This window comes from Cellulomonas sp. P4_H4, from assembly GCF_056400865.1.
Genome location: NZ_JBFUKL010000003.1, coordinates 226,547 through 339,977 on the forward strand (window position 1 = coordinate 226,547; position 113,431 = coordinate 339,977).

General features: G+C 71.5%; 103 protein-coding genes and 1 riboswitch (2 of these 104 cut by a window edge). Of the genes, 64 read left to right on the plus strand and 39 right to left on the minus strand.

Annotation, left to right across the window (positions count from 1 at the left end):
- The 4 genes in view from AC1DPN_RS11140 to AC1DPN_RS11155 are tightly spaced (at most 38 nt apart) and all read right to left on the minus strand, a layout consistent with a single transcriptional unit that may run on beyond the window.
- Nucleotides 1–794 carry the start of a peroxidase family protein gene (locus tag AC1DPN_RS11140; RefSeq protein ID WP_477084803.1) on the minus strand. Its footprint begins 979 nt before the window's first position, so the window shows 794 of its 1,773 coding nt (coding positions 1–794); the start codon lies at nt 792–794; its stop codon lies off the left edge, out of view.
- A 34-nt stretch (nt 795–828) separates the two neighbouring features.
- Nucleotides 829–2,223 (minus strand): Dyp-type peroxidase, encoded by a 1,395-nt coding sequence (locus tag AC1DPN_RS11145; RefSeq protein ID WP_477084804.1) that lies wholly within the window; start codon nt 2,221–2,223, stop codon nt 829–831.
- The gene (locus AC1DPN_RS11150; RefSeq protein WP_477084805.1) at nt 2,205–3,425 is read right to left on the minus strand and encodes a hypothetical protein; all 1,221 of its coding nucleotides are present in this window, start codon (nt 3,423–3,425) and stop codon (nt 2,205–2,207) included. The genes AC1DPN_RS11145 and AC1DPN_RS11150 overlap by 19 nt, the downstream gene beginning before the upstream one ends.
- 38 nt (nt 3,426–3,463) lie before the next feature.
- Nucleotides 3,464–3,934 (minus strand): hypothetical protein, encoded by a 471-nt coding sequence (locus AC1DPN_RS11155; protein ID WP_477084806.1) that lies wholly within the window; start codon nt 3,932–3,934, stop codon nt 3,464–3,466.
- A gap of 183 nt (nt 3,935–4,117) precedes the next feature.
- On the opposite strand from AC1DPN_RS11155, the gene AC1DPN_RS11160 reads away from it, so the two are divergent.
- The 3 genes from AC1DPN_RS11160 (at nt 4,118) to AC1DPN_RS11170 (ending at nt 6,961) form a co-directional block, all read left to right on the plus strand.
- Nucleotides 4,118–4,492, plus strand: coding sequence for a hypothetical protein (locus AC1DPN_RS11160; RefSeq protein WP_477084807.1), 375 nt, complete (start codon nt 4,118–4,120; stop codon nt 4,490–4,492).
- A 78-nt stretch (nt 4,493–4,570) separates the two neighbouring features.
- On the plus strand, nt 4,571–5,812 hold the full coding sequence (locus AC1DPN_RS11165) for a catalase family protein (RefSeq protein WP_477084808.1): 1,242 nt from the start codon (nt 4,571–4,573) through the stop codon (nt 5,810–5,812).
- A gap of 162 nt (nt 5,813–5,974) precedes the next feature.
- Nucleotides 5,975–6,961: a LacI family DNA-binding transcriptional regulator gene (locus AC1DPN_RS11170; RefSeq protein ID WP_477084809.1), complete on the plus strand. Its 987-nt coding sequence runs from the start codon at nt 5,975–5,977 to the stop codon at nt 6,959–6,961.
- Between the two features lie 42 nt (nt 6,962–7,003).
- Here AC1DPN_RS11170 and AC1DPN_RS11175 read toward each other — a convergent pair whose 3' ends face one another.
- The 4 genes from AC1DPN_RS11175 to AC1DPN_RS11190 form a co-directional block, all read right to left on the minus strand.
- Nucleotides 7,004–10,363, minus strand: coding sequence for a glycosyl hydrolase (locus tag AC1DPN_RS11175; protein WP_477084810.1), 3,360 nt, complete (start codon nt 10,361–10,363; stop codon nt 7,004–7,006).
- A 462-nt stretch (nt 10,364–10,825) separates the two neighbouring features.
- Complete coding sequence (locus AC1DPN_RS11180) at nt 10,826–12,988, minus strand: glycosyl hydrolase (protein ID WP_477084811.1); 2,163 nt, start codon at nt 12,986–12,988, stop codon at nt 10,826–10,828.
- Nucleotides 12,985–13,716 carry an efflux RND transporter periplasmic adaptor subunit gene (locus tag AC1DPN_RS11185; protein WP_477084812.1) on the minus strand — a complete coding sequence of 244 codons (732 nt, stop codon included), beginning with the start codon at nt 13,714–13,716 and terminating at the stop codon, nt 12,985–12,987. Before AC1DPN_RS11185 ends, AC1DPN_RS11180 begins: the two co-directional genes overlap by 4 nt.
- Nucleotides 13,713–15,413, minus strand: a complete 1,701-nt coding sequence (locus tag AC1DPN_RS11190) for a glycosyltransferase family 2 protein (RefSeq protein ID WP_477084813.1) — start codon at nt 15,411–15,413, stop codon at nt 13,713–13,715. The genes AC1DPN_RS11185 and AC1DPN_RS11190 overlap by 4 nt, the downstream gene beginning before the upstream one ends.
- A gap of 406 nt (nt 15,414–15,819) precedes the next feature.
- Here AC1DPN_RS11190 and AC1DPN_RS11195 point away from each other — a divergent pair, with 406 nt between their 5' ends.
- Nucleotides 15,820–16,038: a hypothetical protein gene (locus AC1DPN_RS11195; protein ID WP_477084814.1), complete on the plus strand. Its 219-nt coding sequence runs from the start codon at nt 15,820–15,822 to the stop codon at nt 16,036–16,038.
- A gap of 89 nt (nt 16,039–16,127) precedes the next feature.
- Here the strand turns inward: AC1DPN_RS11195 and AC1DPN_RS11200 are convergent, their stop codons facing one another.
- From AC1DPN_RS11200 to AC1DPN_RS11210, 3 genes are all read right to left on the minus strand, one after another.
- Nucleotides 16,128–16,619, minus strand: a complete 492-nt coding sequence (locus tag AC1DPN_RS11200; RefSeq protein ID WP_477084815.1) for a hypothetical protein — start codon at nt 16,617–16,619, stop codon at nt 16,128–16,130.
- 71 nt (nt 16,620–16,690) lie between these two features.
- Nucleotides 16,691–17,464: a nucleotidyltransferase domain-containing protein gene (locus AC1DPN_RS11205; protein WP_477084816.1), complete on the minus strand. Its 774-nt coding sequence runs from the start codon at nt 17,462–17,464 to the stop codon at nt 16,691–16,693.
- A gap of 95 nt (nt 17,465–17,559) precedes the next feature.
- The gene (locus tag AC1DPN_RS11210; RefSeq protein ID WP_477084817.1) at nt 17,560–17,880 is read right to left on the minus strand and encodes a PepSY domain-containing protein; all 321 of its coding nucleotides are present in this window, start codon (nt 17,878–17,880) and stop codon (nt 17,560–17,562) included.
- A gap of 139 nt (nt 17,881–18,019) precedes the next feature.
- Between AC1DPN_RS11210 and AC1DPN_RS11215 the strand changes: the two genes are divergently transcribed.
- Both AC1DPN_RS11215 and AC1DPN_RS11220 read left to right on the plus strand, forming a co-directional pair.
- On the plus strand, nt 18,020–18,691 hold the full coding sequence (locus AC1DPN_RS11215) for a response regulator transcription factor (RefSeq protein ID WP_477084818.1): 672 nt from the start codon (nt 18,020–18,022) through the stop codon (nt 18,689–18,691).
- On the plus strand, nt 18,688–20,037 hold the full coding sequence (locus tag AC1DPN_RS11220; RefSeq protein WP_477084819.1) for a sensor histidine kinase: 1,350 nt from the start codon (nt 18,688–18,690) through the stop codon (nt 20,035–20,037). Before AC1DPN_RS11215 ends, AC1DPN_RS11220 begins: the two co-directional genes overlap by 4 nt.
- Nucleotides 20,038–20,048: 11 nt before the next feature.
- Here the strand turns inward: AC1DPN_RS11220 and AC1DPN_RS11225 are convergent, their stop codons facing one another.
- The 3 genes from AC1DPN_RS11225 to AC1DPN_RS11235 are packed head-to-tail and all read right to left on the minus strand — an operon-like array spanning nt 20,049 to nt 23,253.
- Nucleotides 20,049–20,840, minus strand: coding sequence for a hypothetical protein (locus tag AC1DPN_RS11225; RefSeq protein WP_477084820.1), 792 nt, complete (start codon nt 20,838–20,840; stop codon nt 20,049–20,051).
- Complete coding sequence (locus AC1DPN_RS11230) at nt 20,837–22,333, minus strand: DUF1349 domain-containing protein (protein WP_477084821.1); 1,497 nt, start codon at nt 22,331–22,333, stop codon at nt 20,837–20,839. Before AC1DPN_RS11230 ends, AC1DPN_RS11225 begins: the two co-directional genes overlap by 4 nt.
- Nucleotides 22,330–23,253 carry an ABC transporter ATP-binding protein gene (locus AC1DPN_RS11235; RefSeq protein WP_477084822.1) on the minus strand — a complete coding sequence of 308 codons (924 nt, stop codon included), beginning with the start codon at nt 23,251–23,253 and terminating at the stop codon, nt 22,330–22,332. The genes AC1DPN_RS11230 and AC1DPN_RS11235 overlap by 4 nt, the downstream gene beginning before the upstream one ends.
- A gap of 119 nt (nt 23,254–23,372) precedes the next feature.
- Between AC1DPN_RS11235 and AC1DPN_RS11240 the strand changes: the two genes are divergently transcribed.
- Both AC1DPN_RS11240 and AC1DPN_RS11245 read left to right on the plus strand, forming a co-directional pair.
- Nucleotides 23,373–24,554, plus strand: coding sequence for a sensor histidine kinase (locus tag AC1DPN_RS11240; protein WP_477084823.1), 1,182 nt, complete (start codon nt 23,373–23,375; stop codon nt 24,552–24,554).
- The gene (locus AC1DPN_RS11245; RefSeq protein WP_477084824.1) at nt 24,551–25,216 is read left to right on the plus strand and encodes a response regulator; all 666 of its coding nucleotides are present in this window, start codon (nt 24,551–24,553) and stop codon (nt 25,214–25,216) included. Before AC1DPN_RS11240 ends, AC1DPN_RS11245 begins: the two co-directional genes overlap by 4 nt.
- A 37-nt stretch (nt 25,217–25,253) precedes the next feature.
- Here the strand turns inward: AC1DPN_RS11245 and AC1DPN_RS11250 are convergent, their stop codons facing one another.
- Nucleotides 25,254–26,090, minus strand: coding sequence for an ABC transporter permease (locus AC1DPN_RS11250; RefSeq protein ID WP_477084825.1), 837 nt, complete (start codon nt 26,088–26,090; stop codon nt 25,254–25,256).
- A gap of 60 nt (nt 26,091–26,150) precedes the next feature.
- Between AC1DPN_RS11250 and AC1DPN_RS11255 the strand changes: the two genes are divergently transcribed.
- Nucleotides 26,151–26,651, plus strand: a complete 501-nt coding sequence (locus AC1DPN_RS11255; RefSeq protein ID WP_477084826.1) for a CD225/dispanin family protein — start codon at nt 26,151–26,153, stop codon at nt 26,649–26,651.
- Between the two features lie 7 nt (nt 26,652–26,658).
- On the opposite strand, the gene AC1DPN_RS11260 is transcribed toward AC1DPN_RS11255, so the two are convergent.
- From AC1DPN_RS11260 to AC1DPN_RS11270, 3 genes are read right to left on the minus strand one after another with little or no spacing between them, the layout of a single operon-like run.
- Nucleotides 26,659–27,687 carry an arabinan endo-1,5-alpha-L-arabinosidase gene (locus tag AC1DPN_RS11260; protein ID WP_477084827.1) on the minus strand — a complete coding sequence of 343 codons (1,029 nt, stop codon included), beginning with the start codon at nt 27,685–27,687 and terminating at the stop codon, nt 26,659–26,661.
- Between the two features lie 21 nt (nt 27,688–27,708).
- Nucleotides 27,709–29,217: an arabinosylfuranosidase ArfA gene (arfA, locus tag AC1DPN_RS11265; RefSeq protein WP_477084828.1), complete on the minus strand. Its 1,509-nt coding sequence runs from the start codon at nt 29,215–29,217 to the stop codon at nt 27,709–27,711.
- Nucleotides 29,214–30,596: a glycoside hydrolase family 27 protein gene (locus tag AC1DPN_RS11270; RefSeq protein WP_477084829.1), complete on the minus strand. Its 1,383-nt coding sequence runs from the start codon at nt 30,594–30,596 to the stop codon at nt 29,214–29,216. The genes arfA and AC1DPN_RS11270 overlap by 4 nt, the downstream gene beginning before the upstream one ends.
- Nucleotides 30,597–30,920: 324 nt before the next feature.
- Between AC1DPN_RS11270 and AC1DPN_RS11275 the strand changes: the two genes are divergently transcribed.
- The 5 genes from AC1DPN_RS11275 to AC1DPN_RS11295 all read left to right on the plus strand — a co-directional run bounded on the left by AC1DPN_RS11275 (nt 30,921) and on the right by AC1DPN_RS11295 (nt 36,148).
- The gene (locus AC1DPN_RS11275) at nt 30,921–32,282 is read left to right on the plus strand and encodes an ABC transporter substrate-binding protein (protein ID WP_477084830.1); all 1,362 of its coding nucleotides are present in this window, start codon (nt 30,921–30,923) and stop codon (nt 32,280–32,282) included.
- 74 nt (nt 32,283–32,356) lie between these two features.
- A complete protein-coding gene (locus AC1DPN_RS11280) occupies nt 32,357–33,307 on the plus strand; it encodes a carbohydrate ABC transporter permease (RefSeq protein ID WP_477084831.1) in 951 nt (316 codons plus the stop codon).
- A 12-nt stretch (nt 33,308–33,319) separates the two neighbouring features.
- Nucleotides 33,320–34,216: a carbohydrate ABC transporter permease gene (locus AC1DPN_RS11285; protein WP_477084832.1), complete on the plus strand. Its 897-nt coding sequence runs from the start codon at nt 33,320–33,322 to the stop codon at nt 34,214–34,216.
- 4 nt (nt 34,217–34,220) lie between these two features.
- Nucleotides 34,221–35,492, plus strand: a complete 1,272-nt coding sequence (locus AC1DPN_RS11290; RefSeq protein WP_477084833.1) for an arabinan endo-1,5-alpha-L-arabinosidase — start codon at nt 34,221–34,223, stop codon at nt 35,490–35,492.
- Nucleotides 35,493–35,518: 26 nt separating this feature from the next.
- Nucleotides 35,519–36,148: a YesL family protein gene (locus AC1DPN_RS11295; protein ID WP_477084834.1), complete on the plus strand. Its 630-nt coding sequence runs from the start codon at nt 35,519–35,521 to the stop codon at nt 36,146–36,148.
- Nucleotides 36,149–36,163: 15 nt separating this feature from the next.
- On the opposite strand, the gene AC1DPN_RS11300 is transcribed toward AC1DPN_RS11295, so the two are convergent.
- The 4 genes from AC1DPN_RS11300 to AC1DPN_RS11315 all read right to left on the minus strand — a co-directional run bounded on the left by AC1DPN_RS11300 (nt 36,164) and on the right by AC1DPN_RS11315 (nt 40,398).
- On the minus strand, nt 36,164–37,246 hold the full coding sequence (locus AC1DPN_RS11300; protein ID WP_477084835.1) for a LacI family DNA-binding transcriptional regulator: 1,083 nt from the start codon (nt 37,244–37,246) through the stop codon (nt 36,164–36,166).
- 58 nt (nt 37,247–37,304) lie between these two features.
- On the minus strand, nt 37,305–39,239 hold the full coding sequence (locus tag AC1DPN_RS11305; RefSeq protein WP_477084836.1) for a glycoside hydrolase family 127 protein: 1,935 nt from the start codon (nt 39,237–39,239) through the stop codon (nt 37,305–37,307).
- A gap of 63 nt (nt 39,240–39,302) precedes the next feature.
- Nucleotides 39,303–39,650 carry a PAAR domain-containing protein gene (locus AC1DPN_RS11310; protein ID WP_477084837.1) on the minus strand — a complete coding sequence of 116 codons (348 nt, stop codon included), beginning with the start codon at nt 39,648–39,650 and terminating at the stop codon, nt 39,303–39,305.
- Nucleotides 39,622–40,398, minus strand: coding sequence for a COG1470 family protein (locus AC1DPN_RS11315; RefSeq protein WP_477084838.1), 777 nt, complete (start codon nt 40,396–40,398; stop codon nt 39,622–39,624). Before AC1DPN_RS11315 ends, AC1DPN_RS11310 begins: the two co-directional genes overlap by 29 nt.
- A 187-nt stretch (nt 40,399–40,585) precedes the next feature.
- Here AC1DPN_RS11315 and AC1DPN_RS11320 point away from each other — a divergent pair, with 187 nt between their 5' ends.
- From AC1DPN_RS11320 to AC1DPN_RS11390, 15 genes are all read left to right on the plus strand, one after another.
- Nucleotides 40,586–41,188 carry a helix-turn-helix transcriptional regulator gene (locus tag AC1DPN_RS11320; protein WP_477084839.1) on the plus strand — a complete coding sequence of 201 codons (603 nt, stop codon included), beginning with the start codon at nt 40,586–40,588 and terminating at the stop codon, nt 41,186–41,188.
- 97 nt (nt 41,189–41,285) lie between these two features.
- On the plus strand, nt 41,286–41,954 hold the full coding sequence (locus AC1DPN_RS11325; protein ID WP_477084840.1) for a Pvc16 family protein: 669 nt from the start codon (nt 41,286–41,288) through the stop codon (nt 41,952–41,954).
- The gene (locus tag AC1DPN_RS11330; RefSeq protein WP_477084841.1) at nt 41,951–43,999 is read left to right on the plus strand and encodes an ATP-binding protein; all 2,049 of its coding nucleotides are present in this window, start codon (nt 41,951–41,953) and stop codon (nt 43,997–43,999) included. The genes AC1DPN_RS11325 and AC1DPN_RS11330 overlap by 4 nt, the downstream gene beginning before the upstream one ends.
- A 131-nt stretch (nt 44,000–44,130) precedes the next feature.
- The gene (locus AC1DPN_RS11335; protein ID WP_477084842.1) at nt 44,131–44,832 is read left to right on the plus strand and encodes an eCIS core domain-containing protein; all 702 of its coding nucleotides are present in this window, start codon (nt 44,131–44,133) and stop codon (nt 44,830–44,832) included.
- A gap of 131 nt (nt 44,833–44,963) precedes the next feature.
- Nucleotides 44,964–46,523: a phage tail sheath family protein gene (locus AC1DPN_RS11340; protein ID WP_477084843.1), complete on the plus strand. Its 1,560-nt coding sequence runs from the start codon at nt 44,964–44,966 to the stop codon at nt 46,521–46,523.
- Between the two features lie 26 nt (nt 46,524–46,549).
- A complete protein-coding gene (locus AC1DPN_RS11345; RefSeq protein WP_477084844.1) occupies nt 46,550–46,999 on the plus strand; it encodes a phage tail protein in 450 nt (149 codons plus the stop codon).
- A complete protein-coding gene (locus tag AC1DPN_RS11350) occupies nt 46,999–47,457 on the plus strand; it encodes a hypothetical protein (protein WP_477085201.1) in 459 nt (152 codons plus the stop codon). Before AC1DPN_RS11345 ends, AC1DPN_RS11350 begins: the two co-directional genes overlap by 1 nt.
- Nucleotides 47,454–47,612: a DUF6760 family protein gene (locus AC1DPN_RS11355; protein WP_477084845.1), complete on the plus strand. Its 159-nt coding sequence runs from the start codon at nt 47,454–47,456 to the stop codon at nt 47,610–47,612. The genes AC1DPN_RS11350 and AC1DPN_RS11355 overlap by 4 nt, the downstream gene beginning before the upstream one ends.
- A gap of 1 nt (nt 47,613) precedes the next feature.
- Complete coding sequence (locus tag AC1DPN_RS11360; RefSeq protein ID WP_477084846.1) at nt 47,614–49,683, plus strand: hypothetical protein; 2,070 nt, start codon at nt 47,614–47,616, stop codon at nt 49,681–49,683.
- Nucleotides 49,684–49,708: 25 nt separating this feature from the next.
- A complete protein-coding gene (locus AC1DPN_RS11365; RefSeq protein WP_477084847.1) occupies nt 49,709–50,167 on the plus strand; it encodes a phage tail protein in 459 nt (152 codons plus the stop codon).
- Nucleotides 50,168–50,174: 7 nt separating this feature from the next.
- On the plus strand, nt 50,175–51,041 hold the full coding sequence (locus AC1DPN_RS11370) for a CIS tube protein (protein ID WP_477084848.1): 867 nt from the start codon (nt 50,175–50,177) through the stop codon (nt 51,039–51,041).
- Nucleotides 51,028–52,860: a VgrG-related protein gene (locus AC1DPN_RS11375; RefSeq protein ID WP_477084849.1), complete on the plus strand. Its 1,833-nt coding sequence runs from the start codon at nt 51,028–51,030 to the stop codon at nt 52,858–52,860. Before AC1DPN_RS11370 ends, AC1DPN_RS11375 begins: the two co-directional genes overlap by 14 nt.
- A 15-nt stretch (nt 52,861–52,875) precedes the next feature.
- Nucleotides 52,876–53,295 carry a GPW/gp25 family protein gene (locus tag AC1DPN_RS11380; protein ID WP_477084850.1) on the plus strand — a complete coding sequence of 140 codons (420 nt, stop codon included), beginning with the start codon at nt 52,876–52,878 and terminating at the stop codon, nt 53,293–53,295.
- Nucleotide 53,296: 1 nt separating this feature from the next.
- Entirely contained in the window at nt 53,297–55,240 is a 1,944-nt protein-coding gene (locus tag AC1DPN_RS11385) for a putative baseplate assembly protein (protein ID WP_477084851.1), read from the plus strand.
- A 10-nt stretch (nt 55,241–55,250) separates the two neighbouring features.
- Nucleotides 55,251–55,793 (plus strand): phage tail protein, encoded by a 543-nt coding sequence (locus tag AC1DPN_RS11390; protein WP_477084852.1) that lies wholly within the window; start codon nt 55,251–55,253, stop codon nt 55,791–55,793.
- Here AC1DPN_RS11390 and AC1DPN_RS11395 read toward each other — a convergent pair.
- Nucleotides 55,762–58,467 (minus strand): BTAD domain-containing putative transcriptional regulator, encoded by a 2,706-nt coding sequence (locus tag AC1DPN_RS11395; protein ID WP_477084853.1) that lies wholly within the window; start codon nt 58,465–58,467, stop codon nt 55,762–55,764. The two genes, AC1DPN_RS11390 and AC1DPN_RS11395, sit on opposite strands and share 32 nt — an antisense overlap.
- Nucleotides 58,468–58,658: 191 nt before the next feature.
- On the opposite strand from AC1DPN_RS11395, the gene AC1DPN_RS11400 reads away from it, so the two are divergent.
- Entirely contained in the window at nt 58,659–59,411 is a 753-nt protein-coding gene (locus AC1DPN_RS11400; protein ID WP_477084854.1) for a class I SAM-dependent methyltransferase, read from the plus strand.
- Between the two features lie 95 nt (nt 59,412–59,506).
- Here AC1DPN_RS11400 and AC1DPN_RS11405 read toward each other — a convergent pair whose 3' ends face one another.
- Nucleotides 59,507–59,662 carry a hypothetical protein gene (locus tag AC1DPN_RS11405; RefSeq protein ID WP_477084855.1) on the minus strand — a complete coding sequence of 52 codons (156 nt, stop codon included), beginning with the start codon at nt 59,660–59,662 and terminating at the stop codon, nt 59,507–59,509.
- 160 nt (nt 59,663–59,822) lie between these two features.
- On the opposite strand from AC1DPN_RS11405, the gene AC1DPN_RS11410 reads away from it, so the two are divergent.
- From AC1DPN_RS11410 to AC1DPN_RS11435, 6 genes are all read left to right on the plus strand, one after another.
- On the plus strand, nt 59,823–60,275 hold the full coding sequence (locus AC1DPN_RS11410) for a hypothetical protein (RefSeq protein ID WP_477084856.1): 453 nt from the start codon (nt 59,823–59,825) through the stop codon (nt 60,273–60,275).
- Nucleotides 60,272–61,501 (plus strand): NRAMP family divalent metal transporter, encoded by a 1,230-nt coding sequence (locus AC1DPN_RS11415; protein WP_477084857.1) that lies wholly within the window; start codon nt 60,272–60,274, stop codon nt 61,499–61,501. The genes AC1DPN_RS11410 and AC1DPN_RS11415 overlap by 4 nt, the downstream gene beginning before the upstream one ends.
- A complete protein-coding gene (locus tag AC1DPN_RS11420; protein WP_477084858.1) occupies nt 61,498–61,893 on the plus strand; it encodes a hypothetical protein in 396 nt (131 codons plus the stop codon). Before AC1DPN_RS11415 ends, AC1DPN_RS11420 begins: the two co-directional genes overlap by 4 nt.
- Nucleotides 61,880–62,233 (plus strand): PRC-barrel domain-containing protein, encoded by a 354-nt coding sequence (locus tag AC1DPN_RS11425; RefSeq protein WP_477084859.1) that lies wholly within the window; start codon nt 61,880–61,882, stop codon nt 62,231–62,233. Before AC1DPN_RS11420 ends, AC1DPN_RS11425 begins: the two co-directional genes overlap by 14 nt.
- Nucleotides 62,234–62,356: 123 nt before the next feature.
- A complete protein-coding gene (locus AC1DPN_RS11430; protein ID WP_477084860.1) occupies nt 62,357–63,094 on the plus strand; it encodes an ANTAR domain-containing protein in 738 nt (245 codons plus the stop codon).
- A 339-nt stretch (nt 63,095–63,433) separates the two neighbouring features.
- Nucleotides 63,434–64,072, plus strand: a complete 639-nt coding sequence (locus AC1DPN_RS11435) for a PAS and ANTAR domain-containing protein (RefSeq protein WP_477084861.1) — start codon at nt 63,434–63,436, stop codon at nt 64,070–64,072.
- Nucleotides 64,073–64,141: 69 nt separating this feature from the next.
- Here the strand turns inward: AC1DPN_RS11435 and AC1DPN_RS11440 are convergent, their stop codons facing one another.
- Nucleotides 64,142–64,348, minus strand: a complete 207-nt coding sequence (locus AC1DPN_RS11440) for a hypothetical protein (protein WP_477084862.1) — start codon at nt 64,346–64,348, stop codon at nt 64,142–64,144.
- A gap of 406 nt (nt 64,349–64,754) precedes the next feature.
- On the opposite strand from AC1DPN_RS11440, the gene AC1DPN_RS11445 reads away from it, so the two are divergent.
- From AC1DPN_RS11445 to AC1DPN_RS11475, 7 genes are all read left to right on the plus strand, one after another.
- On the plus strand, nt 64,755–65,288 hold the full coding sequence (locus tag AC1DPN_RS11445) for a CD225/dispanin family protein (protein ID WP_477084863.1): 534 nt from the start codon (nt 64,755–64,757) through the stop codon (nt 65,286–65,288).
- 84 nt (nt 65,289–65,372) lie between these two features.
- Nucleotides 65,373–65,744 (plus strand): GNAT family N-acetyltransferase, encoded by a 372-nt coding sequence (locus tag AC1DPN_RS11450; RefSeq protein ID WP_477084864.1) that lies wholly within the window; start codon nt 65,373–65,375, stop codon nt 65,742–65,744.
- Between the two features lie 37 nt (nt 65,745–65,781).
- A riboswitch (cyclic di-GMP riboswitch) is annotated at nt 65,782–65,856 on the plus strand.
- A gap of 16 nt (nt 65,857–65,872) precedes the next feature.
- Entirely contained in the window at nt 65,873–66,022 is a 150-nt protein-coding gene (locus AC1DPN_RS11455; protein WP_477084865.1) for a hypothetical protein, read from the plus strand.
- A gap of 105 nt (nt 66,023–66,127) precedes the next feature.
- Complete coding sequence (locus tag AC1DPN_RS11460; RefSeq protein WP_477084866.1) at nt 66,128–67,405, plus strand: APC family permease; 1,278 nt, start codon at nt 66,128–66,130, stop codon at nt 67,403–67,405.
- A 145-nt stretch (nt 67,406–67,550) separates the two neighbouring features.
- Entirely contained in the window at nt 67,551–68,207 is a 657-nt protein-coding gene (locus AC1DPN_RS11465) for a hypothetical protein (protein ID WP_477084867.1), read from the plus strand.
- A gap of 50 nt (nt 68,208–68,257) precedes the next feature.
- Nucleotides 68,258–69,082, plus strand: a complete 825-nt coding sequence (locus tag AC1DPN_RS11470; RefSeq protein ID WP_477084868.1) for a bestrophin-like domain — start codon at nt 68,258–68,260, stop codon at nt 69,080–69,082.
- A 136-nt stretch (nt 69,083–69,218) separates the two neighbouring features.
- On the plus strand, nt 69,219–69,614 hold the full coding sequence (locus AC1DPN_RS11475; protein ID WP_477084869.1) for an SHOCT domain-containing protein: 396 nt from the start codon (nt 69,219–69,221) through the stop codon (nt 69,612–69,614).
- Nucleotides 69,615–69,700: 86 nt separating this feature from the next.
- Here AC1DPN_RS11475 and hrpB read toward each other — a convergent pair whose 3' ends face one another.
- The 5 genes from hrpB to gad form a co-directional block, all read right to left on the minus strand.
- Nucleotides 69,701–72,196 carry an ATP-dependent helicase HrpB gene (hrpB, locus tag AC1DPN_RS11480; protein WP_477084870.1) on the minus strand — a complete coding sequence of 832 codons (2,496 nt, stop codon included), beginning with the start codon at nt 72,194–72,196 and terminating at the stop codon, nt 69,701–69,703.
- Nucleotides 72,197–72,252: 56 nt separating this feature from the next.
- The gene (locus AC1DPN_RS11485; protein WP_477084871.1) at nt 72,253–73,137 is read right to left on the minus strand and encodes a phosphatase PAP2 family protein; all 885 of its coding nucleotides are present in this window, start codon (nt 73,135–73,137) and stop codon (nt 72,253–72,255) included.
- Nucleotides 73,138–73,239: 102 nt separating this feature from the next.
- Nucleotides 73,240–73,941, minus strand: a complete 702-nt coding sequence (locus AC1DPN_RS11490) for an RraA family protein (RefSeq protein WP_477084872.1) — start codon at nt 73,939–73,941, stop codon at nt 73,240–73,242.
- Entirely contained in the window at nt 73,938–74,831 is an 894-nt protein-coding gene (locus tag AC1DPN_RS11495) for a hypothetical protein (RefSeq protein ID WP_477084873.1), read from the minus strand. Before AC1DPN_RS11495 ends, AC1DPN_RS11490 begins: the two co-directional genes overlap by 4 nt.
- A gap of 2 nt (nt 74,832–74,833) precedes the next feature.
- Entirely contained in the window at nt 74,834–76,246 is a 1,413-nt protein-coding gene (gene gad / locus AC1DPN_RS11500; RefSeq protein WP_477084874.1) for a glutamate decarboxylase, read from the minus strand.
- A gap of 258 nt (nt 76,247–76,504) precedes the next feature.
- Here gad and AC1DPN_RS11505 point away from each other — a divergent pair, with 258 nt between their 5' ends.
- From AC1DPN_RS11505 to AC1DPN_RS11515, 3 genes are all read left to right on the plus strand, one after another.
- On the plus strand, nt 76,505–77,971 hold the full coding sequence (locus AC1DPN_RS11505) for an SDR family NAD(P)-dependent oxidoreductase (RefSeq protein WP_477084875.1): 1,467 nt from the start codon (nt 76,505–76,507) through the stop codon (nt 77,969–77,971).
- Nucleotides 77,972–78,043: 72 nt separating this feature from the next.
- Nucleotides 78,044–78,835 carry a transglutaminase-like domain-containing protein gene (locus AC1DPN_RS11510; protein WP_477084876.1) on the plus strand — a complete coding sequence of 264 codons (792 nt, stop codon included), beginning with the start codon at nt 78,044–78,046 and terminating at the stop codon, nt 78,833–78,835.
- A 31-nt stretch (nt 78,836–78,866) separates the two neighbouring features.
- Nucleotides 78,867–79,637 carry a potassium channel family protein gene (locus AC1DPN_RS11515; protein WP_477084877.1) on the plus strand — a complete coding sequence of 257 codons (771 nt, stop codon included), beginning with the start codon at nt 78,867–78,869 and terminating at the stop codon, nt 79,635–79,637.
- Nucleotides 79,638–79,668: 31 nt separating this feature from the next.
- Here the strand turns inward: AC1DPN_RS11515 and AC1DPN_RS11520 are convergent, their stop codons facing one another.
- Complete coding sequence (locus tag AC1DPN_RS11520; protein ID WP_477085202.1) at nt 79,669–81,030, minus strand: DUF6421 family protein; 1,362 nt, start codon at nt 81,028–81,030, stop codon at nt 79,669–79,671.
- A 584-nt stretch (nt 81,031–81,614) separates the two neighbouring features.
- On the opposite strand from AC1DPN_RS11520, the gene AC1DPN_RS11525 reads away from it, so the two are divergent.
- Nucleotides 81,615–82,697: a carboxylate-amine ligase gene (locus AC1DPN_RS11525; protein ID WP_477084878.1), complete on the plus strand. Its 1,083-nt coding sequence runs from the start codon at nt 81,615–81,617 to the stop codon at nt 82,695–82,697.
- A gap of 144 nt (nt 82,698–82,841) precedes the next feature.
- Complete coding sequence (gene helR / locus AC1DPN_RS11530; protein WP_477084879.1) at nt 82,842–84,989, plus strand: RNA polymerase recycling motor ATPase HelR; 2,148 nt, start codon at nt 82,842–82,844, stop codon at nt 84,987–84,989.
- Nucleotides 84,990–84,991: 2 nt separating this feature from the next.
- Here the strand turns inward: helR and AC1DPN_RS11535 are convergent, their stop codons facing one another.
- The gene (locus AC1DPN_RS11535; protein ID WP_477084880.1) at nt 84,992–86,221 is read right to left on the minus strand and encodes an NAD(P)/FAD-dependent oxidoreductase; all 1,230 of its coding nucleotides are present in this window, start codon (nt 86,219–86,221) and stop codon (nt 84,992–84,994) included.
- A gap of 149 nt (nt 86,222–86,370) precedes the next feature.
- Between AC1DPN_RS11535 and glgX the strand changes: the two genes are divergently transcribed.
- The 3 genes from glgX to treZ are packed head-to-tail and all read left to right on the plus strand — an operon-like array spanning nt 86,371 to nt 92,875.
- The gene (gene glgX / locus AC1DPN_RS11540) at nt 86,371–88,623 is read left to right on the plus strand and encodes a glycogen debranching protein GlgX (RefSeq protein ID WP_477084881.1); all 2,253 of its coding nucleotides are present in this window, start codon (nt 86,371–86,373) and stop codon (nt 88,621–88,623) included.
- The gene (gene treY, locus AC1DPN_RS11545) at nt 88,620–91,130 is read left to right on the plus strand and encodes a malto-oligosyltrehalose synthase (protein WP_477084882.1); all 2,511 of its coding nucleotides are present in this window, start codon (nt 88,620–88,622) and stop codon (nt 91,128–91,130) included. Before glgX ends, treY begins: the two co-directional genes overlap by 4 nt.
- 2 nt (nt 91,131–91,132) lie before the next feature.
- Nucleotides 91,133–92,875 carry a malto-oligosyltrehalose trehalohydrolase gene (gene treZ / locus AC1DPN_RS11550; protein WP_477084883.1) on the plus strand — a complete coding sequence of 581 codons (1,743 nt, stop codon included), beginning with the start codon at nt 91,133–91,135 and terminating at the stop codon, nt 92,873–92,875.
- Between the two features lie 34 nt (nt 92,876–92,909).
- On the opposite strand, the gene zapE is transcribed toward treZ, so the two are convergent.
- Nucleotides 92,910–93,950, minus strand: coding sequence for a cell division protein ZapE (gene zapE / locus AC1DPN_RS11555; RefSeq protein ID WP_477084884.1), 1,041 nt, complete (start codon nt 93,948–93,950; stop codon nt 92,910–92,912).
- A 349-nt stretch (nt 93,951–94,299) separates the two neighbouring features.
- Between zapE and AC1DPN_RS11560 the strand changes: the two genes are divergently transcribed.
- From AC1DPN_RS11560 to AC1DPN_RS11595, 8 genes are read left to right on the plus strand one after another with little or no spacing between them, the layout of a single operon-like run.
- Nucleotides 94,300–95,958, plus strand: a complete 1,659-nt coding sequence (locus AC1DPN_RS11560; protein ID WP_477084885.1) for a nitrite/sulfite reductase — start codon at nt 94,300–94,302, stop codon at nt 95,956–95,958.
- Nucleotides 95,955–96,113 (plus strand): hypothetical protein, encoded by a 159-nt coding sequence (locus tag AC1DPN_RS11565; RefSeq protein WP_477084886.1) that lies wholly within the window; start codon nt 95,955–95,957, stop codon nt 96,111–96,113. The genes AC1DPN_RS11560 and AC1DPN_RS11565 overlap by 4 nt, the downstream gene beginning before the upstream one ends.
- Complete coding sequence (locus AC1DPN_RS11570) at nt 96,110–96,808, plus strand: phosphoadenylyl-sulfate reductase (RefSeq protein ID WP_477084887.1); 699 nt, start codon at nt 96,110–96,112, stop codon at nt 96,806–96,808. Before AC1DPN_RS11565 ends, AC1DPN_RS11570 begins: the two co-directional genes overlap by 4 nt.
- Nucleotides 96,805–97,707 (plus strand): sulfate adenylyltransferase subunit CysD, encoded by a 903-nt coding sequence (cysD, locus tag AC1DPN_RS11575; RefSeq protein WP_477084888.1) that lies wholly within the window; start codon nt 96,805–96,807, stop codon nt 97,705–97,707. Before AC1DPN_RS11570 ends, cysD begins: the two co-directional genes overlap by 4 nt.
- Nucleotides 97,707–99,143, plus strand: coding sequence for a sulfate adenylyltransferase subunit 1 (locus AC1DPN_RS11580; protein WP_477084889.1), 1,437 nt, complete (start codon nt 97,707–97,709; stop codon nt 99,141–99,143). Before cysD ends, AC1DPN_RS11580 begins: the two co-directional genes overlap by 1 nt.
- Entirely contained in the window at nt 99,140–100,333 is a 1,194-nt protein-coding gene (cobA, locus tag AC1DPN_RS11585; protein ID WP_477084890.1) for a uroporphyrinogen-III C-methyltransferase, read from the plus strand. Before AC1DPN_RS11580 ends, cobA begins: the two co-directional genes overlap by 4 nt.
- A gap of 1 nt (nt 100,334) precedes the next feature.
- The gene (locus AC1DPN_RS11590) at nt 100,335–101,111 is read left to right on the plus strand and encodes a dihydrofolate reductase family protein (RefSeq protein ID WP_477084891.1); all 777 of its coding nucleotides are present in this window, start codon (nt 100,335–100,337) and stop codon (nt 101,109–101,111) included.
- The gene (locus AC1DPN_RS11595) at nt 101,108–101,593 is read left to right on the plus strand and encodes a hypothetical protein (RefSeq protein WP_477084892.1); all 486 of its coding nucleotides are present in this window, start codon (nt 101,108–101,110) and stop codon (nt 101,591–101,593) included. The genes AC1DPN_RS11590 and AC1DPN_RS11595 overlap by 4 nt, the downstream gene beginning before the upstream one ends.
- Before the next feature lie 4 nt (nt 101,594–101,597).
- Here AC1DPN_RS11595 and cuyB read toward each other — a convergent pair whose 3' ends face one another.
- The 3 genes from cuyB to gndA are packed head-to-tail and all read right to left on the minus strand — an operon-like array spanning nt 101,598 to nt 105,045.
- On the minus strand, nt 101,598–102,305 hold the full coding sequence (cuyB, locus tag AC1DPN_RS11600; protein ID WP_477084893.1) for a cysteate racemase: 708 nt from the start codon (nt 102,303–102,305) through the stop codon (nt 101,598–101,600).
- Complete coding sequence (locus AC1DPN_RS11605; RefSeq protein WP_477084894.1) at nt 102,302–103,594, minus strand: carboxylate--amine ligase; 1,293 nt, start codon at nt 103,592–103,594, stop codon at nt 102,302–102,304. The genes cuyB and AC1DPN_RS11605 overlap by 4 nt, the downstream gene beginning before the upstream one ends.
- Complete coding sequence (gndA, locus tag AC1DPN_RS11610) at nt 103,591–105,045, minus strand: NADP-dependent phosphogluconate dehydrogenase (protein WP_477084895.1); 1,455 nt, start codon at nt 105,043–105,045, stop codon at nt 103,591–103,593. The genes AC1DPN_RS11605 and gndA overlap by 4 nt, the downstream gene beginning before the upstream one ends.
- A 188-nt stretch (nt 105,046–105,233) precedes the next feature.
- Here gndA and AC1DPN_RS11615 point away from each other — a divergent pair, with 188 nt between their 5' ends.
- The 5 genes from AC1DPN_RS11615 (at nt 105,234) to AC1DPN_RS11635 (ending at nt 111,219) form a co-directional block, all read left to right on the plus strand.
- Complete coding sequence (locus tag AC1DPN_RS11615) at nt 105,234–105,818, plus strand: DUF3000 domain-containing protein (protein ID WP_477084896.1); 585 nt, start codon at nt 105,234–105,236, stop codon at nt 105,816–105,818.
- 161 nt (nt 105,819–105,979) lie between these two features.
- Complete coding sequence (locus AC1DPN_RS11620) at nt 105,980–106,393, plus strand: helix-turn-helix transcriptional regulator (protein WP_477085203.1); 414 nt, start codon at nt 105,980–105,982, stop codon at nt 106,391–106,393.
- A gap of 59 nt (nt 106,394–106,452) precedes the next feature.
- The gene (locus AC1DPN_RS11625; protein WP_477084897.1) at nt 106,453–107,760 is read left to right on the plus strand and encodes an HRDC domain-containing protein; all 1,308 of its coding nucleotides are present in this window, start codon (nt 106,453–106,455) and stop codon (nt 107,758–107,760) included.
- A gap of 127 nt (nt 107,761–107,887) precedes the next feature.
- The gene (locus tag AC1DPN_RS11630) at nt 107,888–109,123 is read left to right on the plus strand and encodes a thiolase family protein (protein WP_477084898.1); all 1,236 of its coding nucleotides are present in this window, start codon (nt 107,888–107,890) and stop codon (nt 109,121–109,123) included.
- Entirely contained in the window at nt 109,120–111,219 is a 2,100-nt protein-coding gene (locus AC1DPN_RS11635) for a 3-hydroxyacyl-CoA dehydrogenase NAD-binding domain-containing protein (RefSeq protein ID WP_477084899.1), read from the plus strand. Before AC1DPN_RS11630 ends, AC1DPN_RS11635 begins: the two co-directional genes overlap by 4 nt.
- A gap of 55 nt (nt 111,220–111,274) precedes the next feature.
- On the opposite strand, the gene yjfF is transcribed toward AC1DPN_RS11635, so the two are convergent.
- The 3 genes in view from yjfF to AC1DPN_RS11650 are tightly spaced (each overlapping or abutting the next) and all read right to left on the minus strand, a layout consistent with a single transcriptional unit that may run on beyond the window.
- A complete protein-coding gene (gene yjfF / locus AC1DPN_RS11640) occupies nt 111,275–112,294 on the minus strand; it encodes a galactofuranose ABC transporter, permease protein YjfF (RefSeq protein WP_477084900.1) in 1,020 nt (339 codons plus the stop codon).
- The gene (locus tag AC1DPN_RS11645; RefSeq protein WP_477084901.1) at nt 112,294–113,328 is read right to left on the minus strand and encodes an ABC transporter permease; all 1,035 of its coding nucleotides are present in this window, start codon (nt 113,326–113,328) and stop codon (nt 112,294–112,296) included. The genes yjfF and AC1DPN_RS11645 overlap by 1 nt, the downstream gene beginning before the upstream one ends.
- Nucleotides 113,325–113,431, minus strand: partial view of a sugar ABC transporter ATP-binding protein gene (locus AC1DPN_RS11650; RefSeq protein ID WP_477084902.1) — the 3' end only. It continues 1,459 nt past the right edge of the window; 107 of the gene's 1,566 nt are visible here — the last part of the coding sequence; the start codon falls outside the window, past its right edge; the stop codon is at nt 113,325–113,327. Before AC1DPN_RS11650 ends, AC1DPN_RS11645 begins: the two co-directional genes overlap by 4 nt.

The window sequence follows — 113,431 nt, forward strand, 5'->3', positions numbered from 1 at the left end:
CAGATCGCGTTGTGCTCGCGCATGAACAGCGTGTGCATGAGCTCCAGGCCCACCCACCACCCGTCACGACCTCCGGACGTGCCCAGCAGGGCCGGGTCGACGTCGATCAGGCCGTCGGCCCCGATCCGCACGCGACCGCCCGTGCCGGTCCGGATGGCCTGCTCGAACTCCGGCACGCTGCCGTAGATCTGGGAGGCGTCCCACCAGTGCGTCTCGGTGTTGACGAACGTCGCCGACCCGTCGGTCGCGTGGTTGGTGGGGTCCTTGGGCGTGCTCGGCCACTCCATCGGGTCGTCCGGCCAGTCGTCGCCCGCCGGACGCGGCACCCGGATCGGGTGCTCCATGTCGGTGCCGTGGCTGAACCAGTCGCGCGTCTCGAACTGGAGCCACGCGGCCGCGAGGACGTTCAGCGTCGTCGCGGGCTTGAACTCGTCGCGCTGGAGCAGGACCGTGCTGATGGTCCGGGGGTTGGGGGTGAACAGCCGCGGCGCCACCTCGGGCTTGGTGAGCTCCAACGGGACGTTGCGACCGAACCGCGTCTTCGCCATCCCCATCGCCGGGTGCGCCAGGTCGTTGTAGGACCCGTCCGTCGTCCGGGCGACCAGGTGCCGCGGCGGTGCGGGGACCGGTGCCGTCACGCCCGACCCCTTCGTGGTGCTGAACAGGTTGCGGGCACGCAGCGTGTTCCGGATGCCGATGAGCGCGAGAACGCCCAGCAGAGTCGGGAACCTGTGCCACTTGTGGCGCTTGTCGAGCCACTCGACGACCTTGCCGAACACTGACTGCTTCCGCATCGTTCCCCCGAAGTCCGTGTCGATGACGTGCGTGCTACGCAACCGGGCCGCGACGCGGCCGAGCTGCGAGGTACAGGAGTGCCTTGAGGCCAGGCAGGAAGAAGTACGCCCCGCCACGCACCTGGACGAACTGCGGAAGGTCCCGGTACCGGTGCCTGACCGGCCGCCCTGGGACCGTGAACGACGACGGCCCGTTCACCCTGGGGCCGACCAGCGGATCGTCCGCGTCGTCCAGCGTCACGAACGCGTTGCCGTTCAACCAGCCGTGCTGCACGAACTCGAACTGGCGGGCCAGGTTGGCGTTGAGGCACACGAAGTAGAGTCCGCGCTCCTCCCCGTCGGAGTAGGTCCGGCCTCGCCGGACCAGTCGGTGCGTCCTGACACCGCGCAGTGAGGAGTCCGTCCCGGGGCTCGGCGGCAGGGAGTCGCGCGGGTTCGCGCGCCGGACGTGGGCACCCACCGGGCAGCTCAGCCCGTCCGGGTCGGCGTGGTGGTAGCCGAAGTCGTTGGCGTCCGCGAGGTCGGGGTCGTCGGCCGTGGGGGCCAGGACGACAGGCGCACCGCTGGGCCACCTGCCGACGATGCGTGCCGCGAGGTGCTCGGCCCGGGCTGCATCCCCGTCGGCAGCCGTGCTCACGTAGCTCCAGAAACCCTCGACGTCCTGCCGGAGCTGGCGGAACACGAGGTAGGTGCCGTTGCGCCCGAGGTCCGACGCTCCGGAGCGGGAGCGGCTCAGCATCCGCTCGGGGTCGGCGGACGACGGGAGCGACGGCCGCTCGGACCGTTGGCCGTACTCGTTGCGGTACCCGAGCACGAACTCGCCGGGCGCGAGTGCTTCCGGCGGGTTGTGCCCTCCCGTCACCGAGGCGATGGTGGGCTGCGAGACCCCGTCCCGGAACCCGAACGGCTCCCGGTCGCTCAGGTCGTCGGCCCCCAGGACCCTCTGCACGCGGACACCGTCCTGCTCGGCCTGGCCGCGCACCTCGGCGACGAGCGCGTCACGGGTCGGCGCGTCCTGGGCGTAGAGGAGCAGGAGGAGGTGGATGGGCTCAGCGCCCGAGCGCCCCCACCACCACCCGCTGGGGTCGTTCGTCCCCGTGTCGCCGAGGATCCGGTTCCGGTACTCGGTGTCCATGCCCGTGCGGAACGGCTCGGAGAACCCGTCGGGAAGGTCGTCCCACTCGGTCAGGGTGCGGACCCCGTCGTGCGTCAGGGCGAGATTCATCGCCCGGTCCGTCGGACTCTCGGCTCCGGTCGTGACGCGCGGCGCGGCCCACCGGACCAGCCGACGGAGACCGTCAGGCGTCGGCGCGTGCAGCAGGACGTACGCCGCGCACGGGAGCTTCCCGTAGCCCCGCACCACGAGACCCTGGACGTCCGGCAGGTCGAGCAGCTCGCTCGTCACGGGGCTCACATCGCCTCGAGCCATCGCGGGTCCTGGGCACGGAGCGCCCGACGGACGTCGGCATTCCGGTCGATGTGAATCGCGGCGAGCGTCGGGTACGCCGAGTAGAACAGCACGGTCGGCACCAGGTGCCGACGCAGGTAGTGCTTGTACGCGATCTCGTCCTTGGCGCCACCGAAGAACAACCAGCGCGTCCGCGGGAAGCCGACGCCGTTGCTGAAGACGAGGTTGATGCCCCACGCCAGCCGGGAGATGAAGTCGTCCATGTAGCTCTCGAGGTTGCCGTCGTAGGCGCTGGCGAAGATGAACCGGCGGCCGCCGTCGACCGGTTGCCACCGGGCGAAGTGGATGGTCCGCACCCCGGACAGGTTGTCGCGGTACATCACGAGGCGGAACGCCAGATCGAGCCCGAGCAGCGCGCCGCGCATGGTGAGGCGTCGCACGACTCCGGGCTTGACGAACCCCACGCCGGTGAACGGGTTCTGGACCCCGTGGTCCTCGTAGCGCCGAACCGCGTCGACGTGCCCGACGTCGACCGCTCCGCGCTCCTGCCTGTCGTGCAGCTCCAGGAACCGCACGACGAGGACCCACGCGACCAGGAACGGCCCGACGACCGGGAGCGCGAAGAGCAGGCCGACGACGATGGCGACGAGTGTCGCGATCCGGAGAACTCCATAGACGCGCCCCGGGGTCGAGGGCCGACGGAGCGCCCACGACAGGTCGGGGCGCCGCTTCACTGCCCGGTACACCGTGTCCTCGACCTCGTGGACCGAGGACCGCTGTGCATTCGACAGCTCATCCAGCACGACCTCGACCTGCTCGCGCAGGTACGCCTCGCGCTTGACCTGCTCCACCGACCGGTCCGCGGTGTGGCGGTAGTAGGCGGCCGGCCGCAAGGAATGCTCGTGCAGCCACACGAGCCGCGCCCCGGTGGCCGGCTCGCTCGGGTAGCCGACGCAGTGCTCGAACATCGTGTGGACGTCGGGCGGCAGCGTCCGGAAGTGCCTGTCGGCCGAGCCATCGACGTCGGCCATGTAGACGACCGACGACGGGATCGGACGTCCCCCGGTGTCGACCACCCGCTCGAGGACGAACATGCGGGCGAAGTGAACGGTGCCGTTCGCGTCGAAGTCCTCGCCCCGGATCTGCTCCAGGAAGTCCCGGGCGGCCTGCTCGCGGTCGGCGACGAGCTCGGCCTGGACGCACACCGCTACCTGTGCCGGCATGCAACCCCCTCTGCGACCTCGCGAGCCAGTTCGGAGTGCTACTTGGATCCCCGCTGCCGGAGCGTGAACCAGCCGACGCGCCACCGCCACAGGAAGACGACACCGAGGTAGAGGCCCGGGCCGACGAGACGGATCTCGTCGCGGACCATCCGAGCGACGAGCGAGGTGCGCGAGTAGTCGATGAGGACGATCGGGTCGCGGTCGACCCAGCTGTCCGCGGTCGACAACGTCGCCTTGATCAACGGCAGGCGGAACGGGCTCACGAGGTTCTTCAGGGTGGCCTGCTCTGCGTCGACGACCTTCCCCTGCCAGAACAACAGCCGAGCGACCTTCGAGATGGGCTTCACCACTCGAGTCCCGGGGAAGGCGAGAACGGTCCCCCGCAGCTTTCCCTTGGGGATCGGGCCCGGAGGGCTTGCGCGGAACAGCTCGTCGAGGAGCAGGTTGCCGAGCCGCATGAGGGTGGCTTCGGTGGTCGTCCGCTCACGTGTCGCAGTCCTGCCCCACATGGTCAGGCCTCCCCCCTGCCCGCAGGCCGGTGGATCGAGCTCGGCCTGATCGCCTTCCAGACTGGCCCCGCCGCCCAGGCTTGTAAAGGTGTGAACCGGGCGATACCGGACGGGCGCGATCGGGCGTTGACAGCGACCAGCACCGGTGCCAACGTGGCTCGGGACTCGATCAGGGGAGACGCAATGGCGACATCGACCGTGGCACGCCGTTCGGGTCAGATCTTGGCCGTCGTCCGCATCGTCAACGGCACGCTCGGCCTCCTGGCTCCCCAGGTGCTCCTGCGGCGGCTGTCCACGGACGAGCAAGCGGCCCGAGCGGGGATGTACCCGTTCCGCATGTTCGGCATCAGGACGATCCTTCTGGGCATCGAGCTGCTCACGGCGGACGACGCCTCGCGACGCAGGCTGACCCGCCTGGCGATCCTCATCCATGCGTCGGACACCGTGTCCGCCCTCGTGTCGGGCATTCGGGGAGACCTGCCGCGTCGGGCTGCCGTGACCACGGTGCTCATCTCCTCGGCCAACACCACGCTCGCTGTCCTCGCCGCCCGCGACTGAGAGTGGCAGCCTTCGAGAGGCGCTGATGCGATCCGACGGCCACGAGACGCGCTGGGCACGGCTTCGAGGCCGCCGCCCGTGAGCCCGACCGACACGAGCTCCAACGCGAGCCACCCGCAGCCGCGCGCCGCCACCGGCGTCGCCTGGCGCGACGTCGTCGCCGACACCACCATCGCGCTGCTCCGTCTGGAACGCCGATTCGACCCCTTCGTCCGGCCGGCCTTCGACGCGCTGCTCAAGGACCCCCTCGAACGACTCACCACCGCACTCATCAACCTCAAGCGGCACGACGAGCACCTGGTGATCGCCGAAGAGCGGTTGCTGGCCGACGAGGAGAGCTTCACCGACTCGATCGTGCGCAGCTTTACGGAACAGATGACCGGCCTGTGGAAGCCCGGAGGCGTCGAGCGCGGAGGCAACACCAAGACGCAGGGCATCTGCCGGGGCGAGTTCACGGTGCACGACCACCTGCCCGCGCACATGCGCCGCGGAATCTACGCGAAGCCGCAGACCTTCAAGGCGTGGGTGCGCTTCTCGGGGCCCGGTCCGTACATCACGCCCGACATCGACGACGTCGGCTTCATGAGCATCAGCATCAAGCTCATGGGCGTCGAGGGTCCGAAGCTGCTCGACGACGAGCTGCACACGCTCGACATGTTTGGCGTCTCGACCCCCACCTTCGTCACGCCTGACGTCAAGGCCAATGCCGCGCTGCAGCTCTGGAGCGTGCAGAACGCACAGCTGTTCTACTTCCTGAACCTGCGCGCCCCGCACGTGTCCGACATGATCATGCAGGCGCTCTACACCAAGACCCAGAGCAGCCCGTTCGAGGCGCCCTACTTCAGCTGCGTGCCCTACCTGATGGGCGAGGGCCAGGCGATGTCGTACTCCGTCTGGCCGACGTCGAGCAAGAAGACCCGCGTCCCGCGCGTGCCGTTCCGCCCGCCGGACGACTACCTGCGCAACGCGATGGTCGCGTCGCTGGCGGAGGGCGACGTGGAGCTGGAGGTGCGCGTGCAGATGCAGACCGACCCGCACCTGATGCCGATCGAGAATGCCGGCGTGCTGTGGCCCGAGAAGCTGTCGCCGCGCGTGCCGGTCGCCACGCTTCGCCTGCCGAAGCAGACCTTCGACTCGCCCGCGCAGATGGAGTTCGCGAAGCAGCTGTCGTACAACCCGTGGCACACGATCGCCGAGCACCGTCCGCTGGGCAACCAGAGCCGCGCGAGGAAGCGGATGTACTGGGAGCTGTCGCAGCTGCGGCACCGGATGAACGCGGTGCCCCACTACGAGCCGAACGGCGACGAGCGCTTCACGTAGGACGCGCACGCTCGGCAGCGTCTGCACTCGGTTGACGCTCCGGCGCGCTGTCGCCGCCGTGGGCGTCGGAGCCGCCGCGCGCTGAGCAGGGACTTCACCCCGAGCGGGTACGGACGCGCGACTAGGGTGACCAGGGTCCGCAGCGTCGCCGAGGGAGGAACCGTGCCGCGCCTGACCAGTGCTGACGTGGCCCGGGAGAGCGGCGTCTCACGGACGACGGTGAGCTACGTGCTCAACGGCAAGGACGGTGTCGCGATCCCGGAGGCGACCCGGCAGCGGGTACGCGACGCGGCCGCGCGGCTCGGTTACACGCCATCGGCGGCGGCGCGTGCGCTGCGTTCCGGCCGGAGCGACCTGGTGCTGTGCATCCTGCCCAACTGGACGATCGGTCCGGTGATCGACACCCTTCTCGACCATCTGAGCACCGAGCTGGGTGACCGTGGGCTCTCCGTCCTCGTGCACTACGACCGCGGTCCGCGTCCGCTGTCGGAGCTGTGGCGCGCGGTCACCCCCTGCGCGGTCCTCGGGCTCGCGCCGTTCGCGGCGGACGACGAGCGGGCGATGCGTCGCGCGGGCATCAAGATCGTCGGCAGCGTCCTCGACGAGGAGCACGCGCCCGGCACGTTCTCGGTGCCGCAGACCGAGATCGGGCGGCTGCAGGTGCAGCACCTCGTGGAGCGCGGCCATCGGGTCATCGCGTATGCGGCACCCAGCGACGCGCGCCTCACCGCGTTCGCCGACCGGCGGGTCGCGGGCGTCGTGCACGCCTGCGAGCAGCTCGGCCTGCCCGCCCCGATGGTCGACGCGGTCGCGCTCGACCCCGCGTCGGCCGCGACGGCCGTCCGGCGCTGGCGCAGCGCCGACGAGCCGGTCACCGCGGTGGCGGCGTACAACGACGAGGTCGCGCTCGCCGTCCTGTCCGGGCTCCGGGCACAGGGCCTGCGGGTCCCGCAGGACGTCGCTGTCATCGGCGTCGACGACATTCCCGCGGCGCGGCTCGCCGCACCCGCGCTGACCACCGTGTGGCAGGCCGTCGACGCGCAGGCCCGCTACCTCGCGGCTGCCGTCCTGGCGTCGCTCGACGAGTCGCTCGAGCCGCCCACCCACCCCGGCGACGTCCTGCACGTCATCGCTCGGGACTCGACCTGAGCGCCGCCGACCCGGTCACGAGACCGGGCCGGCGGGACTCCCCTAGCTGAACGTGAACCAGTTGACGTTGACGTAGTCGGCCGGCTGGCCCGAGTCGAACGTCAGGTACACCGTGTGCGTGCCCGTCGTCGGCACGATGTTCCCCGGGACCGTCCGCCACGCTTGCCAGCCACCCGTGCTCGCGATCGCGAAGCTGCCGATCGACGGACCCGTCAGGCTGTCCAGGCGCACGTTGACCAGTCCGCTGACGCCTCCCGCAGCGCCCGACGCGACCCGGGCGCTGAAGGTGTTGCGCGGCGTCGAGCCGAAGCTGACGTTGTCGAACCGGACGTGGTCGCCGTTCGCGATCCAGCCGATGTCCAGGCCGCCGTCGACGTCCTGGGTCGGCTCCGTCGCGACGCCCGACATCGCGCTGTAGGCCTCGGCCTGGATGCGTGACGTCGCATCGGTCCCGGTCGAGGTGCCGGACGACGTCGTGACGTTGACCGCCGCGCTGGAGCCCGACCGGTTCCCCGCCGCGTCGTAGGCCCGCACGGTGAACGTGTACGCGGTGGACGGGGCCAGACCCGTCGCGGTGTACGTCCGGTAGGCGGTCGAGCCGACGACGGTCCCGCCTCGCAGGATCTCGTACCCCGTGACGCCGACGGCATCGGTCGAGGCCGACCACGCCAAGGTCGCCGCCGAGGACGTGGTTCCCGACGCGGTCAGACCGGTGGGCACCGTCGGCGCTGTGGTGTCCGCCGCGCCGACGGAGGTCGTCACCGAGACCGGGCCGCTGGACGCCGAACGGTTGCCCGCCGCGTCCAGCGCACGGACCGTGAAGGCGTACGTGGTGGACGGAGACAAGCCCGTGGCCGTGTAGGTCCGTCCCGCCGTCGTGCCGACGACCGCACCGTTGCGGAGCACCTCGTACCCCGTGACGCCGACGTTGTCGGTCGACGCAGACCATGCGAGGTTCGACGTCGACGACGTCGTCCCGGAGGCGGTCAGCCCGGCAGGCACAGACGGCGCGACCGTGTCGGCCGGTGGAGTGCCACCGCTCGAGCTGGCCACGGAACGGGCAGGCACGGCCAGCGTGACGCCGTTCGAGAAGGACACCGTGATCGGCGACCCGCTCATGTTGGCCGCCTGGTACGTCCGGGCCCCGTTTTTCACGAAGACGGCGTGCAGGGGCGTGTTCGCCGTGACGCTCCGGTCGACCACCCCGAGGCCCGAGAGGTTCGTGAGCCAGTAGAACGTGTGCGCCCTCGACTCGCCCTCCTCCTGGGTGTACGAGCCGGCCTGGGACCGGAACTGCGCGAGCGCCGTCGGTGCGTCGGCCAGCGCCTGGAACTCCCAGTGGATGTCCTGCCAGACCGTCGGCGGACCACCGTTGTTGCGCTGGAGCTCGGCGAGGTTGCGCGTCACGTACGCCGGGTCGTAGCCGAGGTACAGGTGCCCGGCGGTGCTGGGCAGCAGGTTGATCCCCTGGATCATCTCGGGCTCAGCACTGAACCACGTGGAGTACGAGCCTCCGTCTCCCCAGACCATGCCGACCGCGGAGTGCCCGAACGCCGCCGGGAACGCCTCGTCGTCGGTGTCGAACCAGTAGTTCTCGATGGCCGACGCCTGGGTCGTGTACAGGTAGATGCCCAGGTCACGGACGGTCTTGTTACCCGTGACCTGTCCCCACTGGATGAGACCGCTGGCGAAGTTCATGCCCTCGGAGGACGACTCCTGGTTGTTCCCGGCAGCGAAGGCGCCGTGCCCGGCCGCCCAGTCGTGGCCGGCGAAGATGTCGAAGTCCCGCAGGAACGGGAACCGGGTGTCGGCGCGGTCCCAGTTCGCCGCGTCCTTGATGACGGTGTTGACCATGCCGCCGTACGCCGAGTCGGCCGCCCAGGCGGGGTCGAACTCCGCGACGGTCGCTGCGCCCACGACGAAGTAGCCGTAGTGGAAGTGGTGGTCGTTGAGGTCGGTGTCGGACCCGTACGAGGCCGGGTAGCCGATCAGGGTCCCCCAGGCCGGGTTGTACCAGAACGACCTCGTCGTCTCGCCCGGCGACGCGGTCATCCAGTCGGTCAGCCGTGTCTTCATCGACCCGAGCAGACGGTCGCGCGCCGAGGTGTTCCCCGTGAGGTTGGCCAGCTGGGCGACCTGCGAGATCCGGCCGAACGCCTTGCCGGTCCAGTACGTGTCGTTGCCGAACCCGGCGAACGGGTCGCCCGTCGCGACCTGCTCGACATACCCGTCGAGCTGGGCGGCGTCCGCGGAGCCCGGGGCGAAGCCGGTGTTGGCCAGCTGCGGGAGGACGCCGTGGAACGGCGTGACGGTGCGGAACTGCGAGCTGCCGACGACCACGCGCATCGGACCACGAGGAGAGACGTAGGCGTAGCTGCTGAGCGTCGCGCCCGCCAGGTGGTCGCGCTGGTGGGGGTAGAGCGCGTAGACGGTCCCCGAGGTGCTGCCCTGGCGGGCCGTCGTGGTGAAGGAGTAGGTCGCCGTCATGTTCGCCGAGGCCTCGTCGTAGGACCAGGAGACCTTGGTGCCCGTGACATGGTTGTGGGCGTAGGGCGCGTAGGCGTTGAGCGCCGCGAGCCGGTCGGCGTTGCTGCTGCTCGGCGAGGTCGGCAGCACCGCGACCGAGAAGAACGTCCCGTTGTTCAGCGACGACGCGATGGTGCTGCCCGAGACCGTCCACGTGGAGCCCGTCGGCGCGAACGCCGCGTAGTCGTGGCCGTTGATCGTGTAGCCGATCGTCGCGTTGGTGTTGCTCCAGACCGAAGGAGCGGCCGCGCCCGTCAGGGTCGCGTTGCCCCCGGTCTTCGTCGCGTAGACGAAGGGCAGGCCGTGGCCGAAGGTCGTCCGCAGGCTGCTGCTGCCGTTGGTCCACAGCTCGCTCACGGTCCAGTCTGAGTAGCCGTCGACCTTGCCGTCGGCGTCCAGGCCGGCGATCCCGAGGCGGAAGTCCTCGGTGTAGGGGTAGTGGTACTCCCCCACCCCGGTCGCCGTGCCGGAGATCGCGGCGGTCGTCGGGTAGCTCACCCCGAGTCCGTCGGTGAACGCGTGATAGGCGAGCGGGTGCGCCATCAGGTTCTCCGAGACGGACGAACAGCTGAACTTGCGCCAGAGCAACGACGTCCACCAGTCGTTCGTCGGGATCGCGCCGGACGGGAAGTTCGCCGTGACGTGCGCGCGCGGGTTGGTGATCGGGTTGTCGACGCACTCCGTCGGCACGCCTCCGCCGCTGGGCGTTCCCTCCGCGTAGCTACCGGTGCCGACGGCGACGGCCTGCGCACGGGCGACCGGCAGGAGGACCGCCTGGACGAGGTACGCCACCATCGCGACGATCACGACGATCGCCGTCTTCGCCCTGCCGTCGAGAGCAGGCCGGGTTGTCGCGGGTCGTGGGTGAGCTGACATTCTGAACACTCCGTTCCTGCTGTGCGTGCCAGGTCGAGCAGGTCGACCGAGGGCAGCGCGATGGCACGGCCGTCGACGACGGCCGTGAGGTGCGAGCGGGCGGGCGAGGCCGCGAGCAGGAACGCTCGGCCCCGTCGGCCTGGGCTGATCGGTGGTGACAAGACTTCGGTGGGGCGCCAGGCGGGACTGGCGCGGCAGTGCCGATGCACGGCATCCGTGCTGCGGCCGACGGCCGTCAGGGCCGCCGTCGACATGCGATGGCCGTGGACGTAACTCCTCCACGCTGAGGGCGTCCAGGCTCAGTGACTCGTGTCACCGGGTAGGACTCAGGATCGTTCCGGAGCCTACGAAAGTCAAGGGGGCCAGCACTGGGCGCACAGGACTGTGCGACAGGTGTCCGGAACTGACGCGACCAGCACGACGCCCGCCCCTGGCGAACGGGAGCGGGCGTCGTGGTGTGCGTCAGCCGGCGTCGACCGGGTGCGCCTGTGCCGAGGCGATGAACGCGAGCATCGCGGCGCGCGAGGTCCCGTCGTCGATCGACGTGTCGGGCAGCTTCGTCGCCTCTGTCCAGGCGGCCGCCGCGTCGTCCGCACCGGCCAGAGCCCGGTACGCCAGGAGGTAGCCACCGAACTGCACGCCGTAGCCGTCCGGTGCGGCCTCGTCGACCGAGGCCCGGATCTGCTCGGGGTCGACGCCCGCGGCCAGGTACGTCTGCACCGGGCCCATCGGGATCAGCTGGATGCCGAGGATCGCGCTCGGCTCGGGGCTGAACCAGGTGGCGTAGTCACGCTTGCCGCCCCAGTTGAGGGACACCATCGTGTGGTCGAAGCCCTCGAACTGGTCGAGGTCCGGTGCCGTCCAGTACGTCCGGGCGGTCGAGGCCTCGGTCGACGCCAGCCAGGTGGCCTCCGTCGCAAGGTCGGTCTGGTCGGACGCGTTCGCCCACAGACCGAGCCCGTTCCACGCGTTCACGGCCTCGGACGACGACTCCTGGTTGTTCCCGTCTGCGAACGGCGACGTGCCCGACGCCCAGGAGTGGCCCGCGTACGGGTCGAACGACCGCAGCTGCGGCAGCTCGGGCGACGGCTTCGCCGCAGCGATGTCCTGGGCGAGGAGGTTCATGACCGGTGCCAGCTTCTTGGCCAGCGCGGGGTCCTCCTGTGCCATCAACCCGGCAGCGGCCAGCAGGTAGCCGTAGTGGAAGTGATGGTCGTTGAGCTCGTCCGACCCGAAGGAGGGCGTGAGACCGATCGCCGACCGGGCGGACTCGTCGTAGACGACGCAGCGGGCGTCACGCTTCGTGCAGCCGTCCGGTTCTGCCCACTCCTCGAGAGCCGCGACAGTCGTCTTGCGCAGCTCGGCGACGTCGTCCTGGGCACCGAGCTGGTCGCCGAGCACGACGAGAGACGCCGCACGGTTGAGCGCCTTGCCACCGAAGTAGGTGTCGGAGGGGAAGGCGGGGGTCTGGGCCACGTCCTGTCGGAGGGCCTCGACGATGGAGGACTTCTGCTCGTCGCTGATGCCGTCGAGGTCGAACGTCGCCGCGGCCGGCAGCGCCGGCGCGAAGGACGTCAGCTGCGAGCCGGCACACAGCTCGAGCTCGCCGTACACGCTCGGGTACGAGCCGAGCCCGCAGTCCGCCCGTGTCGGCTGCTCCCCCGTCCGGTGGTGCGGCATGGTCACGTACGCCGTGGGCGACCCGCCGGCAGTGCGGTAGGTCAGGGTCGTCCGCGCGATCGACGAGTCGACGCCGTAGGTGACGTCCACGCCGGTCACCGGGTCGGCCGCGGCCGTTGCCAGGGCCTCGGCCGCCTCCGGCTTCGCGTCGGGCGGCACGGCGTACCAGGTCGCGGTGCTTCCGCTGACGAGGGTCGTCGAGCCGCCGTCCGGCTCACCACCGACCAGACCCCAGGTGGAGGCGCCCGCATCGGCGATCTGTGCACCGTTCTCACCGGGCTCGAAGGAGTCACCGGTGACCGACGACGTCACGGTCACGTCCTGCTCGGCCGTGAAGCTCACGAACGGCGAGCCCTCCGCGAGGACCACGTGCCCGAGCACCGCACCCGAGGCGTCGAGGAGCTCGATGGTGACGCTCACCGGGTCGGCGGCACTGATCTGGGCAGAGGCGGCGCCCGCGTCGACGGTCACGGCCGGGACGTGCGGCGCCATGATCGTCTGCGCCGACGTGGTCGGCGCAGGGAGCCCGAGGGTGAACCCGGAGTCGGTGAGGCCGAACGAGAGCGGCTCGGCGAAGACCGGCTGCGCCTGGTCGCCGAAGACGAGCCCGCTGTACCAGCGGTTGGTCGGCGGAACGACGCCGTCCTTCAGGCGCACCGGCGCGATCTTGGCCACCGCCTCGGTCGGGACCGCGGCCACGAGGGCCGCGGGATCGACGGAGGCCAGCTCGGCGTCGGGAGGTCCGCTGACCGTTCCCTCGGGCGCGGACCCGGATCCGGAGCCGTCTGTCGCCGCTGGGTCCTCGCCAGACCACGGCTGCACGACCGCCAGGACCGCGACCACGGCGACGACGATCGCGACCGCGCCGCCGATGAGCACCCGGCGCCGATTCCTCGGCACTGGGGGCTGGACGTCTGTCGTGTGCTCTGTCACGTCGGCTGTCATCCGAGGATCCCTTCGACGTAGCTCTTGACGGCGTCGGCGGCGCGGGTCACCACCCCGTCGTTGCGCAGCTGCAGGTTCGCCGTCACCGGCGTGCCGGCCGAGACGAGGCCGTTCTGAGCGCCGTCCTGGAGGTCCGACCCGGTCAAGGTCATGACCGCCTGGGCCTCGCCACCCACGGTCTCGACCTGCACCTTCGAGACCTGAGCCTCGATGGTGCGGTGGTTGGGCAGCTCGACCGAGGCCGTGGCTCCGTCAGCGACCCGCGCGTACTCGTTGGCCGTCAGCGTGTACTCCGCCTGGACGTACAGCGTGTTCTCCCGCTGCACCGTCGCCAGCTCGGAGGCGGCCTGGACGAAGGTGCCGCGGTCCACGTTGAGCGCGGTCACGGTGCCGTTCCCGGTCGCGAGGACCACGAGGCGGCCCTGAGGGTCGATCTGCGTGGCCGTGGTCGCGGACTTGGCGAAGCCGTTGACGATGTCGTACTGGAGGCTCGCGGAGTCGATGACGAACAACGGCTCACCCTCGGTGACCTCGTCGCCGACCTCGACCATCTGGTCGACGACCAGGCCGGCGTAGGGCGTTCCCACGTCGTACGTCTTGCCCAGGATCTGTGCGGAGTCGCTCGCGGCGATCCCCTTGCTCTCGTTGAGCTTGTAGGTGGCGAGTGCGGCGACGACGAGCACGACGAGCGTGCCCGCGAGCAGTCGGAATCGGCTTCTCCAGGTCATACGACACCTCCGGTGGGTGTGGTCTCGACGAGGGCGGGAGCACTGGCACGCACGGCGCGCTCAGCCTTCGCTGCGCGACGTCCGACGTGGCCCTCACGCCAGGCGGTCAGGACGAAACCGCCGAGGATCACGGTGTTGGTCGCGTTCCACGCGAGCGCGAGGCTCGGGTAGCCGTTGCCCAGGTCCTTCCAGGCGCCGACAACCGTGGTGATGAGCAGGAACTCGAAGACAAGAACCTGCGGCATCATGAACGCGAACGGCGAGCGGTAGGCCCCCTTCTGGCCCGTCACGTGCCACTTCTGGTCCCTGCGGAAGATCGCGTTGACCAAGGCTCTCGTGTAGATCGGGAACGACACGGCGGCGAGCAGCAGGACCTGCCAACGGAACGAGCCCAGCGTGTAGAACGCCAGGACGATCTGCAGGACGTAGAAGCCCGAGTAGTACAGGACCCACGTGAGCGGCGTGATCGTCAGGTTCATCGGGGTGAGGTTGAAGTAGATCTGCAGCGGCGGCACCAGGATGAGCAGGAGGGGCGCAATCCCGGTCAGGTAGTGCGTCGCGGTCACCTGGTACTGCAGCCTCTGGTCCATCGTGAGGTTGCGCTTCCGCGAGAACGGGTTGTGGGTGAGCATGATCTCGAAACCGCCGGTCGCCCAGCGCAGCTGCTGCTTGGTGTACGTCTCGACGGTCTCCGGGGTGTCACCCACAGCCAGCTCGGTCGGGATGTAGACCGAGCGCCAGCCCTTCTCGTGGATCATCAGGGACGTCCACACGTCCTCCGACTTCGAGTCGGAGTACATCCCGCCGATCGAGTCGACGGCCGACCGACGGAAGACCACGTTCGTCCCCACCGAGAACGCGGCGTTGAAGCGGTTCCGGCCCGGTTGGATGAACTTGTAGAACACCGACTGCATGTACCCGGCGCCCTTGGAGATGACGGTGTCCAGGTTCCCGTACACCTGCGGCGTCTGCACGAACGCGACGTCCTGGCTCGCGAAGAACGGCACGGTCTCGCGCAGGAACTCGGGCTTCGGGACGAAGTCGGCGTCGAGGATGACGAAGAGGTCGCCCTTGGCCAGCGTCAGGGCGTGGTTGATGTTCCCGGCCTTGGCACCGTTCGGTGACAGCCGACGCACGTAACGGGCGCCCACCTCCTGGGCAAGGTCTCGGACCTCGTCGGACCGGCCGTCGTCCAGGATCCACGTGGAGTGCCTGCCGTGCATGGCGATCGCGGCGGTGACGGTCCGCCGGATCGTGGCGATGTCCTCGCCGTAGGTCGTGATGAGGACGTCGACCGTGATGGGCCACTCGTCGAGGTACATGAGCCAGGCCTCGGGCGTCTGCTCGGTGCCCTCGCGCACGATCTCGGTGATGTCGTAGAGCCGGTCCTGCGCGAGGTGGAACGCGAACCCGCGCGGTTCGTGGCCGCTGGACAGGACCGTCCACATGGCCAGCAAGGCGTGGACCACGAGGACCGTCTCGGCGACGATCACCAGCGTGTAGGGCAACCAGTCGCCGCGGTTCGCCGGGTTCAGGAGGAACGCGGCGTAGACGATGATGCCGGCGCTGGCGAGCAGGACCAGCAGCATCAGCGACGGGCTCTGGGCAGACTCGCTCTCTGCTGTCCTGCTCGGCTTGGTTCGGACTTGCTCGGTCTGGCGAGGTTCGATCACCAGTCGGTCGAACGTGGTGGTCACGGCTCGCTCCTTCGCTGTCATCCGTTCGGAGGGCAGTGTGGGCGCTGGGCTCGACCCACGTGCGACGGCGACGTTGACGACGGGAGAAACGCACGAGGGCGGCGGCCGCAGGACGCCCGAGAGATCGGGCCCCGCACGGCGTCACCGCCCTCGTGGAGTTCTTCCAGGCTACGGACCGTCTTTCGCGCCTGTCGACCGCAGGACGTTGTGGACCGAGTCACAAAGTGGAGGAAACGCCCGGCCGGCCAGCCGTGTCTGCTCGCGAGCTCGCAGGTCACACCGCAGAACAGCGTGATGCGCCGGGCGGCTAGCCTCGTGCGGATCCGTGCAGCTGCTGGGTGAAGGTCGCGCGGGCAACGTCAACGGAGTCCCTGCCGCGGTCCACAGCTTGGTTAGCGTGAGGTCTATGGCCTACCTCCTGAGATGGACCGAGAACGCGGACGGATCCTTCAGCGCGACCACGCACAACGGCAAGACGTACCGCGTCGAGAGCATCGACGACGCGTGGTGGGCGCTCACGCCGTACGACGACACCCGCGGCGGCCCGCACGAGTCGTCGATCACGGCCCGCTACACGTGCGACTCGTTCGCCCTCGACCTCGAGGGGCCTGAGAACGTCCTCTAGGTGCGGGCCGAGTCGGCTCGGTGATGGGAGTCGGCAGCCCGGTCCGCAGCCTCGTCTCCCCTGACGACGGCGGCGGACCGGACCAGCCCCTACGCCTCGGTGCCGGTCACACCGATGTACACCGCAGCGTTGCCGCGCGGGTTGAGGAGCACGACCGGGGCGATGCACCGCTCCGGCAGCGCCACGGTGGCGTAGATCGTGGCGTCGCCCGTCGACGAGAACGGCACGACGGCCGTCGTGGCGACCACAGCCCCGTTGCACGCGACGCTGGCCGCGACCGTCGTGACCGGGTTCGCGCCGGTCGACGTCAGGACGAGGCCGTCGACCCGGACCGAGAGCCTGCCGTCTTCTCGCAGCCGCGCCTCGCCACGGTCGATCACCCAGTCCGCGCCGCCGGGCGCCACGTTCTGGGCCAGCACCGGATCGGTCGTCAGGCTGCCGGCGATCTCCGCTCTCAGGATGGTCCTGCCCCCACCCCCACTGTGCTCGCCACCGCTGGCGAAGGCCGCGGGAGCCCCGATGAACCCCGCGGTCACCAGGACCGCCGCTGCCACTGCTACGCGCCTCAGGATCGTCTTCATCGTCAACCCTCTCTCTCGGCGAGCCCACGACGGGCCCACACGAGTTGAGACGAGATGGAGGGGCGCCCGGTTCACCCAGCGGATGTGGCGGGTGGCCGTGGGACGGGTCTGGCGAGCTCCGTGAACGGGTCGACGAGCCTCGCGAAGCGCTCCGGGTCGTGCAGGGCGACCTCGTCGAGGAACTGCCGGCTGAGCAGCACGCGGCTGCGCTCCAGGTCGTCGACGCTGATCTGCGGCGCCCGGCTCGCCTCGAGCGCGGCACGGTCGTCGAGCGGGAGCCGGTCCACGTCGCGGCCCTGCCACGGGTTCAGACCCGCGCGGATGCACTGGAGGGTGATGAGTCGGCTCCTGAGCTCGTCGAGCATCATGCTCGCCTGCCAGAGCCGTCCCCGCGCCAGTGCCGAACGCGCGTGGATCGCGTACAACCATCCCCAGCCGATGGCGTCCCCGGGGGCGACCGGCGTGGGCTTCTCCGGCTCGTCGGGGGTTCCGAACAGGAGCCGGAACGCGGGCTCGGTCGCGCGGAACTGGTCGTGCGGCCAGAAGGAGACGTCGATCTGGAGGGACGAACGAAGGAAGAACACCCGGTAGCGAACGCCGCGGGAGTAGACGTCGAGGGTGTCGGCCAGACCGTGGCGCTCGTCGATCCTGCGCGTCCAGTCCCCCACGACGGCGGCCTCGTCGGCCGAAGCGTCGAGCTGGAGCACGAGGTCGATGTCCGACCACTCGTCCTGCGCGTCGCGCGCGGCCGAGCCGACCAGGGCTGCTCCGGCGATCCGCTCGTCCGCCACTGCCAGGGCAACGAGCTGGGCGTGGATCTCCGACCGGTCCGACACCGAGAACATGTGCCGAACCTCCGCGGGGATTCGTGGTCGAGCGAGCGGTCGGAAGGGCGAGAGAGCCCCGCCGTCCCGTCCAGTATGACGACGACGCCGTCGGCCTAGTCCTGCGCGCCACCACTCTCTTCGTGATCTGCCGTCGTGGACACGACCGCGAACGACTCGTCCAGCTGCACGTCGACCTGCCGGCCGTCGGCGAGCGTGACCTCGACCTCGTAGTAGCTCTCCTCGTCGCCGACCTCGGTGCCCGTCACCGAGCCCCCGCCGGTGCTCTGGAGCGCGACCTCGCCGGCGCGCGTGAGGTCGTCACCGGTGATCGGACTGGCGGGGTCGTCGTCGGCAGAGGTGGCCAGAGCGGCACCTCCGGTGACGACAGCCGCGGCTGCTGCCGCGACGACGATCGACAGCGTGGTCTTCTTCATGACGCACCTCCGTGGGGCGAGAATCGAGGAACTCGGTGAGGTCGATCGTGCCCAGGCGCTCCTGAACGCAGGCTGACGGTTCAGCGGGTTGTCAGGATCGCGGTCGAGCATCAGGGTAGGCACCTCGAGAGGGAGACCCGTGAAGCTGCTGCTCGTCGACGACGACGTCAAGCTCACCGGCACTCTCGAACGCGGCCTGCGTGCGGAAGGGTTCCAGGTCGAGCGAGCCGCGGACGGCCTCGACGGGGCTTGGCGCGCGGCCGAGAACCGGTACGACCTGATCGTGCTGGACGTCATGCTGCCGGGTCGCAGCGGCTACCAGATCTGTGCGGACCTCCGCACCGCGGGCGATCTCACGCCGATCCTGATGCTCACGGCGAAGGACGACCCGCGCGACGAGGCCAAGGGGCTCGACCTCGGGGCGGACGACTACCTCGCCAAGCCGTTCTCGTTCGCCGTGCTCGTCTCGAGGATCCACGCACTCCTGCGCCGTGCTGGGTCCGGCGACCCGGCGCCCACGACGGTGGGCGACCTCGAGCTGGAGCTGCGGTCCAGGCGGGTGCGCCGTGCGGGTGAGGAGATCGCGCTGACGGCCCGCGAGTTCGACCTGCTCGCGTTCCTCGTGCGGCGGTCCGGTCAGGTCCTGTCCAAGCACGAGATCCTGGCCGGCGTGTGGGAGGACGACTTCGACGGCGACCCGAACGTCGTCGAGGTCTACGTCGGCCGGCTGCGGCGGAAGGTGGACGGACCGTCCGGTCACAGCATGATCGAGACCGTCAGGGGTGCCGGCTACCGCGTCCCGCAGACATGAACGGCCGACCCGTCCGTGTCCGCCACCGGATCGCGACGCTGCGGTTCCGGGTCACGGCGCTCGCCACCCTGGCCGTGCTCGTGGTGCTCTCGGCCGCGAGCATCGCGCTCGTCGTCGCCCAGCGCTCGATCCTGACGGACAACCTCGACGACTCGGTCGTCCAGAAGGCTGACATCCTGGCCGCCTCGCTACGCGCGGGTAGGGCAGTCGCCGCGGACGCGTTGCGAGCCGACGACGTCTACGTCCAGGTCACCGGGCCCGACGGCACGGTCGTCGCCAGGTCGCCGTCGGACGGCTCGAGCCCGGTGCTTCCGTCCGCCCCCGACGCGACGGTCACGACGGTCACGCTCCCCGAAGGGAGCTCTGGCCGGATGGCGACGATCGTCGCGGACGGCACGACGGTGCAGGTCGCGGGGAGCCTGGACGACGTCGAGGAGAGCACCGCCGCCCTGGCCGAATCGCTGGCCGTCGCGGTGCCGATCAGCGTGGCGATCCTCGCAGGAGTCGTGTGGTGGTCGGTCGGTCGCACGCTGCGACCTGTGGACGACATCCGAGCCGAGGTCGAGCGCATCTCGGAGCGGCAGCTGGAGCGCAGGGTTCCCGAGCCGCCCACCCACGACGAGGTGGCCCGCCTCGCGCGCACGATGAACGCCATGCTGGACCGGCTCTCCGTCGCCTCCGAGCGGCAGCGACGATTCGTCGGCGACGCGTCCCACGAGCTGCGCGGGCCGCTCGCCCGCATCCGTTCCGAGCTCGAGGTGAACGACGCCCACCCCTCGACCGCCGACCTCGCCGCCACGCAGCGCAGCGTGCTCGAGGAGACCCTCGTCCTGCAGCAGCTCGTCGACGACCTCCTGATGCTCGCGCGCGGCGACGCCGGCGCCCTCGAGATCGCTGACCCCGTTCCCGTCAGCCTCGACGAGCTCGTCGAGACGTGCCGCTCCGAAGCAGCGACCGGCAGTGCCGCGGTCCACGTAGACACCGACGTCGTCCCGGTCCGGGTGCTCGGGGATCCCCGACAGCTGCGACGGCTCCTGGCGAACCTGGTCGAGAACGCGCTGCAGCATGCCGAGCACACGGTGAGCGTCACCCTGAGGCGGACGCCCGGCGACTCGGCCGAGCTGGCGGTGGCAGACGACGGCCCAGGCATCCCCGTGGAGCATGCCGAGGACGTCTTCCTCCGCTTCACCCGGCTCGACACCGCTCGCCCCACGACAGAAGGCGTGGGCCTCGGACTGGCGATCGCTCGCGACATCGCGGAGCGGCACGGAGGCTCGCTCATCCTCGACACGGAGCACAGCCCCGGCGCCCGCTTCGTCGTCACCCTGCCGATCGACGACGAGTAGCCGCCCGTCTCTCAGGCGTCGCGACGGCTGAGCGCGGCCGTACCTGCGGCCACGGCCACGAGTGTGTACGCCCCGAGCATCGCGATACCCGGCCAAGCCCCGACCGAGAGCGCGGAAAGATCGCGCGTCGACTGGATCGCCAGACCCGCATCCATGGGCGAGAACCGACGCAGCCGCTCCTGCCAGTCGGGGTCGGAGACGAACGTCGAGACCAACGGCATCAGGAAGAGCAGCGACAGCACGAGGACGACGGACCCCGCGGTGTCTCGGACGAGCAGGGCGACGCCGCAGCTCAGCAGGGCGACGAGCACGAGGTACACCACCGTGCCGAGTGCGGCGCGCAACGTGAGGTCGTCCTGCAGGGAGACGAGCGGATACCCCGCCGCAGACGTGAACCCTCGATGTGGCAGCACGAGGCGCGCGGTCCACAGGGCGCCGGCGGTACCGGCCAGGCCCGAAACGAGCGCCAGCCCCGCGACGACGCCGAGCTTCGCGGTCCCGACGAGCACGCGCCGCGGCACGGCCGTCAGGGATGGCGTGACGGTGCGGGTGGTGTACTCGCCGGACACGAGCAGGACTCCCAGGACGACCACGCCGATCTGCGCCAACCGCACCCCCGCGAGGCTGAGCTTCACCGTGTCCGGCCGGCACTCCCCCACGCAGTCGTCGATCCGGAGCGTCCCGATGATCGCCAGGCTCAGCGCGGTCATCGCGACCACGACGAAGGCGACGAGCCACGCGGTGCTAGGCAGGGATCGCGCCTTGGTCCACTCGGCCAGCAGCGATCGCCCGAGAGCGCTCATGCGTCACGCCGGCGCAGCCGCCACCACGCCAGGGCCAGCCCGCCGACGGCATAGACGAGGACCACCGTGATCCCTGCGGCCGGCCCGATGAGCGCCCACGGCTCGGCGAGCGACTCGGTGACCGGCTTGGACCGCAGCACGGCCATCCCACCGGCGAGCGTCGTCGAGAGGAGCCAACGGGGCGAGGTGCCCGGCAGGACCATCCCGGCGATCAGCGGGAGCATCACCAGCGCGATCGTCAGCGTGATCGCGGCCGCGCTGCGCCGTAGCAGCATGCCGACCGCGAGGGCGAACAGCGTCACCCCCGTCATGAAGACGGCCGTCAGACCGAGCGTGCGGACGACAGTCCAGTCGGTGAGCGACGGGTCCGGGAAGGCAGGCGGCGCCATCCCGTTGCCCTGCAGGATCGGGACCGCCACCAGGAACGAGCCCACCACCGAGACGAGGCTCACGACGAAGGCCGCTCCGCCGAGCACGACGGCCTTCGCGGCCAGCACCCGACCGCGTCGGGGCTCGGCGATGAAGGTCGTGCGGATCATGGACCTGCGGTACTCAGACGTGCCGAACAAGCCACCGACGGCGATCAGAGCCATGAGGCCGGCGATGACGCCGATCAGAGCGGCCTCGACGACGTCGTCGTCCGGGGCCTGCGGCCCGACCTTGCCACTGCCCGTCACCTGGAAGGTCCCGTCGTTCTCCTCCAGGACCGGTGGCGGCGTGATGCGCCCGTTGCCCTCGTCCGGCCCCTCCAGGGGCATCGTGACCTGCGTCCCCTGCCAGGTCCCATCGGTCGGCGGGTCCAGGGTGACGTCGTCGAAGGTCGCGAAGGCCGTGGCCCCCTGGGCTCCGAGCGACGAGCTGCCCATGCCGCGCTGGACGTAGAGCTGCGGCGCGGCCGAGACCATGAGCCCGACCTCCGCGGTGTCCGGCAGCTCAGGCGTCATGGTGGCGACCTTCTGCCAGGTCTCGCCGTCGGCGGACTCGTACCCGGTGACCGAGGAGCCTGTGCGGACCAGCCGCAACCACCGCGGACCCGTGCTGGAGCTGCCTGCGACGTCCTCCGCGAAGTCCGACTGCATGCGGACGCCGCTGTGGAGGGTGAGCACGAGCGAGACGTAGGACGAGCCGCTCTCGGTGCCGTCCTTCATGGCGACGCCGGCGGTCTTGTCGGTCCAGGCGGTCGGCTCGACCGGCGTGCCAGGTCCGCCGCCCGGCCCGCTCGGCGGGCGCTCGCCCGTCGGCTCCGCGAGATCGCTGACCAGGGCCGTGATCGTCGTGTCGCCGGTGACCGGCTGGTGCACGAAGCCGAACTCGTCGGAGACCGGGTCGTCGTCCGGTCCGACGACGAAGTTCCGGTGCACGTTCGCGTCGGTGCCGCTGCCGGCCGCGCCGAGGGCGCTCAGCCCGACGGTGAGCACGATCGCAGCGACGAACGTCATCACCCAGCGGGGAACCGTGCGGAGCTTGGTCCACTCACCGCGCAGCGCGTTCATCGGGCCTCTCCGTCCGTGTGGAACTCGACAGACCCGCGGGTCAGCTCCATGTACGCCTCCTCGAGGGAGGCACGATGACGTCGGAGCTCGTCGAACGGGACGCCCGCGCCCGAGAGCACCGACGCGATCGTGTCGCCGGGGAGCCCGGCGACGACGACGGAGTCCGCCTCCTGCACCGTGACCGTGGCTCCCGCGTTGGCCAGGACGGTGACGGCCCTGGCGCGATCCGCCGTGACGACCTCGACCTGGTCCTTGGACGCCGCCGCGAGCAGAGCGGACATGCTGGTCTCGGCGACGAGCCGCCCCCTGCCGATGACCACGAGCTGGTCGGCGGTGTCCTGGAGCTCGCTCATGAGGTGGCTCGAGACGAGCACCACCCGGCCCTGACCGGCGAGCTCGCGCATGAGCCTGCGGATCCAGATGATCCCGTCCGGGTCGAGGCCGTTCGTCGGCTCGTCGAACATGAGCACCGGCGGGTCGCCGAGCAACGCGCCCGCGATGCCCAGCCGCTGCCGCATCCCGAGCGAGTAGCCGCCCACCCGCTTGCGGGCGACGGATCCGAGACCCACCTGGTCGAGGACCTCGTCGACGCGTCGCGCCGGGATGCCGTGGCTCTGGGCGAGCCACAGCAGGTGGTCGCGGGCGCGACGGCTGGGGTGGACGGCATCCGCGTCGATCAGGGCGCCGACCTGGGTCAGAGGCTTGTCGAGGGATGCGTACCTCGTGCCGTTCACGAGCGCCTCGCCGGCATCCGGGGCGTCCAGGCCCAGGATGACCCGCATGGTCGTGGACTTGCCCGCTCCGTTCGGGCCGACGAAGCCCGTGACCTCGCCCGGCCGCACGGTGAAGGTGAGCCCGTCGACCGCCACGGTGTCTCGATAGGACTTGCGGACGGCGCGGACGTCGATGGAGGGCTGCATGACGGCGACGCTAGGCGGCTGCCCCGTGCCCGGTCGTCACCGTCGCGCGGGATCTTCGACGGGCACCGCGCCACGGGGTCCCTCGGTCGAGGGATGACAGCCCCGTCACAATGGTCCGTATGAGGACGCGGCTGTATCGCGCTGCCCGGCCGGCGGCAGCCGCCGTGGTGCTCAGCGCGCTCGCCGTCGTGCAGGCCGCGGCCGGGAGCCAGGTGAACAGCACCTCGCAGGTCCGGCCCGGCGAGTCTCTCGTCGTCACCGAGCACCCCCAGGACGTCGTCGTCTCGGTGATGCTGGCGCTCGCGATGTCCGCGCCCCTCGCACTCGTGGGCCTGTGGCCCGTCGTCGCCGCGTCGTTGTCCGGCGTGGCGACCCTCCTGTGCCTCATGTCCACGACCACGCCGACGGTCGGTGGTCTCGTTGCGGTCGCCGTTCTGTACTTCGTCGTCGGCAGGTCGCGGCCGTGGTGGACGGTCGGTCTCCTGGTCGCGCCGTTCCTGCTGTGGGCAGCCGCTCCCGTGACGGACCTGCCCGGCGGACGCACTGTCGCCGGCGGCGTCGCCCTGCTGCTCGCTGTGGCGGGCAGCCTCGGCGCCGTCCTGCGCGCACGGGAGACCACGACCCGGAGGACGGCGCTGGTCGTCGCGGCGCAGGAGTCGAACCTCGAGTACGTGGCTCGCGGCGAACGGGCACGCATCGCACGCGAGCTGCACGACGTCGTCGCCCACCACGTCTCCCTGATCGCGCTCCAGGCCGATGCCGCGCGTCTGACCACACCCGGCCTGCCGTCCGACGCGGCGCAGAAGCTCGTGGCCATCGGGGACACCGCCCGGACCGCGCTCGCCGAGATGCGGCGACTGCTAGGCGTCCTGCGCGAGGACACCCCGGACGACTCCCACCCGGTCCGTGAGCCGCAGCCCGGTCTGCAGCAGCTGCAGGCCCTGCTCGACGAGGTCCGTGAGATCGGCCCGGGCGGAGCGCGACTGATCGTCACCGGGCACGTCGAGCCGCTCGACCCGAGCACCGAGCTCACGGCGTACCGCATCGCGCAGGAGGCCCTCACCAACGCGCGCCGTCATGCGACGGGCGCGGCCGTCGACGTCGAGCTCGAGTACGGAACGGACGCGCTGGTGGTCCGGGTGCGCGACAACGGACCGGGACCGAGCCACCTCGGCGGCGGGCACGGCCTGGCGGGGATGCAGGAGCGTGCGGCCATGGCGGGTGGCGCCGTGGAGGCCGGAGCCGGGCCGTTCGGGGGGTTCGTCGTGCAGGCCGTCCTGCCGTCGAGGGCCGCACCGTGAGCACCATCCGCGTGGCGGTCGTCGACGACCAGGACGTCGTACGGGCCGCATTCGGGGCGCTCCTGGCCACCCAACCGGACTTCGAGGTCGTCGGCGCCGCCGCCGACGGCGTGCAGGCCGTACGTCTCTGCGCGGAGCAGCGACCCGACGTCGTCCTGATGGACGTCCGCATGCCCGTGATGGACGGCATCGAGGCGACCCGCAGGATCGTCGCGAGCCCGAACCCGCCGCGCGTCCTCGTCCTCACCACCTTCGACCTCGACGAGCACGTGTACGACGCCCTCGAGGCCGGGGCCAGCGGCTTCCTGCTCAAGGACGTCACGGCCGAACGCCTCTTCGACGCCGTCCGCGTCGTCGCCACCGGCGACGCCCTGCTCGCGCCGCACATCACCCGCAGGCTCGTCGCGGAGTTCGCCAGGCTTCGGTCGCGGCCCGTGCCGGCACCCGCTGCCCTCGCGTCGCTGACACCACGCGAGCACGAGGTCCTCCTCCTCGTCGCGGAAGGGCTGTCGAACTCCGAGATCGCCGCGCGGCTCGTCGTCGGTGAGGAGACCGTCAAGACCCACGTCAGCCGGGTGCTGACCAAGCTCGGCCTCCGCGACCGCACCCAGGCCGTCGTCCTGGCCTACGAGTCCGGCCTCGTCGTCCCCCACTCCTCCTGACGAGGAGGACGCGGATCGCGTCCTGCGGGCGTGAGGCCTACCGCTTGTCAGGAGCAGGTCGCGAGGCGCCGACCGGCCCGGCGAGCAGCCGTGCCGTGACGACGGCGGCGACCGACTCGGCGGCGAGCAGCCCGACCAGCACGAGCAGCTGGACCTGGGCCGCCTCTGCGGGCGACGCACCGCCCAGCAGCAGCCCGACGAAGGCCCCCGGAAGGACCACGATGCCGGCGCTGCGGGTCTGGTCGAGGGCCGGGACGAGCGAACGCGCGACGGCACGCCGTGCCTGTGCAGCGACGGCTTGGCGGGTCGTGGCACCGAGCGCCAGCCACCCCTCGACGACGTCCCACTCGCTCGCGACGTCGTCCCGGAGCCGGCCGCCCGTGAGGCTGGCCGCCGTCATCGCGCCGCCGATGATCTGAGCGGTGAACGGGACGACCGTCTCGGCCCGCGTCGGCAGCGCGCCGCTGGCCAGGACCGGAACGACTGCCGCCGTCGCGCCGGCGAAGATCGCCAGGAGGAGCGCAGGGAACGAGCCCCGACCCAGTCCGACCCGGCGCACGGACGTCCAGGTGGCCGCACCGAGCATCAGCGCCAGGTACAGCGCGGTCGCCTCCGGATGGCGGAACACCCAGCCGATCAGCAGGGCGACCACGGTCAGCTGGACCGCAGCTCGAGCGACCGCGACGAGCGCGTCGCGGCGCACGTGGACGCGCGCCAGGCTCAGGGTCAGCAGCGTGATCGCCACGAGCGCGACGAGGGCGAGCGCCAGCTGCCCGACAGGCGCGCCGGTCACCGTGCCGGGCTCGGTGCTCGCTGCATGCCTGAACCGTACGGCGCGCGGGCCCGCGACTGGCAGCCGATCGACAGTGCGCACCTAGGTTCCTCCCAGAGTCGGTTCCTACCCTCTGACGACCAGCAGATCCAGGAGGAACCCGTGGCCGAGAAGTCGAGCACCACCGATCCGACGGCAGTGATCGAGCCTCCTGTGCCGGCAGGAGCGCCGATCAGCGCGGCCCCGCCGCCCGCGGTGCCGCCGCCGCACACCGCTCCTGTACCCACCGCGCCGACGCCCGCCCCGGCTTCCGCCCCGGTCGGCTGGGTGATCGCGGCGATGATCCTGTTCTGGCCGACCGGCATCCTCGCACTGCTCGCGTCGCACCGCTCGGCCCGTGCGATCGGGGCAGCGGACGTCGACGCTGCCGTGCGCGAGACCCAGAACGCACGACGGTGGAGCATCATCAGCGTCATCGTCGGAGGCGTGCTGATCGTCGTGTCGGCACTCGTCTCGATCGTGTGGGTGGCGCTGGTGGCGGTTGCCGTGCACGATCGCGACGGGCGTACAGAGTTCGGACCGGGTCGGGGGTTGAGCAACGAGCTGCCTTTCGACGCCCCCGACCTCCGGGGCCAGTCCAACAACCAGGGATCCGACGGCTGAGGCAGAGCTAGCCGGCGTCGGACCGCTGCTCTTCCGTCGTCGTGGCGACCGGCCAGCCCTCGTCGTCCCAGGCGAGCTCGCGGAGCTCGAGCCGGAAGTCGCCGCCCGCGGCCGCGTCGTAGTAGTGCAGCGCGAGGTACCCGTCCGACACCGACTGCCCGCCGGGGCCGATCATGTCGCCGTGCGAGGTCAGCACCTGCTCGCCGCCGTCGAGCGTCATGTCCTTCCCGGTCCGGTCGACGTACGGACCGGTGACCTCGCGCGAGCGGCCGACCGCGATGTTGTAGGTCGACTCGGTGCCCTGGCAGCACGAGTCCCGCGAGACGAACAGGTAGTACCAGCCGTCGTGCAGCACGAGGTACGGCGCCTCGATCGCGTTCGGTGGTGACGTCCGGCTGGCGATCGTCGTCGGCTCGGCGCCGTCGGCGGGCTTCCCGGACGGCCACGTGAGCTCGACCAGCTGGATGCCGCCCCAGAAGGACCCGAACGCCATCCACGGCGTCCCGTCGACGTCCTGCACGACGCCGGGGTCGATCGCGTTGAAGTCGGTCTCGCCGGGCTCGGACCGGATCACCTCGCCCTGGTCGACCCAGGCGTAGTCGGGGTCGTCCGGGTCGAGTGTCGTGTTCGTCGTCAGGCCGATGACCGACCTGTTCGAGCCGAACGTCGACGCCGCGTAGTAGAGGTAGAACGTCCCGTCGTGCTCGATGACGTCCGGCGCCCAGAAGTTCGACACCCCGGGGACCGCGTCGTACACCCACTCGGGCCGCGACGCGGCGTCCCACACGGTGCCGACGAGCTCCCAGGTCGAGCCGCCGTCGGTCGAGCGCCGGATCTGCGGGCTGCCGAGCCCCTCGCGCACGTCACCGGTCGAGAACACGTACCAAGGCTCCCCCTCGGCGCCCGCGACGAGCGCGGGGTCGTGGGTGTGCAGGTCGCCCGTGAGCTCGAGCGCGGTCGCGGCCGGCGCCGGGCGCCCTGCGAGGGCGACACCGGCACCGGCGGCGAGGGCGAGAACGCCCACGACCACCCCCACGACGAGCGACCTGCGCACGACTCAGGCGCCCAGCCGGACGACGTTCCACGACACGGGCGGCAGCTGGACGGTGACGAACCCGTCGCGCAGCTCAGCGGTGCCGTTGGTGCGCGGCACGACCGACGTGTCGTCGTCGGCCGTCGCCGCCCACGTGTGGTCGGGGTTCGACAGCGTGGTGGCCTCGAGCACGCGCAGACCGGGAAGCGAACGTGTGTCGACCTGGATCGACACGGTCTCGCTCAGCGAGCGGTTGACGGCGAAGAGCGCGACCGCCCCGGACTCCGGGTCACGCGTCGCGACGGCGTCGACCAGTGCGGCGTCGCCGTACTTGGCCGTCTCGTACGTCGGCGACTCGATCGCCACCTGGAGCACGTCGCCGACCGCGTAGCGGGACGCCTGGGCGAAGGGGTGGAAGATCGTCTGCTTCCAGGACCGGCCACCCGGCTCGGTCATGATCGGCGCGATCACGTTGACGAGCTGGGCGAGCGACGCGGAGTGCACGCGGTCGGTGTGCCGCAGCAGCGAGATGAGCAGGTTGCCGACGACGACGGCGTCCGCGACGTTGTAGCGGTCCTCGAGCAGCACCGGGGCGACCGGCCAGTCGTGACCCGTGGGCGGCTGGGACTCCGCACGGTGCTGGTACCAGACGTTCCACTCGTCGAACGAGATGTGGATGCGCTTGTCAAGCTTCTTGTGCGCGCGGACGGCGTCCGCGGTCGCGCTCACGGAGTCGACGAAGTGGTCCATGTCCACGGCGGAGGCCAGGAACGAACCGAGGTCGCCGTCCTCCTCGTGGTAGTAGGCGTGGGCCGACACCAGGTCGACCTGCTCGTACGCCTCGGTCAGCACGATCCGCTCCCACTCGCCGAACGTCGGGATGGCGACGCCCGACGATCCGCACGCGACCAGCTCGAGGTCCGGGTCGACCATGCGCATCGCCCGACCGGTCTCGGCTGCGAGCCGGCCGTACTCGTAGGCGGTCTTGTGCCCGATCTGCCACGGGCCGTCCATCTCGTTGCCCAGGCACCACATGCGCACGTCGTAGGGCTCCTCGGCGCCGTTCGCCCGACGCTGGTCCGACAGTCGGGTGCCGCCGCGGACGTTGCAGTACTCCAGCAGGTCCACGGCCTCCTGGACGCCGCGGGTGCCCAGGTTGACGGCCATCATCGGCTCGACCTCGGCCAGCCTGGCCCACCGCATGAACTCCTCGACGCCCACGGTGTTCGGGTCCGTCGAGTGCCACGCGAGGTCGAGTCGCGCGGGGCGCTGCGACACGGGTCCGACGCCGTCCTCCCAGCGGTACCCGGACACGAAGTTCCCGCCCGGGTAGCGCACGGTGCTGACGCCAAGCTCACGAGTCAGCTCGAGGACGTCCTTGCGGAAGCCGTCGGCGTCGGCCGTCGGGTGCGCGGGGTCGTGGATGCCGGTGTAGACGCACCGGCCGAGGTGCTCGACGAACGAGCCGAACGTGCGTCGGCGAACCGGGCCGACACGAAACGCCGGGTCGAGGGTCAGTCGGACGGGGATCATGAGGTCTCCTGGTCTGTTCGTTGCGGTGCTGTGCGGTCGTGCTCTGTTCGGTCGGGCTCGGTGCGGTCGTGCTCAGCTCGGTCCAGCGCGATCCAACGGACCCCGTGAGGCGGGACGTCGACGACGAGCGCCCCCTCGAGGTCGCGGCGCGCGAGGTGCAGGTCGGGTCCTGGGCTCGTCGCCCACAGGTCCCGGGTGGTCCAGGTGCCTCTCGCGGCGGCGTGCCCGACGAGCGACGAGAGCGGGACCGAGACGTTCCTGGCTTGTGGGCCGGTCCAGAAGACGGCCACGTGGACCGTGTCGTCCTCGACGGCGGTCCAGACGATCAGCTCGCCGTCGTCGAGGGGCTCCCGGACGACTTCTCGCCCGTCGCTCGCGTTGCGCAGCACGTGCCCTACCGCGGGCGTCGCCAGCAGGTCGATGGTCGCGGGGTCGCTGGTCGGCAGGTCACCACCGACCATGAGCGGTGACCGGGCCATCACCCAGAGAGTGAGGAGCGTGCGCTGCTCGTCGAGGGTCAGCCGGGAGTCACGGTCCTCGCCTCGCTCGGCCCGGATGCCGATCCGCCCGAGCGGCAGCATGTCGGCGTCGGCCCACCCGCCGGGCTGCTGGAACGGCGCCCAGCGGGCCAGGCGGGCGAACTGCGCGTGGACGTCCTCCCAGCGGTCCCAGAGGTCGTCCGAGATGCGCCACATCTGGGCATGCTCCCGCAGGTGAGCGAGGTGTGCGGTCGACAGGTGCGTGCCTGGTGACAGCGACAGGACCATGTCGCGTCCCGACCGTTCGATCGCGCGCGCCCACGCCTGGATCGCCTCCGCGTGGTACGGCGCCAGCATGTCGTCGACCTTGAGGAAGTCGACCCCCCAGCTCGCGAGCTGCGCGACCAGGCCGTCGAGGTACGCCTGCGCCGCGGGGTGACCGTGGTCGAGGCCGTAGTTGTCCGGGTTCCACGCGCAGGTGGACGAGGTGTCGGCGGCGTCCCGCGCGGTCCAGGAGGTTCCCTCGACCGGCAGGTCGCGCTCGACGGCACGGCGTGGGATGCCCCGCATGAGATGGAGCCCGAACCGCAGGCCGAGCTCGTGCACCGCGGCGGCCAGAGGGCCGAAGCCCTGGCCGCCGGCGGCCGACGGGAACCGGTTCTCGGCCGGAAGCTGGCGGCCGTGGCCGTCGAGCTCGAGCGGCGCCTCGGCGTTGTAGCCGTGGGACCGGGCGGTCGGGTCGTACCAGTCGATGTCGACCACGACGGTGTCCCAGCCGTGCGGGAGCAGCCGGTCGGCCAGCACCTTGGCGTTGAGCAGGACCTCGTCCTGGGTCACCGTGGTGCCGTAGCTGTCCCAGCTGTTCCACCCCATGGGCGGCGTCTGCGCGTGCTGCGACATGGTCCAGCCCCTTCGCCGTCGTCGCTTCTACATCGTTGTAGACCGAATCATGCACATGGCCGCACGGTCGCGTCAACCAGTCGTCGAACGGGTGCGAACTCGCGCCGACGAACCGTTACGTGTTCGATGCTTGACCGGGAAGCGTTCGGTATGTCATGTTCTACATCGTTGTAGATCAACGTTGTAGAAGCAGCGCGGATCGAACGAATGAGGTCAACGACGACCCTGACGGGCCTTGGACGACCAGGCGACGGCTGCCTGGCGGAACAGTCCCCGACGCGTGACCGTGACCTCGCACATCCTCGGGATATGGGAGGCAGGACGATGAAGAGGAACAGGCTCATCGCCAGCGCTGCATGCGCGGCGATCGCCGGTGCTCTCACGCTCACGGCGTGCAGCGGCGGCGACAGCGACAGCAACGGCGACAGCAACGCCGACAAGGAGATCACCTTCATGTTCCGGGGCGGCCCGGACGAGAAGGCCGCCTACGAGACGGCGATCGCCAAGTACACGGCCGACACGGGCGTCAAGGTGAAGGTCATCGTGACCGACGCCGACCAGTACGCCACCAAGCTCCAGGCGGCCGTGGCCGGCAACAACGTGCCCGACGTGTTCTACATCGAGCAGGCAAGCCTGCAGTCGTACGTGAGCTCGGGCGTGCTCATGGACATCACCGACGAGGTTGCGGCCAGCGGCATCGACCTGGACAACATCTGGCCCTACGGCGTCGACTCCTACCGGTTCGACGGCACGCTCCAGGGCACCCCGGACGGCGCTCTCTACGGGCTGCCCAAGGACGTCGGCCCGTTCTCGTTCGGCTACAACAAGACGATGCTCGAGGCCGCAGGCATCCCGCTGCCCGACCCGGAGATCCCGCTCTCGTGGGACGACTTCGTCGACATCAGCAAGCAGCTCACGACCGACACCGACGGTGACGGTGCGATCGACCAGTGGGGCACGGGACTCAACGTCCAGTGGAACCTCCAGTCGATGGTCTGGAGCAACGGCGGTGACTGGACCAACGAGGACCGGACCAAGGTCACGGTCGACACCCCCGAGTTCGCGGAGGCGCTGCAGCAGTTCGCGGACCTCACCAACGTGGACAAGGTCACTCCGTCGGCTTCCGACGCCGCGACGCTCGACACGTACCAGCGCTGGATGGCCGGTGAGATCGGCTTCTTCCCCGTCGGCCCGTGGGACGTGAGCACGTACAACAAGCTCGACTTCGACTACGACCTCATCCCGTGGCCCGCGCTGAGCACGGGTCAGTCGGCAACGTGGATCGGCTCGTTGGGCATCGGCGTCTCCGAGACGACCAAGTACCCCGAGGACGCGGTCAAGCTGGTGACGTACCTGTCGGCCGACCCGGCCGCGCAGGAGACCCTGGTCGCCGCCGGCGTACAGATCCCCAACCTGATCGACATGGCCGAGACCTGGGCAGCAAAGCCGGACTCCACCCCGGCGAACAACCAGGAGTTCCTCGACATCGTGCAGGACTACGGCCGGGCCATGCCCGCCGCGTTCACGTACGGCGCCGAGTGGTACGACGAGCTCTGGACCAACATCCAGCCCGTCCTCGACGGCAAGCAGACGGCTGCCGACTACCTCGCCGAGGAGCAGCCGAAGATGCAGGCACTCCTCGACGAGTCGAACGGCACCGCCGAGCAGGCAGCGGCCGGTAGCTAGCTCTTCGTCGCCTCCCCGATCCCGCCGCCCGGCCACGCCTCCGGGCGGCGGGATCCCCCGGAAAGGACCGCCAGATGACCACCACCGCCGAATCGACGACGACCGGCTCTGGCCTGACGTCGGAGCAGCGGGCGAAGCAGGCCAGCCGGCGGCTGCACCGTTCGGAGCACCGCTGGGCGCTCGCGTTCGTCGCGGCCCCGATCGTCGGGTTCCTGCTCTTCACGCTCTACCCGATCTGCTTCGCCGTCTACACGTCGCTGACCAGCTGGAACGGGCTCGGTCCCAAGACGTTCGTGGGTCTCGACAACTACGTGACGCTGTTCGGGGACGAGTACTTCCGCATCTCGATGTACAACACGTTCTTCTACATGATCGGGATCCCGATCGGGCTGGCGCTGTCGCTGCTGCTCGCGCTGGCGCTCAACCGCAAGATCGTCGGGCGCACCACGTTCCGCACCATCTACTACGTGCCGGTCATCTCGTCGCTGGCCGCGATCGCGATCGTCTGGCAGTTCGCCTACAACGGCGACTTCGGTCTGATCAACCAGGTGCTCGCCTGGTTCGGGATCGACGGCCCCGACTGGCTCCAGAACACCGCAACCGTCAAGCCGGCGATCATCATCATGGCCATCTGGAAGGGCCTCGGGTACTCGATGCTGCTGTACCTGGCCGCGATCCAGGGGGTGCCCGCGTCCCTGCACGAGGCGGCAGCGCTCGACGGGGCCAACTCGTTCCAGCGGCTGCGGAACATCACGCTGCCGATGGTCCGGCCGGTGACGTTCTTCCTCGTCGTCACCAACATCATCGCCGGGTCCCAGATCTTCACCGAGATCAACATCATGACGCCCAACGGCGGCCCGGAGTTCAGCTCCGCCTCCATCGTCTGGTACATCGTGCGCAAGGCGTTCAAGTACCAGCAGGTGGGGTACGCGACGGCGATGGCAGTCGTGCTCGGGGTTCTCGTCTTCGTCATCACACTCATCCAGTTCCGCCTGAACCGGCGCAACAGCTTCAGCATCGACTAAGGGGGAACCGCCATGGCCACGACCTTGATGAAGCCGCCCACGCCGCAGGCGACCCGCAAGCCCAGCTCCAACGCCCGGCGCGAGAGCCGGCTCGGCAACGTCGCCCTGTTCGCTCTGCTCGCCGTCGGCTCGCTCGCGATGCTGGCGCCGCTGCTCTGGATGCTCACGACCTCGCTCAAGACGAAGGTGCAGGTCTTCGCCCTGCCACCTGTCTGGATCCCGGACCCGCCGCAGTGGGACACGTACGTGCGGATGTGGAGCGAGGCTCCGATCCTCTCGGGCTTCAAGAACAGCCTGATCGTCGCGCTCAGCGTGACCATCATCGGCACGTTCACGTCCGCGCTCGCCGCGTTCGCGCTGGCCAAGCTGCGGCTGCCCTACAAGAACGCGATCTTCCTGGTCCTGCTCTCGGGTCTGATGGTGCCTTACCCGACGATCATGATCCCGCAGTTCGTCATGTTCTCCCGGCTGCACTGGGTGGACACCCTGCTGCCGCTGATCGTGCCGTTCCTCTTCGGGAACATCATCATGATCTTCTTCCTGCGGCAGTACCTGTCGACGGTTCCGGACTCCATGATCGAGGCAGCCAAGATCGACGGGGCGTCCTACCTGCAGATCTTCCGCCGCATGATCGTGCCGATGATCCGTCCAGCGATCGCCGCCCAGTTCATCCTCTGGTTCATGTTCCTCTGGAACGACTACCTCGCACCGACCCTCTACCTGAACACCCCGGAGAAGCAGACGCTCCAGGTCGTGATCGCCAACCTCAACGTGGAGTTCGCGACCCAGCGGGACTACCCGCTGATCATGGCCGCGTCGTGCGTCGCGCTGCTGCCGATCCTCATCGTCTTCCTGATCTTCCAGCGACAGATCATCGAGTCCGTCGCGCTCACCGGCTCGAAGGGCTGACGCGGTGACGCAGGCCGACACCGCGTCGTGGGGGGCCCGGCACGCGCACGACCCGACGGCCGTCAGGGACGACGACGGTACGTACTGGTTGTTCTCCACGGACGCACACGCCGGCGGACCGGTCCGGGCGGGCGTACAGGTGCGCCGCTCGACCGACCTGGTGACCTGGGAGTTCCACGGCTGGGCCCTCGACGGTGTTCCGGACGACGGTGCGCGGTGGTCGGGAGCCGAGGGCCTGTGGGCGCCTGAGGTCGTCCGGGTCGGCGACGAGTGGCGCATGTACTGGTCGGCGTCGACGTTCGGCTCACGGACCTCCGCCATCGGGCTCGCCGTCGCCCCGCACCCGACCGGCCCGTGGGAAGACCGCGGACTGGTCGTCACGAGCCAGCACGACATCGACGGGCCGAATGCCATCGACGCCAACGTGGTCATCGACGGCGGCCGGCAGTGGCTGGTCTACGGCTCGTTCTTCGGGGGCATCCACGCACTCGAGCTCGACCCCGCCACGGGGACCGCACTCGATCCCGACGACGCGCCGGGTGTCCTGCTGGCCCGCCGACCACGCAGCGTCGAGGGAGCGATCGAGGGTGCCTACATCCTGGACCGGCCCGGCGGCGGGTATGCGCTGGTCGTGTCCTACGACTCCCTGTTCTCGACCTATCACGTGCGCGCCGGCGTCGCCGACCAGGTCACCGGCCCGTACCGGGACCGGGCCGGACGTGACCTGACGGACCTGGCCGGCGATCCGACCACCGTCGGCACGCTCGTCCTCGCGGGCTACCAGCTGGCGGGCGGGCGGCCCTGGCGCGCCCCGGGGCACGCGTCGGTCCTCACGGAGCCCGGGCACCAGGTGCTCGTGCACCACGTGCGCGACGGTGACGACCCGACGAAGCACGAGGTGCAGGTGCGGCGCCTCGTCTGGACCGCCGACGGATGGCCCGTCGTCTCGCCCCAGCCGTGGGCGGGTCCGCTCGAGTCCGACGACCCGACCAGCTGGCCGACCGACCCTGCCGAGCTGCTCGGCACCTGGGAGCTCGTGACGTTCGACCCCGCCGCTGCGGGAGGCGTCACCGCCTCACGCCTCGTCGAGGTGGACGACGCCTACCTCGCGGGCGCCCGCTCGAGCGGCGCGGGCCGCTTCTCGTGGCCGGACAGTGCCCTCGAGATCGTCGCCTTCCCGTCGGTCGACGCCGTCCGAGGCGTCGCGACGCTGTCGTTCGCGGGGCTCGACAGCGCCGGCCGTGCACTGGTTGCGACGAGGGTGGTGGAGCCGTGAGCGTGGTCGGGCACGACAATGTCGACATGACCGGCTGGGCAGACCGCGTGATGGTGTTCCTTCGCTTCGCCGCGCAGCTCGTCGCGATCAACCTCTTGATGGCGCTCGGCACCCTGGCCGGTGCGGTCGTCCTGGGCCTGTACCCCGCCCTCGGAGCAGGAAGTGGCCTCCTGGCCCGGCTCGCGGCAGGTGACCCGTCCGAGCATCTGCTGCGCGAGTTCTGGGACGTCTACCGCTCGCAGTTCTGGCGCCTCAACCTGCTCGGCGTGCCATTCACCGTGGCCGCCGTCTTCCTGGCGACCGACTCCGAGATCCTGGCTGCGGCCTCCCCCGGACCTCTCACGGCGTTCCTCGGGCTGGCCGTCTGGATCCTGTCGGCGTACCTGGTCGTGGCACTCATGGTGCTCGTGCGGGTCGCGCGCCGGTACGACGAGCCCGCGGGCCGCACGTGGAGATTCGTCGTCCTGGCGCCACTGCTCGGGCCACTGACCAGCCTGGTCGTGCTCCTGACGCTCGCGGTGCTCGTCCTCACCTTTGCGCGCTTCGTCGTGCTGGTGCCGCTGGTAGGCCTGAGCCTGCCCCTCTTGGTCAGCGGGTGGCTCGTGGACCAGCGACTGACGCGGATCGACACGCGCCACGAGACCGACGTCGCCTGAGGACAGCCTGCACGGTCAGACGACGACCGAGCGTCCCTGCTGTCCGCCGACCGGGACGGGAGCCTGCTCGCCGAGCGTCGACTCCCGCCCGACGATCGCGAAATCCGTGATGACGCGCACGAACGGCCTGTCGCGATCGGTGTCCTCGACCCGCGCGAGGAGCAGCTCGACAGCCGTCGCCGCGATCTGCTCGCGCCCCGGCGCCACGGTCGAGAGGGTCGGCGACGAGTACGCCGTCTCCTCGATGTCGTCGAACCCGATCACCGCGATCTGACCCGGCACGTCGACCCGCCGCGCGTGCAGCGCGTGCAGGGCGCCGAGCGCCAGGGCGTCGTTGAGCCCGAAGACCGCGTCGATCTCGATCCCGTCGTCCAGGAGCCGGTGCATCGTCTCGGCGCCGGTCGAGCGGTGCCAGAGCCCGGCCTCACCCATGAGGGCGGGGTCGAACGGCACGCCCGCCGCCTCCAGCGCGCTCCGGTAGCCCTGCACGCGGAGCGCGGCCGAGCCCATCGTCTCGCCCTCGTGCGCACCGATGACGGCGATCCGCCGACGCCCGAGGTCCAGCAGGTGCTGCGTCGCCGCACGCGCGGCCTCGACGTTGTTCATGGTCACGTGGTCGGCCGGGCCGCCGAAGATCCGCTCGCCCAGCAACACCATCGGGAAGTCGACCTCGAGCGCGTCGGCGTCCTGCGGACCGAGGGCGAGGGGCGAGAAGATCAGGCCGTCGGTCAGGTGCCGGCGCTGGCCGGAGAGAACCTCGAGCTCGCGCTCGCGCACCGACCCGGTCTGCTCGATGAGCACCGTCAGACCGCGGGCCTCGGCCGCGCGGATCACCGAGTCGGCGAGCTCGGCGAAGTACGGGAGCGAGAGCTCGGGCACGGCCAGACCGATGATCCCAGTGCGACCCCGGCGCAGGTTCCGCGCCGAGATGTTGACCTGGTAGCCGAGCTCGGCGATCGCCGCCTCGACCCGCTGCTTCGTCTCGGCCCGGATGTACGGGTACTCGTTGACGACGTTGGACACGGTCTTGATCGAGACACCGGCACGCGCCGCGACCTCGTGCATCGTCACAGCGGTGCCGCGCTTGGCCGTGCTCATCGCTTCTCCTGAGATCGTCGACATCCGTTCGACGCCCAGGGTCGCATCCCTGCCGTCGTCATGGTCGTTCCGCCACGGGAATCCACACCCGCATCGCCCCGGTGCCACGGTTGCCCCACCGTGAGTACGGGACCGCTCGGACGGTCAGCCGATGCTCGCCGACGCCGACCGGCCTGGGACCGGCGACGTAGAGCGGCTCCGACCCCGAGGGACTGTGCACCACGTCCACGACGACCGTGTCTCCCGCCCGCTCCGCGTGCGGCGGACTGTCCGCCAGCAGCGCGAGGTCCTCGAGCACGACGTCGTCGGGCAGGCTGTCCGGAAGACAAGCCGCCTCGATGCAGTAGACGACCGGCCCACGCCGCAGTGCGACGCACCCGCGGACCGCGTCGACCCGTGGGTGGGCGCGGACCGTGACGACGGGCATCGGCAGCTCGAGCTCGACGCGGTGCCACGGCCCGGCGACCGTGACGTAGCCGTCCGTGACTCGGACCTCGTGCTCCGTCCCGTCCACCGTCAACCGGACCGCAGCGGCATCCGCCCAGGACGGGACGCGGAGGGCGAGATCCTCGCGCAGCCCGCCGGGTCCTGCGTCGACCACCACCCGGCCGTCGGCCGGGTAGTGCGTGCGCACAGTGACGCGGTCCGGGCCGAGCCGCAGGTCGGCGTCGGCGAAGAGGTGGACCTGCATGCCGCGGTCGTCCCGTGTGCACACGTAGGACTGGAGCGAGGCGACGAGCCGGGCGAGGTTCGGCGGGCAGCACGCGCACGCGAACCAGGGCAGCCGGCCGGACGGCGAGTACTCGCTGGAGCCGTCGTGGCCGGTCCGTACCTGCAAGGGGTTGGAGTAGAAGAACCTCGTGCCGTCGTCGGACGTCGACGCGGGGATCGCGTTGTAGAGCGTGCGCTCCATCTCGTCCGCGAACCGCCCCTCGCCCGTGAGCAGCAGCATCCGCCACGCCCACTGGAAGGTGCCGATCGCCGCGCACGTCTCGGCGTAGGCACGGTCCGGCGGCAGCTCGTAGGGATCGCCGAACGCCTCGTCCTTGTGCCGGGACCCGATGCCGCCCGTCACGTAGGTGCTCGTGGTCTGCGCCGACTCCCACAGGCGCAGCAGGGCGGCCCTCAGCTCGGGGTCACCGGTCTCCGCGACGACGTCCGCCACGCCCGCCGCGAGGTACACCTGACGCACCGCGTGCCCCGTCACCTCGGTGACGTCACGTACGGGTCGGTGGTCCTGGTGGTAGCCCGGCTCGAACGGGCCGGAGCCGAGCACCCCCGAGCCGCGCAGGTCCACCTGTCGTGCGGCCAGGTCCAGGTACGACCGCTCGCCCGTCAGGCGGTAGAGCTCGACGAGCGCCGTCTCGACCTCGGGGTGGCCGCAGTAGCCGACCTCTCCCCCGGCGCCGAACCGCTCGACCGCCAGGTCCGCGAACCTGCGTGCGACGTCCAGCAGGTCGGTGCGTCCGGTGGTCCGGGCACGGGCGACGGCCGCCTGCACCAGGTGCCCGAGCACGTACAGCTCGTGCCCCCACCGCAGGTCGGCGAAGGCCACGTCCGTCTCGCCGCCCTGGTACGCCGAGTTGAGGTAGCCGTCCTCGCGCTGGACCTCGGCGAGCAGGTCGACGAGCTCCCGCGTGCGCGCCTCCCACGGCTGGTCGTCGGGCACGCGACCCGCCTCCCAGGCGATGGCCTCGAGCGTCTTGTGCACGTCGGAGTCGACGAAGTTGAAGCCGCGGTGCGCCGCGTCCGAGCGCCCGACGAGCCGGCGCAGGTTGTCTACCGCACCGGACGCCTCGAGCTGCGCGAGCACGTGCGGGATGGTCGCGTCACGGTTCAGCGCCTGCCAGCGGCCCAGGTACGAGTGACCGCTCAGGGTCACCGCGTCGAAGGGCAGCGGGCGCAGCCTGACGTGCTCGGACCGCGGCGCCGTCGGCCCGTCGACGGGTCGGACGATGGTCGCCGGGCCAGTGCGGGTCGCGACGGAGGTCATCCTGCGACTCTACATCGTTGTATACGCCTCTGAGCAGGGACGTGGCAGATTCTTCCCCCGCTCTCACCCTCCGATGATCACCGTCAGGCAGCCCGGCCCGGGGGCCACCGGGACGCCGTGCAGGCTCTGGTCGGCCAGCCGGGCGGCGGGGAATCCACCGATGAGCACCGTGAGCGAGCCCGTGGCGATGCCGTTCGGGGCCGGCGAGACACACGGGATCGACCCGGGCACGGCGTTCGCGACCGCCGCGGGCTGGCCACCGATGAGGACCGTCATCACCCCGGCAGCAGGCGTGATCGGGCCCCCGACGTGTGGCTTCGGCCCGTCCGACAAGGGGCAGAGGGCGACGTCTCCGACGCGCAGCGCGGGACCGGCGGGCATCTCACGGCGCTCGCGGAGGGTCGGGGTCACGACCATCCCGCTGGAGACCCGCGAGCAGGTGGTCGACCCACACGACCAGCAGGAGCGCGACCAGAGCGGGCATCGCCTTGAGGAGCCACCTCGGAATGGTGGCGGTCTGGACGTGCGTGCCGTCGAGCAGCACGGGGGTGCTCAGGTCCGTCGCAGCGGTGACGACGAACGGCATCGCCACGTCGGCGCCGCGCCACAGCCGACGCGTCGGCGTCAGGCGGACGGTGGTGAAGGCCACCGTGCCCGGCGGGACGGAGACGATCTGCGGGCTGACGCGACACCTGCTCGCCCCCCGGTCGTCGGCGGCCGCGAGCGACACCGCGACAGGCACGTTCCCCCGGTTGTCCAGCACGACCTGGTGCTTGGCGGTCCCTCGCCCGTGCGACGTCCGCGGCAGGAGCTCCGCCGTCGTCTCGAGGAAGGCCAGGACCTCGACGACGCCCTCCGGCGTCACCGCCTCGTCCACGTGCGGGAACGGGACCACCCGGATGCCGAAGTCGAGCTGTCCGGCAGGGACGCCGGGCGACCGCGGCGGCGAGAAGCGCACGGTGGCCGTCGTGGCCGCGCCCGGGTGGAGCCCCTCGATGACCGCGGGCTCGACCGTCGTCCACGCGGCCGGGGCTCCGAGCACCTCGATCTGGTACCCCTCCTCCACCTGACCGGTGTTGCGGATGTGCAGGGGTACGACCGCCTCCGTGCCCGGGCTGAGCTCGACTCTCGCCGAGTCGAGCCTGGCCGTCGTCGTCATGCTCGGACGCTAGGACGGCGAGGGTGCCGTCGGCACGGCCGGGCGCCCGGTCGTTGGGGCAAGGTCGCTGCCCGTTGAGTCGTTGTTGACTGCACGATCAGTGCTCGCGTGCACGCTGGCCGGACGCGGCACCCGCACGGGGTGCCGCCGAGGGTGGGAGCGGGCCATGGAACGCGTCGCTGTATGGGTGAGTGCGAGAGATCCGATCTCGGAGGCGGGCGTCGTCAGTGCGCTCCGGCCACGGCCCGAGGTGCGGGTGCTCCCGGCGGACGAGGCCGCGTCGTCGCAGGTCGCCGTGGTGGTGGCCGACGCCGTCGACGACGACTCCCTGCGGCTGGTGCGCATGGTGCGCCGCCAGAGCCCGAGCCAGGCCGTGCTCGTCGCGGGGCGGCTCGAGGACGGCGACGTCGTCACCGCGGTGGAGGCCGGCGTGCTGGGCCTCGTCCGGCGCAGCGAGGCGACGCCCGACCGCCTGGTCCGGGTCATCTGCGGCGCGGCGACGGGCGAGGGCAGCGTCCCACCCGACCTCCTCGGACGGCTCCTCGACCAGGTCGGCACCCTGCAGCGACAGGTGCTCCGACCACGCGGGCTGACGTTCACCGGCCTGGCCACCCGCGAGATCGAGGTGCTCAAGCTCGTCGCCGACGGGTATGACACGGCCGAGATCGCCCACAACCTCGCGTACTCCGAGCGGACGGTGAAGAACGTGCTGCACGACGTGACGACCCGACTGCAGCTCCGCAACCGGTCGCACGCGGTCGCGTACGCGCTCCGCGAGGGGCTCATCTGAGCGTGCCCTTTCGGGTCGGGCCCGTGCCTGATCGGCTGTCCCGCGTCGCGTGCGGGTGGCGCGCGGTCGCGGCACGGTGGCCGTGGAGGTCGAGCGCATGATCGGTGACGTCGACGAGGCCCTGCGCACGCTGGTGCGCGACGCGGTCGCGAGCCCGGACGTCGAGGTCGTGCTCGACGCCCCGACCACCGACTGGGCAGCGCGCCGCAACGCGCCGACCGTCGACGTCTACCTGTACGACCTGCGCGAGGACCTGCGGCGACGGTCCCGCGGGGTCCTCGAGAACCGGGTCGAGGGCAAGGTCGACGCGCGGTACCAACCGCCGCGGCACTTCCGGCTCTCGTACCTGGTCACGGCCTGGACCCAACGGCCCGAGGACGAGCACCGCCTGCTCGACGCCGTGCTGCGCCACCTGCTGCGCTTCGACGCGCTGCCCGAGGCCGTGCTCGACGGCCAGCTCGTCGCGGCGGGTGCCCGGGTGCCGCTCTTCGTCGGGCTGCCGCCGCCCGAGGACCGCGGCTTCGCGGACGTCTGGAGCGCGCTCGGTGGCGAGCTCAAGCCGTCGATCGACGTCGTCGTCGACGTACCTGTCCTCACGGCTGTCAGTGCGGCCGTCGGACGTCCGGTCGAGGAGAGTCTCCGCCTCGACCTGTCCGACAAGCACAGCGGCACCGGGGACGTCGGCGTGCAACGGCACACGCCTCCGCCCGCCCGAGCCGCGCAGCCGTCGCGCCCTGCCCGAGCACGCTCACGGAAGAGCCCATGAGCGCCGGGCTCGACGTCGACCCGAGCACGGCGCACGTCCTGGGCCGCCTGGCGGCCGTGGAGGAGAGCGTCCGCGCGCTCGTCGCGCGCCGTCGCTCCGACGACCCGCAGCCGGACGACCCGTTCCGTGGCCTCTACCTCAGTGAGGAGACCGTGGACCGGCTGCTCTCCGGCTCGGCCCTCGAGCCGCTCTCGGGCGCCGTCGGCACCCGCATGGCCGCGTGCGAGCGCGCCGCCGACGAGGCCGAGACCGCGGGTGAGCACCTGCGCCTGCGCGTCCTCGCCCGCGACTTCGACCTCGACCCGCTCGACGTCGAGCTGCTGCTCGTCGCCCTGGCGTGCGAGGTCGACTCGAGGTTCGAGCAGCTGTTCGGGTACCTCAACGACGACGTGACGCGCAGGAGACCGTCGGCGGCCGTCGCGCTCGCGCTGTGCGGGGTCCCGCTGTCGTCGCCGCACGGCCGGTACCGGCTCGAGCACGGTCCCCTCGTCAGGTCGGGGCTCCTCGTGCTCGAGGAGCCCGACCGGCCGCTGCCGGGCCGCCCGCTGCGCGTGCCGGACCGTGTGGTGGGCCACCTGCTCGGGGCGGACGCGCCGGACCCGACGCTCGACGGCATACTCGTCGAGGTCGACGCGGTCCTGTGGGGCGACCCGACGCAGCTCGCCGGAGCGCTCACCCGCGGCGCCCGCCTCGTGTACCTCCGTGAGCCGCCCACCGGCTCCGGCCGGGTGCTCGCCGTCCGCGCCCTGCACGAGGTCGGCCGGCAGGCGGTCGTCCTGGATGGCGCCGCGCTCGGGGCGAGCCACGACGTGCTCGGCGCGGTGCGCACCGCGGTGCGAGAGGCGCACCTGACCGGGGCCGGCGTCGTCGTCGGTGGCGTCGAGGGGCTCGTCGACCACCCACGCGCTCTGCGGACGCTCCTCGAGGCGCAGGTCCCGGTGCTCGTCGTCGGCCGGCGCACCTGGGATCCCTCGTGGAGCGACTGGCCGCCGCTGCTGTTCGACGTCCCGACGTCCACCGTCGCCGAGCGCACGGACCTGTGGCTCAGCTCGCTCGGGACCGACCTGCTGGACACGGCCGCGGCCACGGCTCCGTTCCGGCTCCGTCCCGAGCAGGTGACCCGCGCGGCGCGCGCAGCCCGGCAGCAAGCCGTGCTCGACGGCGAGCTCACGGTGGACCATGTCCGCGTCGGGGCCAGGGCGGAGAACGGGACCGAGCTCGAGCGGCTCGCCCGGCGCATCGAGCCGGCGGTCGGCTGGGACGACCTCGTCCTGCCGACGAGCGCGCTCACGGCGCTGCGCGAGATCTCCACCCGCGCCCGGTACCGCGAGCAGGTTCTGGGCGACTGGCGGATGCGTCCTGGCGGGGGCCGCGGCCACGGGGTCGCAGCGCTGTTCGCGGGCGACTCGGGGACGGGCAAGACGATGTCCGCGGAGGTCGTCGCGCGGGACCTGGGGCTCGAGCTCTACGTCGTCGACCTCGCGACCGTCGTCGACAAGTACATCGGCGAGACCGAGAAGAACCTCGAGCGCATCTTCGCGGGCGCCGCCGGCGTGAACGCCGTGCTGCTGTTCGACGAGGCCGACGCGGTCTTCGGTCGCCGCAGCGAGGTCAAGGACGCGCACGACCGGTACGCGAACATCGAGAGCGCGTACCTCCTGCAGCGGATGGAGACGTTCGACGGCCTCGTGATCCTGGCGACGAACCTGCGCGCGAACATCGACGACGCGTTCATCCGGCGGCTCGACGTCGTCGTCGACTTCCCGCTGCCCGACGCCACCCAGCGCGTCGCGCTGTGGGACCGCAGCCTGGGCCACCGCGTACCGCGCGACGACGACATCGACCTGCGGTTCTGCGCGGAGTCGTTCGAGCTGGCAGGCGGTGCCATCCGGTCCGCCGCCGTGACCGCGGCCTACCTGGCCGCTGCGGACGGCGGGACGCTGGCGATGCGCCACGTGGTCGCGGCCATCTACCGGGAGTACCGCAAGCTCGGCCGGCTGACGTTGGAGAGCGAGTTCGGGCCGTACTGGCCGCTCCTTCGCTGAGCGCGCGGCCACCGGGCACGCCTGCGCTGCGCGAACGGGCAGTCGACGTGCCCTCGCGAACGGCCGGGCTGCGCTCGTGCATCGGGCAGGGCCGATGCCACCGTCTGCTGGAGGACCGCCGAGAGGGGCCGATGATGCGTTCGCACGACCATCTGGACGAGAGCGAGGGTGTGCGGACGACGCCGCCCCGGACGGAAGACGTGCACGCGGCACCGGTCGTCGCGCGAGCCCTGGCCGCAGGCCGGCCCGACCTGCTCGGCAGCTCGGGGCTCGCCTACCTGCAACGCACCGCAGGCAATGCCTCGACGGCCGGCCTCGTCGAGGACGAGCCGTCCCCCGTGCTGGGCGTCCTCGCCTCCGGCGGCGGGCAGCCGCTCGACGCCGGCCTGCGAGCCGACATGGAAGGGCGTCTCGGGCACGACTTCGGCGACGTGCGCGTGCACACCGACAGCGCTGCCGGCGACTCCGCGCGTGCCGTCGGGGCGCACGCCTACACGGTCGGCAGCGACATCGTGTTCCAGCGCGACGCGTTCGACCCGACGTCCCAGGCAGGTCGCACGACCCTCGCGCACGAGCTGACGCACGTGGTCCAGCAGCGCTCGGGCCCCGTCGACGGGACCCCCACCGGCGACGGGGTGCAGGTGTCCGACCCGTCCGACAGGTTCGAGACGGCGGCGGCGGCCAACGCCGAACGTGTGATGGCGACGCCGTCGGGCACGTCGGGAGAGGGGCCCGCGGTGCAGCGCCAGGAGGAGCCCGAGGAGGACGAAGAGCTCCAGGGCTCGTTCGTGCAGCGCGAGGAAGCCGAGGACGACGAGCTCGTGCAGGGCTGACCGGCAGCACAGGCAACACGTTCGGCCCGATCGGGCACATGCGGCGCCCTGACGGGCGACCCACCGGCCTCACTCCCCAGGGCCGCGCCGCCGGAGGCTGGACGCACAGTCTCGGTGCCTGAGGAGGGAACATGCCGACCTATCTGTCGCCCGGCGTCTACGTCGAGGAGGTGGAGGCGGGATCTCGACCCATCGAAGGGGTCGGGACCTCTGTCGCCGCGTTCGTCGGAATGGCGGCGAAGGGCCCGTTCAACCAACCCACGCTCGTGTCCAACTGGACCCAGTTCTCGGAGGTCTTCGGTGACTTCCTGCCCGGCTCGTACCTCGCGCACTCGGTCTTCGGGTACTTCCTGAACGGCGGCAGCAGCGCGTACGTCGTCCGGATCGGGCAAGCCGGGGTCCACGACGAAGCCGTCACCGGTGCCAAGCCGAAGGCCCTGCCGGCCGGCGCGCAGGCCGTGATCGGCGCCTACCGCGTGCAGGCGTCGGACAAGGCACCGAAGTCGAAGAAGCTGACGGTCGAGGTCGCGGACCCGGGTGGCGACAGCCCGCCCGAGGACCAGTTCAAGATCGTCGTGCACCTCGACGGCAAAGAGGCCGAGTCGTTCGACAACGTGACGACCAAGCGCGGTGACGACAACGTCGCGACGAAGGTCAACCAGCTCAGCAAGCTCATCACGATCGAGGAGCTCACGTCCGGCAGCGCCCTGGCCAAGCCGGACAAGGGCGTCGCGGATCTCGTGGTCCCGGAGCCGGAACCCGAGCCACCTGCCACGGGTGATCTGGGCGCCGACGACTACATCGGCGACGCCGCCGACCGCACCGGCTTCAGCGGGCTCGAGGCGATCGACGAGGTGACGATCGTCGCGGTGCCGGACCTGGTGGCGGCGCTCGAGCAGGGCGCGATCGACCTGGAGACGTTCCAGTCCGTCCAGCTCGCGATGATCGCCCACTGCGAGCTCATGGGTGACCGCATGGCGATCCTCGATCCCCCGCCGGGCCTGAACCCGCAGCAGGTCAAGGACTGGCGGGTCGACGGCGCCAACTACGACTCGAAGTACGCGGCCCTGTACTGGCCGTACGTGAAGGTGTTCGACCCCGCGACGGGGAGCAACCGGTTCGTCCCGCCGTCGGGTCACGTCGCCGGCATCTGGGCCCGCAGCGACGAGACCCGTGGCGTGCACAAGGCACCCGCGAACGAGGTCATCCGGGGCGCGATCACCCTGGCGACGCAGATCACGCGTGCGGAGCACAACCTGCTCAACCCGGTGGGCATCAACGCCATCCGCACGTTCCCCGGTCGAGGGGTCCGCGTGTGGGGCGCGAGGACGCTCTCGTCCGATCCCGCCTGGCGGTACGTCAATGTCCGACGCCTCTTCAACTACCTCGAGGAGTCGATCCTCGTCGGCACCCAGTGGGTCGTGTTCGAGCCGAACGACGACGCGCTGTGGGCGCGGATCCGCCGCACGATCGGGGCGTTCCTGGTCAACGAGTGGCGCAAGGGCGCGCTCTTCGGGCTCAGCCCGGAGGAAGCGTTCTACATCCAGTGCGACCGGGAGACGAACCCGTCGGAGGCCATCGACGCCGGTCAGGTCACGTGCCGCATCGGCGTCGCACCCGTCAAGCCGGCCGAGTTCGTGATCTTCCAGCTCTCGCAGTTCTCGGGCGGCACGAGCCTCGCGAGCGAGTGACCAGACCACAAGGAGCGTGACTGACCATGGCACTTCCCGACGAGTTCGACCTCGCGACCGCGTACGCCTTCAGCGTGAAGATCGACGGCATCCAGATCCCGCACGTCATGGAGGTCAGCGGGCTCAAGGCCGAGGTCGACAAGGTGACCTACCAGCAGCAGGCGCAGGACGGAAAGTTCGTCACGCGCCAGATGATGGGCCGGCAGAAGGCCGGAGAGTTCAAGGTCAAGCGCGGCCTGACGGACTCGACGACGGTGACCGACTGGCTCAAGGCGGTCTTCGAGGGCAAGCTCACCGACGCCCGCAAGACGGCCGAGGTCGCGATCTACACGTCCGACAACCAGGTGCTCAAGCGGATGAACTTCCGCAACGTCTGGGTCAAGGACGTCGAGCTGGGCGGAACCCTCAAGGCCGGCTCGACCGAGCCGCTGTCCGAGACGTTCACCGTGTGCTGGGACGAGATGGAGTTCGCGTGATGCGACGCTCCCAGCCCTCTGTCCTCGACGAGCCGGAGCTCGCCGAGCCGACCGACCTGTCGTCGGGCCGGTCGTCCCGACGCGAGGCGCTGCGCACCGAGTTCGACTTCCAGCTCCCCCGCGGGTACCTGGACGCGGACGGGGTCCTGCACCGCAGCGGCACCATGCGGCTGGCCACGGCGCGCGACGAGCTGCTCCCCCTGTACGACTCACGCGTCCAGGAGAACCCGGCCTTCACGACCGTCGTGCTGCTGAGCCGGGTCATCACGAGCCTGGGCACGCTGTCCGGGGTCTCGTCGAGCGTGATCGAGCACATGTTCGCGTCCGATGTCGCCTTCCTGCAGGACCTCTACCGCCGGATCAACGCCGAGGGGCACACGCACGCTGCCGTGACCTGCCCGGCCTGCGCCCACCGGTTCGACGTCGACCTCTCCGGCGGGCGCCTGGGGGAATCGTGACGTACGCGTCCGAGCAGCTCCACCAGGAGGTCGCGTACGTCGCTTACCACTTCCACTGGTCGCTGGACCAGATCCTCGACCTGGAGCACCCCCAGCGCCTCCGGTACGTCCAGGAGATCGCGGCCATCAACCGCCGCATGACCGAGGAGCACTGACGTGCGCTGGCCGTGGCAGCGTGACGACGTCCCGCACCCAGACACGGAGGGCCCGAGTGCCGCCGCGGAGTCGCGTGCCGGCTGGGCGTTCACGCCGCCGCTGCAACGCACGATCGGTGAGCCGACGCTCACGATGCGTCCCTTGGAGTTCGTCGCCGACCTGCCGACGAGGGCGCGTCCGATGCTCACGGGCGAGATGTCGCACGTCGTCTCCCCGGTCGCCCCGTGGGGCGTGCTCGACGGCGACGGCGACCGGGACGGCGGCCGGCTCGGGTCACCGTCGACCAGCTCACCGGACGTCGACCTGGCCCTCGTCCCACCCAGCCCGCCCGTACGCCGCTCGGCTGTGCAGCGCCGCACGGCGGGCACCCTGACGCGGCTCGCCTCGGCGCCGCAGGGCCTCCCGACCATGCGGGTGGTACCCGTGGAGCCCCCGACGACACCGGTAGCACCACCGGCCGACCTCGTCGAGCAAGCCGAGCCTGATCCATCCACGGAGCCTGGGCTCGGGGAAACGACGACGCTCCAGCGCACTCCACTGCCGTCGTTCGCCGGCGCCGACGCTCCCGAGTCCTACTCGGACGGCTCCGCCACCTTCGTCCCGCTGCCTGGGGCGCACCCTCATGGCGATCGCACGGCATCGGTCGATCGCACGGCGTCGCGACGCGACACCGAACAGGCGACGAGCGGGCCGGCCGCTGCTGGCGACTCGGTGGTGCACCAGGTGCAACGTCGAGTGGGCCTGGGGGAACCGCTGCAGTCCCTTGCAGTCCTTCCCTCGACCCCTCCACCCGTCGCGCACCGCACCCGGGCCGACCTGCCCACGGTCCAGCCGACGCCAGACCGGTCCGACCTCTCGGTCCGGGCACCGGACGCCTCCCCGGAGACCGGCCCCGACGCGGTCCACGTCGACGGGCCGACGCTCCCCGCTCCTCCGTCCCTGCGGCTCGCACCCGTCACCGGGGCTCGTGAACCCGACCCGGGTCATCCCACGCAGGTGCCCGACGAGCTGGCACGAGCGACAGAGTCGACCGTCACCCCGGGCGTGCCAGGGCGGGCGGGTCACGACACGCCGGGGCCGGCGGCGACCGCGACAGGGACGAGCCCGGGGACGGCGGCGACCGGGACGGCGACGTCGCCCGGCGACCTGCCCGTGGTCGCACGAACCCTGGCGCACAGCCCGACGAGCACCACTACACCGGTCACACCGCCGGCGGCTGTGCCGACCCGCGGTGCGGCCGCACCCGTGCCCGGAGGACTGCCGACGACCCCGTGGTCGCCGCGAGCCCCGCACGCCGACGTGCGCGGTCCGTCCGGCGGTCTGGCAGTGAACGTGGCCTCCGTCGCCCCCACGACGAGCGCCGCACCCGACGCAGCGCTCCACGAGTCCACGCCGGCTGTCGAGACGGGGTCACCGAGCTCCCCGCACGACACCCCGGCACCGCTCCTCGTCCCCACCGCCGCGCAGCGCGCGCCGCTCCTCTCCGTCGCGCGTCTGCCCCTGCACGCCACCTCCCCGGTCCCGCCGAGCACGCTCGGCGGGCCTGGTCGGGTCGCCTCGCGCCCCGCACCGGGAGGCTCCGTCCACGCGCGCCCGGTCGAGCTCACCGCGATGCCCGTGCACGGCGACGGCGTTCCGGGTGAACCCGGCTCCCCGGTCAGGACGCTGGTCACCGTCGCGCGCGCCGTCCAGCCGTCACCGGGACCCGCCGCCTCGCACTCACGGCCACGGGCGACGGCGCCCGGCAGGCAGAGCGAGCGCCTCAGCACGCCTCCCTCGACCGTCCTCGACCTCGCGCGACCGGTCCAGCGCGCACCGTCCGACCCGGAACCGGCGGCCGAGCCGGCCCCGGAGCCGGAGCCCGCAGCCGCGCCCCCCTCCACGCCGGCCGCGACGGTCACCGCTCCGACGTCGGGCACCCCGGCACCGGCGGGCGCGTCACCGTTCGCCACCGCCTCGGCCGCCGACCTCGACGAGCTCGCCCGGCGTCTGACGCCGCCGCTGCTGCGCCGCGTGCGTGGGCAGCTGCTCGTGGACCGCGAGCGCCGCGGCGTCCGCGTGGACCTGTGAACGTGACGACGACGAGGAGACGGTCATGTCCGAGGTGAAGGTCAAGGTGCTCGACGAGGACAAGACCGCCGTCGGGGTGCGCTACCTGGTGTCGATCGACAAGCAGGACCTCGGCAGCTTCAGCTCGTGCGAAGGCCTGGGCGTCGAGGTCGTCATCGAGAGTCGCGAGGAGGGCGGGTTCAACACCGGCGTCTGGCAGCTGCCCACCCGGCTGAAATACCCGAACATCAAGCTGTCGCGGCCGCTCGGAGAGGACACGGGGAAGATCGCGGCCTGGCTCGCGCAGGTCAGCCGCGGCCTCGTCGTGACGACCGCGACGATCGCGGCCCAGTCCACGTCGGGCGAGCCGATCGCGACGTGGAACCTGCAGGGCGTCGTGCCGGTGCGCTGGACCGGACCGTCGCTGACGGCCGAGAGCCCGAAGGTCGTGACGGAGACGCTCGAGCTGGCGCACCACGGCTTCCACGACGGCGCGGGGTGGTGAGCGTGCGATGAGCGGGACACCGACCGGGCTCGACGCCGGTGCCGCGAAGGCCACCGGCGACTCGCAGGGGTCGTTGACGAAGGCCGTGCTCGAGATGCACGAACCGTCGAAGGACGGCGCGCTCGACAAGCCCGGCAGCCCGATCGACTCGGTCGAGTTCCAGTTCAACCCCAAGGAGCTCACGCTCAGCAAGGCAGCGAAGTGGACGCGGCCGACGACCAGGGGGAGCAAGAAGGCGAGCCCCCCGCAGTACCAGGGTCCGCAGCCGTCGAAGCTGACGCTGGAGATGTTCCTGGACGCGTCGGTCTTCTTCGACCCGAGCAAGACGCAGGACGACTCGGTGGTCACGACGATCGAGAAGCTGTTCAAGTGCTGCGCGCCCACCGACGCGTCGCACGGCCAGAAGAAGGACTCCCCGCCCTGGGTGAAGCTGCGCTGGGGCGGGCTGACCAGCTTCATGGGGTACATCGAGAGCGTGCAGGCGAAGTACACCCTGTTCACCCCCGCGGGGCTGCCCGTGCGTGCCGTGTGCACCGTGGTCATGCAGGAGCTCGCGGGCGAGCCACCGGGGACCAACCCGACGTCGGGCGGACGCGTCCCCTACCGCGAGCACGTCGTCGTGCAGGGCGACTCGCTGGCCGGCATCGCCTACGCCGAGTACGGGGACGCGCGGCTGTGGCGCGAGGTCGCGGACGTGAACGGCGTCGACGACCCGTCGCGGCTGCGACCGGGTCGACGGCTGCTGCTGCCGACGGCCGAGGAGCTGGTGCGCGACGGCTCATCGTCCGCCCTCGGACGACGGCGCCTCACGGCCCCGGTCCCGGCCTCGCCGCCCTCGGGCCACCGTCGGGAGGTGTCGCATGGGGCTCGGTGAGGAGCACAGCGCTTCGCTGCTGGTCGAGGTCGAGGGGACGGCACTGCCCGTCGACGTCTCGACGCTGCTGGTCAGCGGATCGGTCGACAGCAGCCGCAGCGTGCCCGACATGTTCGTGCTCCGGTTCAGCGACCCGCACGCCGTCGTCCTGGCGAAGGGCGGCTTCACGATCGGCGCGAAGGTCCGGCTGCGTGTCCAGGGCAGCGGGCCGGGCGGTCCGACGCCTCTGCTCGACGGTGAGGTCACCGCACTGGAGGCGGAGCTGGACGCCGACGGGTTCCACACGGTCGTCCGAGGCCTCGACCGTTCGCACCGCCTGTTCCGTGGTCGACGCATGGAGGCGTACCAGAACATGACCGCGTCCGACATCGCGCGCAAGGTCGCGAAGCGCGCCGGCCTGAAGGAGGGACGGTTCGAGTCCGGTGGTGCCGTGCTCGAGCACACGGCGCAGGACAACGTCAGCGACTGGAGCTTCCTCACGTCCCTGGGCGCGCAGCGCGGCGTCGTGGTCCGCGTGGTCGACGGCGCACTCGACTTCGACGCCCCGACGAAGGCGTCGACCGCTCCCGACGGCAGCGACGGCGCGCGCGCCAACCCGCTCGTGCTGGAGAAGGGCGTGAACCTGCAGTGGCTGCGGTCCACGGTCACGGCGGCCGGCCAGGTCCCCGAGGTCGAGGTGCGTGGCTGGGACGTCAAGGAGAAGAGGTCCGTCGTCGCCGTCGCTCCCGGTGCGACGGTGAGCGCGACGAACAGCGTCGACCCGCACGAGCTGGCCACGGCGTTCGGGAGTCCGCGCTACGTGCAGCCAGCGCCGATGCTCGCCGACCAGAGCCAGGTCGAGGCGCGCGCGACGGCGCTCGCGGACATGATCGCCTCGGGGTTCGCCGAGCTGGAGGGCGTCGCCCACGGGAACCCGACGATGCGGGCCGGTGAGCCGGTCGCGCTGCGCGGGATCGGCAGCCCGTTCGACGGTCGCTACACCCTCAGCGCCGTGCGGCACGAGTTCACGGCCGACACCGGGTACGTCACGGCGTTCACGGTCGCGGGCGCGTCCGAGCGGTCGCTGTACGGGGCTGTCGTCGGAGCCGCGCGGCCCGGGCCGACGACGGGACTGCTCAGCGCGCTCGTCACGGACGTCCAGGACCCCGAGCAGCTCGGCAGGGTCAAGGTGAAGTTCCCCGTGCACTCGGACACCTACGAGAGCGGATGGGCACGCACGCTGCAGCCGGGCGCGGGCGCGAAGCGCGGCACGGCGCTGCTGCCCGAGGTCGGCGACGAGGTCCTCGTCGCCTTCGACTCGGGCGAGCTGGGCGCCCCGTACGTGCTGGGCGGGCTGTACAACGGCAAGGACACCCCGGCACCGGACCTGGTGAACGGCAACGACGGGAGCGTCCAGCGGCGAGTGTTCACGTCCCGGACGGGCATGTGCGTCGAGCACCTGGAGAAGCCCGACGGCGAGGAGCTGCTGCTCACCACCAACGACGGCGCCCAGAGGATCCGCCTCGTGCAGAAGCCGGACGCGAGCATCGAGATCGTCTCGGAGGGTCCGCTCACGGTCACGGCCAAGGAGGACGTGTCGGTCATCGGCCAGCAGAACATCGAGGTGAGCACGGCGACCGGCTCGGTGACGCTCAAGGGCGGCGACCTGGTGCTCGAGGGGACGTCCTCGATCGCGCTCAAGGCTCCCAAGGTCACCGTCGAGGGGACCGCGAGCGCCGAGCTGAAGGCAGCGAACGTCAAGATCGCCGCGAGCGCCACCGCCGAGCTGTCGGGCAGCGCCACGACGACGATCCGCGGCGCCGTCGTGAAGATCAACTAGCGAGCGGAGCGGGTCGTGGGACAGGAGTTCGTCGGGGCCGGCTGGGCCTTCCCCGTGCGCACGGACGCCACGGGCCGCATCGCCCTGTCCCGCGAGGGCCACGAGATCGAGGAGAGCATCCGGCTGATCCTCGCCACGTCCCCTGGTGAGCGACCCATGCGCCCCGAGTTCGGATGCGCCGTGCACGACTACGTCTTCGCGCCGGCCGACGCCTCGACCGCCGGAGCGATCGCGTACGCGGTGCGCGTCGCGCTCGACCGCTGGGAGCCGCGCATCGACCTGCGGGACGTGCTCGTCCGCTACGACGACGCCGACCGCGGACTGCTCTACATCGACGTGCAGTACTCGGTCCGGGGCACCAACGACCCTCGGAACCTCGTCTTCCCCTTCTACACGATCCCCGACGAGTCCTCGCCGACGAGCATCGGAGCCTGACGTGCTTCCCTCACCGAACCTCGACGACCGCCGGTTCCAGGATCTCGTCGACGACGCCAAGCGGATGGTGCAGCGTCGGTGCCCGGAGTGGACCGACCACAACGTCTCGGACCCGGGCGTGACCCTGATCGAGACGGTCGCGTTCATGACGGACGAGCTCTTCTACCGGCTCAACCGCGTGCCGGACCGCTTGTACGTCGCGTTCCTCGAGCTGCTCGGCGTGCGCCTGCATCCCGCGGCGGCCGCGGTGGTCGACGCGACGATGTGGCTCTCCGCGCCGCAGGACGAGGCCGTCGTCGTGCCGGAGGGGACCGAGGTCGCGACGGCACGGTCGGACCGCGACGAGGCGATCGTCTTCACGACGACCAGGGTGCTGCGGGTGCCACCACGCCGGCTCGCGTACGTCCTGACGCAACGGCAGGGTGACGAACCACTGGGGCACGACGAGCAGCTGGGCCTCCGCGAGCCGTTCCCCGTGTTCACCGACGTGCCGCAGGAGGGCGACGTCCTGCTGCTCGGGCTCGACGACGAGGCGGCGTCCTGCGTGGTCGTCCTGCGGTTCGACTCGGACGTGCAGGGCGTCGGCGTCGATCCCCGGCACCCGCCACTCGTGTGGGAGGCGTGGGACGGGCGCGGCTGGGTGCAGTGCGACGTCGACAGCGACGGCACTGGAGGTCTCAACCGGGCCGGTGACGTGGTCCTGCACATCCCGCCGACCCACACCGCGTCGGTGCTCGCGGACCGACGCGCGGGCTGGCTGCGCTGCCGGGTCGTCCCCGCGGACGACGGGTACCCCCCGTACGGCGCGTCGCCGACCCTGCGCGAGGCGAGCGCGTTCACGATCGGCGGCACAGTCCCGGCGATGCACGCCGAGACGGTCACCGACGAGATCCTCGGACTCTCCGAGGGCGTGCACGGACAGGTGTTCCCGCTCGAGCACCGACCCGTGGTCGCGGGCGCACCGCTCACGCTCGACGTGGCGGCCGGCCCGGGCTGGGACACGTGGACCGAGGTCGACTCGTTCGCGGGGTACGACGAGCGCGACCGGGTGTTCGTCGTCGACCGCGCGGCCGGCGAGGTGCAGCTCGCGCCGGCGGTGCGCGAGGTGGACGGGACGCTGCGGGCCTACGGCGCAGTGCCACCGAAGGGTGCGCCGATGCGGGTCCCCCGCTACCAGGTCGGCGGCGGGCCGGGTGGGAACGTGGCGGCGGGCACGGTGCGGGTCCTGCGCGGGAGCGTGCCGTTCGTCGACCGCGTGTCCAACCGGCGCCCGGCCGCAGGCGGGATCTCGGCGGAGACGATCGACGAGGCCAAGGAGCGCGGGCCGCTCGCGCTGCGCGTCCGGGACAGGGCCGTCACCACCGAGGACTACGAGCAGCTGGCACTGGCTGCGAGCACAGGGGTCGCGCGGGTGCGCGCCGTCGCGGCCGGGGACGGCGCCGACGCCGGCGGTGTCCGCGTCCTCGTCGTCCCGTCCGCCGTCGCCGACGCCGACGGCGCGCTGCGCTTCGAGGACCTCGTGCCGAGTCGCGACCTCCTCGCCGCGATCGCGGCCTACCTGGAGGATCGCCGTCCCGTGGGTGCACGCGTGAACGTCGAGCCGCCGTTCTACCAGGGGGTGACGGTCGTGGCCCGGATCAGTCCGCGACCGCGCGCCGCCGTCCCGCTGCTCCGGGACGAGGCGGTGCGGGCTCTCAACCGCTACTTCGACCCCCTGACGGGTGGGCCTGACGGGAACGGCTGGCCGTTCGGGCGTCCGGTGCAGGCGGGAGAGGTCTACGCGGTGCTGCAACAGCTGCCGGGGACGGAGCTCGTCGAGGACGTCAAGCTGTTCGCCGCCGATCCGCTGACCGGCCACCGCGGTGACCCCCTGCAGCGCATCGACCTGGACAAGCACTCTCTCGCGTTCTCGTTCCGGCACCAGGTCCGGGTCTCGGTGACCTGACGTGCGCGGGATGATCGAGAACCTGCCGTCGCCGGTCCCGGTGGCCAGCCGGCTGCCCGCGGTGCTGCAGGACGACGACATGCTGCAGCGGTTCACCGCAGCGCTCGACGAGACCCTCGCGCCCGTGTACCTCACGCTCGACGCGCTCGCCTGCTACGTCGACCCCGACCTCGCGCCCGCCGACTTCCTCGAGTGGCTGTGCACCTGGGTCGGGATCGAGCCCGACGAGACGTGGACGACCGAGCGCCGACGGCAGATCGTGGCGCACGCCTCGGCCGTGCACCGCTGGCGCGGTACCTCCCGGGGCATCGCGGAAGCAGTCCGGCTCGTCGTCGAGGGAGAGGTCGAGGTGTCCGACAGCGGCGGCACCTCCTGGTCGGCCGCACCCGCGGGTGCTCTGCCCGGCGCCGCGACTCCCGCGGTCGTCGTCCGCGTGTCCGCCGGCGACGCCGAGGACGGCCCGGTCGACCGTCGCCGCGTCGAGCGCGTGATCGGCGCCGTCGTCGCGGCCCACGTGCCCGTCACGCTCGAGATCGACCAGGAGGCGCGATGATCGGGTGCGGGACGCCCGGGACGCCCAGCGTCTCGAGCATCTCCCGGTACCCGCGGGTCGCTCGGTGCGCGGCCGCGGCGTCGCCCGCCGCGGTGTAGGCCGAGACCAGCAGCCGCCAGGCGTGGTCCCGGCACTCGTCGAGCTCGATGCTTCGAGCGGCTGCCAGGATCGCCAGCTCGGGGCTGCCTCGGTCGAGCTCGAGCTGGGCGAGCGTGGCCGCGGCGTCGGCCACCATCAGACGGAGACGTTCGCGCGGCCCCACCACCCACTCGGCAGGGCCGTCCTCCGGCAGCAGGTCGCCACGGTAGAGGTCGAGCGCGTGGCGGAGCTCGGCCGCGGCCCCGTCGAGATCGCCCTCCGCGTGTCGTCGCCCGGCGAGCCGGAGCGCGTGCTCGAGGTCGTCGACGTCGCACCCTGAGCCCGGCCGCAGAGCCAGCAGGTACGTCTCGCCGTCCCGGACCACGAACCGGCTCGGCTGCGTCGGGACCTGCGGTTCGAGCGCTCGCCGCACGGCCGAGATGCTGACATGGAGGTTGTGCAGGGCCGCGCGAGGCTCGAGCTCTGCCCACAGCGCGTCGGCCAGCTGCTCGCGGTGCACGGGCCGGCCGGCGTTCAGGGCGAGCATCCGCAGCGCGCTGCGCGCCCGGGGCCGCACGGCGGACAGGTCGACGGGCGACCCGTCGACGAGCACCCTGAACTCGCCCAGGCAGCGGACCCGGAGCTCCGGCGCGTCGGCATCGTCGGCCGCCGCTGGCCGGTGCCCCGGGCGAGCCCGCCTCGGTCGGCCGGTGGCGTGGCCGGCGAGCCCGACGGCCCGGCACGGGCGCATGTCGACCCCGATCTCGCGACCGTGCGACTCGGCCAGCTCGGCGAGCTCGGCACCGCCGCCGGGATCGGTCGCGGCGAGAGCGGCGTACGCGAACGCGAGGGCGCCCGGGACCCCGGCCCTGCGCGCGACCGCCTCGGCTACCCGGGCGTCCTGCCGCGACTCGGGAAGCTGGAGTGCTGCCGTCGTCAGCGCGTGGCAGGCGCGGACCCACGCACCGGGCACAGCAGCGTCCAGCTCCTGCCAACGCTGCGTGAGCTCCTCCCACACTCCGGGCTCGCGCGCTCCGACCGAGAGACCCGCCAGGGCGGACCACGTCTCGATGAGGGCGGCACCCCATGCGTCGCCGTCGGCCCGACGGTCGGCGGCGAACCGTCGCGCCTGCGCCCGCGCGGGCACGGAGCCGTCGAAGCCGACGATCATGCCGTGCGACAGGCGCGCCAGCCACGTCTGGCCGTGCCGGTCGGCCTCGGTCTGCACCTGGTCGATCGTGCGGAGCACCGACCGCGCGCTCCCGCCGACGACAGCCGCGTGAGCGAGCGACGCGGCGAGCACGAACGACTGCGGACCGTCGGGGTCCTCCGCGGCCCGACGCAGAGGCTCGGCGGCGTCAGTGAAGCGGCCGGCCGCCAGCAGGCACAGACCTTCCACGAGCGGCCCGGCCGTGCCTCCGAGCTGTCGGGCCGATTGGGCCTGCGCCTCAGGCTCGCGACGGGTCGCGGAGCGCAGCAGCCCGAGCCAGCGCCGGTCGGACGGCACGACACCGCTCGCGAACTCCGTCCATGTCCCCGGCCGCGGGACCACCGCCGCCGCGCGATCGTCGTCGTCGCGCGTCTCGTTGGCGAGGACGACCTGGGCTCGGTCCCGCCACACCTGCGCGACCGCACCGAGGCGCTCGGTGTGGGCAGCACGCAGGTGGCGGTGCAGGACGCGCGGGATCCGGTAGTGCACGCCGTCGTCGGTCGTGGCGAGCGACCAGGTGCGGTCGAGCTCGTGGAGCAGCTGGGCGGCAGGGACGGACGCCTCGACCGTCCCGGAGGTCACGGCGTCGAACCGGGCCGCCGTGAGCTCGTCGAACACCGAGCCCCAGTGCAGGAGCTCGACCAGGGGGCGACCGAGCTCCGCCAGGACCTCGCCCACGAGGTAGTCCCGCGCGTACCGGGTGTCGACGGACAGCGACCTGACGGCCCGACGGCGGTCCGCCGGCAGCAGTCCGGCCGTCGCACGGTGGAACAGGTGGATCGCGGCCGCCCATCCTTCTGTCTCGTGGGTCAGGGTCTCGACGTCGTCCGGCGTCAGCGGGTGCTCGTAGACCTCGCGGAACAGGCGCTCCACCTCCCACGTGCGCATCCGCAGGTCGGTGCCGGTGACGACGACCGGCGGGTCGGTCTCGGACCTCGCGAGGGTGAACGTGGGCTCGCGTCGTGTCCCCATGAGGACGTGGACGTCGGGGGTGGCCAGGAGCCGGAGCAGGTCCTCCAGCTCAGCACCGGCTCCGGCCTCGACCAGCTCGTGCACGTCGTCGAGGACCAGGACGGTCGGGGTGCGACGCGCGAGCATGGCGTCGCCCAGCGCGTCCGGGGCGAGCGTGACGGCCTGCGCGACCGACCGGACGGCGATGCCCGAGCGGCTGCACCTGCCCCACACCACGGGGAGCTCGCAGGTGGTGGCCCACTGGGCCATCAGGGTCGTCTTGCCTGCGCCCCGAGCGCCCACGACCAGACCGGTGCCGAGGGCGAGCACGCCGTCGAGCGCGTGCACGAGCGTGCGCCGTACGACGCCTCGCCCCGTGACCGGCGCCTGAGCGTCGAGGACGGTGACGTCGGCAGCCTGTGTCCCCTGCGCCATGGCGGCCTCCGCACCCCTGAGCGGATAACCCGGTGTCCCCCCGGGTCGCCTTCGATCGTCGCAGACCTTGGACCGATCGGTCAGGTCTTTTGCCCGAATTGCACCCTCTCGCCCCGCCGACCCGGCGCGCCCCGACACGGCCCTCGGACTGCCGGGCGGCGGGTCCTGAAGGGCGGCGCTACCGTCGGACGATGGGGTTCGAGGTCCCTCCGGAGGCGTACCGACGGTTCATGGGCCGGTACTCCGAACCGCTCGCGCAGCAGTTCCTCGAGGCGATCGGCGTCCGTCCCGGCACCAGCGCCCTCGACGTCGGGTGCGGACCCGGTGTGGTGACCGCACAGCTGGTGGCGCGGCTCGGGGTGGCCGACGTCGCGGCGGTCGACCCGTCGGCGGCCTTCGTCGCAGCGACGCGCGAGCGGTTCCCCGGCCTTCGGGTGCTGGCCGCCTCGGCCGAGTCGCTGCCGTTCAACGACGACGCGTTCGACCTCACCGTCGCGCAGCTCGTCGTCCACTTCATGCGCGATCCGGTGGGCGGCATCGCGCAGATGGCCCGTGTCACGCGGGCAGGCGGTGTCGTCGCAGCGAACGTCTGGGACGGGCCGACCGGTCCGCTCGCCACCTTCTGGCGTGCCGCGCGTGACCTCGATCCGGCGGCGGTCGACGAGTCGCAGCTGGCCGGTGCCCGCGAGGGCCATCTCGCGGCTCTGTTCCGCGAGGCAGGGCTGCAGGACGTCGTCGCGTGGAGCGAGGCCGTCGGTTCGCAGTACGCGAGCTTCGACGAGTGGTGGGCGACGTACACGCTCGGCGTCGGCCCGGCGGGCGCCCACGTAGCCCGGCTGGACGATGACGATCGGGCCGCACTGCGCGCGCGGTGCGCGCAGCTCCTGCCTTCGGAGCCGTTCGAGATCACCGCCGTGGCGTGGTGCGCGCGCGGCCGGCCCTGACGCGCAGCGACACGGTCGTGACGAGGATCGTGCCCACTGGGCTCGGCCGGGCACGGCGGGTGGCTCACCCACCCGTCGTGCGCCCGACGCAGTCGCTACACGCGGCTGCGGCCCCGCCCGAAGAGCCACCCGATGAGGCTGATGACGAGCAGGGCGATCCCGATCCAGAGCAGGACCTTCGCCGCGGTCACCGCAATGCCGAGCACGATCATGATGACGCCGACAATGATGAGGATCAGCCAGAGAGCCACGGGACTTCCTTCCGACCGCGACGACGTGTGAGCCATCGCTTCCAGCCGTGCGTGATTCTGCACACCGCTCTCTCGGATCGTGGATCAGCGGCGGTGAATCCGCACGTCGAAGCGGGTTCTTCGACGTGCGGACACCCTCGGACGGCGCCACGATGCGGGCATGCGCGTCGCCTGGTGTGCTCCCGCCGTCGTCGCACTCGCGGCTGCGGCCGGGTGCGCCGTGGGCTCGTCGTCGAGCGAGGGTGACGACGCTCGCGCACTCATCGACCCGCTGGAACAGGCGTCGTCGGCCGTGGCGACCGCGATGATCGCGGTCGGCCTCCTCGGCGACGGCAGCCTGACGCCCGCGGTCACCGACACATCGCTCCTGGACCAGAACGCCGTGCTGGAGGACGCCGCGTTCGCCGTCTCCACCTTGGTGCCGACCGACGCGACGACGAGCACGTGGCAGGCCGACGCCCTCGCGGCCGTACGCGACGCGCAGTCCTCGGTGGTCGCGGCACGGTCCTGGGCGAATGGCTCCAGCGCGAGTCAGGACGCCGTCGACGCGGAGCTCGAGGCGAGCGCCGACCGCCTCGACCAGCTGACCGGACAGCTCGAGGCCGCGCCGTGAAGAAGGTCCTCGGCCTGGCACTGGGCATCCTCACCGCGATCGGGGGGTTCCTGGACATCGGGGACATGGTGACCAACGCGGTCGTGGGCTCGCGGTTCGGGCTCTCGCTCGCGTGGGTCGTGGTGGTGGGCGTGGTCGGCATCTGCCTGTTCGCGCAGATGTCGGGCAAGGTGGCCGCGGTCAGCGGCCGGGCGACGTTCGAGATCATCCGTGAGCGGCTCGGTCCGAGGGCGGCCGGAGCGAACCTGGGAGCGTCGTTCCTGATCAACCTCCTGACCCTCACGGCGGAAGTCGGTGGCATCGCGCTCGCACTGCAGCTCGCCAGCAGCGTGGAGCCCCGACTGTGGATCCCGGTCGCCGGCCTGGCGGTCTGGCTCGTGGTCTGGCGCGCCAAGTTCTCGATCATGGAGAACGTCACAGGACTGGTCGGGCTGACCCTGATCGTCTTCGCTGTCGCGGTGTTCCTCCTCGGCCCCGACTGGAACACGTTGGCGGACCAGGCGTTCCACCCGAGCGTCCCTGCCCATGAGGGCCAGGCGGTCTACTGGTACTACGCAATCGCGCTGTTCGGAGCCGCCATGACCCCGTACGAGGTGTTCTTCTTCTCGTCCGGGGCCGTCGAGGAGAGATGGACCGTGAAGGACCTGTCGCAGTCGCGGCTCAACGTGCTCGTCGGCTTCCCGTTCGGCGGCGTGCTGTCCATCGCGATCGCGGCCTGTGCGGCGATCGTGTTCCTGCCGGAAGGCATCGAGGTCTCGTCGCTGTCCCAGATCGTCCTGCCGGTCGCGATGGCCGGCGGCAAGCTCGCTCTGGCCGTCGTGATCGTCGGCATCGTCGCCGCGACGTTCGGCGCGGCCCTGGAGACCTCGTTGTCGAGCGGCTACACGCTCGCGCAGTTCATGGGGTGGTCTTGGGGCAAGTTCCGGCGGCCGGTGCACGCCGCACGGTTCCACCTGACGATGATCGTCTGCATGGTCGTCGCCGTAGGCGTGCTGATGACGAGCGTGAACCCGATCGCCGTCACGGAGTACTCGGTCGTGTTCTCCGCGGTCGCCCTGCCCCTGACCTACCTGCCGATCCTCGTCATCGCCAACGACCCCGAGTACATGGGCAAGCACGTCAACGGCCGGGTGACCAACGCGCTCGCGCTCGCGTACCTGGTGATCATCGTGACGGCATCCGTCGCTGCGATCCCCCTGATGATCGTGACGGGAGCCGGATCATGACTGACCTCACCCCGGACACGGACCCTCCCGGGCGCGTGATCGACGCCCGTCTGCACCTGCTGGACCGGCAGGTCGTCGACGTAGACGGCACACCCGTGTGCACGGTCGACGACCTCGAGGTGCACGGCCTTGACGGCTCCGACCTGCCCGACGGCACTCAGCCGGCGTTCATCACGTCGATGCTCAGCGGCGCCGTGCTCGCCACCCGGATCTTCGGCGGCAGGCCGCCCCCGTCACGCTGGCACCGCATCCGCTGGACCCACGTGGCCGACGTCGGGACCGTGGTCACGATCGGGGTACGGAGCGAGGAGCTCGACGTCACCTGGCCGGAACGCTGGGTACGTGACCACATCATCCGCCGCATCCCGGGAGGCAGTCATGATCCTGGGTGACCTCCTCGACGCCCGGGTCACGGGATCGGACGGCGGCCGGCTCGGCTTCGTCGTCGACGTGCGGTTCGTGCTCGACGGCCCCCTCGACGGGCTCCTGGCCGCGCCGCGCCTGCACGGGCTGCTCGTCAGCCCGCACACGGGCACGTCGTTCCTCGGGTACGAGCGCACCGCGGTGCGCTCCCCTGCCCCGCTCGCGCGCTGGTTCGCGTGGAGGCACCGCGGCACGTTCCTGGTCCTTTGGGAGGACGTCGTGTCCGTGACGCCCGGAGCCGTGCGCGTGGTCGAGGGCTACCGCAGGTTCTCGCCTGCGCTGCCCGGAACGCCCCCTCAGCGCGTGTGAGCTAGGGCCCGGCACAGCCAGCCGGGTCGGCGACCGAGGCGTACGGTCGGACGAGTACCTGCCGCACAGGCGCGGGGGGTGCCAGGACCGATCGAACCCAGCGGGCTGAAGGGAGCATCGACGATGATGGACGACTCCACACGAGCGGCAGCGATCACGGAGCTGCAGGGCATCCTGCTCCAGACGGCGGGCGTCGACGAGTTCCTCGACGGCGTGGCGGAGGCTGCCGCACGCCATGTCGGGCCGGCCACGTCCGCGACCATCACGCTCCGGCGCGACGGGCGCCCGACGCTCATCGCCGCGAGCGATGCGCGCGCCGCGGTCTGTGACGAGGTCGAGTACGCCGCGGACGACGGACCGTGCCTGAGCTCGATCGACGTCGGCCACACCGTGCACGTCCCTGATCTGAATCTCGAGACACGTTGGCCCGCCTGGACGCGGGCGACCCTCGACTGCGGGTACGCCTCAGCCGCAGCCGTCCCGAGGTCCGTGCGCGCGGGAGCTCACATCGCACTCAACCTGTACGCCGACGAGCCCTACGCCTGGGACACGGCCGCGATCGAGGTCGCGAACCGGTACGCCGACGAGGTCGCCCGCGCGGTGACGTTGTGCCTGCGCAGCGCCGACCAGGTCGAGATGAACGCCGACCTTCGCGCGGCGCTTCTCTCGCGTGCCGTGATCGACCAGGCGATCGGGATCGTGATGGCCGAGAACCGCTGCTCGCCGGACTCGGCGATGACGATCCTTCGCACCGCGGCACGCAACCGCAAGGTCAAGCTGCGAGAGTTCGCGTCGGGGATCGTCGAAGGTGTGGCCGGAAGTCCCGTGCGGTCGCTCGACACGTTTCGCGAACGCAACTGACCTGCTCGGCTGGCGAGCCGACGGCAACGGGCATAACGTCCGAAGTGCCGGGTCGACACGTCGACCCGGCAGCCCGTCGTCCGGGACAGGAAACGTCGCCGGACCTGGAAGGTGCGTAGCGCCAGCGCGCGTACCCCGGATCGATGGCGCACGCGCGTCGCCCAGCACCGACCTTCGGACGAGGGCGGTCTGGCCTGCGTCGGCGCCTCCCACATCGCACTGCCAGCCGCACACGCGACCGCGTCGGCGGCGCTCGAGCAACCAGGCGCCCGAGCACCAGGGCAGCGCGACGCGACCCAGCCCGGGCGACCCCCGGGCGTTCCAGAAGGGATCAAGACAATGGACCCCCACGAGGCGACCCCCGTGACCGGTCGGTTCACCTTCACGTCGGTGCTCGATCGCTGGACGTGGTCGGACGGCATGTTCACGCTGCACGGGATGGAGCCCGGCGAGGTCGTGCCGACGGGTGTGCTGTTCCTGCGCCACGTCCATGCCGACGACCGCCCGACCGTCGAGCGAGTCATCGAGGCGAGCAGCACGCAGGCGTCAGGCTGCGAGTACCGCGTCGTCGACCTGACCGGCCACGTGCGGACCGTCGTGCTCACCGTCTCCGCCGACCCGGACGGCACGACCACGGGCCACCTGCTCGACGTGACGACGAGCCGGAACAAGGCCGTCGCCGCGGAGGTGAACGAGCAGCTCGCTCTGGCTCTCGAGTCACGCGCCGTGATCGACCAGGCGAAGGGCGTCGTGATGTCGACGTTCGGCATCGACAGCGAGACCGCGTTCCGGTGCCTGGTGCTGATCTCCCAGCACCGCAACGTCCGCGTGCGCGTCATCGCCGAGAAGGTCCTCGCTGCCGCGTCCCTGGCTGGAGGCGTCGACGAAGACGTCCTGGCTCAGGTCTCGATCGCCCTCCGGACGGTGGCAAGCGAGGCCAGCCCGGCAGAGCAGTCACAGGTCTCAAGGGCAGGGTGAATGTGCACGAGGCGCCGTACCCGAACAGGGCACGGCGCCTCGTGCATGTCGAACAGAGCGTGCTCGTCTTCAGAGTCGCTGCTCGTTCTCGTCGACCACGATGCGATCGTCGACAACCCCGCGGTCGTCGACAACCCTGCGATCGTCGACCACCTCGCGACCGTCGACCACATCGGTGTCCTGATGCTCGAGGCCGTCGGCCTCGATCTTCTCCGCGTCGGTCAGGTCAGCGATGTTGTCCGACACATAGGGCACGGACCTCTCGTCACTCGCCATCTCGTTCTCCGTCGATCGTCCGCACGGAGCTGGCACCGTGAGGCGAGCGGTGGGACGCGACGCTCGCCGGCACGAGGTGTGCGCGCGTCTCGCTCGGGCTGCTCTCGCCTGCCCGACCACCGCCCGCCAAGTCCCGGCCTCGCCACCGCTCGTACGTCTCGGTAGCCATCCGTGCGGGGGATGTCGCTCGCTGGTTCTCCGGAGCAGTTGGAGCCGAGGTCTCGTCCGGCCCGTCATCGGACCGAGCGCCGCCACCGGCTCTCGCTACCGACCGTAGTACGGACCGGGTGAGACTGCACCCGGCAGAGGCTGTCTACGATCCGGCACGTCCCCGCACCGGACGCACTCCGCACAGCCGGGCGCCGTATGGTGCGAGCGAGGACACGCGCTTTTCGAGGAGGACACCGTGGCATCAGAGTCGAACGCCCACGAGCCGCAGCCGGCCACGTCCCCCTCAGCGCCGGATCCGACACCGGCACAGCCGGCGTTCGCCGCACCGACCGTCCCGGCCGGGGCACAACCACAGCCCGCCTACGCGCCGCCCCGCCCGGCATTCACCACCGCTCCGGTCGGCTGGACGATCGCCGCGATGCTGACCTTCTGGCCGACCGGGATCCCGGCCCTGCTCGCTTCGCACCGTGCGGCACGGGCGTTCGGCGCCGCGGACCACGAGACCGCCCAGCGCGAGTCGGCGAATGCCCGGCGGTGGGGCATCGTCAGCGTGTGCGTCGCGGCGGGGCTCCTCGTGCTCAACGTCCTCTTCTGGATCGCGTGGTTCGCGTTCGTCGCCCTCGCGGTGCACTCCGTCCGGGAGGACGGCTTCTGGGACGACAGGCCCGGCTGGTCCGACAGCCAGCTGTTCGACGGGCAGCAGCACCACGGGCGGTCCGGTGGCGAGCTCGGGCGGCCGCCCTTCGACGGCCCTGACACCCGCGGCTAGCCGGGCACACGGGCTCCGACCCTGGGCGCACGCCCGATCACCCCACCGTTGAGCGTGCCCGGACCGGTTGCGACAGTGGCGAGCATGAGCGGCGACGCCACGGACGACGTGTGGATCGAGATCTGCCCGCCCGACCACCCCGACGTGCGGGGCCGAGGCCCGGCCACGAGGTTGCTGCTCGAGCTCGAGGCGCACGCCTTGAGGCGCCAGGTGCAGACGATGCGGCTCGAGACGAACCGGTCGCTCGGCGACGCCATCGGGCTCTACCGGAGGTCCGGGTACGTCGAGGTCCCGCCGTTCAACGACAAGCCGTACGCGCACCACTGGTTCGCCAAGATGCTCGCACGCGTCACCTGTACGCGGCACAGTCACGCCCTCACCGCTTCGAAAATACGTTCCGAGGGCCCCAAAGCGGGTGAAAAATGGACAATCGTCCGAATGTTTGGCCCTACATGACTGGCGTCAGTGCGGAAATCACTTACAGTGTGGAAGTCAGCGAAAACGGCAAACCTTCCGCAAGGAGGGGACGCAAAGCCACGGGACCTCAAAGGTCAGCCGGGCTACCGAACAGACAGGACAGGCACATGGATCAGCGCGGATACCCGGTCGACCCGTCGGAGCAGACGGTCGCAGGCGGAATTCCCGAGAAGCGTCTCGCCGCCTGGGGCGCGCTGGCGTCGAGGTTCGACGCCCTCAGCCTCATCCCGGCCCAGAACGCCTCCGTAGCCGCCTGAGACGCGTCTGCGGCACGTTCCGCCGTCGCGCTCGACACCGACAGTTCGCGCGATGTGCACGGCGTGGCCCTTGGGCCGGCGGTGTGACGCGGCCATGATGTGCCGGTGCCACAGGACGATGCCGGAGTAGCCGGGGCCTCAGCGACGATGGCCCGTCGGCTGGGCGTCGGCGACGCGGTCGTCGTCGGGATGTCGGCGATGATCGGGGCCGGGATCTTCTCGGCGTTCGCCCCTGCGGCAGCCGCGGCCGGCTCGGGCCTGCTCGTCGGGCTCGCGATCGCCGCGGTGGTCGCGTTCTGCAACGCGCGGTCCTCGGCGCGGCTCGCCGCGCTCTACCCCGCCTCGGGCGGCACCTACGTCTACGCGCGGCACCGGCTCGGTGAGTTCTGGGCCGGTCAGGCCGGCTGGGCGTTCATCGTCGGCAAGACCGCGAGCTGCGCGGCGATGGCCCTGACTGTCGGCTCGTACGTCGCGCCCGGCCACGTCCGGCTCGTCGCGATCCTGGCGGTCGTCGCGCTGACCGCGCTCGGCTGGGCAGGCGTGCAGCGGTCGACGCAGGTGAGCGCGGTGATCGTCGCCGTGTCGCTCGCCGCGCTCGTCGTCGTGGTCCTGGCAGCCGTGCGTGGCGGCACGGCGCATCCCGCGAACCTCCAGCCGTTCCCGGGCTCCGATGCCGTGGGCATCCTGCAGTCCGCCGGCCTCCTGTTCTTCGCCTTCGCCGGCTACGCGCGCGTCGCGACCCTCGGCGAGGAGGTGCGCGACCCCGCCCGGACGATCCCCCGGGCGATCACCGTGGCACTCCTGGTCGTCCTCGGCGTCTACGCGGTCGTCGCTCTGACGTCGTTGCTCGCCGTCGGTGCGGACGGGCTCGCCGCGACGTCCGCTCCCCTGCGGGCCGTCGTCGAGGCCGGGACGTGGGCGCGCTGGTCGCCCGTCGTCCAGGTGGGCGCCGCCGTCGCGTCGCTCGGCGCGCTCCTCGCCCTGCTGCTCGGCGTCTCCCGAACGGTCGTCGCGGTGGCGCGCGACCGGCCGGCGATCGCACGCCTGGCGAGCATCCACCCGGGCTCGCGGACACCGCGCACCGCCGAGGCGGTCGTCGGCGCAGTCGTCGTCGTCCTCGTCGCGACGCTGGACCTGCGGGGTGCGATCGGCTTCTCCTCGTTCGGCGTCCTGGTCTACTACGCCATCGCCAACGCGTCGGCCCTGACGCTCGGCCATGACGAGGGACGCCCGCACCGCGTGATCCCGGTGGTCGGTCTGGCCGGCTGCGTACTCCTGGCCTGCACGCTCCCGATCGCTGCCGTCCTGGCGGGGCTCGGTGTGATGCTGCTCGCCGCGCTCGAGTGGGCGGTGCGGAGGCGTCGACAAGGTCCGCGCCCCTGAGCAGCTCGCCACGCAGGGTGAGCCGCGCGTGGCTACGACGCCGAGACGCACTTGTCTTGCACGATGGGTCCCGGTGGCGCGGAGCTCGGGCGACACCGACCGGCGGCTCGACGACCAGCGCATCCCCCAGCGAGAGCAGGCATCCATGAGCGGCCAGGTCACCACGATCACCGCAGGTCGTTGGCGTAGTCGGCGATCCGCAGCCGTCGGCGGCATCGTGTTCGCGGTCCTGCTCATCACCGCGCTCGTGATCCTCCGTGCCGCCCTGGTCGACGAGAGCCTTCCCGACCTCGTCGCGGACCCGCACAAGCAGTCTCTCGTTCGGCTCAGCCTCCACCTCGTGCCGTTCGCCGGCATCGCGTTCCTGTGGTTCATCGGGGTGGTCCGCGACCAGCTCGGCGACACCGAGGACCGCCTGTTCTCCACGGTGTTCCTCGGCAGCGGTCTGCTCTTCCTCGCGATGCTCTTCATGGGAGCGGTGACCGCCACGAGCCTGGTCCGGATGGTGCCCGGGACCAATCTCGACCCGGGCCTGTGGGAGTTCGGACGGCACACGACGAGCACGCTCGTCACCGTCTACGCGATGCGGATGGCGGCGGTCTTCACGCTGACCGTGAGCACGGTGATCCTGCGGACGGCCTCGGTGCACCGGGGGCTCGCGTTCGTCGGCTACACCGTCGCGCTGGTCCTCCTGGTGTTCGCCGGCACGAACCCGTGGGCGGAGCTTGTCTTTCCCGTCTGGGTGCTGGTGCTCAGCGTCGGGATCCTGATCTCGCCCGAACGCCCGCGCGCGACCCCCTGAGCTCGACCGCCTGACCGATCGTCGCGACACATACCGGTAGGTTTCGGGCCATGAACATCGTCGCGGGCGCGATCATCGCCATCGTCGTCACCACGCTGACCTGCACCGCGATGCTGTTCGTGCGCCGGCGCGCACCCGAGGGCAGCTACTTCACCGACGGCGACCGTGCGTCGGGTGTCTTCGGCGTGCTGGCGACCGGGTTCTCGGTGCTCCTCGGCTTCATCATCTTCCTGGCGTTCGACTCCTACGACCAGGCCCGCTCCGGCGCCGAGACCGAGTCGACGATCGTCGCGCAGCAGCTGGAGACGGCGCAGTACTTCCCGACGACCACGGCGCACGCCCTCAGCGGCCAGCTCGTCTGCTACGCCCGGTCCGTCGTGCACTCGGAGTGGCCGGCGATGACCGACGGCACGATCGGCGAGACCGTGAACCCGTGGGGCGTCGAGATGTTCCACACCATGCAGAACTTCACGCCGAGCAGCGACACCGAGCAGTCGGCGTACGACCGGTGGCTGGACCAGACCGCCAACCGTGAGCAGGCGCGCATCGACCGCGTGCACGGGGCCGTCGGCCTGATCCCGTTCCCGCTGTGGCTGGTGCTCTACGTCATCTCCGCCGTGATCTTCGTGTACATGCTCTTCTTCGCCGACAGCGGTGAGCACGCCAGGACCCAGGTGATGATGATGGGCAGCGTGACGTTGGTGATCACGCTCCTGCTGCTGTTGCTGACGTTCTTCGACCACCCGCACGGCGAGGGGTTCGGCAAGCTGCAGCCGGTCGCGATGCAACGCAACCTGCGCGTGATGGACGAGCAGATGTCGGCAGTGGGCCTCGACCTCGCGCTGCCCTGCGACGAGCTCGGCCGGGCGAGCTGACACGCCCGAGACTCGATGCTCTGACATGCACCGATGGTCCTAGTATCGAGGCGCGGTCGTCCGGTCTGTCGGACTTCCGCCCGTGCTGGCCGGACGCCCGCCATGCATTCCTTCACCGCACTTGGAGACCTTCGACATGGTGACAACAACGTTCGGCAGTGGCGACGTCCTCCTCTGGATGCTCGAGTTCTTCCTGTTCGTGATCTGGTTCTGGCTGCTCATCGCCATCTTCTCGGACCTGTTCCGGGACAAGGAGACCGGCGGCGGCGTCAAGGCCCTCTGGGTCCTGTTCCTGATCCTCCTGCCGTTCCTCGGCATCCTGCTGTACCTGATCTTCCGCGGTAAGGGCATGAGCGCGCGCGGTGCAGAGCAGGCGGCAGAGCAGCGGGCGCTGTTCGACGCGCAGGTCCGCAGGTCGGCCGGTACGTCCGAGTCGGCTGCCGACCAGATCGCCAAGGCGAAGGCGCTCCTCGACTCCGGCGCGATCGACCAGGCCGAGTTCGACAAGCTCAAGGCCGCGGCCCTGGCCTGATCGTCGCGAGCCGGCTGAGGTCCACCACGGGCCTCAGCCGGCTCGATCTCTGCCCGGCGTCGACCGCCTGTGTGCACAGGACGTGCCTACCGATCGACCCGGCGGACGCCCCGCGTCGGCGCCGCGACGAGTGGGTCCTCCGGCCACGAGTGCTTCGGGTAGCGGCCCCGCAGCTCGGCACGGACCTGGGGGTACCCGGTCCGCCAGAACGACCCCAGGTCCGCGGTCACCGCGGCCGGACGCCCCGCCGGCGACAGCAGGTGAAGGAGCACGGGCACCCGGCCCTCGGCCACCCTCGGCGTCTCGCGCCAGCCGAACGTCTCCTGCAGCCGCACCGCCAGCACCGGCTGGTCCCCGTCGTAGTCGACGCGAACGCGCGACCCGCTCGGCACCTCGAGCCGCTCCGGCGCCAGCTCGTCGAGCCGCGCGGCCTGCGGCCAGGGCAGGAGCCGGCGCAGCGCCGTCGTCACGTCGATGCTCCGAGGATCCGGCTTCGCTCGTGCCAGGTCCGGTCCGAGCCAGGTGTCGATCGCAGCCACGAGCGCGTCGTCGGACACGTCCGGCCAGGGGGCGCCGAGCGACCGGTGCAGGAACGCGAGACGTTGCCGCAGGGCTCGGGCTCCGTCCGACCAGCGCAGGATCCCCAGTCCGTCTCGGGCGAGCCCCTCCTGCACGGCTGCGAGCACGAGCGCCGGGTCAGGGTCGGCGAGCCGCGACGACGCGAGCTCGATGGCACCGAGGGCACGGACCCGCCGCGCGACGACGCGGCCGTCCTGCCAGACGACCTGCTCCTCCTCACGCAGCAGAGCCGGCGCCGCCTCGATCGCCAGGTCGACGTCGAACGGAGCCGCCGAGCGGACGAGCGCGTCGCGGCGCGTGGCACCACGATCGGCATCGGCCACCGCGAGCCAGCCGAAGCCGCTCAGCGGGGACCCTGGCGAGAGGGACGCTCCGGTGCCGGACGCCATCAGGTAGGTGCTACCTCCGGGGCGCAGACGCGCGATCCGGTCCGGGTGCGCGAGGGCGACGACGAACGCCGCGGCCAGGTCGTCGGTCAGCGCACCGGCCGGGGCGCGTTCGGACAACGTCGCGAGCAGTCGCTCGGTCTGCGCCTTCCACCGGGCGGTGTCCGGTCCACCTCGCCGCAGGCTCCGCACCGCCGCGACCAGGTCACCACCGGGCGCACGGATGTCGTCGGAGAGCATCGCCACGACCTCGGCCGCGCGACGAGCGCCGACGACGGGCGCGCCGTCGAGCAAGGCTCGCGCAAGCCGCGGGTCGACGGGCACCGCCGCGACAGCCCGACCGCGAGCCGTCACGGTTCCGTCCGGCGCGACCGCTCCCAACCCTCGGAGCGTCGCGACGGCCGTCTCCAGCGCGGGGGCCGGCGGCGGGTCGAGCAGCGCCAGGTCGGACCCGTCCGCACTCCCCCAGCACGCCAGCTCGAGAGCGAACGCGGTCAGGTCCGCCGTGCGGATCTCGGGTTCGGGGTGCGACTGCAGTCGCGCGTGGTCGGCCTCCGTCCAGCACCGGTACACGGCCCCGGGCCCCTCACGGCCTGCACGACCGGCGCGCTGCTCGGCGGCCGCTCGGCTCACGCTCACGGTCACGAGGGCGGCCAGACCACGGCGGTGATCGGTGCGTGACTCCCGCGAGAACCCCGCGTCGACGACGACCCGCACCCCCGGAACGGTCAGCGACGACTCTGCGACCGCCGTCGAGACGACGACGCGACGGCGCGGCCCGGCCGTGAGGGCGGCGTCCTGGTCCCCCGACGAGAGTCGCCCGTGCAGCGGGCGCACGTCGGCATCCACGCCCAGGTCGGCGAGCCGCCGTGCGACCCCGCCGATCTCGCCTGCACCCGGCAGGAACACGAGGACGTCGCCGGTCCGCTCGACCAGCGCTCGCCGTACCGTCGACGCGACGTGGTCCAGGAACGCCGGCGTCACACCACGTTCGTCCGTCCGCGCCACGCGTGACGCTGGCGGGCACCACAGCACGTCGACAGGGTGCAGCGCGCTGTCGACGCTCACGACAGGGGCGTCGCCGAGCACGGCAGCCGTCCTGGCCGCCTCGACGGTCGCCGACATCGCAACCACGACCAGGTCGTCCCGCAGGTTCGCTCGGACGTCGACCAGCAGCGCGAGCGCCAGGTCGCTGTCGAGGTGTCGCTCGTGCACCTCGTCGAGGACGACAGCGCCGACACCGACGAGCTCGGGGTCGCGTTGGAGCCGGCGCAGCAGGATCCCGGTGGTCACCACCTCGATCCGGGTCGCTGCACTCGTGCGGCTCTCACCGCGCACGCTGTAGCCGACCGTTCGGCCGATCGGCTCCCCGAGCAGGCCGGCCAGCCGCCGGGCGGCTGCGCGGGCGGCGATCCGGCGTGGCTGCGTCACGACGACGCGACCCTCGACCGCCGACGCGACCGCGGGCGGGACGAGGGTCGTCTTGCCGGTCCCCGGCGGCGCCTGCACGACGGCGAGACCACGACGGACGATGGCGGAGACGACCTCCGGCAGAGCCAGGCGCACGGGAAGGTCCGGCGGCGCGGCCAGGAGCCGGGTGATGGGGTCGTCGTGCACAGGTGGAGTCTGCCTGGTCCCGGCTCCGCTGGGCTCAGCCGGACCCGGGCCGGACCTCAGGCCGTCGGCGGTCGGCGCGTGTCACGCTCGTGCAGCGGCAGGTCCCGGACGTCCGGGGGCTCGAGCACGTCGGCCACGGCATGGTTCTCGGCCGTGGTCAGGGCGAAGTCCTCCGGCACGGGGACGGCCCGAGCGTCGTCCCGCCCGACAGCCGACGCCGGCCCGTACGGACGCTTGGCCGCCCACCAGCACGCGAGCACGAGCGCACCGCCGGCAACAGCATCGAGGAGCCAGTGGTTCGCCGTGAGGACGACGACGGCCGTCGTCATGGTCACGTAGCCGAACGCGAGGATCTTGAGCCATCGCCTGCGTGCCAGGCAGGCGAGGACGACGCTCACCCACAGCGCCCAGCCGACGTGCATGGACGGCATGGCCGCCACCTGGTTCGTCACGGTGCTCGCGTTCTGCGCCTGGTCGGCCGCCGAGGGCCACCAGCCGTACTGCGAGGTCGCGGCGACGGTGTCGATGTAGCCGGCCGTGAGCCTCGGCGGTGCCGTCGGGTAGAACATGTAGCCGAGCAGCGCGATGAACGTCGCCGCGAACAGGGCAGTGCGCGCGGGCCGGTACAGCGCGGGGCGCCGGATGTAGAGGACGAGCAGCACCGACCACGTCACGATGAAGTGCATGGTCGCGTACCAGTAGGCCGAGAAGACGGCGAGCGGGGTGATCGGCGTGACCGCGTGGTTGATGACCTGCTCGACGTCGAGCCGCAGGAACTGCTCGATCGCGAGGATGTCGCGTGCGTGGTGCCGCGCTGCGCCCCAGTCGCCACCGACGACGAACCGCGTGGCGCTGTAGGCCGCGTAGAGCGCGACGAGGAGCGCGATCTCGCGCATTGCAGCGCGTCTCGCGTTGGTACCCGCCGAGTCTCGTCCCGCCATCGGGACGAGGCTAGCGGACGGCTACGACATGAATTGTTGGCTGGGCCGTTCCCGGCTTGTGACATACGTCAGGAGCTGTACGCCTCAGGTCCGTCCGGGAGGTCATTCCTCGATCGCACCGGCCACCGAGCGCAGGTGCTCCCGGAACGTCAGGCCCGGCTCGGTCGAGCGTCGGACGAGGTACCCGTCGAGATCGAGCTGCATCCTCAGCGACGTGCCACCGCGCACGAGCTCCGCCTGTCGGCGCTCGGTGTCCCGGATGGCCTCGGCGGCGTCGAGGACCAGGGACATGTCCTCGGCCGGCACGAACAGAACGCCGTCGTCGTCGCCGATCACGAGGTCGCGTGGCCCGACGACGTGGTCACCCACCCGGGCCGAGGTCAGCACGTCTGCCGGGCGCGGGTCGACCCGCAGCGGTCCGTTGGGCAAGGTGCCCATGCTGAACACGGGCAGGCCGATCGCCCGCAGGTCCGCCGTGTCGCGGTGCAGCCCCCAGACGACGATGCCGGAGATCCCCGCGTCCCGTGCCTCGAGCGCGACGAGGTCCCCGACGGCCGCCTGGTCGGTACGCCCGTCGTTGTCGACCACCAGCACGTCGCCCTCGTCGGCCGCCGTGAACGCCTCGAGGAAGACGTCGACGCTGCCGACGTGCCGGGCGGGCAGGACGCGGCCGAAGAGCTGTCCCGCCGGGAACGCGGCGCGGACGTCGGTGGGGGCGCACCGGACCGGGACGCCGACCCGGATGCAGCCGTCTGCCACGTGAGCGGTGGTCAGGCCGGCCACCCGGGCGCGGAGCGCGTTCACTGCGCGACCGCCGGCGTCGGCGCTCGGTCGCGCGCCGACTCGACCGGGAGCAGGATCGCGCCGAGCAGGAAGCACACCGCGCCGACGAACGTGCCGAGGTTCACGAGCGCGATGTTGGCGACCTCGCCGTTCGACCTCAGGTAGCGCGAACCGATCGCCGACGCCCCGAACGCGATCGAACCGAGCATGTTGAGCGCACTGATCCGCCAGCCCGTCGAGCGGTCCGACCGGGGAAGCACGCCACGGTTGACCTCGGAGTACGCGAACCAGCTGGCGACGAGGAACGCGATCGACCCGAAGGCGTCAGGTGCCCAGACGAGATGCCTCTCCTGCTCCAGGGTGAGGTCCGTACGCGTCGCGGCAAAAGTCGTGACGTTGAAGAAGACGGTGCCGACGAGCTGAACCGACGCTGCCCAGAAGTCGAGCCGGCGAGGTTTCCAGCCGACAAGCCGACGCAGCGGCCCCCGCGTCGGCGTCCCGGCGAAGATCCCCTCGGGCGCCGTGACCGTCTCCCGGTACTGCAGGTAGGCGGCACTCGTGAAGAAGATCGAGCCGACGAAGAACGTCCGGGCCACGGTCGGTGCCGCGACGGAGTCGAAGTAGAGGGGCAGCGACCCCAGCGCGAAGCAGATCGACCCGATCGCGAACAGACCGCCGATCCACCAGCTCGACGCGCTCGGGCGCCCCACCCAGGAACGCGCCGGGTCCAGGACCCGGTCCTCGAGGAGCCCGAGTCCCTTGCGGTGGCGCCGCGAGCTCCAGTGGACTCGCGTGCCGTCGGGGCGCTCGAGGACCGCACCCGTGTCGAACGATCCCGGCCCGGACGTCTCGACGACCCGCCACCCGGGAGGCAGGTCGGGAACCGTGGTCGTCGACATGTCCCCCGCCATGCTCACTTCACGAGGCCGGTGCGCGCCTTGCTCTTGGCGGCCGCGTGTGCGGGCGACGTCCACACGTCGGGCTTGCGCCCCTGCTTGTGGGTCGGCTGCTCGGCCTCGAGCGCGTCGTAGGCGATGAACAGGTCCTTGAGCAGCTGCTCGATCATCAGCCTGCTCAGGTCGAGGCGGACGACGACGCGCATGAGGTGGGTCTCCTCGGCGTCGGGCGGCAGGCTGTACGCCGGCACGATCCAGCCGTCCTCACGCAGGCGGGACGACAGGTGGTAGACGTCGAACCCCGGGTCGCCCTTGAGCGTGAACGTCACGACCGGCTCGGCGAGGCCCGGGTTGAGGATCTCGAACTTGCCGCTCGCGACGAGGCTCTCGTTGAGGAACCGTGCGTTGGCCAGCATCGTCTCGACGATCGACGTGTACCCGCTGCGTCCCAGGCGCACGAAGTTGTACAGCTGCGCCTGGATCATGGCCGACCCGCGAGAGAAGTTGAAGGTGAAGGTCGGTTGCGCGCCGCCCAGGTAGTTGACGCTGAAGACCAGGTCCTCGGGCAGCTTGGACCCGTCCCGGAAGATCAGCCATCCGACGCCCGGGTAGACCAGTCCGTACTTGTGCCCGGACGCGTTGATCGAGGCCACCTGCTCGAGGCGGAAGTCGAACTTGAAGTCGGGCTCGGCGAACGGCGCGATGAACGCGCCGCTGGCCCCGTCGACGTGCAGCGGGACGTCCCAGCCCTTGTCCTTCTTGATGCGCACCAGGAGGTCGTTGATCTCCTCGATCGGGTCGGACTCGCCGATGTGCGTCGTCCCGAGCACCGCACCCACCGCGATCGTGTTCTCGTCCACGAGCGGCTCGACGTCGGCCGCGCTGATCACGAACCGGTCCTTCTTCATCGGGATCTTGCGCATCTCGACGTCGAAGTAGTTGGCGAACTTGTCCCAGACCACGTGGGTCTCGGCGCCGAACACGACGTTCGGCCGGTCGGTCGGCAGGCCCGCCGCCGCACGACGGTTCCGCCAGGTGCGCTTGTGGGCCAGCAGGCCGAGCATGATCGCCTCGGACGAGCCGATCGTGGCGACGCCGACCACCTTGGCGTTGTCGGGCGCGTGGAACAGGTCGCCGAGCATGTGCACGGCGGCCTCCTCCACCAACGACGCGGCCGGGTACTCCTCGTGGTCGATGTGGTTCTTGCGGATCGTGTCGTGGATGAGCTTCTCCGCCTGGGGCTCCATCCAGGTGGTGACGAACGACGCGAGGTTCAAGGTCTCGCGACCGTCGAGCATCAGCCCGGTGTGCAGCAGCTCGTACGCCTCGTCCGGGTCGATCCCGTGCTCCGGGAAGGTGCCGCGGTCGATGTGGGCCCGAAAGCTCGCCCGCCCGTGGATGGGGCCGAATGCGTCGTTCTTGTCCGTCACCGTTGCTCCTCGAGTTCCACCGCCGCCACGGGCGGTCTACCTGCGTAGATGTCCACCGGTCTGCGTTTCCGAACGTAGCAGGAGCACGCCCCGATCCGTCCCGGTCTGTCTCGACTTCCCACGCAGCGGCCACGACGTCCCGAAGGTCCCAGACCGGCCCGGGGGCCTGCCGGTAGACTGAGGGCTCCCCCACGTCCGGCTCTCGTGCTCACCTTGCTCGTCGGCCAGCTCCGCTCGACGACCCGCTAGGACCGCACGATGACCGCCGTGACCCACGCGCCCACGACCGACGAGGTCGACGCCGACGACCTCGAGACCTTCCTGCGGGTCGCCGCCCAGATCAGCGTGCTGCCGTCGGACCACCCGCACCTCGCGCTCGCCCGCCGCGCCACCTCGGCACTCTTCAAGGCCGCGAAGAAGCAGCGTCGCGCCGAGAAGCGCGACGCGATCAGCTCGGCCGACCGCGCGGTCATCGCGGCCACGGCGACGGGCAGCCCCGGCCGCATCGACGACGAGACCAACGGCATCCCCCTCGTCTCGTCGGCCCAGGGCGCGACCGCCGGGACGCTGCTCAAGGCGCGGCCCTGCTACATCTGCAAGGAGCCGTACGTCGACGTCGACGCGTTCTACCACCAGCTCTGCCCGACGTGCGCTCTGCTGAACCACGCGAAGCGGGACGCGCGCACGGACCTGACCGGCAAGCGCGCACTACTCACCGGCGGCCGGGCGAAGATCGGCATGTACATCGCCCTGCGTCTCCTGCGCGACGGTGCGACGACGACCATCACGACCCGGTTCCCGCGCGACGCCGCGCGCCGGTTCGCGGCGATGCCCGACAGCGACGAGTGGCTGGACCGCCTGAGCATCGTCGGCATCGACCTGCGCGACCCCGCACAGGTCGTGGCGCTCGCCGACGAGGTCGCGGCGCAGGGCCCGCTCGACATCCTCATCAACAACGCCGCGCAGACGGTCCGCCGCTCGCCGGGCGCGTACTCGCACCTGGCCGACGCCGAGCTGGAGCCGCTGCCCGACCGTCCGCTGCCGCAGATCACGACGTTCGGGCGGACGAGCAGCGCGCACCCGCACGCGCTGGCCGGCTCGGTGACCGAGCTGACGAGCATCGCGCCAGGCGCCGGTGTGGCGGAGCTCGCCCTGACCGCCGAGGCCGCGTCGCTGACCCGCCTCGTCGCGGGTACAGCCATCGACGCCGGCGGCCTCGTGCCGGACACGGCCGACTCGAACAGCTGGGTGCACACCGTCGACCAGGTGGACCCGATGGAGCTCCTCGAGGTCCAGCTGTGCAACCAGACCGCGCCGTTCATCCTGGTGAGCCGGCTGCGGCACGTCATGCGCCGGCCCGTCGACGAGCCGCAGCGCCGGTCCTACGTCGTCAACGTGTCCGCGATGGAGGGCGTGTTCTCCCGCGGCTACAAGGGCGCCGGGCACCCGCACACCAACATGGCCAAGGCCGCGCTCAACATGCTCACGCGGACGAGCGCGACCGAGCTGGCGCAGGACGGCATCCTCATGACGAGCGTCGACACCGGCTGGATCACCGACGAGCGCCCCCACCCGACCAAGGTGCGGCTCGCCGAGGAGGGGTTCCACGCTCCCCTGGACCTCGTCGACGGCGCGGCCCGCGTCTACGACCCGGTCGTGCGCGGCGAGGCGGGCGAGGACCTGTACGGCTGCTTCCTCAAGGACTACGTGCGCTCGGCGTGGTGACGCTGGTCACACTCGGCGCCCAGTAGGCGCTGCCCGGAGGCGCACCGGTCGTGGAACGAGGACGCTCGGCCCATGCACCGTGAGATGAGCGCCCACCTGGTCCTCGAGGTGACGTCCCCGGCGTTGCTCGCGTTCGAGCTCGCCGTGTCCGCCCAGCAGGCTGCGACCGAGGCACTGACGGTCTCGATCGACGGGCGCTTCGTCGAGCCCAGGACCGTGCTCGACCACCACGGGACCCGCCTGCACGTGCTCGAGGCGGATCCGGGCCGCCTCCTGCTCGACTACACCGCGACGGTCGACGGCAGGGCCGAGCCCGAGGCGACGGACGAGGCGGACGTCCTGCGCTACCTGCGCCCGAGCCGGTACTGCGAGTCGGACTCGCTCGGCCCGACCGCCCACGCCGAGTTCGTCGGCCTGACCGGTTACGACCTGCTCGCCGCGGTGAGCTCGTGGGTCGGTTCGCGGCTGTCGTACGTGCCCGGGTCGAGCCTGCCGACCGACGGTGCCGTGCGGACCCTGCTCGCTCGCCAGGGCGTGTGCCGCGACTACGCCCACCTGGTGATCGCTCTGCTCCGCGCGCTCGACGTCCCCGCCCGCCTGGTCTCCGTGTACGCGCCCGGGCTGCAGCCCATGGACTTCCATGCGGTCGCCGAGGCCTACCTCGACGGCCGGTGGTACGTCGTGGACGCCACGACCCTCGCGCCCCGGTCCACGCTCGTGCGGATCGCGACGGGTCGCGACGCCTCCGACACGGCGTTCCTCAACGTCCACCACGGGTTCGCGGAGCTGCTGGAGCTGCAGGTCACGGCGGTCGCGGGCACCCTGCCCGACGACGACGTGCGCGATCTGGTCATCCTCGGCTGACCCGTCCGTCACCGCTGCTAGCCTCCGAAGCGTGAGCGCTGAGGACCACGCTGCCGAAGACCCCGTCGAGCCTGCCGTCCCTGCCAGGACCACCTGGTCCCAGCGCCGGCACGAGCCCGACCGGTTCGCGCTGGTGCTCACCCTTCTGGTCACCGCGTACGTCCTGTCGGCGCTTGGGCGCGACGAGTGGATACAGGTCCTCGTGGCGGTCCTGTACGTCGGCGCGCTGTACGTCGCGATCCGGTCGTCGCGCGTGGAGGGCCGAGCCCGCATCGTCGTGCGCGTCATCCCGATCGCCGCCGCCGTCGTGAGCGTCCTCGCGTTCGTCACGCTCCCGCGCGCCGACGCGTACGGCATCCTCAACGCGTCCGTGGCCGCCATCCTGGTGACCGCCCTGGTGGTCATCCTCGACCGGATCCTGCGGCGCACCGCTGTCACGCTGCAGTCGATCTTCGGGGCGCTGAGCGCGTACCTCCTGATCGGCATGATCTTCACGGCCGTGTTCGGCGTGCTCGCCTGGATCGGCCCGCAGCCGTTCTTCGCAGGTGGTCAGGAGGTCAGCCAGCGAGCCTTGCAGTACTTCTCGTACACGACGCTGACGACCCTGGGCTACGGCGACTTCACCGCGGCCCAGTACCCCGGGCGCAACCTCGCGACGTTCGAGGCGCTCGTCGGCCAGATCTTCCTGGCGACCCTGGTCGCGCGCCTCGTCGCCTCCTTCACGGTCGGGCCACGCCGTTCGAGGCTCGGCGCGACCATCGACACCCAGGGCAACCCAGGACCGGACGCACCCCGCGACTGAACAGGTGCGCCCGGGTCCGGGTCCGGGTGCGCTACGCCGTGATGCCCGAGGTCGACGCGACGACGTCGGCGATCTTGCGGGAGAGCGCCTCGTAGAACATCGACAGCGGGAACTCGTCGTCGAGCACCGCGTCGGTCAGCCCCTTGGGCGGACCGTCGAGCGGGAGGTCGCGGACGGCCCAGGCGGACGCGGGGTGCGGCGTGAGCGTCCCGGAGACCAGCTCGTAGGCGGCCAGCCAGTGCGCCGCCTTCGGCCGGTCGATAGAGCGCCAGTAGAGCTGCTCGATCTGCTCGGCGAGCGCGATCACCGTCTCGGGCACCTGCGGCCAGTCGATCGTGAGCCGCGAGTCCGTCCAGTGCAGGACATGGTGCTGGTGCAGCCAGGCGAAGAGCAGCTGGCCACCGAGACCGTCGTAGTTGCGCACGCGCGAGCCGGTCACAGGGAACCGGAAGATGCGGTCGAACAGGATCGCGTACTGCACGTACCGCGCGTGCGGCACCCCCTCGGCCTCGAGGCGCACGGCCGCGCGGAACGCCGTGAGGTCACAGCGCAGCTCCTCGAGCGAGTAGAGGAAGTACGGCATGCGCTGCTTGATCATGAACGGGTCGAACGGCAGGTCGCCGCGCATGTGGGTGCGGTCGTGCACCAGGTCCCAGAGGATGAACGTCTCCTCGGCCAGGCGCTGGTCGGCGAGCAACCGGGCCGCGTCCGGGGGCAGGGCGAGCCTCGTCGTCTCCGCCGCGGTGCGGACCACGCGCCGGAACCGGGCCGCCTCGCGGTCGGCGAAGATCCCTCCCCAGGTGAAGGTCGGTACCTCGCGCACGGCCACGGTCTCCGGGAAGAGGACCGCCGAGTTGGTGTCGTAGCCCGGTGTGAAGTCCAGGAAGGTGATGGGCACGAAGAGCGCGTTGCTGAACTGCGTCGCCTCGAGGTCGGCGACGAGATCGGGCCACCGCACACGCAGCAGGACCGCCTCGACGTGCCGGTCCGTGCTGCCGTTCTGGGTGTACATCGGGAACACGACGAGATGTACGAGGCCGTCGACGCGCATCTGCTCGGGCCGGAACGCGACGAGCGAGTCGAGGAAGTCCGGCACCTCGAACCCACCGTCGGCCCAGCGCACGAGGTCCTTGCCGACGGCCGTGAGGTATCCCTCGTCGTGCGGCAGCTCGGGCACGAGGGCCGCGACCGCGAGCTCGATCGACGCCACCAGGGAGCGCGCGCGGGGGTGCAGCTCCGCGTCCGGGATCGACCCGTCCTTGACCTGCATCTGCTGGAGCTCGGTGACGTCGGACTTCACGCGCAGCCACGCGGGGTGCTCGGCCAGCACGTCGCGCTCGACGACGACGTCCGCGGTTGCCTCGCGTGCCGCCCACGACACGGCGTTGAGCAGCAGCTCGGGCGCGTCCGACGGGTCGACACCGAGGGCCAGAACCGCACCGGACGCGTCCCGGGACCCGGCGGCGACGACGGGACCGCGCTCGCCGAGCCGCAGCAGCGCGGTCGCCGGAGCGTCGACGACCAGTGCCGATCGCACCGGCACGACGGGGTCGGACAGCCAGGCGAGCAGGTCTGCCGAACAGCCCTCGACCCTCGTGAGCGGGCCGTCGGACCGCGTCGGACTGCTGGCCATCCCGTGCGAGGAGAGCAGGGCCGCCACCTCGGGCGAGTCGGTGCCCGTCGCGACGACTACCGTGCCGCCGCGGTCTCCGGCCGGGACCGGGTCGGTTCCGGGCAGGACCAGCACCACGTCGGGGTCGTCGTCGGCGCCGACAAGGGCGATCCCGTGGCGCTCGAGATGGGTGCGGAGCTGCTGGGGCAGGTCACCGGTCGCGTGCAGGGTGGGAAAGAGCGTCATCGCGTATCTCACTATTCGGACGGCAGCGTTACCGCACGGTACGTTCTGGCCGCGGTCCGGTCAACGGGTGACGCTCGCACTACCGAGCGAGCCGGAGCCCGCTCCCCCACACTGAGCCGATGCGAACAGTCGGCGTGGAGGAGGAGTACCTCCTGGTGACCCCCGCGGGCCGACCGCACCCTGCCGCGGGCGCGATGCTGCGGCTCGCCGCGGCTGAGGGGCTCACGAACAGCGACGTCCCGGGCGGTGACCTGGAGAAGGAGTTCAAGCAGGAGCAGATCGAGACGTCGACGCATCCGTGCACCGACCTGTCCGACCTGGTCCAGCAGATCCGCGACGGTCGCGCCCGGACCGACGCCGTCGCCCAGCGGGCCGGTGCGCGGATCGCGGCGCTCGCGACTGCGCCGCAGGAGGTCGAGTCCACCGTGCTCCCGGACCGGCGCGCCTACGCGATCCGCGCTGAGTTCGCCCAGACCGCCCGCGAGCAGCTCACGTGCGGGTGCCACGTGCACGTCTCGGTCGACGACGACGAGGAGGGCGTGCAGGTCCTGGACCGCCTGCGGCCGTGGACGGCGGTCCTGCTGGCCCTCTCGGGCAACAGCCCGTCGTGGCAGGGCAGCCATACCGGCTACGCCAGCTTCCGGTCGCAGGTCTGGGGCCGCTGGCCCACCGCCGGCCCGACGGCCCCGTTCGGGGACGCCGCCGGGTATCGCGCCGTGATCGACGGCCTGCTGCGCACCGGCGCGATCCTCGACGAGGGGATGGTCTACTTCGACGCCCGGCTCTCGTCGCGGTACCCCACAGTCGAGGTCCGGGTCGCCGACGTCTGCCTGGACGCGGGCGACGCCGCGCTCCAGGCTGCGCTGGTCCGCGCGCTCGCCGACACCCCGGGCCCTCACGGCCCACGGACCGAGCTGCTGCGTGCCGCCGCATGGCGTGCCGCGCGGTCGGGCCTGACGGGCGACCTGGTGCATCCCCTGTCCGGGACGCCGTCCCCCGCCGCCGACGTCGTGGGGGCGCTCGTCGAGCACGTGCGGCCGGCGCTCGAGGCGAGCGGTGACCTCGAGTGGGTCGAGCGTCAGGTGGCCACCGTGCTGCGGCGCGGCAACGGCGCGATCGAGCAGCTCGGCTGGCGGGCCCAGGGGGCCGACGACGACGAGGTCGTGCGTCGCGCCGTCGACCGCACGCTCGCCCAGGTCTGACAGCTCCCAGACATGGCGATGGAGACGAGTTCCCTCGCCTCCGTCTCCAAGATATAGCGCACCCGGGGGCTTGCGGCAAGGCCCCCGTCGTCGCGCAGAATCGCCTGCCGAAGCCACCCTCCACGGACCTCGGAGCGACCACCTATGCCCATGACAACGAGCGCGTTCGACCTCCCGACCCACCTCGCGGCGAAGTCGGATCCGGCACTCGTCGCCGGCGACGAGCACCACTTCGCCGACGTCACGGCATGCCTCGAGGAGTCGATCGCCGACCTGTCCGAGCGCCTGGACACAGCCCGCAGAGCGCCGGGGCGCAGCGGCGAGCAAGCTCTGGAACGAGACCAGGAGATCCACCGGCTGACGGCCCGCCTGCGCACCCTGCGGCGGTTCGGTCTCGACCTGTGCCTCGGCCGGATCGTCGGCGCCGACGGCGGCGAAGCCGTGTACATCGGCCGCCTGGGCCTGACCGACCGCGCCGGCCGACGGCTGCTGCTCGACTGGCGCTCCCCCGCGGCGGAGCCGTTCTTCGGGGCCACCCACGCGAACCCGATGGGGCTCGCAAGCCGTCGCCGGTACCGGTGGGACTCGGGCCGGATCAGCGACTACTGGGACGAGGTCTTCACTCCCGACGGCATGGAGGACAACGCCGCCCTCGACGACCAGTCGGCCTTCATCGCGAGCCTGGGCAGTGCACGGTCGGCCACGATGCGGGACGTGCTCGGCACGATCGCGGCGGACCAGGACGCGGTCATCCGTGCCGGGTCACGCGGCACGCTGCTCGTCGACGGCGGTCCCGGCACCGGCAAGACCGTGGTGGCCCTGCACCGCACCGCCTACCTCCTGTACTCCGACCCGCGCCTCGGGCACCGGCGCGGGGGCGTGCTGTTCGTCGGACCGCACCAGCCCTACCTGGCCTACGTCGCCGACGTCCTGCCCAGCCTCGGCGAGGAGGGGGTGCAGACCTGCACGCTGCGCGATCTCGTCGCAGAAGGCTCTGCGGCCGTGGTCGAACGGGATGCCGAGGTCGCCCGCCTGAAGGCGTCCGTGGGAATGGTCAAGGCCATCGAGCCGGCGGTGCGGTTCTACGAGAAGCCGCCGACGCAGGGCCTCGAGGTCGAGACGCCGTGGTCCGACCTCTGGTTGACCAGCGAGGACTGGGCCGAGGCGTTCGACGCGCCAGAGCCGGGCACGCCGCACAACGAGGCACGTGACCAGGTCCACGAGGCGCTGCTCGAGATCCTGACCGGCAAGCTCGAGGACGACGACGTCCCGCCCGACCAGGTGCGGCGGGCACTGCTGGGCAACCGCGAGCTCACCCGGGCGCTGCACCGCGCCTGGCCCATGCTCGAGGCGACCGACCTCGTCGGTGACCTGTGGTCGGTGCCGGCCTACCTGCGCCTCTGCGCGCCGTGGCTCGACGTCGACGAGGTCCGCGCGTTGCAGCGCCCGGACGCGCAAGCGTGGACCACGTCGGACCTGCCGCTCCTGGACGCCGCCCGGCAACGGCTCGGCGACCCGGACGTGTCCCGACGCAGACGCCAGGCGGAGGCCACCGTCGCGACCGAGCGCGAGTACATGAACCAGGTCGTCGACCACCTGATCGAGAGCGACGACTCCGAGCTCGGGATCATGTCGATGTTGCGCGGCACGGACCTGCGCGACGCCCTGGTCGACCAGAGCGTCCTGCCGACTGCGGACCCGGACGTCCTCGCCGGTCCGTTCGCGCACATCGTCGTGGACGAGGCGCAGGAGCTCACCGACGCCGAGTGGCAGATGCTTCTGAGCCGGTGCCCGTCCCAGAGCTTCACCGTCGTCGGAGATCGCGCGCAGGCCCGGCACGGGTTCGCGGAGTCGTGGCCGGACCGGCTCGGACGCGTCGGGCTCGACCAGGTCGCCCTCGCGTCGCTGAGCATCAACTACCGCACACCACGGGAGGTCATGGCCGTCGCCGAGCCCGTGATCCGGGCCGCGCTGCCCGACGCCAACGTGCCGACGTCCGTCCGTATCAGCGGCATCCCGGTCCAGTACGGCAGGACGACGGACCTCGCCGCGATCGTCGAGGGCTGGGTCGACGCGCACCCCGAGGGAGTCGCCGCGGTGATCGGCGACCCGACGTTCGCAGCGACGTCGCGCGTGCGCTGCCTCACGCCCGAGCTCGCGAAGGGGCTCGAGTTCGACCTCGTCGTCCTCGTCGACCCGCGACGGCTCGGCGACGGCATCGAGGGCGCGGTCGACCGCTACGTCGCGATGACCCGCTCGACCCGTCAGCTGGTCGTCCTGACCAGCCCCTGACGTCAGACCAGGTCGCCGAGCGGCACGTCGGGGTCCGCGAGCCGCTCCACGTCGACCTGGGCCCGCGAGCGGATCAGGGACTCGACGTCGTCGACGACGTCCCAGACGTTGACATTCATCCCAGCGAGCACGCGACCGTCCCGCAGCCAGAACGCGACGAGCTCACGGCCCACCAGGTCGCCGCGCACGACGACACGGTCGTAGCCGTGCGGGCCGACCCAGCCGATGTACTCCATGCCGAGGTCGAACTGGTCGGAGAAGAAGTAGGGCAGCTTGTCGTAGGGCTCGTCGCGGCCGAGGATCGTCGCCGCAGCCGTGGCCGGCTGGTTCAGCGCGTTGGCCCAGTGCTCGACCCGTACGTGGGTCCCGAGGAACGGGTGGTGAGCCCGGGCGATGTCGCCGACCGCCAGGACGTGCGGGTGGGACGAGCGCAGGTGGGCGTCGACGACGACCCCGTCGTCGACCTTCAGCCCTGCGGAGCGGGCCAGGTCGGTCCGCGGGGCGGCGCCGACCCCGACGACGACCAGGTCGGCGTCGAGGAGGGTGCCGTCGACCAGCTCGACGGCACCGACGCGCGAGCCCGCGCCGTCGGCCACGAGCACGCCGACCTCGGCACGCACCCGCAGGTCGACCCCGTTCGACCGGTGCAGGTCCGCGAACGACTCCGCGAGCTCGGGCCCGAGGACGCCGAGCAGCGGGAGGGGGTCGCGGACCAGGACGGTCACCTCGCACCCAGCGGCGCGTGCGGCCGCGGCAACCTCCAGACCGATCCAGCCGCCGCCGACCACGACGACGCGCCGACCGGACGTCAGCTCGGCGCGCAACCTGTCCGAGTCGTCGAGGGTGCGCAGGTGGACCACGCCGTCCAGGTGCGCGCCCGGGACCCGGAGGCGGCGCGGCTCGGAGCCGGTCGCCAGGACGAGGTGGTCCCATCCCGTGCGCGTCCCGGAGGCGTCGAGCACGTCATGGGAACGCACGTCGACGGCCGTGACGGCGACGCCCAGGCGCAGGTCGACGTCGTGCGCGCCGTACCAGTCGGCGTCGTGCACGAACGCACCGTCACGCGGGTCGCTGCCCTGCAGATAGCCCTTCGACAGCGGCGGCCGCTCGTACGGCCGCTCCGTCTCGGCGCCCAGCAGCACGATGCGACCCTCGTACCCGTCGGTCCGGAGCGCCTCGACCGTCTTCGCGCCCGCCAACCCGCCACCGACCACCACGACCGTTGAGCTCATGATCCTTCTCCGTGCGTCGACGACACTGCCTCTGGCCAGCGCACCAGGTCGAGCGCGGCAGCGCAATGCCGACAGGTGTGGCGAAATCCACCCATCTATCCTCTGTGCACCACGCGCCAGAAGAGCCTGGGCCTGACACCCTGGGGCGCATGCAGATGTGGCCTGGACGTCCGTACCCGCTGGGCGCCACCTACGACGGGACCGGGACGAACTTCGCTCTCTTCTCCGAGGTGGCCGAGCGGGTCGAGCTGTGCCTGATCGACCCCGACGGCACCGAGACCCGCGGGGACCTGACCGAGGTCGACGCGTTCGTGTGGCACGGATACCTGCCGGCGATCATGCCGGGGCAGCGGTACGGCTTCCGCGTGCACGGCCCGCACGACCCGGCGCGTGGTGACCGGTGCAACCCGAACAAGCTGCTCCTGGACCCCTACGCCAAGGCGATCGACGGGCAGGTCGACGGCGACGCGTCGCTCTACTCGTACAAGTTCGACGCCCCGGACGAGCGCAACGACGACGACTCCGCAGCGCACACCATGACGTCCGTCGTGATCAGCCCGTTCTTCGACTGGGGCAACGACCGGCCGCCGCAGCACGAGTACCACGAGTCCGTGATCTACGAGGCGCACGTGCGCGGCCTGACGATGCAGCACCCGGCCATCCCCGAGGAGCTGCGCGGCACGTACGCGGGCCTGGCGCACCCTGCCGTCATCGAGCACCTCACCTCGCTCGGCATCACCGCGGTCGAGCTCATGCCGGTGCACCAGTTCGTCAACGACCCGTCGCTCGTCGAGAAGGGCCTGTCGAACTACTGGGGCTACAACACGATCGGCTTCTTCGCACCGCACAACGGTTACGCGGCGTTCGCCAGCTCCGGGCAGCAGGTGCAGGAGTTCAAGACGATGGTCAAGGCACTGCACCAGGCGGACATCGAGGTGATCCTCGACGTGGTGTACAACCACACCGCCGAGGGCAACCACATGGGCCCGACGCTGAGCTTCCGCGGCATCGACAACGCCAACTACTACCGGCTCGTCGACGAGGACCAGGCGCACTACTTCGACACCACCGGTACCGGCAACTCCCTGCTCATGCGCTCGCCGCACGTGCTGCAGCTGATCATGGACTCGCTGCGCTACTGGGTGACGGAGATGCACGTCGACGGCTTCCGGTTCGACCTGGCGGCGACGCTCGCCCGGCAGTTCCACGAGGTCGACCGCCTCTCGGCCTTCTTCGACCTGGTGCACCAGGACCCGGTCGTCTCGCAGGTCAAGCTCATCGCGGAGCCGTGGGACATCGGCGAGGGCGGCTACCAGGTGGGCGGGTTCCCGCCGCTGTGGTCGGAGTGGAACGGCAAGTACCGGGACACCGTCCGCGACTTCTGGCGTGGTGAGCCGTCCACGCTCGGCGAGTTCGCGAGCCGCCTGTCGGGCTCGTCGGACCTGTACGAGCACACGGGCCGACGCCCCATCGCGAGCGTCAACTTCGTCACCGCGCACGACGGCTTCACGCTCAACGACCTGGTCTCGTACAACGAGAAGCACAACGAGGCCAACGGCGAGGGCAACAACGACGGCGAGAGCCACAACCGGTCGTGGAACTGTGGTGTCGAAGGTCCGACGAAGGACCGGCACATCCTCGCGCTGCGGGCTCGCCAGCGCCGCAACTTCCTGGCCACGCTGCTGCTGTCCCAAGGCATCCCGATGATCGCGCACGGCGATGAGCTCGGTCGCACGCAGCGGGGAAACAACAACGTGTACTGCCAGGACTCCCCGATCGCCTGGGTCGACTGGGATCTCAACGAGGACGCGAACGCGCTGCTGGAGTTCACGCGCCGGGTCGTACGGCTGCGCCAGGACCACCCGGTGTTCCGACGCCGCCGCTTCTTCGCCGGCAAGCCCGACCTGTCCGACCACTCCGACCTGCTCGACATCGCCTGGCTCGCGCCCGACGGGCATCGGATGTCCGACGAGGCCTGGGTCGCGGACCACTCGCGGGCCGTGGCCGTGTTCCTGAACGGCGACGCGATCGCCGAGCCCGACACCCGCGGCCAGGAGATCGTCGACGACACCTTCCTCGTCCTGTTCAACGGCCAGCCCGACGCGGCGACGTTCACGATCCCCGGCCCCGACTACGGCCAGACCTGGACCGCGGTGTTCGACACCGACTCGCAGGTCGAGGCAGGTACGACGGTCGAGGCGGGCGAGGATCTGGCGCTCGCGCAGAAGTCGGTGGTCGTCCTGACCCGGCCTCCGCTGCACCCGGCCCCCACGTCGTCCGGGATCGGGGCGGCCGCCACCGCGGCTCGCGAGTCGACCAAGCAGACGAAGCAGGCGAAATCCGCATCGGCACCCGAGGACAAGCCCAAGCGACGCACCACCCGGCCGCGCCCGAGCGCATGAGTGATCCGCGGCCGACGCCGGCCCGCCGTCTCCCGACGGCTGGCCGACCGGTTCCCGTCTCGACGTACCGGGTGCAGCTCGGGGCGGACCTGACGCTGCACGACGTCGCCGAACGGGTCCCGTACCTCGCGTCGCTCGGGGTCTCGCACGTCTACCTGTCGCCGATCCTGCGCGCAGCACCGGGATCGACGCACGGCTACGACGTGGTCTCGCACGACGAGGTCGAGCCCGCTCTCGGCGGCATGGAGGGCCTCCTCCACCTGGCCGAGGTCGCGCACGACGACGGCCTGGGGCTGGTGCTCGACATCGTGCCCAACCACATGGCGGTGCCGACTCCGGTCTGGCACAACGCCGCGCTCTGGTCCGTGCTCGCCGAAGGCCCCGACTCCCCCTACGCCGAGTGGTTCGACGTCGACTGGTCGGCAGGGGACGGCGCGGTCCTCATGCCGGTCCTCGGCGACCGTATCGGCGCGGTACTCGGGCGCGACGAGCTGCAGCTGGACGAGGTCGAGATCCCCGGCGACGGTCTGCGCACGGTGCTGCGCTACCACGACCACGTGTTCCCCGTCCGGCCGGGCACCGAGAGCCTCTCGCTCGCCGAGCTCGTCGAGCGCCAGCACTACCGGCTCGCGTACTGGCGGGTCGCGGACGAGGAGCTGAACTACCGGCGGTTCTTCGACGTCGGCACCCTGCTGGCCGTCCGCGTCGAGGACCCCGCGGTGTTCGACGCGACCCACCGACTCGTCCTGCAGCTCCTGGCGGACGGCGTGCTCGACGGCCTGCGGATCGACCACCCGGACGGCCTGGCGGATCCGGCCGGCTACCTGTCGCGGCTGCGCGAGGCGAGCGGCGGCGCGTGGGTCGTCGTCGAGAAGATCCTGGAGGGCGCCGAGACGCTGCCGCCCGACTGGGAGACCGCCGGCAGCACGGGCTACGAGGCCCTGTGGCGGATCCAGCAGACCTTCGTCGACCCGGGCGGCGCGGCCGGCCTCGGCTCGGTCATGCACCGGGTCACGGGCGACACCTCGGACGCGTTCCCCGACATCGCGGAGCAGGCCAAGCGCGAGATCGTCGACGGTCCGCTGTACGCGGAGGTGCATCGCCTCACCTCGCTCGCGGCGGACATCTGCCACGACGACCTGCGCCTGCGCGACCACACCTGGCGCGCCCTCGAGGACTGCCTGGTCGAGCTGCTCGTCGCGTTCGACCGCTACCGCGCGTACGTCGTGCCCGGCGAGTCCGTGCACCCGGAGTCGCTCGAGGTCCTGCACGCGGCGGCGCGGCTCGCGCGGCACAAGCTCTCCCCCGAGCGCGCAGCCACGATGGACGTCGTCGTCGACCTGCTCCTCGGCCGGGAGGTGGGCAGCGCCGGGCAGACGCGCGGTGCCCGGCGCGACGAGCTCATCGTGCGGTTCCAGCAGACGTGCGGCGCCGTCATGGCCAAGGGCGTCGAGGACACCGCGTTCTACCGCTGGACGCACCTCGTGGGTCTGTGCGAGGTCGGTGGCGCACCGGAGCAGTTCGCCCTGACGCCGACCGACCTGTCCGCCTGGGCGGCGGAGGCCCAGGTGTCGGCGCCGCTCGGCATGACGACGCTGTCGACGCACGACACGAAGCGCGGCGAGGACACCCGGTCCCGTCTCGGGGTGCTCAGCGAGCTGCCCCGCGAGTGGTCGGCGCTCGTCGACGGGCTGCGCGCTGCGTCCGCCCCGTACCGCAGCGCACTGCTGGACGGCCGCACCGAGTACCTGCTGTGGCAGACGCTCGCCGGGACCTGGACCGACCAGGGGCCGATCGCCGAGGACCGTCTGACCGAGTACCTGACCAAGGCGATCCGCGAGTCCAAGTCCCGCACCACCTGGACTGCACCGGACGAGCCGTACGAGCGCGCCGTGCTCGACGCCGCACGCCAGGCGCTGCGCGACCCCGTCGTCGCGGGCCTCATGAACGGCTGGGAGGTGCGCACCCGGCACGCCGTCCGCGCCGCGACCCTCGGCACCAAGCTCGTCCAGCTGACCCTGCCCGGGGTGGCGGACGTCTACCAGGGCACCGAGGTGCCGAACCCGGTGCTCGTCGACCCCGACAACCGTCGCTACGTCGAGGTCGCGCCGCTGTCCGCGCGCCTGGTCCGGCTCGACGACGGCGCGGGCCCACGCGACCTGGCCGACGAGAAGCTGCTCGTCACGTCTCGCGCGCTGCGCACCCGACGTGACCTGCCCGAGGCGTTCGTGGGTCCGACGGCCGGGTTCCTGCCGCTGGCGCACTCGTCGGGCCACTCGCTGACGTACGCCCGTACGGTCGACGGCGACCCGCAGGTCGCGGTCGTCGCGACCCGGCTGGCCGCGGCCGTGGACCGGCTGGGCGGCTGGGCGGACCACACCGTCGCCCTGCCCGACGGCGACTGGTTCGACGTGCTCACCGAGCGGCCGGTGATCGGCGGTGTGGTCGACGTCGCGGGCATCCTGGACCGGTTGCCCGTCGCGCTGCTCGTCCGGGCGCAAGGCTGAGGATGCTGCCGAGCGTCTGGGCGCCCAACGCGTCCGCGGTCGACCTGGTGATCGGCGACGCCCGGGTGCCGATGACTCGGTCCGGCGCCTGGTGGGAGACCGACCGGGCGCTCCCGCCTGGCACCGACTACGCGTTCTCCCTCGACGGCGGCCCGGGCCGGCCCGACCCACGCAGCGCGTGGCAACCCGCGGGCGTGCACGGTCCGAGCCGTGTCTTCGACGCCGCCGAGCACGACTGGTCCGACGACACCTGGCCCGGCGTCGATGCCCGTGGCGCGGTCCTGTACGAGCTGCACGTCGGAACGTTCACACCGGAGGGCACCCTTGCGGCCGCCGCGGCGGAGCTGCCCGCCCTGGTCGAGCTGGGCGTCGACATGGTCGAGCTCATGCCGATCGCCCCGTTCGACGGTGACCGAGGCTGGGGCTACGACGGCGTGGGCCTCTACGCGGTCCACGCCGCGTACGGCGGTCCCCTGGCCCTGCAGCAGTTCGTCGACACCGCGCACCGCCTGGGCCTCGGCGTCTGCCTCGACATGGTCTACAACCACCTCGGCCCGTCCGGCGCCTACGTCGGCGAGTACGGCCCGTACTGGACCGACGCGCACGAGACCCCGTGGGGCGCGGCGATCAACCTCGACCAGCCCGGTTCCGGCGAGGTCCGTCGCTGGATCATCGAGAGCGCTCTGTGGTGGCTCACCGACTTCCACGTCGACGCGCTGCGCCTGGACGCGGTGCACGCCCTCGCCGACGACGGCCCGGTCCACCTGCTCGCGCAGCTGTCCGACCGGGTAGCCGACCTGTCGGCCACGGTGGGTCGGCCGCTGTCGCTGATCGCCGAGAGCGACCTGAACGACGCGGTCTCGATCACCCCGACCGCCGAGGGCGGCTGGGGCATGACCGCGCAGTGGGCCGACGACGTGCACCACGCCATCCACTCCCTGCTCACGGGGGAGCGGCACGGCTACTACGTCGACTTCGGAACCCCTGAGGTTCTGCGCAAGGCGCTGACCAGCGCATTCGTGCACGACGGCACCTGGTCGACGTTCCGGGGCACGTCCTGGGGCCGGCATGTGCCCTCCGACACCCACGGCCATCGGTTCGTCGTGAGCGTGCAGACCCACGACCAGGTGGGCAACCGTGCGACCGGCGACCGCCCCTCCGAGCGGCACCCCGACGTGGTCCTCGCCGCGTCCGCGGCGCTCATGATCCTGTCGCCGTTCACGCCGATGCTCTTCATGGGCGAGGAGTGGGGCACCCGCACGCCCTTCCAGTTCTTCACGTCCTACGCCGACCCACCGCTCGCCGCCGCGGTCCGCGAGGGTCGCGTGCGCGAGTTCGGCGGCCACGGCTGGGCGGAGCTCTACGGCGGCGACGTCGACGTGCCTGACCCCCAGGCGCTGTCCACCTTCGAGGCGAGCACGCTGGACCGCGCGGAGCTGGCCGATCCGGCGCACGCACGGATGCTCGACTGGTACCGGACGCTCATCAGGCTGCGTCGCACCGTCCCGGACCTCGCCTCGGGCGACCTCACCGCGACGGACCTGACCTGGGGCGGCGGTTCCTCGGACGGCCCGTGGGACGGCTGGCTCGTCCTGCGCCGGGGATCCGCCCAGGTCGTCGTCAACCTGTCCGACGAGTGGGTGTCCGTCCCCTCTGGCGGTGAGCTCGCCGTGGTGGCCGAGTGGACGGGTGGACCATCGGTCAGCGGCTCCGTGGCCCCGCGGTCGATCACCGTGCTCGCCTGACGCCACGACGTCGCGACGAGCCCGGCCCGTGCCCCTAGGAGGCTGCGACGAGCGCCGCTCCGTCGGCGGCGAGCGAGCCGAGCCGCGAGAGGGCCCGGTAGTACTTCTTGCGGTACCCGCCGGCGAGCATGTCCGCCGAGAACAGGTCCCGCTCCCCCGAGCCGCCGAGCAGCACGGGGACGTCGCGGTCGTACAGCCGGTCCACCAGCACGACGAGCCGGAGCGCGACGTCCTGCGTCGGCACGGGACCGACCGCCGTGAGGCCCACGAGGCCCACTCCGTCGAGCAGGGCGCCGTACCGGGACGGGTGCACCGTCGCCAGGTGCGCGAGCAGGGTGTCGAAGTCGTCGAGCGTCGCGTCCGGCCGGCTCCCGACCGCCGCGCGCACCGCGTCGTCGCGCAGGCCCGAGGCGTCGGTGACGGCGGACCGGTGCCGGTAGTCGTCACCGTCGACGCGCAGGACCTCGAACCGGGCGGCGAGGGCCTGGATCTCGCGCAGGAAGTCGTCGGCGGCGAAGCGTCCTTCGCCCAGGGAGTCGGGCAGGGTGTTCGAGGTGGCGGCGAGCGCGACGCCCCGGTCGGCGAGCTCGCGCAGCAGGCGGGACATCAGGACGGTGTCGCCCGGGTCGTCCAGCTCGAACTCGTCGATGCAGACCAGTCGGCGCGTCGCGAGGGCCTCGACCGTGGGGAGGAACCCGAGGGCGCCGACAAGGTTGGTGTACTCGACGAAGGTGCCGTAGGCGGCGTCCCCGACGGCGCGCGCGAGCGACGTCAGCAGGTGCGTCTTGCCGACGCCGAAACCGCCGTCCAGGTAGACGGCCGGTGCGGCGGTCTTCTTGCGCCACCGTTTCGTGGGCCTGCCGTCCCGGATCTGTGCCGCCACCTGGGTCAGCCGCTCGACGGTCGCTCGCTGCGACGGGTGCGCCGGATCGGGCCGGTAGGTCGCGAAGGACTCGTCGGCGAAGTGGCGCGGCGGGACCATCTCGGCGAGGAGACGCTGGGTCGGGACGTGCGGCCGCCGGTCGGCGAGGGCCGCCGGCGACGCGTCGATGGCGCGGGAGTCGGGCACAGGCACGAGGAAGGAGCCTACGCGGCATCGGCCGAGGAGCCCATCCCGACCGAACTGGTCCGCTTTTAGCGCCGACTCGGGCGGCTGTCCATATGTCGGTAGGAGCATCTCAGATGTCGGAACGGCTCTCCCGTAGACGCCTGCCGTCCGTCATCCTCGGGGGGTGATCATGTCCGGGACGTCCGCCTGTCGGTGCACCTGCGCCGCCGCGGCCCTGCGCATGCGCTGCTGCTGTCTGCGGAGCAACTGACCCCGCCCACGTCCCCCTCGGGCGCGCGGTCTGCGTCCGATCGCCGCTCCCCCCGAGCGCTGGGTGCAGTCGCACGTCCATGAACACCCCAGAGGTACCGCCCCTATGGCGCAGACCAGGATCGCCCCGCCCGCGGCTCGTCCCGAGGGTCAGTGGGCGTTCGACCAGAAAGAGCCGCTGAACGGCAACGAGCTGTTCAAGCAGCAGGACGACGCACTCAACGTCCGGCAGCGGATCGAGGACGTCTACTCCCGCGAGGGCTTCGCGAGCATCGCACCCGAGGACCTGCGCGGACGTATGCGCTGGTGGGGGCTCTACACCCAGCGCAAGCCCGGTATCGACGGCGGCAAGACCGCGACGCTGGAGCCGCACGAGCTGGACGACGAGTTCTTCATGCTCCGCGTCCGTTGCGACGGCGGAGCGCTGAGCCTGCAGCAGCTGCGCACGATCGCGGACATCTCGGTCGAGTTCGGCCGCGGCACCGCCGACGTCACCGACCGGCAGAACATCCAGCTGCACTGGATCCGCGTCGAGGACGTCCCGGAGATCTGGCGTCGGCTCGAGGCTGTCGGCCTGAGCACCCAGGAGGCGTGCGGCGACTGCCCGCGCGTCGTCCTCGGCTCCCCCGTCGCGGGAGTGGCTGCCGACGAGATCATCGACGGCACCCCGGCCGTGCGCGCGATCGTCGACAACTACATCGGCGACCCCCGCTTCTCGAACCTGCCGCGCAAGTTCAAGACCGCGATCAGCGGCTCCCCGCACCACGACGTCGCGCACGAGATCAACGACGTCGCGTTCGTCGGCGTCGTGCACCCCGAGCTCGGTCCCGGCTTCGACCTGTGGGTCGGCGGCGGCCTGTCCACCAACCCGAAGCTCGGCGTCCGGCTCGGCGCGTTCGTCACGCTGGAGCAGATCCCGGACGTGTGGGTCGGCGTGGTGAGCATCTTCCGCGACTACGGCTACCGCCGGCTGCGCACACGCGCCCGCCTGAAGTTCCTGGTCGCGGACTGGGGACCCGAGGTGTTCCGTCAGGTGCTGGAGGGCGAGTACCTCGGCTACGCGCTCGAGGACGGCCCGGAGCCCCCGCCGCCGCCCACGGGCAACCGCGACCACGTCGGCGTGCACCCCCAGAAGGACGGCAACTTCTACGTCGGTGTCGCGCCGACCGTCGGCCGCATCTCCGGTGAGCTGCTGAACCAGCTGGCCGACCAGGTCGAGCTCGCCGGGTCCGACCGCATCCGGCTGACCGTCGAGCAGAAGATCGTCGTGCTCGACGTGGCTCCCGCCAAGGTCGACCCGCTCGTCGAGTCCCTCGAGTCGCTCGGTCTCGCGGTGCGGAAGGCGTCGCCGTTCCGACGCGGCACCATGGCCTGCACGGGCATCGAGTTCTGCAAGCTGGCCATCGTCGAGACGAAGGCGCGTGCCACGCACCTGATCGGCGAGCTGGAGAACCGGCTGCCGACCTTCGACCAGCCGATCACCATCAACCTCAACGGCTGCCCCAACTCGTGCGCCCGCATCCAGACGGCCGACATCGGGCTCAAGGGCGCGCTCGCGGGTGGCGAGGACGGCTACCAGGTCCACCTGGGCGGCGGTCTGGGCATGACGAGCGGCCTGGGGAAGACCCTGCGTGGCCTGCGCGTTCCGGCTGAGGAGCTGCCCGACTACGTCGAGCGTGTCGCGACGAAGTTCGACGAGCAGCGTACGGAGGGCGAGCTCTTCGCCCAGTGGGTGCAGCGCGCCGACGAGGAGGACCTTCGATGAGCGGGACGTCGGGCGAGCGGGCTGTGCCGTACTACTGCCCCTTCTGCGCCAGCGAGGACCTCTGGCCCGCGGGCGAGACCCACGGCCAGTGGGAGTGCCGCTCGTGCATGCGCGCGTTCGGGCTCAAGTTCGTGGGGCTGGTGAGCCGCGCATGAGCACCCTGGACACGGCCACGTTGAAGGACCTCGCCGAGCAGGCCGGGCGGGACCTCGAGGGTGCCCACCCCGAGGAGATCCTGGCCTGGGCGGCGAAGACCTTCGGTGACGACCTCGTCGTCGCGTCGTCCATGGGCGACGAGATCCTCGTGCACATGGCCGCCAAGGCCGCGCCGGGCGTGAACGTGATCTTCCTGGACACCGGGTATCACTTCGCCGAGACCATCGGCACGCGGGACTACTACGCCGACTTCACGGACATCAAGCTCCGCACGATCCTGCCGCTGCGCACCGTCGAGGAGCAGAACGCCGAGTACGGCGAGAAGCTGCACGACCGCGACCCGAACCAGTGCTGCGCGCTGCGCAAGGTCGAGCCGCTCGAGCGTGGGCTCGCGCCCTACACGGCGTGGGTCACCGGCATGCGCCGCGAGGACGCCCCGACGCGCACCGACATCACGGTCGTCGGCTGGGACGCCAAGCGCGACAAGGTCAAGCTCAACCCCCTGGCCGCCTGGACACAGGCGGACGTCGACGCGTACGTGGAGGAGAACCACGTGGTCCTCAACCCGTTGCGCCAGGCCGGGTACACATCGATCGGCTGCGCCCCGTGCACGCGTGCGGTGGCGCCCGGTGAGGACCCTCGTGCGGGCCGCTGGTCCGGCACGGGCAAGATCGAATGCGGGTTGCACACGTGAGCCAAGTGACACTGACCCAGCTGGACGCCCTCGAGTCCGAGGGCATCCACATCATGCGGGAGGTCGCGGGCGAGTTCGAGCGACCCGTGCTGCTGTTCAGCGGCGGCAAGGACTCGATCGTCATGCTGCACCTGGCGCGCAAGGCGTTCTGGCCGTCGGCCGTGCCCTTCACGCTCATGCACGTGGACACCGGGCACAACTTCCCCGAGGTCATCGAGTACCGCGACCGCGTGGTGGAGCAGTACGGGCTCCGGCTCGTGGTGGCCAGCGTGCAGGACGCGATCGACGACGGCCGCGTGTCCGAGCGCCCCGACGGTTCGCGCAACGCGCTGCAGACCGTCCCGCTGCTCGACGGCATCATCGCGAACAAGTTCGACGCGGTCTTCGGCGGCGGTCGTCGCGACGAGGAGAAGGCCCGCGCCAAGGAGCGCGTGTTCTCTCTGCGCGACGAGTTCGGCCAGTGGGACCCGCGCCGGCAGCGTCCGGAGCTGTGGGACCTGTACAACGGCCGGCACAAGCTCGGAGAGCACGTGCGCGTGTTCCCGCTGTCCAACTGGACCGAGCTCGACGTCTGGCGCTACATCGAGCGCGAGGACATCGAGCTGCCGTCGATCTACTACACGCACGAGCGCGAGGTCTTCCTGCGCGACGGCATGTGGATCGCGCCCGGCGAGTGGGGCGGGCCGAAGCCGACCGAGACGCTCGAGGTCCGCACCGTCCGTTACCGCACGGTCGGGGACATGAGCTGCACCGGTGCGGTCGAGTCGTACGCGGCGACCGTGCCCGAGGTCATCGCGGAGGTCGCGGCGAGCCGGCTCACCGAGCGCGGGGCCACGCGTGCCGACGACCGCGCATCCGAGGCTGCGATGGAAGACCGCAAGCGTGAGGGGTACTTCTGATGGGGGCGGTTGATGTGGGGGCGGAGGCGTCTGTGAGTGCGCACGTGACGGAGCACGCGACGCGGGACCTCCTGCGCCTGGCAACGGCCGGATCCGTCGACGACGGCAAGAGCACCCTGATCGGCCGCCTGCTCTACGACACGAAGTCGGTCCTCGCCGACCAGCTGAGCGCCGTCGAGGCCGCGACCGCTGCGCGCGGCGGCGGTCAGGTCGACCTGGCGCTGCTCACCGACGGCCTGCGTGCCGAGCGCGAGCAGGGCATCACGATCGACGTGGCGTACCGCTACTTCTCGACCGCGACCCGCGCGTTCGTGCTGGCCGACACCCCCGGGCACGTCCAGTACACGCGCAACATGGTCACCGGCGCCTCGACGGCCGAGCTCGCGATCGTGCTCGTCGACGCCCGCAAGGGCGTGCTCGAGCAGACCCGTCGGCACGCGACGATCACCGCTCTGCTGCGCGTCCCGCACGTCGTGCTCGCGGTGAACAAGATGGACCTCGTCGACTTCGACGAGCCCACCTTCCGGGCGATCGCGGACGAGTTCACGGCCTACGCCGCGGGGCTCGGCATCTCCGACGTCGTCGCGGTGCCCCTGTCGGCCCTCGCCGGCGACAACGTGGTGGACCGATCGACCCGGACGCCCTGGTACGACGGCCCGACGCTCCTCGAGCACCTCGAGGGGGTCGAGGTGGGTCGTGACGCGCAGTCCGAGGCCTTCCGGTTCCCCGTGCAGGTGGTCATCCGGCCGCGCACGCCCGAGCACCCCGACTACCGCGGGTACGCAGGGCGCGTCGCGTCCGGTGTCGTCTCCGTCGGCGACGAGGTCACCGTGCTGCCGTCGGGCAAGACGAGCGTGGTCGTCGGCATCGACACCTTCGACGGCCCACTGCAGGAGGCGCACGCGCCGCAGTCGGTCACGCTCCGCCTCGCCGACGACGTCGACGTGGCCCGCGGCGACGTCCTGGTCCCGACCGGATCGACGGTGGCCGTCGGGTCGGACCTCGAGGGCACGGTCTGCTGGCTGGCCGAGAAGCGCAGCGTCCTGGGCGCGCGCCTGCTCGTCCGCATCGGCACGCGGACGGTCCGTGCGCTGCTGCGCGAGGTCAACGCCCGCCTCGACGTCGACACGCTCACGGTCGACCGGTGGGACGGCATCGACACCCTGCACGCGGTCGACGCCACCGACACGTCCTCCGACATCCCGCCGCGCGCGCTGTCGCTGAACGCGATCGGCCGCGTCAAGATCCGGCTGGCCGAGTCCGTCGTGCTCGACGACTACGCCACGCACCGTCGCACCGGCGGCTTCCTGCTGGTCGACCCGGCCGACGGGACCACGCTCGCCGCGGGCATGATCGGTGCGACGCTGCTCGACCGGCTCACGCCGACCGACGCGGCGGCGGACGACACGGACTGGCTGGCGGGCGCCGGGATATGACCGGTCGCCACCCCCTGCTGCTCGACCTCGCCGGTCGACGCGTCGTCGTCGTCGGCGGCGGGCCGGTGGCGGCTCGTCGTGCGACCCGGTTGGTCGAGGACGGCGCGGACGTCGTCGTGGTCGCACCCGCGATCTGCGAGGACCTGGCCGAGCTGCTCGACCGCGTCACCTGGCACCGGCGCGACTACCTCTCGACCGACCTGGACGGCGCGTGGCTGGTGCACACCGCGACGGGCGACCGTGCGGTGGACGACGTGGTCGCCGCGGACGCGGAGGCGTCGAGGATCTGGTGCGTCCGGGCCGACGACGCCGCGGCGTCGAGCGCCTGGACCCCCGCCGTCGCGCGCTCGGGCGACGTCACGGTGGCGGTCGGCGCCGGCGGCGACCCGCGGCGGGCGACCGCCCTCCGGAACGCGATCGCGCTCCTGCTCGACACCGGGGGGCTGCCGCTGCGTCGGCACCGCCCGACGACCGGCAGCGTGGTGCTCGTCGGCGGTGGGCCGGGCGACCCCGGGCTCATCACGACCCGTGGCCGCCGGGCGCTCGCAGAGGCGGACGTGGTCGTCGTCGACCGCCTCGCGCCCCGTGCCCTCCTGGCCGAGCTCGACCCGTCGGTCGAGATCATCGAGGCAGGGAAGTCGCCGCACGCGCACACGCTCACCCAGACCGAGATCAACGCGGTGCTCGTCGAGCGTGCGCTGGCCGGCCACCGCGTCGTGCGGCTCAAGGGCGGCGACCCGTTCGTCCTCGGGCGTGGAGGCGAGGAGGTCCTGGCCTGCCTCGCCGCCGGCGTGCCGGTCGAGGTGGTCCCCGGAGTGACCAGCGCGCTCGCCGTCCCGGCCGCCGCCGGCATCCCGGTGACGCACCGCGGGCTGTCCCGTCAGCTGACCATCCTGTCCGCGCACGACACCACGCCCGACTGGGCCACGCTCGCGCGCCTGGAGGGCACTCTGGTGCTGCTCATGGGCGTCGCGCAGCTCGGGTCGCACACGCGCCAGCTGCTCGCTCACGGCAAGGACCCGGGCACGCCGGTGGCCATCGTCGAGCGGGGCACGCTCCCCGAGCAGCGGACCACCGTCGGCACGCTCGCGGACATCGCGTCGCTGGCGCGCGAGCGCGGCGTCGGCAACCCGGCGGTCGTCGTCGTCGGCGACGTGGCGGCCCTCGCGGACGTGCTGGGACCGTCCTGAGGTGACGGTGCCTGTGCTGCCCGCGCTGGACGTGCTCCTGCCTCTCGGTCGACCGCGGATCGAGCCGACGGCCGGGGAGCCGGAGCTGGTCGCGCTCTTCGGCGACGCACCGGGGGTGCGGGCGAACATGGTCAGCACCGTCGACGGCTCCTCGACGGGCGCGAACTCCCTGAGCGGCTCGATCAACAACGCCGCCGACTGGCGCGTGTTCCGCGTCCTGCGAGCCCTGGCCGACGTGGTCCTGGTCGGCGCGGGCACCGTGCGCGCCGAGGGCTACACGGCCCTCGACGTCCCCGACGACCTGCGGGCCGCGCGCGCGTCGCTCGGCCTGGCGGACGACCTCGAGCTCGCCGTCGTCTCGACCTCGGGCGACCTCCCCGAAGCCCTGCTCGACGGCTCGCGCCCGCCGCTCGTCCTCACCGTCGCCGACAACCCGTCGCTCGGCGGGCTGCGCGACGCCCTCGGGGACGACCGCGTCCTGGTCACCGGCGACGGCCACCGAGTCGACGCCCGCGCCGCCGTCACGGCCCTCGCCGACCGCGGCCTGACCCGCGTGCTCGCCGAGGGCGGACCGTCGCTGCTCGCAGCCCTGGTCGAGGCCGACGTGGCCGACGAGCTGTGCCTGACCTGGAGCCCTCAGCTGGTCGGCGGCCCCGCGGGGCGCATCGTCAACCAGCCGTCGTGGTTCTCCCCCGCGCGCTCGCTGACACCGCTGCACCTCCTGCATGCGGACGGCGTGCTGCTCGGGCGCTGGCGGGTGACTAGGCTCGGCGCGTGACCGACACGATCATCGTCCTCACGGAGGACACGCTCACCAGCTCCGACGTCGACAAGCTGCTCGCGCTGCACGGTGACGAGACGTACGCATACCGCGTGCTCGTCCCCGCAGACACCGACCGGCCCCTCGTCTCCACCATCATCGACAACCTCAGCATGGGCGAGCTGCGCGAGGCGTGGGACCGCGCCCGCGGCAAGGAGCCGTCGCAGCCGGAGGCCAAGGCCACCGCTGACGAGCAGCTCGCGGGCAGCATCGCCGCGTTCGTCGCTGCCGGCCGCGAGGCCTCGGGCGCCGTCGTCGAGGACGACCCGCTGCCCGCCCTGAAGACCGCCGTCGCCGACGGTGACGTCGTGGAGGTCGCCGTCGTGACCTACCCGCACGCGGTGGAGGACACGTTCCACACCGACTGGGCCTCCCGCGCCCGCGAGGAGCTGCAGGTCCCCGTGCTGCACCTCTACGCGGGTACCAGCGAGCTCGGCTGACCGCTCAGCGCAGGTCGTGCCCGGCGCGCTCGATGGTGCGCCGGGCCAGGACGTCCAGCGAGTCGACGTAGAGCGGGTCGTCCAGCAGGTGTGCGTCGTCGGCGACGACGGACAGCTCGGTGCACCCCAGGACGATGGTCTGCGCGCCACGTCCGACCAGTGCGTCGACGACGCCGCGGAGGGCCGGCAGGTCGACCGGGCGCCCGGCCTTCACCTGGTCGTAGATGACCCGCATGACGACGGCCTGCTCGTCGTCGGTGGGCTCCACGGACGCCAGCCCTCGGGCCCGCGCCGCCTGCTGGTAGACGTCGGCGGCGAGCGTGCCCGACGTGGCCAGGATCCCGACGGTCGTGGTGCCCGGCCGCTGGTCGACCACCTCGGCGATCGTCTCGTCGACGATGCTCAGGACCGGCACCTGCGTGGCTTCGACGACCTCGGACGTGAAGTGGTGCGCCGTGTTGCACGGGATCACGATGAAGGAGACGCCGATGCGCTCGAGCGTCCGCGCGTCGTCCGCCATGACCGGACCCGGGTTGCTCGTCGAGCGGCCCAGGATGAACTCCGTTCGGTCCGGGATCGACGCGTGCTGCATGACGACCAGGTCGACGTGGTCCTGGTCCCGGTCGGCGCGCGTCAGGCGCACGATCTTGTCCATGAAGTAGACGGTGGCCAGCGGTCCGACGCCGCCGATCACCCCGACGGGTGCCGTCATGCGTGCACCTCCTGCACCTGGACCGGTCGCTCGTAGTGCGTCCGGTACTTGCGCACCTGGTTCGCCTGCGCGATCGCCACGTACAGCCAGCGTCGGGGGTTGGTCTCGGCGCGGTACCAGAGCGGGTTGGTGGCCCGGCCGGAGCGTCCGAGCGAGCGCACCCGCGCCCGCAGGGTCGGGTCCGCGACGTACCGGCGCAGCAGCCAGCGCGGCAGGACCGTGTACAGGTGCGGCTCCGTGATCTCGGTTGCAGCGCCGTCGGGCAGCGGAGGCAGGCCCTGCACGTACTCGCGCACGTACAGCTCGGCGGTGTTGCGCCCTCCGGCCGTGATGTAGAAGTTCGAGCGGCCCAGGCGCGGGTTGAGCTCGAAGAACACCGTGCTGCCGTCGCGCGGGTCGAACTTCAGGTCGAAGTTGGCGTAGCCGGTCCAGCCGAGGTGCTCGAGCAGCCGGGTGGCCTGGCCCGCCAGCGTCTCGTCGTGCCGGGTGATGATGCCCGCCGGGTTCCCGAGCGCGCCGGGCGTGTGCTCCTCGAGGAGCACGTGCCCGAACGCGGAGAACTGGACCGTGCCGGTGCGGTCGCCGTAGCAGGTGAGGATGCGCATGCCGGAGTCGTCGCCCGGGATGAGGTCCTGGATGATGAACGTCCCGGCGTACCCGCTGCCCTGCACGCGGCCCAGGAGCTCCGCGAGCTCACCGGGGGTGTCCACGGTGAACACCTTCTTCTTCCCCGCGAACTCGACCAGGTGGTACGCCGCGGTGTCGGCCGCCTTCGCGATGACCGGGAAGCGCAGCCCGGAGGTGTCGGGGACTCCCCCGGCCGCGACGTCGTGCACCACGGTGGTGGGGTGGCCGAGCCCGAGCTCGCGGCACAGGTCCCCGAAGAGCTCCTTGTCGGTGACGCGGTCGAGGGTCTCGAGCGGCACGTACGGGATCGTGTAGAGGTCCTCGAGCCGGTTGCGGTTCTCGACGATCGTCCGCACCAGCCAGTCGGCGCTGCCCACGAGGATCAGCTTCTTGCCGACGTGCTCGGCCGCGATGCGCCGCAGCGTGGCCACGGCCGTGTCGGCGTCGTCGATACCCGGCTCGACCACGTTCACGAGGATGCGCGAGTGCCGGACGAGACCCGTGGACACCGACGACACGACGACCGACCGGACGCCGTACGCCTCGTGGAACGTCCGGGCGATGCTGTAAGCGCCGATGTCGCCGCCCAGGACGACAGGTTGCAGGTCGTCCTGACGCACCGCGGCGCGCGGAGCGCGCCGTGCCACAGTGCGACTGCTCACGCGGGCTGCTCGCTGCGGTCACCGGTCCAGAGCGTGTGGAACGTTCCGTCCTTGTCGGTGCGCCGGTACGTGTGCGCACCGAAGAAGTCGCGCTGCGCCTGGATCAGCGCGGCGGGCAGGCGCTCGGCCCGGACACCGTCGTAGTACGCGAGCGACGACGAGAACGCGGGCGTGGGAACGCCGGCGAGCGCCGCACCCGAGACGACCCGGCGCCACGCAGCCAGGCCGTTGCCGACCGCGCCGGTGAAGTACTCGTCGGCGAGCAGCAGCGGCAGGTGCGCGTCGCGCTCGTACGCCTCGGTGATGCGGTTGAGGAAGCGCGCGCGGATGATGCAGCCGCCGCGCCAGATGCGGGCCATCGCGCCGCGGTCGACGTCCCAGCCGAACTCGGCGCTGGCGGCGGCGATCTGGTCGAAGCCCTGCGAGTACGCGACGACCTTGGAGGCGTACAGCGCGAGCCGGACGTCCTCGATGAACGCGTCGCGGTCGGTGATCGCGAACGGCGTCGCGTCGGCCGGAAGCGCCGCGGCACCCGCGGTGCGCTGCGGGACGGAGCCCGACAGGGCACGCGCGAACGTGGCCTCGGCGATGCCGGTGATCGGGACGCCCAGGTCGAGCGCGTTCTGCACGGTCCAGCGGCCCGTGCCCTTCTGTTCGGCCTGGTCGAGCACGATGTCGACGAACGCGCTGCCGGTCTCTGCGTCCACGTGCGCGAGCACGTCGGCGGTGATCTCGATGAGGAACGACTCCAGGTCGCCCGTGTTCCACTCGGCGAAGATCTGCCCGATCTCGGCGGCGGAAGCTCCCAGCCCCTGGCGCAGCAGGTCGTACGCCTCCGCGATGAGCTGCATGTCGGCGTACTCGATGCCGTTGTGCACCATCTTGACGAAGTGGCCGGCGCCGTCCGGGCCGATGTAGGTGCAGCACGGCACGCCGTCCACCTTGGCCGAGATCTTCTCGAGGATCGGGCCCAGGGACTCGTACGACTCCTTCGTACCGCCCGGCATGATCGACGGGCCGAGCAGCGCCCCCTCCTCGCCGCCGGACACGCCGGATCCGACGAAGTGCAGGCCCTTCTCACGCAGCGCCGCCTCGCGGCGGATGGTGTCGGGGAAGTGCGCGTTGCCCGCGTCGACGACGATGTCGCCCTCCTCCAGGAACGGCACGAGCTCGTCGATGACCGCGTCGGTCGGACCGCCGGCCTTGACCATGACGATGATCTTGCGGGGCTTGGCCAGGGACGCCACGAAGTCCTCGACCGACTCCGACGGCACGAAGTCACCGTCGTCACCGTGGTCCGCGACGAGCGACTCGGTCTTCGCGTAGGACCTGTTGTGGATCGCGACCGTGTACCCGTTGCGGGCAAAGTTGCGTGCGAGGTTGCGGCCCATCACCGCCAACCCCGTGACACCGATCTGAGCGGTTCCGGTGGCGGTTCCTGAGGCGACCATTCGAGAGAGCTCCTTCGAGACGTCGGCCGGAGGGCGTCGTCGCACGGTGGCTGCGGGCAGGCAGGCGGCCGACACGCGCGACGGGGTCCGGGGATGCTGGGTGCGCGCGCCAGCCTAGTCCGCAGCGCCGAGAGACGAAGCGGCGTGCCGGACCGCAAGACGGCACCGCCGTGCGTACGCTCCACACCGTGACACCCGCTGGTCCGGAGGACGTCCCCGTCGAGTTCGTCAGCGCGCTGCGCTCGCTGCGTCAGGTGACCGTCCGTCCCGAGGTGATCCTCGACGAGGTTCCCGGTCCCGCGCGCATCGCGCCCTTCTCCGCGGCGCTCACCGCCGAGATCCGCACCGCGCGCCGGTCGGTCGCGGCCGCCGAGCTCGCGTCCGGACGTTTCGTCGTCCTCTTCGACCCGGCCGGCCAGGAGGCGTGGGAAGGCAACTTCCGGCTCGTCACCCTGGTCCGCGCGACGCTCGAGGCCGAGGTCGGCGCAGACCCGATGCTCGCCGAGGTGGCGTGGACCTGGTTCACCGACGCCCTGCAGGAGTCCGGTCTCGACCCGCAGTCCGCCGGCGGCACCGTCACCCGGGTCCTGTCGCAGAGCTTCGGTGCTCTCGACCGGCGGTCCGAGCAGACCGAGCTGGAGATCCGCGCGTCGTGGACGGCCGCCGACGAGGACCTCGCGCCCCACCTGACGGCCTGGGCGACGCTGCTGTGCACCGCCGCCGGCCTCGAGCCCCTCCCGGACGGGGTCGTCGCCCTGGGACCGCGTCGCTAACTCTCAAGTCGGGCGTCAAGGATGCCGATGACTGGCACGTGAGCATCGAGCCGCTGCGACGAAACCCGGCCCAGGCACGTGGGCCCGAGCTTCGACGTACCCTCACGACCGCGCGTCCCGCAGGAACGGCAGCGACGGCACCCGCACCGGCGACGCAGCAGATGTGCGTCGTGGTGACCGAGGTGGCGGACGGCGACGGCGGCGCCCTGGTGCGCAACCTGCGACGCCGTGGCGCACCACGGGTCGTCGTGCTGACGCGCCGGGCTGCTCGACCCGAGCTGAGCACGCTCCTGGCCGGTGGCCTGCGCGGCGCGGTCGCCGGAGTGACCGTCCCGAACCTGCCCCGCGCCGCAGCGCCCGCCGCTGCACAACCGCCGCTGCCCGAGCTCACGGCACGCGAGATCAGCGTGCTCAAGCTCGTCGCCGACGGCCGCACGAACCGCCTCATCGGCGAGGACCTCGGACTCTCCGCCCTCACCGTGAAGAGTCACCTGGCGCGCATCTCGCGCAAGCTGGGCACCGGCGACCGGGCCGAGCTGGTCGCGATCTCCATCCGCGGTGGCGTGCTGTCCTGACTGTTCGCTCCCGCGCGGCCTGCGCGGATGCGTCCGTCCTTTCGCTTACGGTTGCTCTCATGCGACCTGAGGCGAGCCCCGACCTCCCCGCCGGGGGGTCCGAGCTGCCTGCCGTCGATCCTGCTCAGCTCGATGCCGCACCGGCCGACGAGGCCGTCGACGACGTCCCCGAGGTCGTCATGCTCACCGAGCCCGCCGACGGGATCCCGCCGGTCGTCGAGACGCCCGAGGCCCTGGCCGCCGTCGTCGCCGCGTTCGGCGCAGGCACCGGACCGGTGGCGGTCGACGCCGAACGCGCGTCCGGCTACCGGTACGGCCAGCGCACCTACCTGGTCCAGATCCGTCGCGAGGGCGCCGGCACCGCGCTGATCGACCCGATCGCCGTGCCCGACCTGTCCTCGCTGTCCCGGGCGCTGGTCGGCGTCGAGTGGGTCCTGCACGCCGCATCCCAGGACCTGCCCGGTCTTGCCGAGCAGGGCATGCTGCCCAGCCGCGTGTTCGACACCGAGCTCGGTGCCCGCCTCCTGGGGATGGAGCGCGTCGGGCTCGCTGCTGTGGTCGCGGACGCGCTCGGGCTCGGGCTCGCGAAGGAGCACTCGGCGGTCGACTGGTCCACCCGCCCGCTGCCCACCGAGTGGCTGCGCTACGCCGCCCTGGACGTCGAGGTGCTCGTCGAGCTCCGCGAGATCCTGGCCGAGCGGCTCGCGGTCGCGGGCAAGGCCGAATGGGCCGCGCAGGAGTTCGAGGCGGTCCGCACCGCTCCTCCGGCGCCCCCGCGCGTCGAACCGTGGCGCCGGGTCTCGGGCCTGCACGCCATCCGCGACGCCCGCCGTCTGGGCGTCGTCCGCGAGCTGTGGCTGACCCGGGACCAGAACGCCCGCCAGCGGGACATCTCCCCCGGCCGCGTGCTGCCCGACCACGCGATCGTCGCGGCCGCGCAAGCGCTGCCCCGCACGGTCGCCGAGCTGACCGCCCTGCCCGCCTTCGCTGGCAAGGGCACACGCCGTCGCGCACCGCTCTGGCAGGCGGCGATCGACCGTGCTCTCGACGAGCCGGAGAGCGAGCTGCCCTCGGTGCGCGGCCCGAAGAGCGACGCACCGCCGCCCCCGCGCGCATGGGCGGAGAAGGACCCGGCTGCGGCGGCCCGCCTGTCGGTCGCGCGCGAGGCGATCGCCGCGCTGTCGACGCAGTGGTCCGTCCCGGCGGAGAACCTCCTGCAGCCGGACCTCTTGCGACGGCTGTGCTGGACCCCTCCGACCACCTTGGACGTCGAGGGGATCGGCGGGTTCCTCGCCGCCGGCGGCGCCCGACCGTGGCAGGTCGAGCTCGCCGCGCCGCGACTCGCCGAGGCGTTCGCCACCCTCTGACCAGTAAAGTTACCCGACAGTAACTTCGTCGTCGCGTGGAACCCGGTACCCGGGGTATCGTCTAATGGTTGCGGGCTCGCAGTCATGGGCCCGCCGGACACCGTCGTCCCGCCTTGGAGGCTTCTCGATGCCCACCCCCGCACCGCGTGTCCGTCGTGTCGTGTTCGTCGACGGGGTCCGCACCCCGTTCGGTCGCGCACGCAAGGACGGCCTGTACGCGAACACCCGTGCCGACGACCTGTCGGTCAAGACCATCCGCGAGCTGCTCCGCCGGCACCCCGAGCTCCCCCCGGAGCGGATCGACGAGGTGGCGATCGCGGCCACGACGCAGCAGGGCGACCAGGGCCTGACCCTCGGGCGCACCGTCGGCGTCCTGGCCGGGCTCCCCCGGTCCGTCCCCGGCTACGCGATCGACCGCATGTGCGCGGGCGCCATGACCGCCGTGACCAACACGGCCGCCGCGATCGGCTTCGGCGCGCAGGACATCGCGCTCGCCGGTGGCGTCGAGCACATGGGCCACCACCCGATGGGCTTCGACGCCGACCCGAACCCGCGGTTCCTGTCGGAGCGCCTCGTCGAGAGCGACGCCCTCAACATGGGCATCACCGCCGAGAACCTGCACGACACGTTCCCCGCTCTCACGCGTGAGCGTGCCGACGCCTACGGCGCCGCGAGCCAGGCGAAGTACGCCGCCGCACTCGCCGCCGGCAAGATCGACCCCGACCTGGTCCCCGTCGCACTGCGTGACCCCGAGAACGGCTGGGGACTGGCGACCGCCGACGAGCCGCCGCGGCCAGGGACGACTGTCGAGGCCATCCAGAAGCTGCCCACCCCGTTCCGCCCGGGTGGCCGCGTCACGGCTGGCACCGCCGCACCGTTGACCGACGGTGCCGCCTCCTGCCTGCTCGCCGCGGAGGACACCGCCGCCGAGCTCGGCCTGCCGACCCGGATGCGCATGGTCTCGTTCGCGTACGCCGGCGTGGAGCCGTCGATCATGGGCATCGGGCCGGTCCCGGCCACCACCAAGGCGCTGGCGCGGGCGGGGCTGTCGATCGAGGACATCGGCCTGTTCGAGATCAACGAGGCGTTCGCCGTGCAGGTGCTGTCGTTCCTCGACGCCTTCGGCATCGCCGACGACGACCCTCGCGTGAACCAGTACGGCGGCGCGATCGCCGTCGGGCACCCGCTGGCGTCCTCGGGCGTCCGCCTCATGACGCAGCTGGCACGCCAGTTCGCCGACCACCCCGAGGTCCGCTACGGCCTCACGACGATGTGCGTCGGCCTCGGCCAGGGCGGCACCGTCATCTGGGAGAACCCGAACCACCCCGACTACGAGTCCGACACCGAGGAGTCCACCAAGTGAGCGACGAGCGCGTCACCCACGCCCACGCCCGCGACGTCCGACTGCCCGGCGACGCCGGGACGCTCGCCCTGGTCACCCTGGACAACGGCCTCGACCACACCAAGCCGTCGACCTTGGGTCCGCAGGGCATCGCCGAGCTCACCGCGACGCTGACGGCCGTGCAGGCGCGAGCAGCGGCGGGCGAGATCGTGGCCGTCGCCGTCACTGGCAAGCCCTACTACCTCGCCGCAGGCGCCGACCTCACGCTCGCCGGCACTATCCCCGACCGGACGGCTGCGCTCGCGCTGGGTCAGGGCGGGCACGCCGCGTACGAGCTGCTGCACACGATGGGCGTCCCCACGTTCGCGTTCGTCAACGGCGTGGCCCTGGGCGGCGGCCTCGAGCTCGCGATCAACTGCGACTACCGCACTGCGGCGTCGGACGTCCGTGCGCTGGCCCTCCCCGAGACCGGCCTCGGCCTGGTCCCGGGCTGGGGCGGCGCCTACCTCGTGCCGCGCCTGGTGGGCATCGAGAAGGCGCTCGACGTCATCCTGACCCGCCCGGCCGCGAACAAGCCCTTCTCGGCGGGCGAGGCGGCCTCGTTCGGGCTCGTCGACGTGGTGCTCGACCCGGCCGACTTCCTCGAGGAGTCGATCCGGTGGGCGGCTCGCGTGCTGTCCGGTGAGGTCGTCGTCGAGCGTCGTCCGCTCGATCCCGCACCGCTGTGGGACGGCGCCGTCGCGGCGGCCCGGCAGCGGCTCGACGCGGTCGTCGGCACCTCGCGACCCGCGCCGGCCCGCGCTCTCGACCTCGTCGCCGCCGCCCGGGACAGCTCCCGTGCCGAGGCGTTCGTGGCCGAGGACCTCGCGCTCGCGGACCTGATCATGAGCGACGAGATGCGGGCGAGCCTGTACTCGTTCGGGCTGGTGTCCGGCGGCAAGCGGCCCGTGGGCGCCCCTGACCGCTCGCTCGCGCAGCCCGTCACCCGCGTCGGCATCGTCGGCGCCGGGCTCATGGCCGCGCAGATCGCGACACTGTTCGCGCAGCGTCTCGGCGTCCCGGTGGTCATGCGCGACCTCGACCAGGAGCGCGTCGACAAGGGTCTGGCCGCGGTGAAGTCGACCGTGGACCGGCTCACGTCGACGGGCCGGATGAGCCAGGCGGCCGGGGCGCGGCTGCTCGGCTCGATCCACGGCACCACCGACCTGGCCGAGTTCGCCACGTGCGACCTGGTCATCGAGGCGGTCACCGAGATCCTCGACCTGAAGAAGCGCGTGTTCGCCGAGCTGGAGACGGTCATCTCCCCGACGGCGATCCTGGCGACGAACACCTCGGCCCTGTCGGTCAGCGCGATGGCGGCCGACCTGCAGCACCCCGAGCGCGTCGTCGGGCTGCACTTCTTCAACCCCGTGGCCGCGATGCCGCTGGTCGAGGTCGTGCAGGCCGAGCACACGTCGCTCGAGGCGCTGGCGACAGGGTTCGCGGTGGCTGCCAAGCTGCGCAAGACCGCCGTGCTCGTCGCCGACCGGCCCGGATTCGTCGTCAACCGGCTGCTCGTCCTGCTCCTCGGCGTGATCGTCGACGCCGTCGAGCACGGCACCCCCGTCGAGGTCGCGGACCGTGCGCTGCGGCCCCTCGGCCTGCCGATGCCGCCGTTCGAGCTGTTCGACCTGGTCGGACCGGCCGTCGGGCTGCATGTCCTGACGTCGCTGCGCGAGGAGCTGGGCGACCGGTTCCCGCGCTCCCCGGGACTCGAGAAGCTCGTCGCCGACGGCACGCGCGTCGTCCTGCCCGCGCCGGCCAAGGGGCTGCCCAAGCCTGTGGACCCCGCCATCCAGTCCGTGTTCGACGCGTCCGTGTCGCACGACGGCACGCCGCTCGACGAGGCCGGGGTGCTCGACAGCGTGCTCCGGGCGCTGACGGTCGAGGTCGGTCACATGCTCGACGAGGGCGTCGTCTCGACGCCGCAGCAGATCGACCTCTGCATGATCCTCGGCGCAGGGTGGGGCTTCCACCTCGGTGGCCTGACGCCCTACCTGGACCGCACGGGCTACTCCGAGCGCGTCCTGGGCCGCCGGCTGCTGCCCGACGGGTTGGCGAACGTCCCGACCGCGTGAACACGAAGGGAGGCGGCGGATCACCGGTCCGCCGCCTCCCTCCTCGCTGCCCCAGCTAGCGTCTGCGGAGCGCCAGGAGCCGCTGCAGGACCACGAACACCAGCAGCAGCGCGCCGATGAAGATCTTGGTCCACCAGGAGCTCAGCGTGCCCTGGAAGGTGATGATCGTCTGGATCAGACCCAGCACGACGACACCCATGACCGACCCGAGGACGAAGCCGCTCCCTCCGGTCAGCAGGGTGCCACCGATGACCACCGCGGCGATCGCATCGAGCTCCATGCCGACGCCCGTGAGCGAGTAGCCGGACCGTGAGAACACCACGAACAGGAGTCCGCCGATGCCCGCGCAGGTCCCGCTGATCACGTAGACGAGCACCTTGGTGCGCGCCACCGGCAGACCCATGAGCCGGGCGGACTGCTCGCTGCCGCCGATGGCGTAGACCGTGCGACCGAACCGCGTGTAGTGCAGGGTGACGAACGCGATGAGCACCACGGCCAGTGCGATGACGCCGCTCGGCGTGATGTCGAACGTCCCGAAGAGCGGCCACCGCGTCGACGACAGCGAGACGATCGTCGGGTCCGTGATCGGGATCGACTCGGGCGCGACGATGTAGCACAGACCTCTGGCCAGGAACATCGCCGCCAACGTGGCGATGAAGGGTTGGACCTCGAAGACGTGGATCATCAGCCCGACCGCCAGACCGATCAGCGTGCCGACCAGGACTGCCGCCGGGATGGTGAAGGCCGCGCTCCACCCGTGCGTGAACATCCACGCCGAGACGCACGTGGACAGCGCGAGCACCGCGCCGACCGACAGGTCGATGCCGCCCGTGAGGATCACGAAGGTCATGCCGACCGCGAGGACCACGAGGAACGAGTTGTTGATGAGGACGTTCGCCATGACGCGGCCGGTGAGGAAGTTCTCGTACAGGTTCCCGCCGATCGCGAGCATCACGATGAGCACGAGGACCGTGCCGAGCACGGGGATGTAGCGGTCGTCGATCCGGAACCGGCGGCGCCTGGACGCCGTCGAGGCGTCCGAGACGGTCGGCGAGGTGAGCTGGTCGGTCGCCATCAGGCCGGAACCTCCACGGGAGCGGGGACTGAGGCGGCTGGTCGACGTCGACCCCACGAGCTGTTCCGCACCTTGGGCGACTGCAGCAGGCAGACGACGATGACCACGAGCGCCTTGAACAGCGACACCGCGTTGGCCGGGACGCCGAGGATCGTGATCGCGAGCGTGAGCGTCGTGATCACCAGGGCGCCCACGAGGGTGCCCGCCAGGGAGAACTTGCCGCCCGCGAGCGACGTGCCACCGATCACGACCGCGAGGATGGCGTCGAGCTCGATGAACAGCCCGACGTTGTTGGCGTCGGCCGCCATCGTGTCGGCGCTCTTGATGAATCCCGCGATGCACGCGAAGAGCGCGCACAGGATGTAGACGGTCCAGATGATCGTGCGCGCCCGCACACCGGCGAGCCGGCTGGCCGACGGGTTGATGCCGACGGCCTCGATGAGGACGCCCAGGGCCGTGCGTCGGGTGACCAGCGCCGTCACCAGGAAGAAGAACCCGGCGATCAGTGCCGCGTTGGGCAGCCCGAGGGTGTAGCCGGACGCGAGCGACTTGTAGGGCGCGCTCGTGACGGTAGTGATCTGGCCGCCGGTGATGAGCATCGCGATGCCGCGGCCGGCCGTCATGAGGACCAGGGTCGCGATGATCGGTTGGATGCCGACGACCGCGATGAGGAACCCGTTCCAGATCCCGATGACCAGGCAGACGAGCAGCGCGGTCGCCATCGCGGAGGCCACCGTGGCGACCGACCCGGGGTCGGGCGACGAGGCGATCTGGGTCAGCGCGATCGCACCGGCGATCGCCATGACGGCGCCGACCGACAGGTCGATGCCGCGTGTCGCGATCACCAGGGTCATGCCGAGCGCGACCAGGAGCAGCACGCTCGTGCGACGGATGATGTCGATGGGACCGCCGAACAGGTGTCCGTCACGGACCTCGATGTCCAGGAACGTGTGCGACTTGAGCACGCTCGCGAGCAGCAGTGCGAGGAGCGCGACGACGGGCCAGAACAGGCGGTGCCGGGTGATGGTGCTCATGCCTCAGCTCCTCCGCTCGCGATCAGGTGGACCACGTCGTCGGTGGTGACGTCGTCCGTGTTGGCGATCTGGGCGACCAGGCGTCGGTCGCGCAGCACGGCGA

Excerpts from the sequence above, each read along its gene's own strand:
- AC1DPN_RS11145 (WP_477084804.1), bottom strand. The coding sequence starts at position 2,223 with ATGGCTCGAGGCGATGTGAGCCCCGTGACGAGCGAGCTGCTCGACCTG.
- AC1DPN_RS11150 (WP_477084805.1), bottom strand. The coding sequence starts at position 3,425 with ATGCCGGCACAGGTAGCGGTGTGCGTCCAGGCCGAGCTCGTCGCCGAC.
- AC1DPN_RS11155 (WP_477084806.1), bottom strand. The coding sequence starts at position 3,934 with ATGTGGGGCAGGACTGCGACACGTGAGCGGACGACCACCGAAGCCACC.
- AC1DPN_RS11160 (WP_477084807.1), top strand. The coding sequence starts at position 4,118 with ATGGCGACATCGACCGTGGCACGCCGTTCGGGTCAGATCTTGGCCGTC.
- AC1DPN_RS11175 (WP_477084810.1), bottom strand. The coding sequence starts at position 10,363 with ATGTCAGCTCACCCACGACCCGCGACAACCCGGCCTGCTCTCGACGGC.
- AC1DPN_RS11180 (WP_477084811.1), bottom strand. The coding sequence starts at position 12,988 with ATGACAGCCGACGTGACAGAGCACACGACAGACGTCCAGCCCCCAGTG.
- AC1DPN_RS11185 (WP_477084812.1), bottom strand. The coding sequence starts at position 13,716 with ATGACCTGGAGAAGCCGATTCCGACTGCTCGCGGGCACGCTCGTCGTG.
- AC1DPN_RS11195 (WP_477084814.1), top strand. The coding sequence starts at position 15,820 with ATGGCCTACCTCCTGAGATGGACCGAGAACGCGGACGGATCCTTCAGC.
- AC1DPN_RS11200 (WP_477084815.1), bottom strand. The coding sequence starts at position 16,619 with ATGAAGACGATCCTGAGGCGCGTAGCAGTGGCAGCGGCGGTCCTGGTG.
- AC1DPN_RS11205 (WP_477084816.1), bottom strand. The coding sequence starts at position 17,464 with ATGTTCTCGGTGTCGGACCGGTCGGAGATCCACGCCCAGCTCGTTGCC.
- AC1DPN_RS11210 (WP_477084817.1), bottom strand. The coding sequence starts at position 17,880 with ATGAAGAAGACCACGCTGTCGATCGTCGTCGCGGCAGCAGCCGCGGCT.
- AC1DPN_RS11220 (WP_477084819.1), top strand. The coding sequence starts at position 18,688 with ATGAACGGCCGACCCGTCCGTGTCCGCCACCGGATCGCGACGCTGCGG.
- AC1DPN_RS11225 (WP_477084820.1), bottom strand. The coding sequence starts at position 20,840 with ATGAGCGCTCTCGGGCGATCGCTGCTGGCCGAGTGGACCAAGGCGCGA.
- AC1DPN_RS11230 (WP_477084821.1), bottom strand. The coding sequence starts at position 22,333 with ATGAACGCGCTGCGCGGTGAGTGGACCAAGCTCCGCACGGTTCCCCGC.
- AC1DPN_RS11235 (WP_477084822.1), bottom strand. The coding sequence starts at position 23,253 with ATGCAGCCCTCCATCGACGTCCGCGCCGTCCGCAAGTCCTATCGAGAC.
- AC1DPN_RS11240 (WP_477084823.1), top strand. The coding sequence starts at position 23,373 with ATGAGGACGCGGCTGTATCGCGCTGCCCGGCCGGCGGCAGCCGCCGTG.
- arfA (WP_477084828.1), bottom strand. The coding sequence starts at position 29,217 with ATGATCCCCGTCCGACTGACCCTCGACCCGGCGTTTCGTGTCGGCCCG.
- AC1DPN_RS11270 (WP_477084829.1), bottom strand. The coding sequence starts at position 30,596 with ATGTCGCAGCACGCGCAGACGCCGCCCATGGGGTGGAACAGCTGGGAC.
- AC1DPN_RS11275 (WP_477084830.1), top strand. The coding sequence starts at position 30,921 with ATGAAGAGGAACAGGCTCATCGCCAGCGCTGCATGCGCGGCGATCGCC.
- AC1DPN_RS11280 (WP_477084831.1), top strand. The coding sequence starts at position 32,357 with ATGACCACCACCGCCGAATCGACGACGACCGGCTCTGGCCTGACGTCG.
- AC1DPN_RS11285 (WP_477084832.1), top strand. The coding sequence starts at position 33,320 with ATGGCCACGACCTTGATGAAGCCGCCCACGCCGCAGGCGACCCGCAAG.
- AC1DPN_RS11295 (WP_477084834.1), top strand. The coding sequence starts at position 35,519 with ATGACCGGCTGGGCAGACCGCGTGATGGTGTTCCTTCGCTTCGCCGCG.
- AC1DPN_RS11300 (WP_477084835.1), bottom strand. The coding sequence starts at position 37,246 with ATGAGCACGGCCAAGCGCGGCACCGCTGTGACGATGCACGAGGTCGCG.
- AC1DPN_RS11305 (WP_477084836.1), bottom strand. The coding sequence starts at position 39,239 with ATGACCTCCGTCGCGACCCGCACTGGCCCGGCGACCATCGTCCGACCC.
- AC1DPN_RS11315 (WP_477084838.1), bottom strand. The coding sequence starts at position 40,398 with ATGACGACGACGGCCAGGCTCGACTCGGCGAGAGTCGAGCTCAGCCCG.
- AC1DPN_RS11325 (WP_477084840.1), top strand. The coding sequence starts at position 41,286 with ATGATCGGTGACGTCGACGAGGCCCTGCGCACGCTGGTGCGCGACGCG.
- AC1DPN_RS11330 (WP_477084841.1), top strand. The coding sequence starts at position 41,951 with ATGAGCGCCGGGCTCGACGTCGACCCGAGCACGGCGCACGTCCTGGGC.
- AC1DPN_RS11335 (WP_477084842.1), top strand. The coding sequence starts at position 44,131 with ATGATGCGTTCGCACGACCATCTGGACGAGAGCGAGGGTGTGCGGACG.
- AC1DPN_RS11340 (WP_477084843.1), top strand. The coding sequence starts at position 44,964 with ATGCCGACCTATCTGTCGCCCGGCGTCTACGTCGAGGAGGTGGAGGCG.
- AC1DPN_RS11345 (WP_477084844.1), top strand. The coding sequence starts at position 46,550 with ATGGCACTTCCCGACGAGTTCGACCTCGCGACCGCGTACGCCTTCAGC.
- AC1DPN_RS11350 (WP_477085201.1), top strand. The coding sequence starts at position 46,999 with ATGCGACGCTCCCAGCCCTCTGTCCTCGACGAGCCGGAGCTCGCCGAG.
- AC1DPN_RS11365 (WP_477084847.1), top strand. The coding sequence starts at position 49,709 with ATGTCCGAGGTGAAGGTCAAGGTGCTCGACGAGGACAAGACCGCCGTC.
- AC1DPN_RS11370 (WP_477084848.1), top strand. The coding sequence starts at position 50,175 with ATGAGCGGGACACCGACCGGGCTCGACGCCGGTGCCGCGAAGGCCACC.
- AC1DPN_RS11375 (WP_477084849.1), top strand. The coding sequence starts at position 51,028 with ATGGGGCTCGGTGAGGAGCACAGCGCTTCGCTGCTGGTCGAGGTCGAG.
- AC1DPN_RS11390 (WP_477084852.1), top strand. The coding sequence starts at position 55,251 with ATGATCGAGAACCTGCCGTCGCCGGTCCCGGTGGCCAGCCGGCTGCCC.
- AC1DPN_RS11395 (WP_477084853.1), bottom strand. The coding sequence starts at position 58,467 with ATGGCGCAGGGGACACAGGCTGCCGACGTCACCGTCCTCGACGCTCAG.
- AC1DPN_RS11400 (WP_477084854.1), top strand. The coding sequence starts at position 58,659 with ATGGGGTTCGAGGTCCCTCCGGAGGCGTACCGACGGTTCATGGGCCGG.
- AC1DPN_RS11410 (WP_477084856.1), top strand. The coding sequence starts at position 59,823 with ATGCGCGTCGCCTGGTGTGCTCCCGCCGTCGTCGCACTCGCGGCTGCG.
- AC1DPN_RS11420 (WP_477084858.1), top strand. The coding sequence starts at position 61,498 with ATGACTGACCTCACCCCGGACACGGACCCTCCCGGGCGCGTGATCGAC.
- AC1DPN_RS11425 (WP_477084859.1), top strand. The coding sequence starts at position 61,880 with ATGATCCTGGGTGACCTCCTCGACGCCCGGGTCACGGGATCGGACGGC.
- AC1DPN_RS11430 (WP_477084860.1), top strand. The coding sequence starts at position 62,357 with ATGATGGACGACTCCACACGAGCGGCAGCGATCACGGAGCTGCAGGGC.
- AC1DPN_RS11435 (WP_477084861.1), top strand. The coding sequence starts at position 63,434 with ATGGACCCCCACGAGGCGACCCCCGTGACCGGTCGGTTCACCTTCACG.
- AC1DPN_RS11440 (WP_477084862.1), bottom strand. The coding sequence starts at position 64,348 with ATGGCGAGTGACGAGAGGTCCGTGCCCTATGTGTCGGACAACATCGCT.
- AC1DPN_RS11450 (WP_477084864.1), top strand. The coding sequence starts at position 65,373 with ATGAGCGGCGACGCCACGGACGACGTGTGGATCGAGATCTGCCCGCCC.
- AC1DPN_RS11455 (WP_477084865.1), top strand. The coding sequence starts at position 65,873 with ATGGATCAGCGCGGATACCCGGTCGACCCGTCGGAGCAGACGGTCGCA.
- AC1DPN_RS11465 (WP_477084867.1), top strand. The coding sequence starts at position 67,551 with ATGAGCGGCCAGGTCACCACGATCACCGCAGGTCGTTGGCGTAGTCGG.
- AC1DPN_RS11470 (WP_477084868.1), top strand. The coding sequence starts at position 68,258 with ATGAACATCGTCGCGGGCGCGATCATCGCCATCGTCGTCACCACGCTG.
- AC1DPN_RS11475 (WP_477084869.1), top strand. The coding sequence starts at position 69,219 with ATGGTGACAACAACGTTCGGCAGTGGCGACGTCCTCCTCTGGATGCTC.
- AC1DPN_RS11485 (WP_477084871.1), bottom strand. The coding sequence starts at position 73,137 with ATGGCGGGACGAGACTCGGCGGGTACCAACGCGAGACGCGCTGCAATG.
- AC1DPN_RS11495 (WP_477084873.1), bottom strand. The coding sequence starts at position 74,831 with ATGGCGGGGGACATGTCGACGACCACGGTTCCCGACCTGCCTCCCGGG.
- AC1DPN_RS11505 (WP_477084875.1), top strand. The coding sequence starts at position 76,505 with ATGACCGCCGTGACCCACGCGCCCACGACCGACGAGGTCGACGCCGAC.
- AC1DPN_RS11510 (WP_477084876.1), top strand. The coding sequence starts at position 78,044 with ATGCACCGTGAGATGAGCGCCCACCTGGTCCTCGAGGTGACGTCCCCG.
- AC1DPN_RS11525 (WP_477084878.1), top strand. The coding sequence starts at position 81,615 with ATGCGAACAGTCGGCGTGGAGGAGGAGTACCTCCTGGTGACCCCCGCG.
- helR (WP_477084879.1), top strand. The coding sequence starts at position 82,842 with ATGCCCATGACAACGAGCGCGTTCGACCTCCCGACCCACCTCGCGGCG.
- AC1DPN_RS11535 (WP_477084880.1), bottom strand. The coding sequence starts at position 86,221 with ATGAGCTCAACGGTCGTGGTGGTCGGTGGCGGGTTGGCGGGCGCGAAG.
- glgX (WP_477084881.1), top strand. The coding sequence starts at position 86,371 with ATGCAGATGTGGCCTGGACGTCCGTACCCGCTGGGCGCCACCTACGAC.
- treY (WP_477084882.1), top strand. The coding sequence starts at position 88,620 with ATGAGTGATCCGCGGCCGACGCCGGCCCGCCGTCTCCCGACGGCTGGC.
- treZ (WP_477084883.1), top strand. The coding sequence starts at position 91,133 with ATGCTGCCGAGCGTCTGGGCGCCCAACGCGTCCGCGGTCGACCTGGTG.
- AC1DPN_RS11560 (WP_477084885.1), top strand. The coding sequence starts at position 94,300 with ATGGCGCAGACCAGGATCGCCCCGCCCGCGGCTCGTCCCGAGGGTCAG.
- AC1DPN_RS11565 (WP_477084886.1), top strand. The coding sequence starts at position 95,955 with ATGAGCGGGACGTCGGGCGAGCGGGCTGTGCCGTACTACTGCCCCTTC.
- AC1DPN_RS11570 (WP_477084887.1), top strand. The coding sequence starts at position 96,110 with ATGAGCACCCTGGACACGGCCACGTTGAAGGACCTCGCCGAGCAGGCC.
- AC1DPN_RS11580 (WP_477084889.1), top strand. The coding sequence starts at position 97,707 with ATGGGGGCGGTTGATGTGGGGGCGGAGGCGTCTGTGAGTGCGCACGTG.
- cobA (WP_477084890.1), top strand. The coding sequence starts at position 99,140 with ATGACCGGTCGCCACCCCCTGCTGCTCGACCTCGCCGGTCGACGCGTC.
- cuyB (WP_477084893.1), bottom strand. The coding sequence starts at position 102,305 with ATGACGGCACCCGTCGGGGTGATCGGCGGCGTCGGACCGCTGGCCACC.
- gndA (WP_477084895.1), bottom strand. The coding sequence starts at position 105,045 with ATGGTCGCCTCAGGAACCGCCACCGGAACCGCTCAGATCGGTGTCACG.
- AC1DPN_RS11620 (WP_477085203.1), top strand. The coding sequence starts at position 105,980 with ATGTGCGTCGTGGTGACCGAGGTGGCGGACGGCGACGGCGGCGCCCTG.
- AC1DPN_RS11625 (WP_477084897.1), top strand. The coding sequence starts at position 106,453 with ATGCGACCTGAGGCGAGCCCCGACCTCCCCGCCGGGGGGTCCGAGCTG.
- AC1DPN_RS11630 (WP_477084898.1), top strand. The coding sequence starts at position 107,888 with ATGCCCACCCCCGCACCGCGTGTCCGTCGTGTCGTGTTCGTCGACGGG.
- yjfF (WP_477084900.1), bottom strand. The coding sequence starts at position 112,294 with ATGGCGACCGACCAGCTCACCTCGCCGACCGTCTCGGACGCCTCGACG.
- AC1DPN_RS11645 (WP_477084901.1), bottom strand. The coding sequence starts at position 113,328 with ATGAGCACCATCACCCGGCACCGCCTGTTCTGGCCCGTCGTCGCGCTC.